This window comes from Flavobacterium zubiriense, assembly GCF_041729725.1.
In the GTDB taxonomy this organism is placed as follows: Bacteria; Bacteroidota; Bacteroidia; order Flavobacteriales; family Flavobacteriaceae; genus Flavobacterium; species Flavobacterium zubiriense.
The window spans coordinates 1-114,080 of record NZ_JBCFQL010000014.1 but is presented as its reverse complement, the minus strand read 5'-3'; the positions used below and the strand labels follow the sequence as shown (position 1 = coordinate 114,080).

Sequence of the window (114,080 nt, the reverse complement as noted above, 5' to 3'; positions counted from 1 at the left end):
CTCGGTGAATCCGGGCACTTCTCGCTTGGCTTGGTTAAGGAGTTTGTCTTCTCTTAACGCATCGGGATGCTTTTTTTTGTAGTCATAATTACAGATTTTTAATTATATTCGTAAGATAATTAAAAGTTTGGTAAATGCTACCGAAGGTTTAGTTCAACAGGCGTTTCAAGAAATTACGAAAAATGTGCAAAATTCATATTTTTCTTTCGCAATAATTTCTATCTTCAACAGAAAATATGCCGTTACGAAGTTCGCCACTTCATGAAGCGGCGGAACGTCAGGCTGTGAAAAAACCTCTTCAAATCTAGAAAGTATTCGGAGAGCTACCAAAGAAAAAACTCAAATATAAGATTCTCAAGAGGATGATTTTAGTTTTTTCACAGTCTGACGTTGACGGAAAAAATTTTCTAGAAATAAAAAAAGATTTCCGTGCAAGTATCTCCTAACCATTTCATTAAAAAACAGGAACAGAATTTATTGTTTATACTTGCTGCTGCTGTTAGTTTTTTCTATAAATAAGCCTATATTTGCGCCCTCAAGGCAGTTCGCTGCTTATGCTACGGGCGTAGTTCAAGGGTAGAATAGCGGTCTCCAAAACCGTTGATGGGGGTTCGAATCCCTCCGCCCGTGCAAACAGAAAATTTCAAAAAAAGCCGCAAGAAGAAATTCCTGCGGCTTTTTTTGTTTCATTTTATTATGTGAAGAACATTAGCAATGACATTTTTGCATCCCAATATTCAGCAAACTTGTCATTCCGTAGGAATCTCTATCTGCTATTCTGTACCAGTGAGGACTATGTTTATGGACATACTATTGGAGATTCCTACGGAATGACAATAATGAGGCTAAGCTTTGCGTAATATTGAAATCGTCTAGACTATCTGAACGTCATTTTATATTGCATAAAAAAAACAGCTCTAACTGAGGTTTTTTACTAAAATGGTTCTCGATACAAATTTTCTGAAAAAGCTATTCGCATTTTCTAAAAATTCACTCGAACTGACGGGAAAACTGCAACGTCATTTTATATTGTTCTTTTTAGAATAAAAAATCACAGCTCTAACTGAGGTTTTTCACTAAAATGGTTTTCGATACAAATTTTCTGAAAAAGCTATTCGCATTTTCTGAAAATTTACTCGAACTGACGGGGAAACTGCAACGTCATTTTATATTGCTTTTTTTTAGAATACAAAATGACACCAACGGGTTAAAACTACTATTTATTTCTTAAAAACTTTAGTCAAAAAACCATCGATATATTGAATAGTAGGTTCAAACCAAGGATTAAAAAGACAAAAAGTATGTGGCGAATTTTCGAATTCATGCACTTCAGAATAGATTCCGTTTTTATCCAAAACCTTTCTGTAATCGTCGCGTCCGGCGTGCATTCGGGCTACGGAACTATTGATAAATAATGTTGGCGGTGTATTCTCACTTACATAACTCAAAGGCGAAGCTGCTTCCCAAAGTTTTGGATTGTCTTTTTTCGAATAGCCAAACCAATAAGTAGCTGCCGAAATATTTTTGCTATCATCACCTTCGCCTCCTTCTGGATGCACAAAGGACAATGTTCCATCAATATCCACCACTGCATTTACTTGAGATTGCGAATTAGAATTGGTCACCACGCCTTCAAAGAGTGGCATATTGCCCGTTGTTCCCATAAATGCTGCCATTTCTCCACCAGCTGAAAATCCTAGCGCCACAATTTGATTGGGATCAACATTGTATTGATTGGCATTTTTTCGAATCCAACGAATAGCGGCTTTCACATCATAAATCGCTGCTGGAAAAAGCGCTTCGGTAGAAAGTCGGTATTCGGGAGTGAAACACACATAACCCAAACTTGCTAACTTTTGCGCCATCGGATGGTGTTGTTGTCTGCTTCCGGAACGCCAACCGCCACCGTGAATGATGATGATTGCTGTTTGTTTTTTCTTGACATTCTTATTATAAAAAACATCCAATTTCATTTTTCGTTTACCATAACTACAATAAACAACATTGTTTTTTTGTTTTACAAAATCAAAGTTCATTTCGGGAACCATCGTAGTATTAGGATGGTATTTCAATGTCTTTTTAAAAGCACTCGCTGTCGCAAAAGAAGTATCTCTAACCTGAGTTAAACCTTTTAGATATTGAGCGTTTAAAGACGTAACAAATCCAATGAGACAAAAAATAAATAGTGTTTTAAAATTGATGATATTATTTTTCATAAATCTGGTTCTTACAATGATTAGTTTAATTCCTTTATAAAAAATTATGAGTCGGTTTAAATTCATCAAAATTAATTCCCCCTATCCCTAAAGGGTGTAATTTTGATGAATTTTCAAGAAAATTTCCGCCCTTTAGGGACAGGGAAAAGAAAATTTATTTTTTTAAAATAAATTTAAACAGGCTCTAATTTTAATTATTTACAAACCGTGTTTAGCTTTCCAATTGGTGTACTCTGAACCAATTAAGGCATTAGGCCAACTGCCATACCAGGAATAATTCACTCTTCTTTCGTTTTCTATTTCGGCTAAAGTGGTTTTGGGAATTCCGTCACGACCGCTAAACAACGGTAAACTATTCGTCAAATCATAAAATCTGGCCCAGATTACATTACCAGGAGATGAAACCACAATAACATCCTGCCCTGTTGGTTGAGACGCATCAGTAATTTTTTCTGTTTTAATTCCTGTAATCTTAGCACCATTGAACCAATCAACGGCATCTTTTACCGCTTGTTTTACTGCTGTAGATGGTTGCTCCACCAGCATTAAAACACGTACAAGTCCCACAGATTCCGAACCGCTAAAAGAAGGTAACTCATACGATCTAGCCAATGCAGGCTGCAAAGTCACTTCGTCATGTTGTGCACACCAAACTGTTTTTTTTCCTTTGTAGGTTATTTGAGTTTGTAATATAATATCAATTCCTTTGTTAAAAGCTGTAGTTGCTTTGTCTTTGTAAGTTGAATTTATAAACTCTAAATTATTTTTGCCTTTAATGATATCCCACATTAGATTCATCACATTTGCAATGGCGTTATCGTTAAAAGTTATTTGATGTCTGTAACCACTTTTATCCGGATAATATTGTGGCCAACCGCCATTAGCATATTGCGCTAAAAACAGCCAATCAATTGCTTTTTCTGCAGCAGCTAAATAATTGGGATTCTGAGTTGTTTTGTAGTCGGCTAGTAACCATCGTAATTCGGTTACCACATGCCCATTATCAATGGTAGTATCTGTATTGTTTTTTGTAGCCAAGGCAGTGTTTTTTTGCTGCTCTGTTGGCACTAAATTGTAATCGCTTAAAGTAGCAATAGCTTTTCCCCATCCTCCATTATTTCGTTGCCATAGCAAGATACTTTCACCTCTTACAGTAGTTTGATATACGGTTGTAACTCCCGAAATAGTTATTTGAAGCTGAGCACTTTTTCCGCTTCCATCAGTAGTTGTTGCGGTTACAGTAACCGTACCATTGGTTTTTGGAGTTAGCAATCCCTCTGCATTAATTGTCGCTATCGTTTGATTTGAAGATGTCCAAGTAAGTGTTTTAGTAGTAGCATCTGCAGGAGCAATTTGGGTTGTTAATTGCAAGGGCTGACCGTTAGTAATTGTAGCGGCTGTAATAGCAACACTTACTACAAATACTGTTGGTGCCGTTATCCCCGAAACAGTATAGGTTTTATCTCCTTTAATTCCAGATCCATCTGTGGCTGTAGCAGTAACTTTTACAGTTCCGTTTTTTACTCCAGTTAAAAGTCCTGTTTCGGTAATTACAGCTGTTGATGGATCCGAAACACTCCAGCTTACTTCTTTGTTAGTTGCATTATTGGGAAGTATTGAAACTGAAAGCTGTTTGGGTGTAGCACTTAATGAACTATCATCATTAATGGTAATTGTTTTTACCTGTACTTCTTTCACTGTTTCGTCATTGGAACAAGAAGAAAGATTAAATACAAACAGTAGTATTAAAATATATTTCATAATTTAATTGATTTGGTTTTTTTGAAAAAAAAATAGTTTTGATAAAATGTAAGCTTTGATAAAATCTAAAACAATCGTATAAACAAAGAGGTATACACATGGCATACCTCTTTATTGAATTTAAAATATTAAAGATTACTTAATCCAACGAGGATCACCTACTATTCTATCTTTTAATGTTTGATTGCTAATGGTGAAATCTCCAGTTGCAGCATTTGTAAATCCTGGATCCAAAGTAGTTCCTGCTGCATCAACTTTATTATTAGTTATTGTAGCATCTTTAAAATTCGGAGAATTAAAATAGTTATTATCTGTAAAAGTAGGAATAGCTGTGTTTGCTTGATTGGAATAAATAGCAGGTGTATTGGCAAACAACGTTTTACGAACTGTTAATACATTATTTAGAAAACGAACGTATAAAATTCTATTTGTAGCTGTCATAGTACTATTATGAATGGTACAAGCATCAATTAACACTGTAGTAATTAAACCTGTATTCGACAAACCTGATGCCGCATCTATACGTACAAAATCTCGTGAAGTTGAACATTTATCAAAAGTACTGTTTTTAAGAGTAACATTAGCTACATACGTATTCCTGAAATCAATAAAATCAGCACCTATATTGGTATTTACATTGGTAATAATACTATTTTCAACGGTAAAAGAGTTAACTCTGGCGGCACTTACATTTGCACTAATTAAAGCACGGGTGTAATCATGAATGTTACAACCACTAATTAGAAAATCACCATAATTTGAAGTCGCTCCCGTAACAGAAATAACACTTGCATTGGTAATGTTTTCAAATAAACCACTAGTAGTATTATATACCCTTCCATCTAATTCCAAATCCAATAAGGAAACATTACTAGTTCCAGCATTAACTGTCACTTTATAGCGTAAAACAGGTTTAGTTTTTCCAGGAATTCCGCTAATAGTAATTGATTTCGCCAATATTATATCAGTATTTGGAGTTACTCCATCTGTCCCAAATGATTTGTATTCACCAGGCTCTAAAAATAATTTTGCTCCTGAATCAGCATTTGCAATAACAACTAATAAATCATCGGTACTTTTTACCAAAATACCATCTCCTATATCAATACCGGTCGTAAAAGTAACAACACCTCTTTTCTTTGTTCCATTATATATAACCGCCTGATAGGTTGTTTCCGGACTCAAACCTGTTAGCATAGCAATACCATTTGCTTTTTCTTCCGCTGTAATAGCATGCGTAATCCCTCCCGGAGTCAATACAATTGATGTTACATTACTACCAGCAACCCATCTTAATGTCGCTTCTTTAGATGCAATATCACCATCAATAATAGCCGTAAAAATTTGCTCCGAAAGTGTTGTTGCAGTAATAGTAGTCCATTTAGAATCTTCTAAACCATTTACTACAGCCTTAACTCGAATAGAATACACAGTTTCTCCTTCCATCTGTACTTTCAAAGGTAATTCAGAAGCACTCACTTCTAAGCTTCTCGCAATAGTCGTAAAATTGGGATCATCGGCACTAAACTCAACTACATAATGATCTACATTATCTCGTGGAGTCCAGTTTAACTCCACTGTAGTTTGTGTTCTAATAAATGCCTCAAGCTCTACAGGAGCAAAAGCTCTATTAACTTCCAACATATCTATTACATCTTCATTGTAACCCGTACAACTACTCATTAGCGACCCTATAACGAGTAAGGAAGCTAAAAATATTTTAATTATAAATTTTCTCATAACTTTTTATTTAATGTGTTTTGCAGCTAAAACCCAACCAAAACAATTGAAATATTTAAAATTGATAAAGTTTTAGCCACAAAATACCTTCTTTAGTTTACATTTGTGTTTTCGTATCCGTAATCATTCTTTAATTGACCATTACTACCACTAATAAACACTTGCCAAATAGGCCAAAACTGTTTTGTATTTGGATCGATAGTAGCATCATAAAGTGTGCTGATTTTAAGTGGTTCTAACTTAAGCCAAGATTTTGAAGTATAATCTGTACCTGGATTAGTAGTTTCTCCACGGTTTAATCCATAAATTTCCAATTTAACATTATCAGCAGCTGTTTTAAAATATAAAGTGGAAGGTACATCAGAATACTCTCCTGTACGAGCCTGTAGATTTGTCATTTTAACTTTAGCCTCATCTAATTTTGTTTTTAATAAATTCCAACGAATTAAGGCTTGCTTGCGTTCCATTTCTCCAGTAAACTCAAATTTATGTTCGTCAACAATAGCATTAAACATAGCTTCCTTAGAGGTTAAAGCGTTTACATAAGCATCCACCATAGTTGCATGAGATGCAGCAGGAAAGGCTCTTCTTCTAATTTCTTTTAAATATGGAGCGGCAGCTGAAGGCCCTTCTAATTCATTAGCCGCTTCGGCAGCTATTAAAATTACCTCAGCATAACGCATGTACAATTTATCTACTCCATCATCTTGTTGAGATGTGACACGTCGAGACATCCATTCGTAACGGTATTTACCAAAATACCAAGTATCTAAATCATTTAATTCTTGTTTTGCAACACCAATATTATCCGTTGGAGTTTTTACAGCAGCACCATACTTATACGGCACGCAGGTTACATCTCTTCGAGTATCTGCCTGCTTGTAATCATAAAAAACATAAGGCAAAGGCCCTGCTATTCCACCTCTATTATTACCATTCCCTTGAATTTGATCAATAGTAGTATGACGAACCGCAAAAGTAAACAACATACGACCACGACCATCAGCAAAAGGGATTTGCCATAAGGATTCGCCACCTGCAGTTAAATCTTCTTGATTGTATTTTTTCCATAAATTTTCAAAAGACGGCTCTAAACGTGCAGTACCACTATTGATAACATCTCTACACTCATCTAAAGCCAGTTTGTACATTTTGTCAACGGTAAGATCAGCATCATTACTTCTTCTTATTCCATCAGGATATTGTTGCAATCCACTAGCTGCCATTGCCAAACGCGCTCTCAATGCTTTTACAAAAGCCTTATTGATTCGGTGAACATTAGAAGTAGCTGCAGTTGCATTAGGCCAAGGCACTAAATCAGCTGCTTCACCTAAATCCTGAATCAGTTGCTTGTAAATCACATCACGGCTTGATTTAGGTATATATATCGTTTCCGTAGTTATCGGTTCAAAACGCGCTGGAATATCCCCCCAGGCTTTCAATAAATCAGCATAATAAACAGCTCTCAACGCTAAAGATTCTCCTAACAGATAACCCAGTTCGTTACCCGGCTGTGGACTACCATAGGTACGGATACCACGAATACATATATTTGCTCGTTCAATACCTGAATACATCATTGCCCAAGCATTGTTAGTAGTATTCATATTGGTATTATCCCATTTTGTATTGTAATTAACCAATTCCGTGTTTGCTCCTGCTGACTGAGAACTATTAAACCATTCAACATCTGTATTCAAACCATACCATGGCAGAAAACGTGATCGATAGGAATTAGTTTCTCCAAATGGGACTTTAATTCCATCTACCGCTCCTTTAGCCAAACCGGCATTAGAAAAGATAATCGACTCATCTAAAGTTGATTTTGCTGGAGCATCTAAAAAATCCTCTGAATTACACGAGCTTAAAAACCCAACTGTAATTATTGATATATATAAAAGTACTTTTTTCATTTTTTTTTATAATTAAAAATTAAGATTTAAACCTAAAGAGATTTGTCTACTTCTAGGGAATGCTGCAAAATCCACTCCTGGTGTAAGAGGTGTTCTTCTAATTGTTGAAGACTCTGGATCTAAACCTGAATATTTTGTAATAACAAATACATTATTGGCTGTAGCATAAAATCTTAATTTAGCAATACCATATTTAGAAAGCGCATCTGCCGGTAATGTATATCCTAATGAAAGCGTATTTAAACGCAAGAAAGAACCATCTTCTACAGCCCAATCACTGAACACATAATTTCTCATAAATGGAGACCACAAAGTTGTGTTAGCATTCAAAGCCTCTAATTCAGCTGGATCAGTAACAAATTCTCCTGCTGCATTCAAATTAGTCCATCTGTTATCAGAAGCCATTATAGTACTTAAATTTCTATACTGTGTGTTTTCTGTTGCTGTACTATATTCGATTTTATTAGCGTTGTAAACATCGTTACCAAAGCTATAGTTGAAAGCTGCAGTTAAATCAAAGCCATAGGCATTAGCATTTAAAACAAAACCTCCTGTATGTTTAGGGTTAGCATTTCCTATAATAGTTTGGTCTTTTGAATCAACAACTCCATCACCATTAATATCCTTCAATTTCATTACACCTGGAGCTAGTGTACCCATAAGTGTTGTATTAGGAGGAGCACCTACACCTGTTTTTAAAGTATAGCTTGATCCATTGTAATCAAAATCAGAAACTTCGTAACGTCCATCACTTTTATAACCATTCATTATTCCTAAAGGTTGTCCAACTCTTACTGCAAAATCATCTGCAAATGCTGTAGATGCCCAGTTTGTTGTCCAAAAGAAATCATTCATAACTCCTAATGAATTAATGCGGTTTTTATTCATCCCAATGTTCATAGAAAGACTCAAACCATAATTAGGTTTGTTAATAATATTAAGATTTAATGAAGCCTCAATACCCGTATTTTGCGTCTCTCCCATATTTCTATACTGGGTATCATAACCACTACCTGGGACATTGAAGTTGATTAATAAATCTTTGGTAACATTTTTATACGCTTCTAGACTACCACTAACTTTACCATTAAACAACTCATAATCCAAACCGAAGTTTTGAGTAACAGTTGTTTCCCATTTTAAGTCCGGATTAGGCATTATCTTTGATGGAGCCCAAAAACTGGAAACCCCCTCAATCCATGTTGTATTATTAGGATTAAACAATAAACTGGTTTGTCCAACAGGTATATTGTTATTTCCAGCCTGACCATAACTGGCTCTTAATTTCAACAATTTTAACCAAGAAGCATTTTTTAAGAATTCTTCTTCTGAAAGTTTCCAAGCCAAAGCAGCCGATGGGAAATAGCCCCAACGATTATTTCCTAAAAACTTACTAGAGCCATCAGCACGGTATGTTGCTGTAAATAAATAACGGTTTTTATAATCGTAATTTAAACGACCAAAAAACGACAATAATTTATCTTCTGGTGCATAAGTAGTTTGTGTAAACTGAGCCTGTCCTTGAGAAGAAAGATTTTTTGCACTTTCAAAATTAAAAAACAATGGAAAGGCGTGTATTTCACTAGATAATTCGGTACTATTAGTTCTAATTAATTCTTGACCTGCAAGTAATTTTAAGCTATGATTTTCTCCTAACAGCTTTTTGAAATCATAATTAGCTGTGTTAGCAATTCTAAATGTAACATTCTTTCTATCAGATAAAGCTAAGGCTGGTTGTCCTTGATTTTCTGCTGCTACCGAATTTCTAACATAAAAAGTAGAACGTCCATAAAAACGGTAATCTTGATTATAAAAATTATCTAAACCTAAATCAGAACCTAACTGTAATCCTGGTAATATTTTATAAGATATACCTCCTAAAACATTAAAGTTTTTTCTTAACTGTAGACGATCATTATCAGCAGCTGCAACAAACGGATGTACTAGAAAACTGGCATCTGCCTCGTCTGTATTATCTGAAGTCAAACCATCTAAAGGAATTGGAGCATAAGCTACACTATTACGCAAACGGGCATCAGCAGAAACGGATTTCGCATTTTGCTCATTTGTTCCCCCGCCTTTAATTTCAGTATCAGAATAACGTACTGTGAAAGACAAATCGATTTTCTCAGTAGCTTTGCTTTTTAAGGCCATAGATAAATTGTTTCTTTTATAATCCGATCCAATCATAATGGTTTTTTCATCAATATGGGCATAATTAAAATTAAAATTCATTTTATCAGTCCCACCACGAATACCTAAATCACGGCTTCTTGTTTCTCCTAAACGGCCGTAAACTTGTTTTTGCCAATCATTTCCTTTCATACCTGTGTAAAGGTCACGATCAGCCCATTGTCCAAAATATTGTTGATAAGAAGTATCATCATCTTCAAAGCGATACACATACTCATATTGTGATCTCGCATATTCCTCAGGGTTTAAAACATCAAAAGTATTAGCAACCTTTTTCAAACCATAAAAAGAATTATACGTTACAGAAATCTTACCATCTTTCCCTTTTTTAGTGGTTACAAGAATAACCCCATTAGCTCCTCTGGAACCATAAATTGCGGTAGAAGAAGCATCTTTTAAAACAGTAATACTTTCGATATCTGATGGAGCAATATCATTTAGATTAGCGATAGGAAAGCCATCTACAATAATCAATGGAGAAGCATCTTGCGTTAAGGAACCTCCACCTCTAATTCGGATATTTATTGCGGCATCCGGTGAACCTTCAGAAGAAGTAACCTGAACCCCAGCTATACGTCCAGTTAAAGTTTCGGCTACGTTAATCATATTAGTTTTTTTCAAATCATCACCTGCAACCGAAGCGACAGAACCTGTCAAATCGCCTTTTTTAGCTGTTCCATAACCTATAACCACGACTTCGTTTAATGTTGAACTTTCATCCTTTAAAACAATATTTAAGGTTTTATTTTGCCCAACTACTTTTGACAAAGTTTCATACCCTATAAATGAAAAGACCAATTCGCTATTTGGCCCACTTACACGCATCGAGAATTTTCCATCAAAATCGGTTTGGATACCATTTTTAGTTCCCTTTTCAATAATATTTACTCCTGGAATTGGCATTCCTTGTGCATCTTTTACTGTTCCAGTAATTTGATTCTCTTGATCGACTGTGGTTTTCACAACCATATTGATCCCTATTGGAGCTACTTGACTTTTATTTTTTACTAATAATATCTGACGATCATTTATAGTATACACTATATCAGTCCCTTTGAAAACTTTTTCTAGAATTTCAGCAATTTTCTTTTTCTCAACATTCACAGAAACTTTTCTGTCTAAATCAATCAAGCTGCTCTCAAATAAAAATCGATACTCTGAAACCGATTCAATTTTATTGAATAGTTGCTCTACAGAAGTATTGTTCACATTTAATGTCAACTTTGTATTTTGTGAATAAGTACTGGCTTGGATTCTTACCAAAGACAATATCAATAATAGCGTGGTTAGTTTCATCTTTAGACTAATTTTAGGCAAATACGGACTAAGCCATTTCCCTTTAATTATTTTTTTCATAATTTTGGTTTGGTTTTAAATGATTTAATTTCTATACGTCGTTTGAATCACATTACTAAATCGGGAAATACTGATCCTATTTTCCGATTTTTTTCTTGTATTTCTTTCTTAAAAAAAAATTACACTCTCATTTCATAAATTGTTTTTTAGTTAGTTAGTAAATTAGTTAGTTTATTTTTATAAGTTTCCCTTCTTTCTTGAAAGTGAAATCTTGAATTTTACTCATTGCTGTTAATACTTCTTCAATGCTTTCTATATTTTTATTAAAACTGGCATTGAACTTTTTATCCAAAAGCTCTTTTTTAGTATTCTCAATTGAAACATTATAAGAGCGTTCTAGTCTGATGATAATATCCTTAAAAGCTGCTTTTCTAAAAACCAGCTCCCCTGTCATCCATTCGGTATAGATTCGGGTATCTACTTTTTTAACCGCTATTGCTGCTTTTTGATTATTCCAAGTTCCTTTTTCACCTGGAACAAGCATAGTGTTGTTATTTGGCACTCCAACATTCGACAAACTAACTGATCCTTCCACCAATACTGTATTAATGTCGGCCTCTTCTTTGTACGAGCTCACGTTAAACTTTGTTCCTAATACTTTTACGTTCACTCCTCTTGTTTTAACTATAAAAGGATGTGTTTTGTCTTTAGTAACATTAAAAAAAGCTTCTCCTTCTAAAACAACTTCTCTATTGTGTCCTTTTATAAATTGAACAGGATATTTTAAAGACGAACCTGCATTCATATTCACTTCTGTACCGTCAGATAACGTGATTGCAAATGTTTTTCCATAAGGAATTTTGATTTCGTTGTAAACTAATTTATTCATCGAATTAGTTGAGCTGTAACTAATTTTATTTTCTTTTTGAGAAGCAACCACTCCTCCGTCTTTTTTTATGATTTGTTTTTCGCCATTAGGACTTAAAACCTGTATGTCTCCATTTTCTAAAACCAATTGAATCGCGTCATCAGGAATTACCATTTTAGAGGGTGTATCGGTTTTATATTGAAAAACGTAAACCATACTTAATAAACCCACAAAAATTGCAGCATATTGAAAAATATTTTTCCAATTTATTACAACAGTCTTTTTGTTTACAGTTATTTTTTCTTTTAATTCTTCCCAGTTTTTTTCAGCATCCATTGATTCGACATATAACAATGCCTCTTCAAGTAAGCCATTATTCTGAAGTTCTTTTATTAACTCTTGTTCTTCTAGAGTTAATAATTTTATTTTGGAAGAATTAACGCTTCCATCACTTACTATTTCCTTTAGGATATTAACCAAATTTGGATTTGATTTCATATAAATATTTGTATGTTAACTTAAAGTTAAAGAAAAATCAGTTTAGGGTGACAGTATTTTAAAAAAAAATTATTTTATTTTACATATAAAATAAAAATTACACCTTTTAATTACAAATTACCTTAAAAACAATCCGTTACATTCTATCAAGAAACTTTGTATATTATATAAAAAAACATAGCCTGAAAAGGTATCAGGCTATGTAATCTACAAAAAAAACTATTTCAAAAACTTAATTCACTGTAAAACTCACCACCTGAGAAAAGGAACTACTATTACCATCAAAAGTTTTTACTCTCCAATAATACACCCCACTAGTTACCGCAATACTAGCCTGCCTTTCTACAATGTTAGTCAAATTAGCTACTGGAATTTGTTTACCATCAACTTTATCTAGATAAACGGTGTATTTCAACTCGTTACTATCCGTATCAGATCCCATCCATTTTAAAGTAATTTTACCATCTACAGCCGTTACAATTTTATCTTGAATTGGCGCAATTAATTCTGCTGGAAACGGAGCATAATTTGTAACACTTTCTCCAGCAGATGCATAAAACTTCCAGACCAAACTGGTATTAATTTTTCTTGACGAACTATCAAATGATGATACTGTCCAAGAAAACGGAACATTTTTATCTAAAGTTAACTTATAAGAAGTAGTGTCAATACTATTCTTAATCAAAACTACTTTGTTCGTTTCTAGATTAGTTACTGTTAAAGTATAACTATCAGTATCAGTTGTAGGTTCCCAAGTCAAAGTCACCTCACATTTAGTACTTGATATTGAGGTACCTTCACAAGTAGAATTATCTAAGGGACTAGCTAAGTACAATTCCCCTAATTCAGGAGTCCTATTTTCATTATCCTCTTTAGTACAAGCAGTGTTTAGAACTACCAATGAAAGAATAAAATATATTAATGATTTTCTCATCTTTTTACAATTTTAAATGTTTTACTAATTGTTTTTCCTTCTAATTGAATTAGATAGATACCATCCCTAAAAGAAGACAATTCTAATTGAAAGTTTCTATTTTCAGCAACTGATTTTGTTGATTCTGATATTTTATTTCCTGTAAAGTCAAAAACTCTAACCTTAACTTCGTTATCCTCTCCGGCTAAATACACTTGAACAACCCCAGATGTTGGGTTTGGAAAATACTGAATCCCTTCTGACAAAAATATCGTTTCATTGAAAACTCCTTGACATTCTAAATCAGTACTTACAGAAATCGTATTCGTCCCCATTTTTAAAACAGCAGTATAATCATTCCCTGTAACCGTTTCATCTACCCCATTCAAAGTTACTGTATACTGGCTAGCACCACGCATAGTAAGCTTTACTGTATTTGAATTTTTAGAAACAAAAGAACTAATTACTATTTTTTCAGGTTCTTCAATTTTTACTTCATAACATTGTACATAGTTTGGAATACTTGCTGTAGAAAAGCAAATTTCATAAACTCCTGCTGCAAGATTACTTAATGTTTTAGTGTATTCGTTTTCAGAATTTAAAACATGATTATTGTTATTGATTTTAACATTATAAATCAAAGTTTTTTCTTTAGAAGAAACCGTAATCGCACCATTATTTATACCATTACAAGTAGCACTATTTACTAAAACAGAGAAATTGTCTGCTGGCAAGCTAACTATTGTTTCTAAATCTGGAATTGGATCCCATCCATCATTTCCTTTGGTAAAATTAAAAGTTGTAATAGCTGACCCATCTGTTAATACAGGAGTTGAAATCATCTTAGACCAACTTAGGCGATTTGATGAATTATCTACACCTGAAATCTCTATTGTTCCAAATTCATAAATATTATCCGAAGTATTTCCTAATGAGTTTGTCCATCCAGCTGGAGCAATTAATGACAAACCTTCCGAACCTGGAAAATTAGATGTTTCTATTTTAGTTTTATACAAAACAACCTCACTTGTATTTGCCGACCATGGACGTCCAAAATAACCTGGTTTTGCTCTATAAGTAGAAGCTGTTTCTACACCAGGCTCTGCCGAAGTAACTTTACATTCATACAACAAATAACCTCTACCTGCACTTTGTTGAGGAGCTGTTAAGTAAGAAGCGTCTCCAGCTACATCACTCACATTCATTACAAAATCTGTTTTATAAAATACTCCAATCATTCCTCCAAAGATATAATCAACAGCACCCATTACAGCTCCTTTGTAAACAACTACTCTGGAACCAACCCCTCCGAAGAAAGAATCTTGACGTCCCACAACTCTACAGTTTTTCAAAACGGTCTTATCAACACCATTTGGAATACCAATAGCAGCAGCTCTTTCAACAAAACTCCTGTTTTGAACAGCCGTATTACCAAAATCAGTAGGTCTTTGTCCTTTGTTTCCAACAGTCCACATCACCACTTTATCCTGAGATTCTTTTTTGGAAACGTATTGATTAAAAGAGTTCTCAAAAATGATATCATTAGCCTCAAAACCGTTAGCAGCAATTACTGCTGTTGCGTTCCAATAAGATCCATTTGTAGTACCACTAACATTTTCATATTTATAACTATTATTTGCTTTATTGATTGCTAAAACTTCAGCATTCCATTTATTATCATTTCCTTGACTATAATAACTATATCCATAACCATAATAAGAAGTAATACGAACTGCATTAGCATCAATATCTACTCCTTTATTTTTAAGAGCAATACTTGGCTTAGATGCAGCATTTTTAAAAGTAACATTAGCACTATTTACCACAATCATTTCTTCATAATTTCCTGGGTCTATAACCACCGTTACTCTTTGATTAGTAGAACGAACCATTTTAGTAATAGCTTTTAATGCCTCGTTAATAGTTTGATAATCTTTGTCGGTTCCTACAGTAATTACAGCAGTGTAAGGCACAATTAGATCGACATTAATATCCGTAAAATAGGTAGTTCCATTCACTGTAATTAAAACATTCCCCGGAGTAGTTCCTGTATAAACATAGTCAACCTTCTCAAAAAGCCCTGTACTATTACTATTAGTTGTAACTGCCGCGCCTCCTTGTATAGAAAAATTAGCCGCATAATAATAAGTAACCGTCACTTTTTGATTTGGTAACACTGGAACACTTATAGTAGAACCGGCTCCTACATTTAGATGACCTTTAGCGATTTCGTTAGCTACAGCACCTGTAAAAAGCATTCCTTTGTAACTAGTTGTCCCATTAGAAATAACTTTATCATCAAAAGACCAATTAGTTACTGGTTTAAATGTCAACACTTTCGAAATAGCTGCATTAGAAACACTCAAATTAGAAGTTGAAGCCAACTCAACTGGATACTCATCTAATCCCGAAGCTGCTATCGAATAAACTCCGTTACGTAAATTGATGTTATTAATATCCGTAAACGTATAACTCACTCCCGTTTCGTTTAGATTAGTAAATTTCAAACCTAATTTAGCTAACTGAACTTCATTTAATGAAGGTGATGTGATAGTAACTTTATATTGAGGTTTCAAAGTAAATACAACATTGGCAGTAGTATTTGCAGAAACAGTTATGGTATTAACTAAAATCTCGTATTCATTAACCGCAATTCCTGAAACAGTATATTGAACTCCAGACTCTAATTTCACTGAGTATTGCCCTGTAGTAGTATTAACAACAGCTGCTGGTACATAAGTACTATTTGATGCTGGATTCGAAGTGTATTTCAAACTTAAATTAGACATAGCTACCCCTAAACCTGTTACGTTTCCTGTTACGGTGTACAAAGTTATTTTAGTAATAGCAATATCGTGAACATTTGCCTCTAAAGCCACTGTATAGATATCTCCACTAGTGATTAAATATCCATTAGCACTTCCTACACTTAATGTATAAGTATAATTTGCTGGCAACATTACGTTATATTTTCCATTAGCAACCACAGCACTCCAAGTTTTCCCTGCCTCATTTGTAAAATCAACAGTATATCCTGAAGGAATATCGACAGCATTAGCCACATCAATAGCACCAGAAACAGCAACAAGAGCAGCTGGTTTTCTAATGATACGATAATAACTCGGCTTATTTACTTGGTCATAAATCTTATAAACCCCTGTTTTCTTAGCCACAAATTTATACTCGGTAGTAGTTGTGGTTGTTGCAGCTAAGTCCGACTGTACCAATGGGTCAGCAAGATATACAAAGTTCAACATTCCTGCAGCATCCGAATTAGCAATCACTGTTAACTCATCATTCTCGTTAAGATTAAAACTCAAATAACGTCCAGCCTGAGCAGAGCCATTTATATAAATCCTTCCAGTATAACCAACCGTTGCTCCTGGCCCTACGTTACTATCGTATCGAGTAAGTGCCGTGTTATTAGTTCTAAGACGGTCGTTTGAACCTCCAACCCAAGATAAATCGCCAGCTGTAAACAAAGCAGGCATTACATAACTTGTACTAGCGGTACCCACTACATAAGCCGAAGGATACCAAGCATTTATTGCTGCAGCATCTAATTTATTATTATACAGAGTAGCGTCCAATTGTTGTGCTCCAAAATCCCAAACATCTGGTTTTTCATTTAGCACCACCGCTGCTGAAACTGTCAAAGTTGCCGAAACACTTCCCGCAGCATAGCTAGATGTAGCCGCTTGATTTGCTGTAATGGTTGTTGTTCCTTCTCCTACAACAGTTACCGTAATTCCACTTATTGTAGCAACACTAGTATCACTGCTGGTATAGCTAAATACTCCATCACTATTTGTTGTTGGAGCAGTTAAAGTAAATGACTGATCACCTACAACTTTATTAGCAACAGTAAAATTAGAAATGGTAGGTACAGGATTAGTAACCGCAACCGTCAATGTTGCCGAAATATTTCCCGCAGCATAAGTTGATGTAGCCGCTTGATTTGCTGTAATTGTTGTTGTCCCTGCCCCTACAATAGTTACCGTATTTCCGCTTATTGTAGCAACATTTGTATCACTACTGCTATAGCTAATTACTCCGTCACTATTAGTTGCTGGAGCAACCAAAGCAAAAGGCCCATCTCCTACTTTCTTATCAGCTACTACAAAATTAGAAATGGTTGGAACCGTCAAAGGCACAGTTGCCGTTGCCGGCTTTCTAGAAATTCTATAGAAACTCAACTTACCATTTGCTGAATATATTTTAAAACTACTAGTATTTTTAGCAACAAACACTGCTTGAGTTGTTGTTGCATCAACAGCTGTTACACTTACTTCATCACTTTGTAATGATGGATCATTTTCATTTACAAATTTCAAGATTCCACCTGCAGCATCTGCTCTCGCAATAATAGTAACTTCATCATCCTTATCTAATGCTATTCGCATAAATCTATTGGTAGGAACTCCCGAAGAAAGAGCAGGTGTTCCATTGCAATACACTCTTCCATTATAATCTGTTACACCAGCAACATTTACATCAAAACGAGTCAGATTTGTATTTACAGTTCTTAACCTATCACTAGTATTTCCAACCCATGTTAAACCACCTACTGTAAAACTAACAGGCATTGTAGTAGCAGTAGTTCCTGGAATAATTGTACTAGAATACCATCCATTTATAGTAGTTTCGTCTAGCTTATTATTATACAGAGTAGCATCCAATTGTTGTGCTCCAAAATCCCAAACATCTGGTTTTTCATTTACCACCGCTGCTGAAACCGTCAATGTTGCCGAAATACTTCCCGCATCATACGTTGAAGTAACCGCTTGATTTGCTGTAATGGTTGTTGTTCCTGCTCCCACAATAGTTACCGTACTTCCGCTTATTGTAGCAACATTTGTATCACTACTACTATAGCTAAATATTCCATCACTATTTGTTGTAGGAGCAGTTAAAGTAAATGACTGATCACCTACAACTTTATTAGCAACAGTAAAATTAGAAATTATTGGAATTATTAATTCTGGTGTATCATACACCGTTTTTATATAGAATAAATTAGCGGTATCTCCTTTAGTTATTGAATAAGCCGCAGCAGGAAGCGAAGGAATAACAACAATACCTGCAGTCGCCGTATAAGAGACACCATTGAGTTTAACTTTTCCAGTAAATGCATTATCGAAAACCAAGGTTAATGTTGATACAGCGGTTGTGGTATAATTAATTACAGTAGCAGATTCAATTTTTATACGTGCCGTAAGTGACAAACCATCATAAGTTTGAGTACCCGCAGTAGAATTCATATTTCCTGTTATCGCATAGAAAGTACTAGTTTTTCCCGAAACTGTAAAATTATGTATCTCACTGCCCGTTGGAGCACCAGGAGTTACTACTGTGATTGTTCCTGAGCCAGTAGCTGGAATTCCAACAGTTCCTACAGTAGCAATAGAATAAGTCACATTTGCAGTAGGAGTACCTGAAATAGTAATGGTTTTAGCAGTAGCATCTTTTACAAATGTGATTCCTGATACTGGTAATCCAGTTACAGTAGCATCGGTTGCATCGCCTCCCCAAGTGAATACTATTGTTCCAATTGCAGTACCACTGACCACACTTTGATTATTATTTGTTGTGGACGTTAGCGTTTGGCTAGAAATTGCCGCAGCACTTTCACCTTGTACAGCAACCAATGTAGTTGTATAATTAGTAATAGCCGCTTTTAATGGAGCAATTACTGCATAGGAAGTATCATCAACATTATTATTAAAAGTCCATTGAAAATCACCCCCTCCTACACGACCTGCGTATTGCATAATTTTTGCTTTAGCCACCTCTGGTGAATCCGGAATTAAGGTATTGACATACAATGCTGGATCGGTATCAAAATTGTTGTACATATTAGCACCAGCAAATGATTTTACAGCATTAGGCACATTCTCACCTCTGGTAGTTGCTAAATAAGCATCAAAATCTATAGTAGAACTAATTTTCCCTGCAATATTATATAAAGGATTAGGATCTGCGTAAGCCACAAATCGCATACTATTTGTAGCAATATCCGCATCAAAAGTATTATTAAAAGCTTTAATTATTCCTCCGTCTTCGCCTGAAAAAGTCCCAACGTTTCCTGGGTCATTGGCTTGCTTAGCACTGCTCCAAACATCTGTTCCTTGCATAGAAATCATCATAGGACGTTTAGAATTTCTAAAATAATTATTTTCTATAAATAATGAAGACCCCATAGTAGAGCCTGCTCCATATTTTGAAACCCCATCATAATAATTATTATAAATGTGAGCTGAATAAAAACGTACACGCGGATGACGAGAATCTGAATGATCAAACCAGTTGTGATGATAAGTAACGTACAATCCTTGAGTAGTATTTTCACTCAAACCTAAAAGACTACATTTTCCGCTATCCCAAAAATGATTGTACGAGAATGTACAATAAGTTGAACCCTTATTATCTAATGCACCATCACCTTTTATTTGATCGGCATCACTTCCTGCATTACCATAGAACATTTCGTTGTTATGTACCCAAACATGGTCATTATCTTGTTGTAATCCAAAATCATCACCAGCTGTACTATTTACATTCATTGTGGCTAGATTTCTTACTTCTATGTTGGATGCCGATTTCAATCGTACTCCCCAACCATTACAAACTGCATCGTTCCCTACACCTTCAAAGGTTATAGAACTAGCAGCGTTATTTTTATTTTCAATTACAATATCACCACCCTCCATGACATCCATATCCGTAATATTACCTATCAATCGAACAATCAAAGGACGTGTATCAAGGCCTTTCTTAAATCCGTATAAAATATTCTGTATCCCTATGCATGGATTCGAATTAGCACCAGTTACTGTCAACGATACTGTGTTTTTTGTATTTTGAGTCACATAGACTATGACAGCATTAGATTTTGGAGTACCATCCATTTTATATGCACCTGGTATACGTCCGCCTTGAAATGCAAATCCATTTCGATCATGTGCTATAACGGTTAAGCTTTGTGTGGTAGTTGCAGCAGTTTCAACTCCATCAATAACAGCTTTGACGGCAACTGTGTAGGTTCCAGCAGCAAGTCCAATAACATCGGCGCGAAAATAAGTACCATAACTACGAATTAGCTGTGTATCTATTTTTTGATTCGTAATGCCATTACCACTATAGTACACATTATAACTCTGTGCACCTGAGACTGGTTGCCATTTTACATAAGCAGACTCTAACCAGCCCGCAGATTCGGTAATAGCTACTGTTTGCGAGTACATCTGTAATGTGGCCAATAAGATGGCCAAGTAAAGTAAAAATTTTTTCATAATTTTGGTTGGTTTTAAATAATTCAATTTCGATAAGTTGTTTGAAACACATTACTAAATCGAGAAATACTGGTACTATTTCTCGATTTTTTTTAGAAAATATTTCATTTAAATAAGTCTCATTTCGTAAATTAAATGGTTAATAAATTAATCCGTTTTTAAGATTCCGCGCTTTAGAAAAGACAAATTATAGTTTGACATGGTGTAAATCAAAGTCTGTCTATTTGCTATATGTTAAATATTTGTTATTAAAAAAAACTTTTAGGGTGACAGTATTTTTAATTATTTTTTAATTATTTTTACATATAATGAAAAAAAATTATCTTTTTATTTTATATTTGACGTAGTGTAATCCATTACAAACGTAATAATCCTATTTAAAAATGTCAAACCACAAAGATTTAAAAATATTTGAAGGTTTATATAAAGACCATTTTGCCTTTTTATCTTTAGTTTCTTTTAACATAACTAAGGATAAAGATGCGGCAAAAGATGTTGTTCAGGATTTTTTTATTTACTTATGGGAAAAAGAAGAGGCGATAAATTTTACAATTTCGTTTAAAGCCTATGCTGCTAGAGCAGTAAAGAATTTAAGTCTTCAACATTTAGAGAAAAACAAAACAATCAGTTTAGAGAACAACAAAAAAGTGCTGCCAAAACTGGAAGAACAAGCTGTTTTTGAAAAAACAGATGAAACTACACAACCTAAAATACTTACTTTAGTTGAGAGAATTCCTCAAGCAAGAAGAGAAATTTTCATGTCGCACATAGTAGAGGGACACAGTTATGCAGAAATTGCAGAAATGTATAATATTTCTATCAATACGGTAAAAACACAAATGAAAAGAGCTTATGCTTTTTTAAGAGAATTCGAAAAAACCAGTGCTTTAATTGCAATATTTTTTTACTTGTTTAGAAATTAATTTCTCAGGAAACTTAGGCTTATTTCACTGAGCTGGGCACGCCAATTTTATCTCCAATAATAATTTCGTTTACACTAATATTTTGAGTATTCGTCAAAGTCATTCCGTTTTTAGCTGACTTTACAGTGATTTTATCTAAAACTATATTTTCGACTTTCTTTTCTGGAAAACCTTCAATAACAATAGCCGCATTGGAAGCCGACTCACAACTTACATTAGAAATTGAAATATCTGAAATTTTAGAAGGATATAATCCACCACCTTCTCCGTGGTAATTGGCGGTCATATAAATACAATCTTCTACCTGACCTAAAGCAATATTTGAAAAATACAAATCCTTGACATAACCACCACGATCTGAATTGGTTTTGATGTAAATACCTCTTTTCAAATAACCGCTTGCTTTACAATTATCAACAAATACATTTCGAACACCAGCAGACATTTCACTACCTATAACAACAGCGTGCAATCCTTTGAATTCGCAATTTCGAATCACAATATTTTCCGACGGACTATTGGAATTGGCACGGCCTTCATGGTCACGTCCAGCTTTTATTGCCACATTATCATCAGCATTATTAAACTTAATATTTTCTATTAAAATATCGCTCGAATATTCTGGATCAATTCCGTCATTATTGTTATTATGAGCATCATATTTTAATCCGCGAAGGGTAATACTTTTCGATTTTAATAAATGCACACACCAAAATGGAGCATCTTCAATAGTAACGCCTTCCATTAAAATGTTTTTAGAATTTAAAAACTGAATCATTTGCGGTCTTAGAAAATGCCCTTTTCCAAAAACACGTTCTTTTAACGGAACATTATTATGATTCATTTCCCGGCTTAAAAGCTTGTCTTTTTCTTCAAGCGGTTTCCATTTAATCCAAGTGTTTTTAGCTTCACCATCAATGGCACCTGTTCCGGTTATAGCCACATTTTCGACATTATTTGCATAAATCAACGGACTGTAATTGTACAACATGGTTCCTTCCCAACTGGTTAAAACCAATGGATAATCCTCAGGATTAGAACCAAAACGTATTTTTGCTCCTGCTTCCAGATGCATATTCACATTACTAACAAAATGGATCGGCCCATTAATAGTATAAACTCCTTTAGGAACTACAATAGTTCCTCCTTTCTTTTTACCACAGGCTTTCATAGCCTTATCAAAAGCCGATTTACAATTGGTTACCGAATCCCCTTTGGCTCCAAATTGAGTCACCGTAACCTTATAATTTGGAAAAACAGGCAACTGTATGCGATTGACAATTCTTTCTATTTCAACCGTTTTATCCACAATTTTAGTTTGGGAACATAAAACATTGAAACACAACAAAAGGACGAAATAAAAAGAATTGTTTTTCATAATAATGATTATTTAATGTGTTTTTTCAAATCTAAATCCGTTTTTTTCAATTCGGCTATAGCTAATTTAGCAATTTCAGTTGCACCTAATAATGACAAATGGGTATCGTCATGTTTTTCGGTTTTGTAAAAAGTACTTTCACCTGCATTAAAATGCAAATGCAATTTTTTAGAACCTTCCACTCCATAAGACTCTTCTAATAATTCCGTTAAATATTGCAAATCAATAAATGGCACTTTAAAATCTGTAGCAACTAATCGCGTTTCCAATGGATAAAGTCCGTGTGTATCTACCAAAGTACCTTCCGCATTAAAATTTCGTCTAACAATAGAAGAGAACAAAACCGGAGTTGCGCCTTTAGCTCTGGTTTCTTGCACAAATCGGATTAAATTTTGGCGATAAGCCGTACGCGGATTCGTGTACACACTTGGTTTATTTTCTTTTTGGTCGTTATGTCCAAATTGGATAAAAACATAATCGCCTTTTTTGAGTGTTTCTAAAACCGAATCCCAGCGTTTTTCATTGATAAAACTACGGGTGCTACGACCGTTTTGCGCTCTATTATCAATTACAACTTTATTGTCAAAAAATTGTTGTAAAACCTGTGCCCATCCGTGTTCTGGATTTTCAGTTGGATTGGATTTATTTGCCATTGTAGAATCGCCAATCGTGTATACTGTCGTTTTTTGGGCAAAACAACTACAAGCAATTAATAAAAAAAGGAATGATTTAATTCTCATAAATGTTTTTATTTAAAATTTGAATACCAATTCGAGTTTGGTTTCGAATTAGCATCTCCTAAAATATTTTCTAAAGTATATTTTTTAGCTTCTGATTTTTTCAATTGATGTGACCATGCCACTCTGTTTTGGGGCTGAAATCCTGGTCCTGAGCAATTGTATTCGGCATAAAAAGAAGTTTTCTCAGCATCTGCTTTTAACCAATTGTTCCAACCTTCTTTTCGAATGTGATTCCCCATTTCGCAATTCAGAAAAACTGTTTTTGCATGAATACGCCAAGGTCGCCCAAGATACACTTCAGTTGCTTTTTCATCTGCAGTCAATTTGCAATTCATAAAAACAAAACCATATTTTGCTCCTTCAGTTGTTGAAGCTGCAGTCAAATAAGAATCGCTTTTAGCATGAATCGTACAATTATCAAATACAGCTGTTGCATTTCCAAAAATAAAATCGACTGTTCCTTCAATAAAACAATCTTTAAAATACTGTTTAAATCCTTCGCCTGATGTGTATAAAGTATCCTGATTTCCTGAAATTATACAATTAGAAACCACCACTCTATTGGCAACTACAGACAAAGCGACAGCTTGCCCCACCGGACCAGCCGTATTTTGAATAGTCAAATTTGAAGCTCTAAAATCATTGGCTTCTACTGAAATTGTTGGTGTCAAAAAAGTGCTATTACGACCTAAATTGATTTTTCCAAAATAATCATCATAACTGATAATGGTTTTCTCTTTGCTTTCGCCAATCAATGAAATTTTAGTATTCCACTCCGGAATGCGGACTTTTTCATGATAAGTTCCATTTTTTACTGTAATAAAAACACGTTTATACGGAAAAGCTGGCGAATTGTATATGGCATCCTGAATACTCGTATAATCTCCACTCCCATCTAGCGCCACTACGATATTGTACTCATCTTTGGGTGATTTAGTTACTTTTTTTGGGATGAAATTCGATTCAGTTAAGAGTTTTTTTTTCCACTTATCGTATTTCTTCAATACTTCTTTGGGTTCATTGGTGTACCAGGCATAACCATTTCTTCTTTCGTCTCCAATTTCAGCTAAGGAATATTTTTTGACTCCGTCTCTGTCTGAAAAGAAAGGTTTATTATCATCCAATTCCATAAAACGAGCCCAAATTGGAAGCGCATTAGCATCCGGAATCATTTTTTTTTCGACTATTTTGCCGTTTTTAATAATTCGATCCTCCCTTAATCCTGTAATTTTTACTTTTTCGAACCAAGTAACCGCAGCATCAACCGCAGTAATTACTTCTTTCGAAGGATTCTCAATCGACATTAATAGTAAAACAATTTGAGCAGATTCTTTACCGCTTAATGAGGGCAACTCATACGCACGCGCTTTGACTGGCAAAAAAGTGTTTTCATCGTGTTGTGCACACCAGGCTGTCAACACACCGTTTTGTTTGTATTGGGTTTTAAGGATACAATCAATTCCTTTATCAAAAGCAATTTTGCATTTTTCAACAATTTCTTCCGATGGCTGTATTGAATAAAATCCTGTTTTATCTTTAATTTCTTTTAGAATGTCCAGAATTCGTACCATCGAATCATCATTATACGTAATGTGTGTGTAATACCCTTTTTTTAAAGGATAAAATTGCGGCCATCCACCATTATCGTATTGCGCTTTCAATAAATAATCCAATCCTGAAAGAAAAGCTTTTTTATACTTCTCATCAGGTTGATGCTTATAAATTTTAGAAAGAAAAAGCATTTCCTGAGAAGTCGCATTATTATCCGTAGTACAACCTTCTGTCGAATTTTTAAGAACTAATAATTCTTTCTTTTGAGCATCAGAAAGCGTTTTTTGGATTTGAATATTTTTTGGCCATCCTCCAATATTTCGTTGGTACAACAACACATTTTCAGCAAAAGCTTTTGCTTCAGCGGACGTAAACCACTGGTCATCACTATCCATTTCGGTAATACTATTCCATGATTTATCAAGAACTTGCGCATGAACTCTAAATCCTGTAGTAAATGAAAAAAGAAGTAGTACTATAACTTTGCAATATGTATTCATTATTTCTTATTTATTAAATCGAAACCAATCGATATTTACACTTCCAGCATCGTTAATTTTCCCTTCCCTAAGTGCAGTAATTCCAAGTTTAGCTCCAATCCATTTCCCTTCGCGAGATTTGAAATCTTCACCTAATGGTTGGAATTTTTCACCATCTAAACTATATAAGAAACTGCCTATTCCGCCATCTTTTACTTTCACTTGTAGATAAAAAGAATTACTTCCTATTTTTACTGCTTTGCTTTCCGTTTCAACGCCTTTTTTATCGGCATTTTTACAATTTACCTGAGAGATAAATAATTCTCCTTTTTCTTGTTTTACTTTTAGCATACTGTAATCCAAACCAAGGACAACTAAACCAACGCTTTCTCCGTCAAAACGTGCATTAAAAGTCATTTTGGCTGTAGCCGTAAATTCGTTAGCTGGAAATTTCTGTGCTAAAATATTGGGAACATCAAATAAATTGATTGCTTTTTCAGGCATTGGACGACAGAACATCGTGTAATGTCCCATTGATGTTGGCATTCCCCAATACACTTGATAATTAGCATGCCATTGCCATTGCAACCCTAATTTAGGCGAATTAAACTCATCAGAATCTGGAGGCGTCATTATTGGATAAGTTTTTCCAACATTCGGTTTTTTATAAGTCAAAACAGGTTCTCCTTTTCCGTCTTTGTCATTATCAATTCCAATAACAGGCCAATCGTTAATCCATTTCATCGGTTGCAAATGCACAATGCGTCCATAAGCCCCTTTATCCTGAAAATGAAAAAACCAATCTTCACCCGTTTGAGTTTGTACCCAAGCTCCCTGATGAGGTCCGTTAATAGGCGTATTTCCCTGATCTATAACTTTTCGTTTTTCATAAGGGCCAAAAACATTTTTAGAACGTAAAACCGTTTGCCAGCCCGTAGGAACACCACCTGCCGGAGCAAAAATATAGTAGTAACCATTGCGTTTGTAAAACTTTGGCCCTTCCACAGTTGCTTCATCAAGATGTCCGTCAAGAACCATAACCGCATCGTCATTAGCTACTGTTCCTTCAGGATTCATAGTACAAACTGCCAATAAACTTTTTGCGCCAGCACGACTTCCTGCAAAGGCAAATCCAAGATAAGCCTTTCCATCATCATCCCATAAAGGTGCCGGATCAATAAGTCCTACTCCTGCTTTTACTAATATTGGCTCAGACCAAGGTTCTTTTGGATCCTTAGTTTTTACCATATAAATTCCGTAATCCGGATCTGGATAATAAATATAAAACTCCTTATTGTGATAACGAATACAGGGTGCCCAAACTCCATTTCCGTGTTGCGGGATATCAAAAACATCAAAAGGAGGTTGTTTTTGAAGTGCATAATTTACCAATTCCCAATTGACCATATCCTTAGAATGTAAAATAGGCAAACCAGGAACACAATTAAAAGAAGAAGCAGTCATGTAATAATCGTCCCCCACTCTAATCGCATCCGGATCAGAATAATCAGCATGCAAAATGGGATTTTTATAAGTTCCATCGCCATTATCAGCAACCCAAACTTTAGAATATTCATTTGTTTTTTGTGCAACAGTTAGTTGGCTCGAAAGCATAACTAATCCTATTGCAACTGCATTATTTATAAACTTCATAGAAAAAAATTATATATTTAATAATTTGATTTTTTAAACCATATAAGTCATAAAAGTTTTGACCTGAATTCGTTTAATTTACAAATTTAACTTTAAATACAAGCCCACATAAGCATAAATTGGCTTGAGAAATCTCATTTTAGATTTAAAAAAACCATTAAGAAATTAAGAGACATTAAGTCTAAATTTTCTTAATTTCTTAATGATGAACTTTAAATCTTTATGGTTTGAAATTATCTGTTTAATTCGATAGCTGCTAAAATAAATGGCCCTGTTGCTTTAGGATCATTATCTTTCTTTTTCTCATTTACATAATATTCATAAGAACCATCTCTATATGGATTTCCGCCTAAACCTGCTACTTGACAACATTGAGTCAATGTAATTCCACCATCAGCATCAGTCTTGATTAATTGAGTAGTTAAACCATCAAAAGCATGATTAGCTACTTTTTTAAATTTAGCTGGCAAATAGCCTTTGTTTACTCCTTTTGCTAAAGCATAAGCAAACATTGAAGAACCTGAAGCTTCAAGATAGTTTCCTTCTCTATTACCCATATCAGTCACCTGATACCACAATCCTGATTTTTTATCTTGTACTTTTTCTAAAGCAACCGCCAATTCGTTCAAGTAACCTACTAACTCTTTTTGTTTTGGGTGTTCTTTTGGAAAATTATCTAGAACATCAACTAATGCCATTGCATACCAACCTAAAGCACGTGACCAGAAATTAGGTGATTTTCCAGTTACTTTATCAGCCCAAGGCATTTTTCTGCTTTCGTCCCAAGCATGGTACAACAATCCTGTCTTAGGATCTTTATCGTTTTTTTCAAGTAATTCAAATTGTTTTGCAACATCATCCAGTTTTTTTCCATTTTCAAAAGTGGTTGTGTATTGTGTATAGAAAGGTTGTCCCATATACAATCCATCTAACCACATTTGGTTTGGATAAATTTGTTTGTGCCAAAATCCGCCACTAGCTGTTCGAGGATGCTCATCTAATTGTTTTCTGATGGTTTGCATAGCCGTTAAATATTTTGTTTCTTTCGTTCTATCGTAGATATCAAACAAAATATTAGCTGCTACCACCATATCGATATTGTATTTATCCATATCATAAGTAGCAATATTACCCTTTTCGTCAATTAAAGCATCGGCGTATCCTTTTACATATTCGTAATATCTTTCGTCGCCTGTTTTTTTATAAAGTTCCTCAATAGAACTCGCTACTAAACCGTGAACATAATCCCATTTTGCTGTAGTTCTATCATCAATTTGAAAAGCTTTCGGATGACGTTTCATTAATGTCAACGCCATTTTTTCTGACCATTTCAAGTTTGGTGATGTTAATTCTTTTTTAGCCGAAGCTGAATTTGACTGAGATTTACAGCTTGTAAACGCAAAAGTTCCTGCTAAAATAAAAGTGAAAATAAATTGACTTGCTTTCATCATATTATATTTTTTAAATTGATTATATGTATTTCTTTTTTAAACTTCCTGATTGTTAATTTTATAAAAAACGCTAATTCTTATTTAGGACTTTCTATTTTTTTTCCGTTGATATAAGTATCAACAAATTGAATATTAGTTACATTTTCTATCGAATATGCTTCACCTACTTTGTCAATTGTTACATTTTTCAACAATACGTTTTCAATTGGTAGCTCTTTGTATCCTTTAGCCAAAACACCAAATTTCCCACCATTTTTAACTTTAACATTTTCTAAAATCACATTCTTTACCTGAGGTATAAAATTTCCTGTTTGATTTCCGTAAACATTATAGAACATATTGATTCTTAAAACCGCTTCTTTTACTTGTCCTACTTCTATGTTTCGCACAAAAACATTTTCAACAATTCCACCTCTTCTAGAATTTGATTTTATTCGAATGGCTCTATCTAAATTAGGACTATCCATTTTACAATTTTCGACAAAAACATTCTTTATCCCTCCAGTCATTTCACTTCCCATAACCACACCACCGTGACCGTCAAGCATCATACAATCTTGCACAATGATGTTTTCGCTTTTCATTGCTACGCGTCTTCCATCGCCATCTTTACCTGCTTTTATTGCAATGCAATCGTCCCCTGTATTAAAAGTACAATTTTTGATAATCACATTTTTAGAATATTCTGGATCACAACCGTCATTATTAGGACCATGACTTTCAACTGTTACACCATCAACTGTTACATTAGTGGATTTCATTGGATGGATTACCCAAAATGGTGCATTTATAATTTTCACACCTTTGATCAAAGCATCAGTACAGCTAAAAAACTCTACAAAACTCGGTCTTAAATAAGAACCTTCCCCATAAATTCTTTGCTCTACAGGTACATTTTGTTCTCCTGATTCTACTAAACGAATACGATTTTGAGGGTCATTTTGATTTCCTTTTCCTTCAGACCATCCGTATTGTTTTGCACCACACCAGTACCACCAATTTTCATTATCGGCTTGACCATTTAAAACTCCTTTACCTGTAACGGCGATATTTTTTTTATTGTAAGCATAAATTAACGGGGAATGATTCATCAACTCCGTTCCTTCAAACGAAGTAAGTACCAATGGATAATCAGAAGATTTAGTGCTAAACAAAATCTCAGCCCCCTCTTCTAAATGAAGATTAACATTATTATCTAAATGAATTGGTCCAGTTAAAAATTTACCTGATGGGACAACAACTTTTCCGCCTCCATTTTTAGTACAAGTTTCGATTGCTTTTTTAAAGGCTTCCGAATTATTAACTATTCCATCGCTTTTTGCTCCAAAATCAATAATATTGTATGTTTTGTTTTTAAAAGTTGGAACCACTACTGCTTTTTCAATTTGTTGTTTTACTTTCCAAGGATTTACTAAAACATCTGTGCTTTTTTGAGTAGCACAATTAAAAAAAATAGCCGACATTAAAGCTGTAGAAAAACACAAAAGCGAACCGTAAAATTTATTTTTCATTGATTATAAAATTAAAGAAGTTTAAATTTTGAATAAAAACAATCGACTAGCACAAATTCCATTCTGAAATAACACAACAAATCCATGCAATCGATTACACAAATCTATATATATTTTTTATAAAAAACTATAAATTTGGATAAAAAAAAATAGATTTGCATAAAATAAAGATGTTTTATTTTACTTTATAGAAAAAAAACTGTAAAAAAGAGCTATTAGCTTTAAAAACGGTCTAAAAAAACTTCTTTTGATTTCAAAATCAAATTAATACAAAACACAAACAAATAATTATATAAAAAAATATATTATTTTTACCGAGATAGACTATTATAATGAGTGAAAAAACAACAATTTATGACATTGCTAAAGAGCTAAATATCACTGCAGCAACTGTTTCAAGAGCATTAAACAATAACCCGAAAATAAGCCATAGTACACGAAAATTAGTTCTGGAAACCGCTAATAGAATGAACTATAAGCAAAACAGACTAGCACTAGCATTAAGAAGCGGAAAAAGCAATAATGTTGGCGTAATTGTACCCCGTATAAATACCAATTTTTTTGCTTCGGTAATTAGAGGTATTGAGGAAGGTTTGCACCCAGAAGGCTATCAGGTTATTATTTGTCAGACACATGAAGACGAAAACAGAGAAATTGAAAACATCAATACTTTATTAAATGCTCAGGTTGACGGTATCTTAATGTCTATTTCAAATCTTCCAAAAGAAAACAACCATTACATTGAACGTGTCATTCAAAAAAACATTCCGTTAATCTTTTTTGATAGAAAAAAAGAGATGGAAAATGTAAGTTCTGTAACTATTGATGATTACCAAGCTTCTTATCAAACCACACAACATCTTATTAATCAAGGCTGTGATAAAATTGCTTACTTCTCTGGAGACCGATCGTTAGAAATATATGAAGACCGTTACAGAGGTTACGAACAAGCTTTATTAGACAACAATATACCAATAAACGAAGATTACATTATCACCATAAAAAGTAATGTCACCGAAGGAAGAGATGCTGTTGAAAAATTATTAGCGTTAGAAAACCCACCCAATGCTATTTTTTCCACCAGTGATTTTGCGGCTTTAGGTGCCATCCAAAAACTAAAAGAACGCGGTATTAAAATTCCGGAAGATTTCTGTGTTTTTGGTTTTGGCAATGAGCCATTCACTAAATTTATGGAATTAACGATCTCCTCAATTGATCAGTCCCCACTAGAAATGGGAAAAATGGCTGCTCAGGTATTCCTAGACAAAATAAACAATAGAAAATCTGAAAACAAAGTGGTTTTATTACCCAAATTACTTATCCGTCAGTCTTCGACTAGAATTCCTCAAGTGTAATACACTCCAGATTGGATTTGATAGAATCAAAAAATCAACGCAGATTTACCGATTATAAATTTTAAAATCGGCGAATCTGCGGTCTTTTTTTAAGCTTGAGTAAATTTCTATTCGAAAAAAAAAGGGAGGCATTTAAAAAACACCTCCCTTTCTAACTAAAAACAAAATCTAAAAACAATCTTTATAGCGATACGCCTCGTTTCCAAGGAATGAAGTCGTTTTGATTTAAAATCGCAGCCTTAGTCTTAATTTCACCACTAGCTACTTTAATAATATATTCTAACATTTCGTCAGCCGTTTCTTCAATCGATTTATCACCTGTTATAATTCCACCAGTGTTAAAATCGATAATATCAGACATTTTTTCTGCCAATTGCGTATTAGATGATACTTTTACAACTGGAGCAATTGGATTTCCTGTTGGAGTTCCTAAACCTGTTGTAAACAATACCATATTCGCTCCTGAACCTACCATTGCAGTTGTACATTCCACGTCGTTTCCTGGAGTACACAATAATGTAAATCCTGGCTCGTTGATGTACTCTCCATAATCATAAACTCCTACAATTGGTGAAGTTCCACCTTTTTTAGAAGCACCTGCTGATTTCATAGCATCAGTAATCAAACCGTCTTTGATGTTACCCGGAGAAGGATTCATATCAAATCCTGAACCTGCATCAACAACCGTTTTCTCATACCATTGCATTAATTCTAAGAAACGTTCTCCGTCTTTATCATCTACACAACGGTTAACTAATTCTTGCTCAACACCGCATAATTCTGGGAATTCAGAAAGAATAGTAGTTCCTCCTAAAGCCACTAATTTATCGGATAATACTCCTAATGTTGGGTTTGCCGAAATTCCAGAGAATCCATCAGAACCACCACACTCTAAACCAATTCTTAATTTAGATAATGGAGCAGGAGTTCTCTTAATTTCATTTGCTTTTTTAATCGCTTCGAAAGAATCTTTAACCACACTAGACAACATTGCTTCGATAGTTCCAATTGATTGTTGGTCGTAAATTAAAACTGGTTTTTGGCTATTAGGATTAATAGCTTTTAAAGCATCCTGGAAAATTGAGATTTGTAAGTTTTGACAACCTAAACTCAGCACTGTTGCTCCAGCTACGTTAGGATTATTTACATATCCAGCCAATAATTTTGCTAAACTATGAGCATCCTGACGAATTCCTCCACAACCACCTTGGTGTGTGATGAATTTTACTTCGATATTATTGAATAATTCAGCATCATTTGAAGCCGCTTCGTTACCAGTACCTCCAGTTTCTGATTTCACTAATGAACGCAACAACAATTGGTAATCGTTTTCTTTTGGTTTTAATAATTCTTTTTCAAATATATCTTTTAAGATTTCAATATTTCTGTTTTCACAAAAAACTAAAGGAAAAAACAACCAAACATTCTCAGTTCCAACTTGCCCATCTTCTCTATGATATCCCATGAAAGTTTTATCTTTCCATTTGTCCACATTAGGAACATCCCAACCAATAGTTTCTGTTTTACCAGTAACTTTAGCACTTTCGTGTTTTACATTAAGAGTAGTAATAACATCTCCTTTTGCAATTTTTTGGTTTGCTTTCCCTACGATAACACCATACATATAAATTTTGTCTCCAGATTCAAAATCTTTCATCGCAATTTTATGCTTCATTTTAGTATCTGATAATACTAAAACGTCTTCTCCTTCAAATGCAATAGTTTCTCCAGCAACCAGGTTTACTAAAGCTACAGCCACATTATCAGAAGGATCTACTTTTATTAATTTCTTTTGCATTTTAATTACTTGGTTTTTTTGTTTTTTGTCTTTTATTTTTTTTGAGAGAAATTGATATAACCTTGTTCTATACCATTGGCTTCAATTTCATTTAAAGCAAGCACTAAAGTTTGTGCCAATCCGTCAACTTTTGTTAAATCTTCATCCCAAAATGCTGTATTACTTAAAACGCTAGCCACAACAGCATCTAAATCTTTTAATTCCCAAGCGTTTTTGAATGCTTCAACTAATTCTGGAGTATCTTTTACAGGTAAAGCTTCATTATTCCAAGTTCCTTTATAGAATTGGATCAAACAAGCTAATGAAAAAGTTAAGCTAGTAGGAAGTTGTTTAGTAGCATTATAATATCCTAATAAACTTGGCAAAACTCTTACTTTGAATTTTGAGATAGAATTTAAAGCAATATCAGCCAATGCGTGTTTGATAAATGGATTTTTAAAACGATCCATTACCTCTTCAGCATAAGCAGTGATTTCGTTTTTATCCATAGGAAGGGTTTCACTAATTTCACTGATAACATTATCTACAAACGGTCCAGTAAAACCACCATTAACCGTTTCCATTACTAATTTATTACCAAATAAAAGTGAAACAGGAACCATTGCAGTATGCGCACCATTCAAAATACGAACTTTAATCATTTTGAAAGGACGAATATCATCAACAATCTTCACGTTTAAATCTGTTTTATGAAATGGTAATTTCGCTTTCAAATCTTCACCACCTTCGATAGCCCAAAGGAAGAATGGCTCAGCCGCAACAATTAAATTATCCTGATAATCTAATTTGTTATTGTAATCTTCAATTTCTGCTCTTGGATATCCAGGAACGATTCTGTCAACCAAAGTACTGTGATAGGTACAAGCATCAGATACCCAAGTTTTGAATGCGTTCTCTAATTTCCATAAATCAACATATTGCAAAATACATTTTTTCAAAGCTTCTGAATTGTAATCAATCAATTCACAAGGAATGATAGTCAGTCCTTTAGCAGCATCTCCATTGAAATGTTTGAATCTTTCGTATAATAAAACCGTCAACTTTGCAGGGAAAGAAGCTGGTGGCTGCATATCTGGAGTATCAGTATTAACAAATTCAATTCCTGCTTCGGTAGTATTTGAAACAATAAATTGAAGTTCCTCTTCTTTAGCTAATGCTAAATAATCAGCAAAATTACTATAAGGGTTTATTGCTTTTACAATATTAGAAATTAACTGAATGTCTTGTATTTTCTCACCTTTTTTGATTCCGTTCATAAACAAGGTATAAAGACCATCCTGATCATTAATCATGTCTACCATACCACCTGCTAATGGTTGAACAACTGCAATTCCGGCATTGAAATCTACTTCATTATTTAATCTTTGAAAAGCGTAATCCACGAAAGCTCTTAAAAAATTACCTTCTCCAAATTGTACTACTTTAATTGGATTTAATTGCTCTAAACCTCTATTTTTTCTATTTAATTTTTCCATTGTATTGAACTAAATCTATTGTACTAATTTTTATTTTTTGCGTAAATCGCTAATAATTGCTAAAGTATCTTTTACTTTTTGAGTTAATCCAGCGTAGTCATTGCTCTCTAAAACTGCTGCTGAGATTAATTGAGAACCAATTCCAACACAAGTTACACCTGCATCAAACCAAGATTTCAAGTTTTCTCTTTCAGTAGAAACTCCTCCTGTAGGCATAATGCTTGTCCAAGGACATGGTCCTTTGATTCCTTTGATAAATTGTGGACCGTAGATTTCTCCTGGGAACAATTTTACAATTTCGCAACCTAACTCTTCGGCTCTGGCAATCTCTGTCAATGTACCACAACCTGGAGACCATAATACTTTTCTACGATTACAAGCAATAGCAATATCTTCTCTAAAAACAGGAGTTACAATAAAATTAGCTCCTATTTGCATATACAATGAAGCAGCTGCAGCATCAGTTACAGATCCTACTCCCATTATCATTCCTGGTAATTCTTTGATAGCGTATTTTGTTAATTCAGCAAAAACTTCGTGAGCGAAATCTCCTCTGGCAGTAAACTCCATCAAACGAGCTCCTCCATCATAACAAGCTTTCAAAACATTTTTACTTACTTCAATATCTTTGTTAAAAAACAATGGAATCATCCCTGTTTCTTTCATTGCAGTAGCAACTTCTATACGTGTAAATTGAGCCATTTTATCTTTTTTTATCTTGAAACTTTACCTGTAAAATCACCGTCAAGTAATTTTTCAATTTCATTTTTAGTAATTAAATTATAATCTCCGAAAATCGTGTGTTTTAAACAACAAGCAGCAACTGCAAAGTTTAATGCTCTTTCTTTATCCAAAGGCTCTTCGTTCAATCCGTAGATTAAACCACCCATGAAAGCATCTCCACTTCCTACTCTATCCACAACAGGAGTTACATCCTGTACAGCAGCTTTGAATATTTCTTTTCCATCATAGAGGATTCCTCCAATGCGTTGATGAGAAGCACTTACTGAATAACGCAAAGTAGTTGCCATGAATTTTAATTCAGGACACAATTTGAAAACAGTATCATAAACAGCTGGTAAAGTTTCTGGTTTTTGATAATCAGGATCTACTTTATCTAAACCTAACATAAAATTAGCCGTATCAATATCGCCTAAGATAATGTTACTGTATTTCAACATTTCGGGCATTACGTCTTTAGGTTGTTTGCCATAATTCCACAGTTTTGAACGGTAATTCAAATCAGTAGAAATAGTCAGACCTAACTCGTGAGCCACTTTTATAGCTTCCAAACAAGCTTCGGCAGCCGTTTCAGAAAGTGCAGGAGTAATTCCGCTCCAATGAAACCAGGTTGCATCTTTTAATATTTCTTTCCAGTCAAATTCTCCTTTTTTCAAAGTAGACATTGAACTGTTTGCTCTATCATAAATTACATTACTGGCACGAGTACTCGTTCCTGTTTCAAGAAAATAAATCCCCAAACGATCACCACCTTTTAGTACATTTTTACAATCTACATCCAGTTTGCGCATTTCGTGAATAGCACAATTACCTAATTCATTATCAGGTATTTTAGTAACAAATTCTGCCTTCATCCCGTAATTTACAAGCGAAACAGCAACATTAAATTCTCCCCCACCATAGGTTGCTTTATACGAATCGGCCTGAGCAAATCTCAAATGCCTTTCTGTTGATAAACGCAGTAGAATTTCTCCAAAAGTGACTACTTTTTTCAAGTTATATTTTTTATAAATTAAACTTTATTCTTTAATTATTTTACTGGAAATTTAAAATATTCCTTAGCATTACCATAGCTAATATCGGATACCATTTTTCCAATCCATTCCATTTCAGAAGCTGGCAATTCACCTCTTTTGATTTCATCACCCAAAAGGTTACAAAGGATACGTCTAAAATATTCGTGTCTTGGGAAAGACAAGAAACTTCTGGAATCGGTCAACATACCCACAAAACAGCTAATCAAACTCATGTTAGAAAGTGCATTCAATTGTTTTGTCATTCCGTCTTTTTGATCCAAGAACCACCAACCTGAACCAAATTGTACTTTTCCTCTAACACTTCCGTCGTTAAAGTTACCAATCATGGTAGCCATCACTTCGTTATCCGCAGGATTCAAGTTATAAATAATAGTTTTAGTCAATTTATCTTTACTGTCCAAAGCATTTAAGAAAGCTGATAATTTTTGAGCCTGCGGATAATCTCCAATAGAATCCCATCCTGTATCAGGTCCTAAAACACGGTGCATACGAGCATTATTATTTCTCAAAGCCCCTAGGTGAAATTGCTGTACCCATCCAAATTCATGATAGGTTTCACACAAAAATACTAATATAGCACTTTGGAATTTCAACGCTTCTTCATTACTGATCGTTTGATTTTCTCTTTTCTTTTTGAAAATAGAACTTACTTCGTTTTCAGTATAGTTTTCGAAATAAATTTGGTCTAATCCATGGTCACAAAGTTGGCAACCATTTGCATTAAAGTATTCAATTCTATTTCTTAAAGCAGCACGTAAATCAGCATAAGTGTTGATTTCAATAGATGCTTTTTGTGCTAAAACATCAAGGTATTCGTTATAACCATCATTTGCAATTAAAATCGCTTTGTCAGGTCTAAAAGCAGTACTTACCGTTGTTTTAAAATCACTTTTCAATAATTGAGCGTGAAAATCTAAACTGTCGATTGGATCTTCAGTAGTACAAACTAATTCCGCATTTACTTTACGCAACAAGTTTCTTGTGCTGTATTCCGCTGAATTTACTTTTGCCGAAGTTTCTTCGTAAATTCTTTCTGCCGATTTCTCGTTTAATAAATCAGTAATACCAAAATAACGAGCCAACTCCAGGTGTGTCCAGTGATACAATGGATTACGCATCGTATAAGGAACTGTTTTTGCCCAGTTTAAAAATTTATCTTTATCAGAACCATTACCAGTAACAAATTGTTCATTGATCCCTAAAGTACGCATTGCGCGCCATTTGTAGTGATCTCCTTTAATCCAAACATCAGTAATATTGTTGAAAATTTTATCTTCAGCAATAAACTGAGGGCTCAGGTGATTGTGGTAATCAATTATCGGTTGATTTTTAGAATAATTATGGTATAATTCTTCTGCGAATTTATTTTCTAATAAAAAGTTATCGTTTATAAAAGTGCTCATAATAATTTACTTAAAATATTAATTTTCGTTTGATGGTTTACCAATGGTAGCCAAAATTCCACCATCAACATATAAAATGTGACCGTTAACAAAATCACTAGCTTTAGACGACAAAAAGATTGCCGCTCCTGCTAAATCTCCCGGGTCTCCCCATTTAGCCGCTGGTGTTCTACTGATGATAAAATCGTTAAATGGATGTCCATCAACTCTAATTGGCTTTGTTTGTTCTGTTGCAAAATAACCAGGACCAATTCCGTTAATCTGCACATTGTATTTAGCCCATTCGGTGGCCATATTTTTAGTTAACATTTTCAAACCACCTTTTGCAGCAGCATAAGCAGAAACTGTGCTACGCCCTAATTCACTCATCATAGAGCAAATATTGATGATTTTTCCTTGTCTTCTCTCAATCATTCCTTTAGCAACATGCTTAGAAACAATAAACGGGCTTACTAAATCAATATCAATTACTTCTCTAAAATCAGCAACTTCCATATCAAGCAATGGAATTCTTTTAATAATTCCAGCGTTGTTAATTAAGATATCGATTGGTCCAACTTCGCTTTCAATTTTTGCAACAGCTGCTTTAACTTCCTGCTCTTCAGTTACATTAAATTTGTAACCAACAGCATTAATTCCTTCGCTTTTAAGTGCTGCTACAGCGTCATCAATTTTTTGTTGTGATGAATTTCCGTTTATAACAATTGTTGCTCCTGCTTCACCTAAACCTTTAGCCATTGCCATTCCCAGTCCGTGTGTACTTCCTGTGATAAGAGCAACTTTGCCTTTTACATCAAATAAATTTGTCATAATTTTTTATCTTAAATCAGTGATTTTACAAACATCCATATCTCCATAATCCAGGTTTTCTCCAGCCATACCCCAAATAAAAGTATAATTACTTGTTCCTGATCCGGAGTGAATAGACCATGGTGGAGAAATTACTGCTTGATGATTGTTCATCCAGATGTGTCTTGTTTCTTGTGGTTCTCCCATAAAATGACAAACGGCCTGGTTTTCTGGAATATCTAAGTAAAAATAAACTTCCATACGACGATCATGAACGTGAGCTGGCATTGTATTCCATACACTTCCTGGACGCAATTCGGTCATTCCCATTTGCAATTGGCAAGTAGTAACTACACTACCAATAATCATTTGGTTTACCGTACGGTGATTAGCCGTTTCCATAGTACCTAATTCTAATTTGTTTGCTTCTGCTAAACTTACCTGAACTGTTGGGTAACTTGTATGAGCTGGAGCCGAATTTATATAAAATTTAGCTGGATTTTTTGCGTCAACACTTTTAAATACTACTTCTTTATTTCCGCTTCCAACATACAAAGCATCTTTAAAACCTAGTTCGTATGATTTGCCTTCAACCACAACAGAACCATTTCCACCAACATTGATAATCCCCATTTCTCTACGCTCTAAAAAGTAAGTTGATTTTAGAGGATCAATAGTTTCAAGAATTAAATCACCACTTACAGGAACGGCTGAACCAGTAATGTATCTGTCATAATGCGAGTAAGTAAAAGTAATTTCGTTTTCTTGCATTAAATTGTCAATCAAGAATTCATCTCTTAATTGTTTGGTGTCGTATTGTTTTACTGCTTGAGGGCTAGAAGCATATCTAGAACTATAATTTGTCATAATTATTTAGTTTTAATGTAATCGATTACAAAGGTATTAATTTAATTTATTTTATCTCTATTTTTATAAAAAACAAGTTACCCATTAAAAATTAAAAAAAAGAAAAAAGCCCTCTTGAATTACAAGAGAGCTCTTTTGATTTTATAAATCAGTTATAGGTGCATATTTAGGCACTAATGATTTCATAACCGTCCAGCCTATTAAATAACAAACGGCACAGATGGAGAAGATGATAAAGTAACCCGCTTCGATTCCTTGGAAGCCCATAAAATCCATGTTGGTATTTTTACTATAATCAAACAAAACTCCTGAACCTTTATTAATAACTGTCGAGCCAATTCCTCCAGCTAAACCTCCAATACCTGTAATGGTAGCAATGGCTTTTTTAGGAAACATATCTCCTACAGTGGTAAAAATATTAGCTGACCAAGCTTGGTGAGCAGCACCTGCAATCCCAATTATAATTACCGGCAACCAGTATGAAATGTGTCCTAATGGCTGAGCCACTAATGCTAATAATGGAAAGAATGCAAATATCAACATCGCCTTCATTCTTCCTTCATAAGGATTCATTCCTTTTTTCTCTACAAAATAAGTTGGCAACCAACCTCCAATAATAGACAATAAAGTAATCATATACAATACAAATAATGGAAAAGCCGCTTGTGTAGAATCCATTCCGTAAACCGAACTTAGATAAGCTGGAGTCCAGAATAAGAAAAACCACCAAACTCCATCAGTCATGAATTTTCCAAAAGCAAAAGCCCATGTTTGTTTGTATCTAAAACAATCTTTAAAAGTAACTCTTGTAGTCGTTTCAGGAACATATCCTGCTATTTTACTATCTGCAATTACATCTTGTTGAATGTATTCTAATTCAGCTGCGCTTACTTTTGCATGCTTTTCTGGTTTATCGTACATAAAAACCCAGAATCCCATCCAAACAAATCCTAATGCACCAATAATTATAAAAGCCATTTCCCAACCGTAAGCTTTAGCAATAAAAGGAATTGTAATTGGCGCAGCTAATGCTCCTACAGTTGCTCCCGCATTAAATATACTAGTAGAAAACGCTCTGTCTTTTTTAGGAAAATATTCGGCAGTAGTTTTAATTGCGGCAGGAAAGTTACCCGCTTCTCCTAAAGCCAAAACAAAACGAGCAAAAATAAACAATGTAACACTTACACTAATTACCAATCCGGTATCATTCACAGCAGCGATTGCTTCTTTTGCACCTTCAAAACCAACGAACCAATTTCCAGTAATAATTCCAGAAGTTGCAATTCCAGCAAATGCGTGCAAACAAGCACCTACAGACCATACTCCTATTGCCCAAAGAAAACCTTTTTTAGTATCCATCCAATCCACAAACTTCCCTGCAAACAACAAAGAAACAGCGTAAAAAATAGAAAACAAGGCTGTAATATTTCCGTAATCGTTATTTGTCCAATGAAATTCAGGAGCTATAAAATCACTCCATGTTAAAGAAAGAACTTGTCTATCTAAATAATTAATTGTTGTTGCAAAAAACAATAACGAACAAATTGTCCAACGATAGTTTCCAACAGCTTTTGGTGTTTGGCTCATAATTAAAAATATTTATAATAAGTTAAAAGTAAATACACTATAAGACCTTTCTATAATTTTGACATTATAAAAAGGCAAAAAATTAGCACTATATTTTTCAAAAACAATTGTAATTAATTATTAATCAGTTAATTACATCGAAAACATAATAAAAAACACCTACAATAAGTGTAATCGATTACACAAATATAATTCTAAATAATTGAATCACAAATATTTTGTATTAATTTTTAAAATTCCAACTTAAATAAACATTTTTTACAAAAATTAGATTCTTAAATTAAACATCTGCTAATTTATGTATTAAATTCCAAAAATAACCAAGTAAATTAATGAAAATTTAACCCAAATCAAATTTTTGTTGAATATCTGTCAGGGCAAACGCACGAGTGATATTTTTGTCACGAATTACACTTATTAGAACAAATATTAATGTTTCTAAAATAAATTACACCAATTTTTGGCTGATTTGTGGAATATTTATGACATCCAAATTTGTGTTACTCGGTCTAACCTGCCTGCCGGCAGACAGCATCGTGACTCCTTTTTTTATTTCTGGAATGGTGTATTTGCCTTGGAATATCTGTTAAAAATGCACCTCTCTAAAAAACATTTAAAAGCATGTCATTTAAAGCACAAAATCTTAAAAAAAATTACTTAATCAATCGACTTGGAGAATAGCCAAATTGCTTTTTAAAACACCTGCTAAAATATAAAGGATCATTAAATCCTACTTGGTCCGCCACTTCAGACACATTGAATGTCTTTAATTTTAATAATTGTGCTGCTTTTTTTAGTCGAACCGTTCTAATGAACTCATTGGGAGACAAATCAGTTAATTGTTTGATTTTTCGATACAATTTAGACGAACTCATTCCTAATTCATTACATAAAAAATTAGCGGTAAGCTCCGTATCGCTGATGTTTTTTTCTATTAAATCAGTAATATTCGAAATAAAGTCTATGTCTAATTGAGAATGCGTTAATGTGGTTACATCGGTTTCAATTTCCCCAGAAAATTTCTGTTTTAATTCAATTCGGGTTTTTATGATATTATCAATTCGAGTTTTTAATAAAGAAGGATCAAACGGTTTTACCATGTACTCGTCTACTCCTAAATTGTAGCCTTTAATTTTGTTTTCGTTTTCAGATAAAGCCGTCAACATAATGAGTGCGGTGTGACTAATATTTTCATCACTCTTTAAGGCTTTGACGAATTGAAAACCTCCCATAACTGGCATCATCGCATCAACAACACAAAGTGCTGGTTTAATTTTTCTACAAAGATTCAATCCTTCATCACCATTTTCAGCTTGATAGACTTTATAATAGTCCGATAAATAATCGGCTATAAAAAAACGAAGTTCGGCGTTGTCTTCAATAACTAAGATATTCTGTTTAAGTTCTGAGCTTTGGTTTCCTTTTTTTGTTTTATCCATTGCAGTGTACCTCATCTCGGGCTCTTTGTATTCAATGTCAAAAACCTCCGATTTTTTATAGCTGTTTTTCGAAATAGGCAATTCCAGCGTAAAAACACTTCCTTTTGAGGGGATACTTTTTAATTTTAAATCGCCTCGGTGAATTTCAACCAAGGAAACTACTAAAGACAAACCTATTCCTGAACCTGTATTGTTTTTTTTACTGCTCTTAACTTGATAAAATCTAGAAAATATTTTTTCTTGACTTTCTATAGGAATCCCTACTCCATCATCACTTACTTCAACAATTAATTTTTTAATACCATTATCTTCTTTTGTACCTATATACAAATCAACATTACCATAATTGTTTGTGAATTTTAAAGCATTTGAGAGTAAATTATATAGTATCTTATGGTATTTGTCCATATCAATCCAGCCTTCAAGGCTTTCATTTTCGCAATTAAAATGAAAATTAATATCTTTTTCCTGCGCCAATTGTGAGAAGGAATCAAATACCGTTTGAGTATTAGCTACTATTTCTATTTTTGATACTTTTAGTTTTAATTCACCTGATTGTGCTTTTCTAAAATCTAAAATTTGATTTACTAATAACAACAACCTACTGGCATTTTGATAAATCAAATACAGCTTTGTCTTATCATTCCCGACAGCTTCATTTTGCTCTAATAATTGTTTAGCAGGACCTAATATTAAGGTTAAAGGCGTTCTTAATTCATGCGAAATATTCGTAAAAAATTCTAATTTTTCGTTAGACAAACGCTCATCACTGTCTCTTTTAACTCTTTCTAACAACAGCGCTTGTCGTAATTTAATTCGGGATTTAATTTCTTTTCTAATATAATAGGAAGAAACCGAAAGTATCATAAAAAGTAAAAGAAAAATCTTAGTATTCGTCCAAAAAGGTGATAAAATTGTAATGGTATATGCTGTAGGTGTACTCCAAATTCCGTCACTGTTTTGCGCACGAATTTTAAAAACATACTCTGCTGGATTCAAGTTGGTATACTGAATGGTTCTGGAATCGCTATTGGTGGTAATCCAATCTTTATCAAATCCTTCTAGCATGTATTCAAATTTATTCAGCCTTTCGTTAGTATAAGAAGGGGTAGAAAACTGTACTGAAAAATTTCGATTGTTGTAATTGAGTTCAATTTTTTTATCTGTATTAATATCTTTAGTAAATGGAATTTGTCCATTAATTTCTACTCCGGGAAAAACTTCTTCGTTTTGAACTTTAAACTCGGTTACAATAGGGGGAGGTGCTATTTTGTTTTCTTTTATATTATCTGTCGAAAAATAAATAATCCCATTTTTTCCTCCTAAATAAATAGTAGCATTATTTAAACTATAGAACCCTTTTGAACTAAATACATCCAATCTATTGCCACTATCAACATAGTATACATTTATTTTTTTTGATTTTCTCTTGTATCTGGCAACACTATTATTATTAATATTTAACCATAAATAGCCATTTTTATCCATCTCTAAGTCAGTAATCCATTTTCCTTGAAGTTCTTTTGGACCTGAAATGGGAATAAAATTATTTTTCTTGACATCATAAATACCTAATCCTTTTACGGTGGCTACCCAAATATCTCCACTGGTATCAATCAAAATATCACTTACGTGATTCGCAGGTAAACCAAGTTCTTCTTTATCACCTTTTAAATAAACCTGAACTAACTTGGTTTTTAAATTGTATTTCACAACACCTGTTTCAGTTGCGAACCATAAATTATTAAATCGATCTTTTTTTATTTTATTTATTTGAAAATCAGGCAATAAAACACCTTTAGGAACTTTAATTTCTAGTGTTTTTGAATCTAACAAAATAGCACCTTCACCAAAAGAGCCTACTACCAATACATTTTCATCTGTTATTAAAAAAGAAAGTATCGGAGAATTCCTTACACCAACATCAACTATTTTGGAGCTATTAGTAATGTAATTATAAACTAAAACCTTACCGTTCCACAAACCGCAATAAAACAACTTACCATCATTTGAATAAATACTGGCAATATCATTTTTACCATTATACAAAGGGACAAATGATTTTTCTTTAGAAATAAAAAGTCCATTGTACCTGGATGCAACAATCACATTGCCGTTGTATGTCTTGGCAAAACCTCTTATATTAGGTTTTTGATTGTCATTATACAATGAAATATCTTTATTAATCTTAAATTGATTACCATAAGGATTGTACTTATCCAGGCCATCTTCGGTACCTACCCATAAAACACCCGAATTATCAAAATACAAAGAATTTACAATATTACCCACTAGTGAATTTTCATCCGTAAGTTTAGAAAAATACCTTTGAAAATTTCCAGTTCCAATATCTTCTAATCGATTACAAACCAAAAGTCCTCCCAAAGTACCTAACCAATATTTTCCATCGGGGGCGCGAGCAATTGAAATAAAATAGGGTCCTAATTTATTTCTTAAAACAGCATCTTCAATATAGAGATTTTCAAAAGTGTTTTTTAACTTGTTTAACTTGTAGAGTCCTTCTCTTGTACCGACAAAAATATCAGACTTATTATCTTCATATATAAAATTAATATACGGATTTTTTTGATTCGAATTAGGAATTGATAAGGTATAAGTAATAGTTTTTAATATTTCCCCATTGGATCCTAAACTAATTTTGGCTACTGATCCCTTACCAAAACTTCCTATCCAAATATTACCTTTTCTATCCTCAAAAATATGCTTTATATAATCAAATCCTTTAATGTAAACCCTTGAAAAACGTTGTGTATTGGGATAATAAACTGAAAGTCCTTCACTCATGGTACCAACCCAAACTCTTTTAAATTTATCTACATGTACCGAACGTATTTCGTCTTCAGGTAAACTGTTAGGATTGTTTTTTTTATTAAAAAAAGTACTAAAAACATTCGTGTCCATTTTATAGACCGTAAGACCTTTTCTAGTTCCTATCCACAAATTATGAGAATCCTCATCCAGTTCTAATGCAGTAATATCATCATTGAAGAGTTTGTTTTTTCCAAATTCTGAACTCACGTAGGATTTAAACTGATATCCGTCAAAACGATTCAGTCCAAAAAAAGTTCCCAGCCAAATAAAACCATTCTTATCCTGAACAATATGCCTCACCGAATTATAGGATAGACCATTATTCTCATTATAATGTTCGAATTTTATGTTCTGTCCCAAAACAGGCAGGTAAGTAAATAGAATGAAAACTATAAATAATTTAAGTTTCATAGAATAGTTTGTTTTGGACAAATTTTAGTGGATGGTATTTCTTTTCAAATTTATAATAAATTTATCGGATGGAGCACCATTTAGAAAACTTTTAAAAATGGAACAAAATCGATAAAAGGAAGTCTCCGCTGTAGTAGGATTTGCCTTTTTTTTATAATAATCTGTATAAGAAGTTATAATAACATTGTACTGATCTATCCGGTCTTTGCCAATGTCTTTAAAAGCCAATTCATCAGCAGAATGCATGCGATGATAATCAAAAATCATGTCAAAACCCGTCCAGTTTTTATCTTTATATTTCTCTATTTTTAAAGGAGATACTTTGGCAAAAGCGAATAAATCCATTGCTGTTGCTTTTAGCATAAAGGATTTAAAAGCTGTAGGCCAGTCTTTTTCTAGAAACCGGGTTCGAACTAATTCTTTCAGATGCCAATTGGTAAATTCATGATAACTTTTAGATCCCAAGATAGCTTTATTCCATATTTTCGAATCTTTACTACTTTCTAAATACGCATATTCTTGTTCGTACAAAGGAAACAATGTTTTAAATCCAGCAACCGAATCAAGGACTACGGTTTCTATTAACATCTTATTTTTATTTTTAATTGTCAGGATTTTATACCCAGGAATATAGGCTGCCAATGATGGGATTTGAATATTGAACAATGCTTTTCCATTTTTATATTTCCTAATTCCAGTATCATTAATGTGCATGTGTCCTGCAAAATGAAGCTGCACTCCAGCTTCTGCAAAAATTTGTGATACTTCTTCAGTAGGCACTCGATGCAACTGCATTTTGTCTTCTCCAAATAATTTTTTCATCATCTCCGAAGCGTCATCATTAAATTCAACCATTGGATAATGACTGAAAGCAATTAACGTTTTCCCCCTTTTCTTAGCTTCCCGTGCCACTTTTGAAGCCCAAGCAGTTAAATGTTTTTTATGCGTTAAAACTTGGTTATAACCAATGTTTGGGCTGCTGTAATTAGCTGGATTATTTGGATTTTCTTTGACAGTTTCCTTTGAAAAATATACATTACCATCAATGGCTAAAAACCAAACATTGTTTTCTAATTCGACCAAATAACTCAAATCGGGAATATACGAATTGTACGGTGGAATGGCATACGTTCTTTTTTCGATGATGGATTGCTCCAATGCTTTTTCGAAAGTATAATTATCTGGATCGTATGAAGCAAATGGAGTCTCCCAATACAAATCCGTTTTCTTTGGAAAAAAACCAAAATCGCCAAGTTCTTCTAAAACTTCGGCATACCCCATTGTCCCGATATCTTTTGTAATTACCGCAGGAAGTTCATCAGTACTTTTAGCAACATACATTCCTGTTTTGCTCATAATCACTTGGTTTTTTCCTCCTTCACCTAAAAAATCCGTTTTTCCAGCGTCAGTCAAAAAAGGTTTTGCCACGTCGTGATTTCCAGTTGTAATGATAAAATGAATCCCATATTTATTCGAATATTCATTCAAAATTTTTTTTAATCCTCTAATGTTTATTGGCTGTCCGTCATCACTAAAATCTCCCGGCAAAAGCACTGTTTTTATATTTCGTTTTACCACATCATCCAAAGCAGCGATAAAAGCAAAATAATTTTCATTGAACAATCTCGTAGACTGCAATTGGGATTTCATCGTTCGAACCAAAGTATGTTTCCCATCATAAGGATTGGGTATTCCTGTATAATCCGAATCGGAAAACGTGCCATAAATATCTAACAAATGAACATCAGATAAGAATGCAATTGGAGTGTTTTTAAATGGTTTCTTTTTCAGTCCTATACATGAATTAAAAAGAAGAAAAATCACAAATATTATTCTGTACATTAATTTTTTATTTAAACCGTTGATTGAAATTATTTAAACGTAAATTCGTTTGTGCTTTTGTACAGTAAAACGGAACAAAAAAATTCGATAACCGTTTTTATTGAACTTTTTCTTGTTCTCTACACGGTCTCATCGCTAAAAAGAACCACTCGAACGCAATAAAATTATCGCCAAATTAATTACAACCAACGGATTATATTTAATATTTTATCACTAAAAATCCATCTGGTCTTACAATTTGAAAAGCAAACCGAGCATTTATTTCTTTTAAATTAATTGCAAAAGTATCCCCAGCTTTTAAAATAGGTAATTTTATTTCAAACAACTTATTTGCATTATTTTTATATTGCAATTTATATCCCCTTAATGTGTACGAAGGAATAGTATTTTTTACTTTTATTTCTATTTTTGCTGTTGAATTGTTTACTCTCTCCACTTTTGTAATATCTACAGGAGAGGCTAATTGTTTTAAAACATAATAAGATGGTTTAGGATTTAGAGCAACATCTGTAATCCCATGCCTTCTAATTTTAAATTTCCCAAAACCTTCTTCTCCCATTTGGGTTCTATAATCGTTTAAACAAAAATAAATATAACCCATAACATAGGGTTGACTACTCCATTCTTTTATATGAAAAAGCATATCGTCTATTCTACGAGTATCTCCACCTGAATTTGCAGGTTCACACAGACCATTTTCAGTTATTAATAATGGTCGTTTACCAATTGCACTTTTTACAATATCAAATTTATTAGGTAATTCATTTCTATCTTTTCCATGCCATGTACCTATATATTCATTCCAAGTAGGAATATCACCAAGTAATGTTTCGTCTTCTTTTTGTTTTTCCCAAATTCGATTTGAAACTATAGTAACAAATCTCATTGAATCCTTGTTTTTTACAAAATTTCGGAGTGCAATGTATGTTTTTTTATCAGTATCTCCATTTATCTCATTGCTTATTCCCCAAGAAAAAACACTTGGATGATTATAATGTGCATCAATCATGTCACTAAGCTGTTTATGTGCTGTTAGGACAAGTTGAGGCGTTAATCTTTTTGGATTTTGCCACCAAGGCAATTCTTCTTGAACTAAAATACCATATTTATCCATTAAACTTAGCATATAATCATCTTGTTGCCAGTGAAAACGTGTAATACATATATTTAAATCTTTCATTGATCGAACAATCGAATCCATATAACGTTTTGGCTCAACTATACCATATTTTGGATTACTTCCCGGCATATATTCTATACCAGGTAGTCTAATTGACTCTCCATTTAAAAAAAATTGATCACCAACAATTTCAACTTTTTTAAACCCAAAAACAGAAAACTGCTTGTCTGTAATTCCTAGATCGGTTTTAATTTCACTTTCAAGTTCATAAAGATTAGGAGAATCAAAATGCCAAGGTTTTATTTTTCCTAAATAAATACTAGTTGAACATTCTCCATTGATTACTTTTAATTTTTTACTAACTGTTTTAAGAATTACAGCTGTTTTTTGGTCTTTAATATTAAAATCCACTTGGACTTCATTGACATTCTTTTCCCATAATTTAACAACAACTTTGATAATTCCTGTACTATCTTTTAATTCTATTTTCGGGGTAACATGAACATATTTGAAAGATGGCTTTCCAGTTGCTTTAATAGAAACAGATCGTATAATGCCTCCATCGTTACCCCAATCAAAAGACTTTTCATAGGGTAAATTATTTTTTGAAAATTCATTATTTACTGACACTACAATAATATTTGATTTTTCATAAGAAACAAATTTTGTAATATCAAGCGTAAAAGGAGTGTAACCTGCATTACTGTTCTCACCCACTTTTTTACCATTGACATAGACAACAGCATCGTGATAAACCGCCTCAAATTTTATTCTAATATTTTTACCCTTCCAACCTGAAGGTAATTTAATTTCCTTTTGGTACCATGCCAATCCAAAGTAATCTTCAGTTTTGTCTTCAATATTCCAGGTGTGTGGTACTTTTACAGTGCGTGAAGATTTGGATGGAATACCATTTACCCAATCCTTTTTATAACCTAATTTAGTAGAATCTATAGCAAATTCCCAATTTCCATCAAGAGATAAAACTGCTTCATCATAATCTTTATTTATTTTTTTTACAGATGAGTCATTTTTACAGTCCGTAAACATAAAAATTAAGAGGAATAAAAGAGGAAAACTCAAAATTTTATTTTTCATTTTTATTGTATTTAATCTAACTGCACCTAGTGTATTTATTTACTTTTAGGCATAGTCTTTTGTTAATTATTTTATTAAAAAGAGCCTGTTTAAATTTTATTTCCAAAAAAAAACCTAACGAGTGTACCATTTGAAAACTTTTTAAAAATTCCAAGCCTATAGAGAGGGGAAAAAGAAATTTATTAAAAAACAAACAAGCTCTACAACAACATTAGTTTTATCATGTTAAAACCTAAAACACATCCTACTTAATCTGTAATAACGTCAATCTCAGAATACCCAGCATAATTATCATTTTTAGTATTTTTCAAAGCTTTAAGCTTAATATATCTAGCCTTCACTGTTTTAAAAGACTTTGTTTGCCATAAAGGATTGTTATTAATATTTGAAAACTCGCCGGCGTTAATTAATTTCCAAACTTTATTATCCGTTGATACATAAAATTCATAATTAGTAATAATTCCTTTAAAACGTAAATTTTGATCTGGTAAATACCTAAATCCAACTAAATTTTCTTTTTTACCAAGATCTAAAACTAAATCTATCGGCATTTCTTTATTTTGATGCCAAACCGAATTTGAGTCGCCATCCATAATTTGGTATGCTTCCTTGTCTTCAACTCCTAATATCTTCCAATTCTTTTTTGCTATGTCAAATTTTTCTTCGGCAATGGCACTGGTTTTAGCTGTAGCCGGATTATAAGCCATGGCTTTTACTTCTATTTTCGTCGCAGCAGTTTTAACTTCAGATACATACTTACTAGAATTCAGAGTAGGTGTACTGCCATCTAAAGTATAATAAATTTCGGATTCTAAATCGGAAGCAATAATCTCTATGTTTCCTGATTGTTTGCGTACGATTTTTGGAGGAGTTAATATTTGAGGTGCATTATAAACTTCGATATTTGAAATTAAAGGACAACTTTTAGCATCCAAAATTGTAAGACGAATTTTTGTTGCTTCTACTGTTGGAAAACAAAGGATACGTTTGTACCCAATAGTAGTTTCATTTGCTAATTCCTTCCATTCCTGATTAACATAAGCTTCAATTTTAAACGTTTTAACTCTCTGTCCCAATTTAATATATTCCTGAATTAGAAAACGATTAAAAACAGTTGGTTTATCAAAAGAAATAATCAACGATCCTGATTTTATTTGTTCATCAGTTGCCCAATAGGTGTTTTTATCAGCATCCAAAACATTTTCTGCACTAAAACTAGAATGGTTCGCTCTTACATTTGAAGCCTCAACCTTAGCTCCCTTTACAAGATTTGAAGCAAATACTCTCTTTACTTCCTGTGCAAATTCTAATGCTGCTTTTTCATCTTTTTCATGAATCAATCCATTAGGCATAATAGGAAAATTAAGCAATAAAGTACCGTTACGACCTATTGAATTATAATAGATAGTCATAAGTTCAGGTAATGTTTTCACCTTTGTATCTTCTCTTTTATGATAAAACCATTCTGGTCGAATAGAAGTATTCACTTCTCCAGGAACCCATGAATCACCATTTTCTAATCCATGACGCAACATATCTTCGGTTACTTTTCCTGTTGCATTCAACAAACTCCAATTGGTTTTCCCCACATAACCTGCTTCCGTCCCTACCCAACGAAGATCGGCTCTATCACCGTTATCATTCCAAATCATAATTTTAGGCTGTAAATCACGAACCATTTTATAGGTATTAGCCCAATCATAATATGTCTCCCTATTTATTTTTCGCGTTTCATTGGCTCCACCATAATAGCCATCGCCTCCATTGGCTCCATCAAACCAAACCTCAAAAACATCTCCATAATTAGTCAATAACTCTGTTAATTGATTTCGGAAATAAGTAATGTATTCTGGTTTTCCGTAATCCGGATGATTTCTATCCCAAGGAGATAAGTAGATTCCTAATTTTAAGCCATATTCTTTACAAGCGTCGGCCATTTCTTGTACAATATCCCCTTTTCCATTTTTCCATGGAGAATTTTTTACAGAATACTCTGTGTATTTTGATGGCCATAAACAAAAACCACTATGATGTTTAGCGGTAAGTATAATCCCTTTCATACCTGATTCTTTAGCAATACGAGCCCACTGCCTACAATCCAACTCTGTAGGATTAAAAATTTGTGGATCTTCATTACCAAACCCCCAAGACATATCAGTATAGGTATTTACGGATAAATGAACAAAAGCATAATACTCCATTTCCTGCCAACTTAGCTGGTTCTCTGTTGGGATTGGACCAACCGATTCTGGCACTATTCGCTGACTAAAAGCTGAAAAAGAAAAAATAAATAAAAAAAACACACTAAAAAAATTTCTCTTAAGTATCATAAATTACGTATTTATAGTATTAATTATTTAATCTTGATTCTGGTGGAAAAGCATAAGAATCTTTCCAACCTCCTAAATCAATTAAAACGCGATCAATCATTACCCCTGGATCTACCATCCAAATTCTCAATTTATGCTTTCCTGCTTTATTGATAATTTGTGACGCCGATTTTACAGCTGCATTTTTCAACACATTTTGTAACCATTCGTCACTTCTCCCAAAAGTTTGAAAGTCTAAAATAACAGGTTCTGCATCATCAATGGCTATGGCACACCGCACTCCTTTTCCTTCGTAAAAAGCATGTGTTGGAATGGCTTGCACTTTTACGTTGGCCTGACCAAAATTAAAACTATAAAAATCATATTCCATTACGGGACTATTGTCTTTTATTGTTTTTAAATTCACTTCAGAATTAGCCGTTCTAGGCAAAGCCACACTTACTTTCCCGGCATATCCAATTCCTTCAAAAATTTCCCATTGGGCTGCTGCGCCTTCTTTTTTGTTCGAAAAATTTGCTGCATAAATCGATACATATCCTTTGTCCTCCACAAAACCTTTGTAATTTTCTAACTCCTCAAACTTTGGATTAAAAGCCGAAACTCCAATAGTAATCAAAGTGTCTTTACTCACAAAATCGATTGCTGAGTTGACTTTATAACTTGGCGGAATCAACTGATAATCATGCCCTAATGGTGCTTCTTTTTTATTTCCTCCTTTTGGAACTTTACTCCAGTCAATACTTACCCAAATACGTTGTTGACTGTTTTTATTGTTATCTAAAACTCCTTGTCTTTCTGAAATTTTAATCCAATCTGCTTTCGGTTTTGCTTGCCAAGAGATTTCGCCAGTGCCCTTCATGAAAACATCAATATAATACTGATTGTCTATGTAAGCATTAAAAACAGGCAAAACATCGGCATAGGAATTCTCCGTTTTATGGTTGACTTCCATTTCATAGCTTTCCAAAGCCAATTTCAATTCGGGTTTTGTTCCAGCAACCGCAGTTGTGGCTGTTGTTTCTCCAAAAACAGGTAAATAACGGGGTGACATACTCATGATATGTTTCCATTTTCCGTTAACCAATTCGTTATTGAAATAATTAGTTTCTTTCTGAATTCGCTTGTAAGCTTCCTCCGATTTGGCAGCAAAAAAAGCAGCACTTCCTCTTCCCTGTTCGGCAACAAATTTATTTTTATACGAATACAACCATTTATGATTTAAACTCGCTGCGCCAACAACTGGATAGGTGACCAATTCGTAAAAAGCATTTTGACGATTCGCAGGAATCTCTTTTTGCAATTTTTCGGCAGTATTCATCAGATTTTGATATTCATCAATTCTTTTCGAAACCTCATCACCATAATGAATTTGGGTCAGTGCCGTTGGTTTTGATTTGGATTCTGGTTCCACCTGATTCCATGCCATAAACTCAGGACGACGCTGGAAAGCCAAACGATAATATTCGAAAAACAATTCTGTTATTGAATTAGAATTCTGAGTTCCAAATTCTCTCGAAGCCCAGTTTTGCATGTGTGTTTTCACGCTTTGGCTTTTAGTAAAAGGATTCATATCCCAAGCCATATCCAGAAACAATTCGATATTGTATTCATGTGGTTTGATATCGCCGCAGTTCAAAATCCATAAATCGCGAGATTGAAATTCATACGCTTTTTCCATTTCTTCCCACATTAAAACGGGATTTGTCGAGTTCAACCACAAATAATCATGTGGACGACCCCAATACGAAGTGTGATAATAAATTCCTGCACCACCAGAGCGTTTTTGCTCTTTTAAATTACTCAATTGGCGGATGTAACCATAATTATCATCCGTCCAAACTAGCTGTACATCTTCTGGTAATTGCAATCCTTTTTGGTAATAATCTAACACTTCTTTGTAAGGAATAAAGGCCTGTGGAATTGTAGCAGCATCCTTTGCCATCGCTTTTTTCAAAATCGCTCTTTGATCCGTAATTACCTGTTCCAATAATTTAACTTGGGAATCTGAATCGTCTTCGCCAACAATCATCGGTGAGTCGTGTTCGCCACGCATTCCTACCGTGTAAATATTTTCGAAAGCAGCGGTTTCCTTAGCTCTTTTCCTGAAAAAATCTTTGATTACTCCTGAGTTGGTATCATAACGGTATTCCCCCATGGTTTTGTGATTCCATTCGGCATTAATATTACTCAACATCGGTTCTGCATGCGAAGTTCCTACCACAATAGCATAATCATCGGCAACTTGTTTGTTTTTTGGAAAAGAATAAAAAGCTTTGGTGCTTTTGTGCATCGCTGGCCAAATGGTATTGGCTCTCAAACGCAACAACAATTCAAAAACTTTAGCATAGGTTTTTGGACCAATATCTCCTGTTTCTGGTTCGAAAGTTTTAGCTGCCCAAGGTTGCAAACCCCAATCTTCATCGTTTAGAAAAATCCCTCTGTATTTCACTGATGGTGAACCATAGGTTTTCGTTTCCACATTTAAAACCAGATTATTTTTTTTGTCAGGGGTAACGTCTGCCCACCATTCCCAAGGAGAAACTCCCATCATTCTGGAAATTTCCAGCAAACCATAAGCCGTAGCTCTTCGGTCAGAACCTACAATAACCAATGCTTTTTTTATGGCTGCTGTTGGATTTTCGACTACTTGAATTTTATAAGTTTCCCATTTTCCTTTTAGATCAGCAACAGTAATTTTTTGTTTCGAAACTAAGACATCTAACCACTTGCTTTGTCCAATAGTTCCAGCCATAATTACTATTCCTGAACTATTTTTGGCAATGGACAATCGTTGATTACTAACATTAAATACATCATCAGCCAAGATTTTAGCAGCAATATGAACCACTTTTGGTTCTTTGTCTTCGACTAAAATACTTGCTTTTTGATTTCCTGAAACAATAGCAAAATCGCTGTTTTGAGCCTTTATTTCATTGGCAAAAAGAACAATCAAAACTAGAAAAATGGTAGTAAACTTATTTTTGAACATAATTTTATTTTTTAATTGCCTCCAGCTTCAGCTGGAGAAAAGAATTCATTACAGAATTGGCTTTAGCCAAAAGGATGCAATTTGGCTGAAGCCATAAAATCAACCTATTTTATATCTCCAACTAAAGCTGGAGCCAATTAATCTAAAAAAACACATCATTCATTTAATTTTCAATACTTATATGATCTTATTTTCAAAACTAAACAATAAGAGACATAACTAATATGGCTTATATGGTTTAAAAACCATAGCATTTCATTATTTATATCTTAATATAGATTCTCTTTTTATTCAACCACCAACCTAAAGACCAGCAAACCATCATGAATACAATTGCGGTAACCAATGCACCAAAACTTCCTGGAAATATTCTTTGAAAAATACGTTCACTCACCCATTCAAAAGCATCCATCTCTTGATTTACCGGAATGAGACGTAAGGTGATAAAAAACAATTCAGAAAACAAATAAATAAACAAAGGATTTTTACCAAAAACGGTGGTAAATTCTACTCCAAAATGCTTTTGTTTCAATTCGATGAAATAAATTAGAATAGCCATGATGGATAAATCAATTCCAACGGTGTACAGCACAAAAGAACCAGTCCACAATTTTTTAGAAATAGGCAAAACCAAATCCCACCAACGTGCTAAAGCCATCAGAAGAAAACCAACAATCAGTATTTTGGCTATTCCTTCAAATGATTTTCCAATTCTTTGAATAAATGTTCCCGCGATAAAACCGCCTATAACATTGACAATGGATGGCAAGGTGCTTAAAATTCCTTCGGGATCAAATGGAATACTATCACGTTTGTAGATATGGCCTTCTCCTAAAACAAATAAGTCCAGACGAGTCACGGCATTTGTAGCCATTTCTAATTCGGCTCCTGATGGACCAAATAAATACAATATTCCCCAATATCCTACCAACAGTATTACTGAGATAATTATTGCTGCTTTCTCTGATAAATAATAAAAGATAATTGCGGCAACAAAATAACACAAAGCAATGCGTTGTAAAACCCCCATTATGCGTGTTTCAGCAAAGGGTTTTAATTCCCAAGCGCCATCCATTCCTTGTCTGAAAAAAGGAAACCAATACATCAAATAACCCAATAGAAAAATGATAATACTGCGTTTGATGACTTTTTTCCAAAATACATTTGCCGCAGTTTCTTTCATTTTTCCCATCGAAAAACTCATAGCATTTCCCATGGCAAAAAGGAAGGATGGAAACACTAAATCGGCTAAGGTGAACCCGAACCATTCAGCATGAGTCAAATAGTCATAGAAATGAGCTCCCGTTCCTGGCGTATTGACTACAATCATTAAACAAATCGTTAGTCCCCTGAACATATCAAGCGACAAAAAACGATTGGAATTTGGGTTAGCAATTGCATTCATGTTTAATAATCGTATTTAATTGGTGCCATTCTTTCCGTAACGGGTATGATGCGAGATCGGTATTTTTTATGTAGTGCTTTGGCAATATTATTTGGATTTCCTTTAGCTTTTACTGGAAAATCCTTTCTCTCCGTTACCCATTTCCATTCCCATTCTTTTATTTTTTCATCAAAATTATCCTGATTGAATTTTCCCCAATTAGCCTTTACATCTGTAAAAAATTGTTGCCAACGCGGTTTGTAAAAATCAGTAAACAACCCGCTCCACTGACGGTTGCTGTATTCATGTAATCTGTTGTCAGCTCCGCCCCAAAGCGTAATCAAATTGCGAGCATTTTGTTCATACAATGCTTTTTCTTTTTCATCAAGACCCCAACTTCTGGCATCGGCAATCCATGGCCCTAAAAGAAAATCATGACGCGTGGCTAGTAACAAATCCATATCATCAATCAATTCTAAAAATTCCTTGCTCTTTTTATCAAAAGTAATTTTATCATTATTTTGATACGCTTTAGTTATTTCTTGTTGCAATGGCAAAGCATAATTAGCCAAAACTTGTCTAGTAACATCTACTAAATCATACTGAAAACCATCTGATTTTTGGACAACAGGAATCGCTTTTATAAAAAGATCCCAGGCTGGAAGTAAATCTTTTGGCGCATAATTTAATTTGGTTCTTGCCCAACGACGATAGCCTTCAAAAGTAGGACGCGATACAATAATAGACTCCGCTCCGTCACGAATCACTTGTCCGTTATAGACTGTTTTTACCAGAATATCCCAGGCTTTTGAAATATCACTATTTGATTTTCCGTAACGGTTTAAAGTGTATTTAGCTAGCCAGGAATTCAATTCAATAGGTGTGTCTCGCCAAGTGTTTTCGGTCATCAACTCATACAAAACTGGATTTTGTTCGATGGCTTCCATTGTCAATCCAATTCCTTTTAATTTCCCTGATTTAGGATCTTTCAAAGCTTTTGCAGGTTCATTCGCTACGGCTTCTATTCGACCAAACATCACAATATTTCCACCAAAATTATGCAGCATATTCCAAATCCATTGTTTGCCGTAAAAAGCTTCTGTTCGCTTCCAAACGGGTTCTATTTCGGTAGCCAAATCCAGAATAATCATGCGATCATCAGGAACTGCATCCAGCATTCCTTTGATTTGTGGTGCTTCCCAAAATTCTCTGTGGCTGTAAAAAAGCCAACCTTGCATTACCCAAACCGCATCTTTATCGGCTGATTTCATGCCTTCGAAAATTTTCTTACTCAAATCAAATAGATAAGCAGGATCATTAGATGGTGGCGTATTTTCATTAAAAGTATCTGCTGAGTACAAATGATCGGTTCCGTAAACTTCAGATTGTTTTTCTAAGAATTTCTTACCAATTTCAGCAAATAATGGATCGTCAGAATCTAAAATATAGGTGTCTTCAAAATCATTCCCCCAGTTGGTTTGTTTTAATTTGGCGTTCGGAAAAAACTTTTTGAAAGAAGCTGGGACGTGACCCGTAAAAGCAGGCAATACCGTTTTCATTCCTAGTTCGCGTTCTCTTTTTAGAATTTTCAATTGTAAATCGCGGTGTGTATCTTTCCAATTTTTAGATAGAGGACCGCCCCAACCGTCTAAATTCCCCATCCAAAACCAGGAAAAATAAGCGGGTCCACTAAAAAACGAACTCAAATCTTCATCGGTAAAACCATACGATTTATAGACTTCATCCCAGATGTATTCTTCTCCTGTAATAGCAAGCGGCATGTTGATTCCGTGCAAAGCCATCCAGTCGATTTCTTTTTCCCAGCGGTTCCAGTCCCACCAACTCATACTATAATTGAACGTACAATAGTTCAAATAATAACGGTATTCATAAGGTGTTTTTTTATGAATCAATTTTGAAACTGCTGGTAATTTTTTAGGCAAATTCAAATTGGTTCCATTCCAGGTAATTTGGCTGTTTGTAAAATTATTTAGATAATAATACAAAGCCGATGCAACCGAAACACCATTGTTTCCTCTTAAAACAATTTTATCCCCTTTAGAAACAATTTCGAACCAATCCTCGTTGTTAGAAGAATCGATTTCGACACTAAATTGGTTAGCATGATTGGGTACAATGCGAGCAATAAGCTGGCTGGCAGTAGTAGCAATTTCTGATTCCGATTTTGTCGACTGACAGCTACCGACTTCAAAAACAAAAACAGTAAAGAATATGGCTAGTTTAATGATGCTTTTCATCTATTTTAAGATTATATTATACAAAATCAGAAGCTGGAAATACCAGTCGGTTTTATTTTTAGTATGTTGTGATTCGCATCAAAATTTAAACTGTCAATACATATTTGGCGTAAAACATATTTTTCCTTTTGCGGAAAAATTCGATGGTACAAGATATAATCCTGTCCTTTTTCATTAAATACCGAATGATGCCCCGGTCCATAAGTTATACTATCAGCAGTGGTTTCCAGAATGGGACTATTCGCAGTGGTTTCAAATGGGCCCAAAGGAGAATTTCCCACAGCATATCCTACTTTATAAGTGGCATCTATTGCTTTGCCAGACGAATACATCAAGTAGTATTTTCCAAAACGCTTAATCATATATGGAGCTTCAAAATACTCTTTAGGAGTCACCGCTTTGGGTTCTTTATCAAATGAAATCATATCTGGATTCAGCTTGGTCGCCATACAAACACCATTTATCCAGTTAAATCCTGAACCCCAGTATAAATAAGCCTGACCATCTTCATCAATAAAGCAATCGGCATCGATATTATGTACAGCAGGATAATCTTTTGAAGAAATTAAAGGAGAAAGATCTTCTTTTGCATTTTTCCAGGGACCTAACGGAGCATCGCTCACACCAGCCCAAATTTCACTTCCAACAGAAACATACATATAATATTTTCCGTTAGCTGCTTTTTTGACAGAAGGCGCCCACACCATAGAACCATTTGAACCCGGACTGGTGCATGCTTTTTTGGTTGGCCAATTTAAATGATGACGTTCAAATTTTAAAAAATCCTTTGTTGAAAACACAGCCAGTTCATCCCCTCCCCAAGGATCTATTGTGGCATAAATAAAAAATGTATCACCCTCTTTAATGATACAGGGATCTGCAAAATAGCCTTCTATAATCGGATTGTTTATTGTTGATGTAGTCTGTAAGTTTTCTGTCTTAATCTTTGTCTTACAGGAAATCAGCATGAGTCCCATTAGTAATACAAAAATGCCTGATTTAAAATGCTTCATTATTATTGTTTTAATCATCAATAAAAATTATTATTCTTCAATTATTTGATCTGATTTAGAAGGTGGAACTTGTTTTGTTCCCCATGTTTTAGAAGGCGTTGCAGCCATTTCAAATTCTAACACACCACCCGCAACAATATCGCTGTGCTCAATAAAAGCATTTTCGAATGCTACACCATTTAGAGTTACTGATTTGATGTATTTGTTTTTATCCGAAAGATTCTTGGCTTTGATGGTAAAATCCTTTCCATTTTCCTGATGAATTACCGTTTGTTTGAAATATGGCGAATTAATCAAATAATAAGATTGTCCAGCATTAGGATACAATCCCATCATGTGAAAAGCCAACCAAGAAGACATGGCACCAGAATCGTCATTACCGGGAATTCCGTTTCTGGAGCTGTTGTAATTCTTATCAATAATTTGGTGAATGCGATCGTTACTTAAATCAGGACGACCAATCCAGTGGTATAAATTTGGACTTAAAAACGAAGGTTCATTCGCTACGTTATAAAATTGCTTATCAAAGAGCGTATTTAATCTTTTCTTGAAAGCTTCATTTCCACCTGTTTTTTTAATCAGCATCGCTACATCATGAGGCACTGATAATGAATATTCCCAAGAACTGGCTTCATAGAAAACACCACACCACCAGCAAACACAGTTAGGCCAATCCTGAGCTAAAGGCGTGTAAGGAACATAAGAAATTTTCCCATTGTTTGCAGCACACTGAATGCTGTCTACCCATTTTCTATTAGAATCTTTTGGCATAATAAAACCGCGGGAGCCATTGTCTTCAATATCTCTCCATAGGTTTTGCCAATTGTCAGCCTGCTTGATAAAACGCCAATATTCTCCTTTGCGCTTGGTACCTTTGGCTACAATTGCCAAACAATAATCATTATACGAATATTCTAAAGTTCGGTTTCCGGAACGCACATAATCGGTAGAAACGTATCCTAATCTATTGTAATCTACTAAACCGCCACGACCTTCTTTTTCTTCATTTCCACCAGGAGGATACAGCGCATCTTTCAACATTGCTTCCAAAGCTAATTTGTAATTGATGCCTTCCAATCCTTTTACAAAAGCATCGGCAATAACCACTTCAGCATTGGAACCACCTTGAGTTCGTCCATTTGAATTTCCGCTTCTGGCCTCCGGTAAATAACCATCGCGTTTGTAAATTTGCAACATCGCATTGACAATATCAATTTCTCTTTTAGGATCTAAAAGTGTAATTAATGGGCTGGAAGAACGATAAGTATCCCAAATAGCATAAAAATCATCGTAATAAGGCGAATCATTTTCCCATAACGGATTTTCTCCTGTACGATCCACCGGCATTAACATGGTATGATACAAACCAGTGTAAAACATGGTTTTCTTTTCTACCGAAGCTTCTTTTTCTACTTCCACTCTTTTTAATAGATCTTCCCATTTTTGTTGGGTTTCGGCCAATTCTTTATTAAAATCCCAATGCGGAATCTCTTTATCGATATTTTCTCTAGCTTTTAAAGTGCTGATGAAAGAAATTCCGATTTTCATGTTCACCGTCTTGTTCGCTAAACTTTCGAAAAACAACATTGCTCCCGTTTTCTTTCCGTTATCTACTTGGTTTTTCTCATTTGGAAAAAAGGTTGAACCTTTCCAAGTAGAGAAATTAGTAAAAGGCTGATCGAATACTGCTGAGAAATAAACAGTATAAGTGCCCCCATTGTTCCAACCACCACGTATTTTAGTATAACCACGAACCTCAGTGTCCGAAATCACTTCTACCTGAGAACCCACAAATTGCTGTGCTTCCCTTCCATCAGGAATGATGGATTCGTCCAGATACCTTCCTAAGTCAACTTTAATGGCGTTTTTAGTATTCGAATTAAAAACAAATTTGTAAAAAGCAGCTCTGTCAGAAGTGGTGATTTCTGTTTTAATATTCCATTTTTTAAGTACAGCGCTATAATACCCCAAAGCAACTTTTTCGTTTTCACGTAATGACTCCTGCTTTATAGTTTCAAAATCCCCAGAAATTGGCATAATAGAAACATTACCATATTTAGCTCCACCACCTGTTCCACTAACATGCACTTGACTAAAACCATAAATTGGCTTGGTCATATCGGTAGTAAAACCACTATTAGCGTTTAAATCATTGTCAGGTCCTGGTTTAATCATTCCATAAGGACAAGATGGCCCAACGAAAACATTCCCCAAACCTTCTGAACCAATCATTGGATCCACAAAACGATGATTTTGAGCATTTGATTTTGTTTGTAAAAAAAAGACAAAACCGACCAGAATTAAAAATACATGTTTTTTCATACTTAATTAAAATTTAATAGGGTAATATTCATTTGTATTAACAGAATTTATTATTGGAATTATGTAAAAAGAATAACTATAGTCACCCGCTTTAATTTTGTATTCCGGATGCGGTTCAGCTTTAAAGGACCATGTATTGTCACCTCCCACTCCCATTTGAATCCAATCTACATTTACCGTATTTACGTCTCTTTCTTTCAATTCATTCGTATGTTTTGCATCCTCTATATTTTGTGTACTGTATGGCAAGACGCTAAAATTGATTGGATTTTCTCCTTTTACCAATAGACCTTTTCCTGATGCATTCAATACGGTAAACCAACGAGTATCCATGTGATTTCCATATTCTTGGGGAACTACATAACCATAACTCATTGAGTTTACATTTCCACTATAAATGCCCAACAAAGCAGCTGTATTTCTGTCTTGGTAATTAGCCTGTGGTCCTTTGCCAAAATAATTCAGGTTTTGATAAGCGTTTGAAATATCAAACTGCATTCCTATTTTGGGTACATCTGGAGCGTTCTTATCAATATTTACCGAGTAATTTACTTTTACATACCCATTACCCAAAATGGTGTACACCAAATTCACTTCCGTTTTGAGTTGTTCAATAATTCCAGTGACATTGATTGTAATTTTACCCTTTTCAGATACTGCATTTGTTTTGGTAACTTTTAATTGTTCGTCAGCACGCATCCATTCACGCTCATTTGTTTTTTTCATATAGTTGCGATAGGCTTTGTCGTTTTCTGTCTCTGGTCTCCAAAAATTTATCTTTAACGGACTTGCCATAAAATCAATTCCTTTTACGCTGTATTTCGTAATACTCCCTGTTGTTTTATCTACAGTCAACTCAACATTTTGATTGTTTACGCTAATGGAATTATCGCCTTCTTTTAGGGTCAATTCTACATTGCTTTTTGTAATATTCACGGGAGGAGTTGGCAATTTTAATTCAAACTGCTCCTCGAAAACTACATATCCTTTGTTCTCCCAAAGCGTGTTTTCCTTTAATTTCCCTTGAATATTGATGAAATACTCACTCCCAGCTTTTGGCTTTATCTTTTTGAAATTTATCGTAAAATTTTCTTCCTGATAAGGTGCCGTGTTTAAAGATGGTATTTCAGCTGATTGAATGACATTCCCATTTTCGGTGATGTTCCAAACCAAATTATATTTTGATAAACGAGAGGCGTGATGACGGTTTAAAATAGAAAATGTTCCTTTTAGAGCATCAATAGCTTTTATTACCACTGGCTGATTTACCTTTTTGGCTTCATAAATTTCTGGTTTAGGAGTCCTGTCGGCTGCCACAATTCCATTCAGACAAAAACTACCATCGTTGGGAATATCTCCAAAATCACCGCCGTAAGCAAAATATTTTTTTCCGTTGCTGTCCTTTTGCAAAATGCCTTGATCTATAAAATCCCAAATAAAGCCACCCATTGCCCTATCGTATTTGTAAACCACATCCCAATAGGTCTTGTAATTCCCTAGTGAATTCCCCATAGAATGCGCATATTCGCACATCAAAACAGGGCGTTTGTCAAAGCTTGTGTTATTTATTAAATCCTCTAACTCCTGAGGTTGAGGATACATTCTGCTCAGCATATCTACCCATTTGGGATCCGTTGGATTTCCTTGGTCAGAAGGCCAAAAATCTTTCTTGTATCGAGGATCTGTTGGGTCTCCTTGAGCGCCTTCATAATGTACATAACGTGTGGGGTCGATTTCTTTTATCCAACCCGACATAGCCGCGTGATTAGGTCCCATTCCTGATTCATTTCCTAATGACCACATAATAATGCTGGGATGATTTTTGTCTCGCTCAACCATTCTATTTCCTCGTTCTAGAAAAGCATTCGCCCAAAGAGGATCTCTGGAAACTTTCCCTCTGATTCCGTGCGTTTCTAGATTGGCTTCATCCATCACATAAATTCCGTATTGATCGCACAAATCATAAAAATAGGGATCATTTGGATAATGTGCTGTTCGCACAGCATTAAAATTAAATTGCTTCATCAGCTGAACGTCCTTTTCCATATCGGCTCTGGAAACCGTTTTTCCGTTGCTCATATTATGGTCGTGGCGATTGACTCCTATTAATTTTACTGGATTGCCATTGACTAAAAACCTCCCTTTTTCATCGATTTTTAGGTCTCTAAAACCCACTTTAGTACTAGTAGCATCTACTAAATTACCCTGATTGTCTTTTATTGAAAAAACTACAGTATATAAATAAGGTTCATCTGCCGACCATTTGTGGGGAGTTTTTACATTTAGTTCTATAATTCCAAAATACACTTGATCTCTTGGTGGATGTTTCTCTCCTAGAAAAGTGGCTAATTTTAAAGTTTGTTCTGGATTGACCTCATTCCCTTGGGCGTCCAATAATTGCGTTGTTAATGTCCAATCATCTACCACAGTTCTTAAAGGATTATTGCTAAAATACCCGACTTTTTCTATAAACTTATCTTTGATGTTTACTGTAAATTCAGGTCTAATTTGTAAAACGGCATCTTGGTAATTCTCGTCAAGTTTGGTTCTAACAGTAAAATCAGCCATACGAACTTTTGGAACGGCTTGTAAAAAAACTTCTCTTTCTATTCCGCTCAAGCGCCAGTTGTCCTGATCTTCTAAATAACTGCCATCGCACCAGCGGTACACTTTTACTGCTATTTTATTCTTGCCTGATTTTATATATTTTGTAATATCAAATTCCGAAGGCAATCGTGTATCTTCACTATAACCAACAAATGCTCCATTTACCCAAACATAAAATGCAGAAGATACACCACCAAAATGCAGGATGACATCTTTATCCTTCCAAGATTCATCAATCGTAAACGTTTTGATATAATGCCCTACAGGATTATCACTATGGTTAATAAATGGATAATTACTAAAAAAAGGATAGACTGAATTAGTATAAATAGCCTTTCCAAAACCTCGCATTTCCCAATTGGAAGGAACATCAATGGATTTCCAATTGCTGGCATCAAAATTATTTTCTTGGAAAGTTTCTGAAGCCTCTTCTGGTTTTGCTACCCAATAAAATTGCCAATCCCCATTCAAACTTTTAAATCTTGTTGATTGTTCTCGAATGTCATTCTTTGCCAAAATTTGAGTCTCATAAGAATAAAAAGTAGCTCTGGAGGGCAGTCGATTGATTTGATTGATCAAAGGATCTTCCCATACATTGGCTTGTCCAATAATGAATAAAGGAAATAAAAAACAAAAAATGAACACTACACTTTTTTTAAACATAATTGATTAATTAACTGTGTTTAACATTAAATTTGAATCTGTATCCAAACCAATTTCTTTTGAATTTTTCAAGATGATTTGTCCTTTTTGTTTTTTAGGAACCGTTATCTCTTCCATCCGTATACCTTTTACATCATCAAAAACAAAGGCAGGTCTAAAGTCTGGATTATCCAATGTTAATTTGATGTTTTTCATACTGATACCATTGACGTGTCTTACATAAAAACCGTAGGCTGGTAATTCCCCAAACATTGAAAATTCGGGATAGTCTTTTGTGGCTTCCGGCACTTGATTCAATCGGCTTAACGGAATATACGCCATACCTTTTGATGCTCTTCCCGGATAATTGATTTCGATATTTTCTAAAGTTACCTTTTCAATCGCATAACCTTCCAAGCCCACAATTGAAGCAGGAAATGGGTTATGGAAAAAATCGACTTCCGGACCTCTTAAATCATAATTAATATCTGGTCTGCCAAAAGGCACTTGCACTTTTATATTTTTGATACTCACATTTTTGATGCTTCCCGGTTTATCGCCGCTTCGTTGCCCTAGGCGGATAAAAATTGCATTCCCGGTATTTACGGCATCAATATTCGAAACATCAATATTTTCTATAATCGCACCGTCAACAGATTCTATGGCAATAGCAGAGCGAAACGTATCATAAACCTTGATGTCCTTGATGATTACATTTTTGAATCCGCCAAAAGATGCCGAACCAAATTTTATGGCACTGGCGCTGGATCGAATGGTGCAATTGGCAATATAAATTGAATCGTTAAAATATCCTGGATAGTAGGATTTCAAACAAATACCATCATCGGCAGCGTTGATGTCGCAGTTGGTTACTTTGACATTTTTACAATCGGTAATGTCTATTCCGTCGTTGTTCCAATAGGAACGATTCACTATGGTCAACTTATCCAACACAAGATTAGAACACAATTCGAATGACAAGCCCCAACAGGAAGCTTCGCCTACTTGCAAACCTTCTATGGTTACATTATCACACTGTGAAAAGCGAAACAATTTGGGTCTCATCGTTTCATTGGGTCTGTTTCTACGGATGGTATATTTAGGATCGATTGCAATTCCTGCATGATGCAAACTGTCTATATTCAAGGCTAATTGTAAACCCTGACCATCTATTTTTCCTTTTCCATATAATTTTATATTGGTTGCTTTATGTGCTAAAATTAAAGCCATTTGGGAGTTATCATCCTTCTTTGGTGAATCTGGTCTTCCAGGAAATTCCATCTTGATGTAATCATCAGGATTGGTACTTCCTAACAAAACCGCACCTTCTTCCAGAAGCAAACTCACATTGGTTTTCATTTGAATACTGCCCGATAAAAATGCACCTTTTGGAAAAACAACACATCCGCCTCTATTTTTAAAAGCGGCATCAATGGCTTTTTGAATGGCGATTGTATTCAAAGTTGTTCCATCTGCTATTGCACCATAATTAGTAATTAAAAACTCCTTAGGAGTTTTGGCTGTTTTTTGTGCCTGACTTTTGAAACCAAACAAAAAAACGCATACTAACAAGGCTATAAAAAACAGTTTCGGTATTATTTTCAACATTGTACTCATTTTTATATTTTATTATCTAAATTCACAAAACAAACTAACATTCAACTATTTAACACTAAGAACACCATCTCTATACCTAAAAAAAAAGCAAAAAAAGAGTACACAGATGACACTGATTAATCAAATAAAAGACTGTTTTTTTTAATTTCAGTCCGTTATAATTTGTCTCATCTGTGCACTTTTTTTTGCTTTTCAGAATTTCAATCCTACAAAAAACAAAGTGCTGTTTATAACTTTATTTTATGTAAGCTTCTAATTTATCCAAAGTATTTATCTCTTTTTCTCTACCACAAACAGAAATAATTTGAGTTTCTAAATGTTTTGTTCGTTTAGAGATTAACAAATACTGTGTTCCATCATCGGTATTTTTCACATAATCTTTTGGATTGTATTTTATTGCCGCTCCAATGCCCACAATTTCTGCCGCCACATCTTCAGGATGTTCTCCCCATACTGCGATGTAATTTTTTCCTTTTTTAGTTTCGAAACCTTTAAAGTAATTTACTCCTGTAGCAAATTGTACTTTTTCGCCATTCAAACTAACTGCTTCCACCTTAGCCTCTCTTTTTCCAGAGAATACGGTAACACGAACCAGAATATCTACTTTTTTTCCTTTGTAAGCTACTCCTCTAGAAATCATTTCCATCCATGAAGTAGTGTCTGTTTTACCCACACGGGCCAAACGGTTCGTAACTGGATTCAATGACACTAAATTTTCTCCGTCCCAAAGTTTCACACCACCTAAACCTACAGTTGACGCTACTTTATAATAATCAGCTCCCCATCCTTCTTTTTGTTGTTCTGGAGTTGGATACCAACTTGCTTTTTTCAATTCTAACCCTGGATTGGCTTTATTGTAAACATCAATTGCTACTTTATCGCTAAAATAGATTCGCAAAGCCATCCATTCGTTTTCAACTGCTGGCCCATGATGCCCGATGGTTTTGTATAAGTCACCTGATTCTGAACCAATGTCAGTCAGGTAAGTTATCTTATCGGACTTCATATACAAACTGGTGTCTGTATTATTTTGTCCAAAACAAACACAAGCAAACAGCAAAGCAGTCATAAATGATAATTTCATAATTTCAATTATTTATAGATTAAACTTAATTTTCGTAAAATTAAGTAAACTTTCTACAATGCCCGAGGAATTCCTTGATTATTCAGGGTATTCGATTTTAAAAAAAGTTCGACACGAATTTCACCAATTATCACTAATTTTAATCGAAATCGAATTACACAAATTCTATCTGTTTTAATAATTCGTGGAATTAAAACAAGGTCAAATTTGTGCTTGTTTGTGTGATTTGTGACAAAAAAATTTAAATACTAATACCTTATCTGTTTTTAAGAAATCGTCATTTTATGCTGAAACGGTGTTAAACCAGTGATATAAACATGCAATCCTTCCGTGCGTAAACTTCCCTGATGATAGGTGTACTCTTCGCTATCTAAGTTATTTACGTTTTGATGCTCCGCCATTCCAGGACCTAAATGAATAACATCATTTCCTATATTTAAAGTAGCATTTCCTGATTTCAAGAAATAATTTCCTTTTTCTACTAATGTTGCTCCGGCTATTTCAGTCCCTTCTTTGAAACACATTTCTATTGTAATTTCTACATTTGGAGGGCCATCTACTTTAAAATCTATACTTAATGCGCCATTATTTTCTTCGATTTCAATAACAGTGGTTTGCTTTTTTACATTCGAAACTACTCGGTTATCAAAATCCATTTTGTTCCAAAATCTTTTATCTTTTGATTCTGATAATTGATAATCGCCATCTGCTTTAAGAAATTCCGGAGCAAGTGGTTGATAATAATCAGCTTCTTTGGTTTCTTTCAAAATGTATTTGTTGCCTACTTTTTCGATTCCATCACTACTGAAATAGCCCATTCTAAAAAACGAAGAAGACAATCGCATGTATTTCAAAATGGCATCTCCTTTTCGATACATTAAAAAATTAGGATTAGAAGATCTTCCAGAAACAATTAGTACGGGCTTATCATTTCCTCCAAAAAGCGTTATTGCTGTTTTTCCTCGTCGAATTCTAGCCAAATTAGATATCGCAAAAAATTTGGCAAAATCATTTTCTACTTTTGACTCCAAAGAAATTTGCTGTTGCAACACAGGAATTGTCATAAATTCAACCAATGAATCCGACAAAATAGAACGAGCAAAATCAGGACTTTTTTCGATAAGATGGACCATATACACAAACATTGGATTTCCAGTATGGATAGCCATGAAACGGTATTGTAAATAAAATTTAGTAACCGTTAAATTTAGAAATTGATCTTGTCGTCTTGAATCTACTGTAACCAAATCGCCATTCGGTTCCGTGTAATAATAGTAAGTGATTAGGTTTTTTTGAACAATATCCAGCAACTGCGGCTTATTCAGCAAAGTTGCCATAGTAATCAAAGCCTTGTCAATAACTGCCGAATATACTCCGCTTCGTTCCGAATAATGTCCGTCCTGATTGAGATAAATTCCCTCAGCCAGCCATTGATTAATTCTGTTAATGTATCGAACATCTGGATAAAGCGAATTGATATTGGCCAAAGCCGCACAAACCACCCATCTATGATTAGGTGTATGCACTCCACCCGTTATCATAGCTTCTCCAGCATTCTGGATAAACTTTTTAAGTTTATTTCTTAAATCTTCTAACTGCTTTTGTTTATTCAAATTTAAAACTGTGGCTGCCGAACAAATCCATTCCAGAACAAATGCCGTATCCGGTGGCGATTGTCTATTTCCCCCTGCATCAACCGTTCCATCGCTATATTGCCCTTTTAATAATACATCAGCCGATTGATACAAACGTTCGACAACAATTTTAGACTTATAAAATTTCGATTCCGAATGAGAAACCGAAGCGGATAGTACCGCGATACTATTTGCCAAAGAACGAAAACTGCTTAAACGAATAGCCGAATCTGTCAGCTCTTTTTGAAGCAGCTGTTCCACCCTTGCATCATTTGTTGAAAGAAGTTTGTTCATTAAAAGGGAATCTACTTTAGTTGCCGTAGCGCTAAAAAAGCTATCATTTGCCAAAACAGCGTCGCTAACCAAAGCGCTAAGCAATGATAGCCCTCCTAGTTTTAAAAATTCGCTACGACTAATGTGATTCATAATCCTTCTTACTAATTTGATATTGAAAACGGCTTACTTTCCTTGGCTGTTCCCCATGCTTTATTAGGTTGTTTTCCCATTTCGAAATCCAAAGTTCCTCCCTTCATAATTGAAAAATGATCCAAATAGGTTTTATCATATTCCACTCCATTAAATTTTATTTTCTGAATGTAATTGTTCCCTAGTGAAGCCCCTTTTGCATTAATAATCAATTGTTTTCCGTTTTCAAAACGGAGCGTAATTTTGTCAAAATGAGGTCCTGAAATTACATATTGTGGAACTGATGGCGCTACTGGATAAAATCCTAAGGCTGCAAAAACATACCAAGCCGACATTTGTCCTGCATCATCGTTTCCGCTTAATCCACCCACATCATTACTGTACTCGGTTTTCATAATTTGGGTTACCAATTCCTGGGTTTTCCAGGCTTGTCCTGAATAATTATATAAGAACGGTATTTGGTGACCCGGTTCATTTCCATGCCAATATTGATTAGCAGAATGGAACCGATCCAAATTAGCATTAAATCCTTCTTCTCCGCCCATTAAATTCATTAAACCTTTAATATCCTGAGGCACATACCAAGTGTATTGATAGGGCGTGCCTTCGGTGATGTAAGGTTTTCTAATAAACTTATCAAAATCTTTAGTAAAAGTGCCATCGGCAAATCGACCTCTTACCGTAGAGTCGGCTACACTATATACATTTTCATAATTCAACGCTCTTTTTTTCAAAAGTCTGGAGTGTAATGTATCTCCTCTTTTGGCTGCAATTTGCGAAAGCGCAAAATCATCAAAAGCATATTCTAAAGTTCTAGAAACTTGTTCGCCGTGATGAAAAGATTCTTTTACTTCATCTTCCAGCGGAACATAACCATATTTCAAATAAGAATCTAAAGCTCGGCGTCCTTTTCCATTTACATAATCAGCATGATTAACAGGTAATTTGAATGCGTTTTGTAACAAATAACCATATTCTTTATCTGATATATCAATAGTATTTTTCATATACGCATCGGCAATTGCAGCAATAGCATGATCACCAATCATAGCCGAAGTATAACTATTCCAGCATGGAAAAATAGGCATCCATTCGCCTTGTTCAGCCATTAAAAAAAGACTTTTCATCATCTGTCCATTAACTTTAGGCGTTAACATATTAAACAAAGGAAGTGATGCTCTATAAATATCCCACATCGAGAAATCAGTAAAATAATCGTCATTACCACTATTCATTAATTTTGTACCTCCATTAAAACTCACATACGTTCCATCCACATCATTAAAAGTTCTTGGCTGTAAATAACTATGATACATGGCAGTATAAAACTTTACTTTATCATCTTTATTGGTTCCTTCTACCTGTACTTTTGAAAGTAAGTTTTCCCAAGTTTCTCTCAGGTTTTCTTTTGCTTCTTCAAAATCCAAATCTTTAGTTTCAGCTGCTAAATTCTTTCTGGCTTGTTCAATACTGGTGAATGAAGTTCCAATTTTCGCCTCGATTGTTTCTCCTTTTTCAACATCAAAAGAAATGTAGGCACCTATATTTTCTAAATTAGAAATTTGAGTGTTTCCTTGGCGAATTTTTTCATTTTGGTAAACACCAAATTTAGCAGAACTTTTACTCAATTGCACTACAAAATAGCCGCTAAAACCCGCGCTATCACCCGAACCTTGGTAGATTTTATGCACTGGATTATAGCCTACAATTTCATTTTTTTCTGCGTTTATTTGGACAAAACCTTTTGCTTCGTCACTATTTGGATTCACAATAATATGCGCTTCCCCTGAGTTTTCGAATGTAAATTGGAATAAACCACAACGTTTTGTTGCTGTCATATTTACATCAATCTTGTAATCAGCCAGATTTACATTATAATGGTATGGAGTTGTTTTTTCGTTATCATGAGAAAAACTGGATGCTCTATCTTCGGCTTGGCATTTCAATTTTCCTGTTATGGGCATAATGGTCATACTTCCATAATCCTGTACGCATGAACCACTCAACCAGTGACTTCCTCTAAAACCTGAAATTTTGGTATCCGTATAATAATAAGGTGCAACGCATTTGGTTTCGGTTGCCTTAGTTTGCGCTGTCCAATTAGTCATTCCAAAAGGAACAGTTACATAAGGAACTACTTGCGCATTGTTTTCAGTTACATCTTCACCATGGTGCAAGGCACTAATAGTTGTAGAAGGAGCTGTACCGATTAACGGATTTACTAAATCTACATAATTACTTACTGCTGGTTTTATGGAACAAGATAAACTCGATAATAAAACGGAAATGGCTATTAAGCGATAAGGGAATAAACGATATACATTCATATTTACCTGTTTTTTTTATTGAGGGCAAATTGCTTTTAAGGAACCTAAAGCCTATGCAGCAATAATAAATTTACATTTAGGACTTTATTTTTACTATTGATTTTGTTTCAAAAAACATTTAAGTAAGTCGAAAGTTTTAAAGTCAAAAGAGGCTTTATTGACTTAAACAACTATAATTTAATTATTTAAACAACATTGTATCGTTTCAAAATACGACATTATATAGTTTTTACTACTTATTAGAATAAAATGAAACAGTATTAAAAACAAATTGAAATGGATTATTCAGGCAAAGGACTTTTTATACTATCTTTTTTAAAACAGTTGAATTTCTTTTGAGAAAAAAAAATTAAACTATTGAAACAAGAAAAAAATGTGCTCCGTTCTGATTTAAAATCAAAATTCATTTGTAATAAATAATACTTTACAACCGAATTGTTAAAAAAAAAGAAAAGAGAAGAAGAACGAGCTTCTTCTCTTTTCAGGGTTAAATAAATTACCAATCTAACTTAACCAACTATTAAATAAAAAACTTCTATTTACTTCTATAATGGATTTTGAGTGATTGCTCCAGATGTTCTGTCTATTTCACTTTGAGGAATTGGTCTTAAAAGATTTTTAGTGTTAAGCGCATTATTAAATGCTGCATGCGGATTATGTAATAAAGTACGCTCTATTAACTTTCCTGTTCTTTTTAAATCCATCCATCTATTAACCTCACCAGTCAATTCTCTGGCTCTCTCATCTAGTATAAAATCAAGAGTAACTGAAGAAGGAGGTACAGGAGTTGTTAGTCCAGATCTTGAGCGCAAAGTAGTTAAACGAGTTGCTGCTGTATTTGGATTTGTAGCTTTTAAATAAGCCTCAGCAGCAATTAAATAAGCTTCACCAGATCTCATGATAACCATATCTCTCTTTCCTTCTGAACGTTGATCAGGCTGAGTAAATGGAACCGTTGGATCATCAAACTTTTTAAACATTGGATAGTGTACCGGAGTAATCGCATCATTTATAAAATACGTCCCTGGATTAATTACTCGATAAGGTTTAGTAGCAATTTCCTCTGGTGTCCAAGCCACTTTTGGAAAATAGATTGCAGTATCTCCTACAGCAATATTTACCGGATTTCCTTGAACAGTAGCTACAAAAGGCTTTTGGGCATACAGAATTCTAGTAAAAGTAGCTTCAGCTCTTTGATCGTCATCAGCGAAAAGCGAATAATAAAAAGGAGTAGGCATTGGCCCCAACCCTTTAACTGTTCTGTTAAAACCTGGATAATCATAAAAAGCAAACTTATACATCATGTGTCTTGAGTTACCCCAACCTGCACTTAAAGCATTACCTCCAAATAAATAAGAAAAAATAACTTCTGAATTTCTTTGATTTTCAATTGACACTAAACTTTGAAATGTAGGAACTAGTGGGTGGTTTGCTATTACCGTGTCTGCATAAGATGCCGCATCATTAAAATCAGTTGCACCAGCAAAAGTTTTATAACCTCTAGTCAATAATACTTTTGACAATAAATGTCTTACAGCGTCTTTAGTAATTCTACCATAAACAGCTGAAGTTTCATTTGTACCTGATAAGGCATCCTGTAGATCCTTAACAATTTGAGTATAAACTTCTTCCTCAGTTGCACGCACATAGGTTGTATTAGGTGATTGAACTTGATTAAGAACTAATGGAACACCTCCATAATTCTCTACTAAATTAAAATAAGACATTGCTCTGAAAAATTTAGCCTCAGCAATCCCATTCGTTTTAGTATTTGCTGCAACTCCTTGAATATTATCTGCATTATCTATTAGAATATTAGCTGCAGAAATTATACTATATTGATTTTCCCAATATACTCCGATAGCCCAATTTAAGGAATTAAAATTGACATAATCATTCAAATCACTTGTCCCTGCTATTGCAGTTCCTCTTGTAACAATATCTGTACCTAAATCTTCAAGTACATAATACATATCTCCTGTATAACGTGTGGTAGTTTCTCTTGCTCTTAGATAAATAGAAGCAACTAGTTGATCAAAAGTCTTAGGATCAGAACTAGCATTCTGCAAACTTAAAAATGATCTGTTTTCTTCTTCAAGATAACTCTCGCAACCTGTGTTAAAAACAGCTAACACAAGGCCTATTACAATTAGTTTAAAATTAATATATTTCATTTTCTTAATTTATTTAAAAGTTAAAAACTTAAATTGATACCAGTCATTAATGTACGTGACATAAATGCCGCTCCCCATTGATTTCTTCCTGCATTTTCAGGATCCCAACCATCATATTTACTAAACACGAAAGGATTCTGTACAGTTGCATAAACTCTTATGTTACTTATTTTAAGTTTTTCTAATGTAGTAGATGGAAGTCTATATCCTAAAGTCATGTATCCCACTTTAACAAAAGACACATCTTTGTATTGGATAGCACCACCATGTGGACCAGCATTTCCTGGCTGATTCCAATCATTAGATTGATTTTCAGGAGTCCAGTAATTCACATCATAACCATTAAAGGTTCTTTGAGGCTCAACGTCCCAACCCCAAGCATAGTTACTATGAAAATTACTTTTATACATATTACCTTGGCTGATATTTAATAAGAAAGAAAAATCAAAATTCTTATAGTTCATTGTATTTGTGAATCCTCCTGTCCATTTAGGAGCAACCTGTCCAATAACTTTTCTATCGTCTCCCGGAGTAATTTTTCCATCTCCGTTAATATCTCTTACCTTAACTTGCCCTGGTTGTTGTCCGTAAGATTGTGCCTCTAGTGCCTCATCTAGTTGCCAGATACCTACAAACTCATAATCATAAATAGCACCTAGAGCTTCTCCTACTCTATGAATCATATTGGTACCATTAACTCCGTAAAAAAGATCTTTACCATCTCCATAAATCTTGTCTAAAGTATTTCTATTAGATGCAAAATTAAAGTTAGTCGTCCATTTAAAATCACCCTTGTCAATGTTCACGGTATTTATACCAATCTCAATTCCTCTATTTGTAGATTCTCCAATATTAGTATAAGCTCCTCCTCGAAATCCTGTATAAGCCGGCATTTCTTTTCTAAATATAATATCCGTATTTTTTCTATTGTAAACATCAATAGATCCATTGATTTTATTATCTAAAAAGCCAAAATCAAAACCTAAATTCACCTCAGAAGTTCTCTCCCACTGAAGCTCAGGATTAGCTATATTATTTACAAAATATACTGGCACTGCTGCATCTCCAAGATTTGTTGTACCAGTAGCTAATAATGCTTGAGAACCCAGCGGCGCCAATCCTCCACCTGCACCATTATTTCCGGTTTGACCATAACTTAATCTGATTTTAGCATTAGAAAACAATTTTTGGTTTTTCATAAACTCTTCTTCCATTATTTTCCAAGCAAAAGCCGCAGAAGGAAAAAACGCCCATTTATTACCGGCCGCTAGCATAGATGCACCATCATAACGACCTGTAAAAGTCAACAAATATCTATCCATTAAAGAATAGTTTACTCTTCCTGTATAAGACTCTAAAGTTTGTTTAGAAAAATTACTTGAAACATCTACACGGTTTGTACCTGCATTTAAGTTATAAAATAAAAATTCATCCGTGGTAAAATTTCTTACTTGATTAAAATATCCTTCAGAACGTTCCATAAATCTTGAAATAACCCCTGTAACATCTAATGCATGAATACCTTTATTCAACTTATAGTTGAAGATATTATCCCAAGAATAAGAGAAATAATTTGAATTATTTACCTGAGCTCTTCTAAGTGCTGGCTGCCCTACTACATCTTTTGAATATAGTCCACGATACTCACCATATCTTTCAAATTTCATATTTGGAGAAAACTTAGTAGTGATAGTAAATCCTTCAGCTGGTTTAATTTGCAATGCAATATCTCCAATATACTGTAAATACTTAGTCTCCTTAACTTGGTTGTCTGCTTCAAACAAAGGATTGGTAATTTGAGTTTCCTTTGTTGTTGGAAAAAAACGTAACGAACCATCATCATTATATGGTCTTCCTATAGGTTTTAGTCTGTAAGAACTTCTTAAGCCTTCCCAACTCCCTCCGTTTTGTATGGCTGTTGTAACATAATTACTAATACTCAAATTAAGCCAATCATTAAGATCACTTTTAAGACTACCACTAATATTGTATCTATTAAAGTCTTCTCCTTCTAAAGTTCCCTCATCAAGAGTGTAAGCTAAACTAGCCGAATAAACTGTCTTATCATTTCCTCCACTTAAATTAAGTGTGTGATTAGTTTGAAAACCCCTTTTAAGCATCAATCCAACCCAATCCGTACTTACACCATCAGCAATATTTTGGCGCTCTTCAGGATCTAAAAAACTTTCTAAATTTACATCACTAGCTCTGTAGTTAATATTCCCTGAAGAAAACTGAACCCCTACTGCTGCATCTCTAACTAAATTCACATATCCAGGGCCATCAAAAATAGAAGGTAAATTATATGCTTGTTTTGAACCTACATAATTACTGTACTCCACTTTTAACTTGCCACTCTTACCACGCTTAGTTTCTACTAAAACAACACCATTACTACCTCTTGAACCGTAGATTGCAGTTGAAGAAGCATCTTTAAGGATATCCATTCTACTAATATCAGCAGGATTCAAAAATGAAATATCATTCATGAAAATCCCATCTACAATAAATAATGGATTTTGACCTGGGGTAAATCCTCCTGCAGTTGTTGTTTCATTAGAATTGATAGTACTTGCTCCACGAACACGGATATTAAAACCGCCACCACCTGGCTTGTTATCCGTACGTTGAATAACAACACCCGCCGTTTGTCCTTGCAAAGCAGAAATAGCATCTACTTTATTTGCCTGTTGAATTTGTTTAGCACTAACCGTTGATACAGAACCTGTTAAATCATTTTTCTTAACTGTTCCATAACCAACAACTACTACCTCATCCAATTGAGCACTGTCTTCTTTCAAAGAAACATCCAAAGTAGCTCCACCTTTATATGAAACTTCCAAAGTTCTAAACCCTAAGTAAGAGAATACAATTACATCTCCTGGTTTAGCTTCAACTCTAAACTTTCCATCCATATCGGTAGAAATACCACCCTTAGAACCTTTGACAACAACATTAACTCCTGGAATAGATTGTTTAGTCTGATCGGTTACCACCCCTGACACCTGCGTTTTTTGTGCCCACGAATTAATTGAAAACGCTATTAAGAAAAATAACGTCAATAATTTGAATTTGGTTTTTTTCATTTTTAATTAGTATTAGTTAATAATATTATGGTAAAATTAACAGTAAACAGCGGTTTCAAAATGGACAAATTCATCAAAAACATATAAAATTCAATCAAAAAACCACAAAAAAAGAGTCTAAAAAATACATTTTGCGTTTTTAATACTACATTATTTTACATTATACACAACAAAAGCCTTGATTTACTGCTGTTTAGTGGTTTTAATAAAACACAGACCCTTTTTCAGATGACACCATCAAGATTTAATTGTTTTTTAACATTAAAAAAACAAAACAATCCATCAAAAACTTGATTAATCAAATCAACCAACTTTATTAACTATAATATAGACAGCTAAAATTTGTTAATAGCAAGACCAGCACATTAATGAGGAGTTTCCGAATTAAAAACAAAACATTTTATCAAATACACATAATGCAATTATTAAATCGAAAAATTACTAGAATGGAAAATTTATCCATATTTTTGAAGCATTTATCCATTTTGCAAGAACAATATGTACGTAATTTTGAATTATTCAACAAGCACAATAGTTGTAGCTAATTAACTAATTCAAATCATTTATAAAATTCAACTCTAATGGAAAACATCAATAACTCCGACAAATTCAATAATCCAATGCACCAAATTGACGATTGGGAAGAAAACCTAATCGAACGTTATCCAGATCCTGCTGCCGAAACAAAAGAAAAAGAAGAATTCCGCAATTATGTAGATTCTGAAAGAGTAGAAACCGTAAGAGAGTTTTATCGAATTAATCACACCTATCAAACCTATGATTTTGTGTGCGAAAAGGAAAAAGAATTCTTAAAATTTGACAGAAAAGAAATGTCGCTGTGGGAAGCGGTAGATTTCCTAAACACTTTAGTTGATGATAGCGATCCGGATATTGATTTAGATCAATTTCAACATTTACTTCAAACTTCTGAAGCCATTCGTGCCGATGGCCATCCCGATTGGTTTGTGCTTACAGGATTTTTACATGACATTGGAAAAGTATTGTGCCTTTTTGGCGAACCACAATGGGCGGTTGTTGGAGATACCTTCCCTGTAGGCTGCAAATTTTCAGATGAAATAGTGTATCCAGAGTTTTTTGCTGCCAATCCAGATAGCACTAACGAAAAATACAACACTAAATATGGGGTTTATTCTCCAAATTGTGGATTAGACAATGTAAAAATGAGTTGGGGACATGATGAGTATTTGTACCAAATCCTGAAAGACTATTTGCCAGAACCAGCTTTGTATATGATTCGTTACCATTCTTTCTATTCTCAACACCGAGAAAACGCTTATACGCATTTGATGACCGAAAAAGACATTGAACTATTTGAATGGGTAAAAAAATTCAATCCTTACGATTTATATACTAAAGCACCTGTTAAACCAGATTCAAAAGCATTAAGACCATATTATGAAGAGTTAGTGGCTAAATACCTGCCTGCTACATTAAAATTCTAACAAAAACATTCTATAACTTAATATCCTTTTGAAATGTTATATTCCTATTTAGGCTTTTTTGGATTCACGCTCCTAGTTATTTTTTACACCAGTTACAAACTCCGAAAAGATAACCTTGACACTTCAAATGGCTATTTTTTAGCTGGGAAAAGTTTAACAGCACCTATCATTGCTGGCTCGATGATTCTTACTAATATATCTACCGAACATTTAATAGGAATGAATGGTAGCTCCTATAAAAACGGTATTATCGTTATTGCTTGGGAAGTCACCTCGGCAATAGCCTTAGTTATAGCCGCAATTTTTATTATTCCGCGGTTTATGAAAATGAAACTCACCACTATTCCAGAGTTTCTAGAAAAACGTTTTGATTCTCAAATACGCTCCATCGTAGCTTTTTTATTGATGAGTTCATTTGTAGTTACCTTATTACCCATTGTTTTATATTCGGGAGCTATAAACATCGAAAGCATTTTTGATTTCTCGACCGTCTTTTCTATTTCTAAAGATCAATCTTTAGTTTATACTGTGCTTGTAATTGGAGTCATCGGATCCTTATATGCTATTTTTGGAGGTCTAAAAGCTGTCGCTTTCTCTGACACCCTTAACGGTATCGGATTAATGCTTGGAGGTTTATTAGTTCCCGCCATTGCGTTGTATCAAATTGGAAAAGGAAATATTTTTGACGGAGTAAGCACCATTTATAATTTTGCCCCAAAAAAGTTTGACATTATCGGTAGCGAAGACTCTGTTTTACCTTTTTCAACTCTTTTTACTGGATTGATGATTAACCAAATCTATTTTTGGGGAATGAATCAAACTATAATTCAAAGAGCTTTTGGTGCCAAAAATTTAGTTGAAGCCCAAAAAGGTCTAATTTACACAGGGGTTTTCAAACTATTAATGCCTTTAATCATTGTGCTTCCGGGATTAATTGGTTATTATTATTTTCAAGAGGAACATTATAACAAACCCGATTTAATTTATCCTTTATTAGTTAAAAAAGTGCTCCCTACCTATCTGTATGGTCTTTTTGCAGCAGTAATTTTAGGAGCAGTTTTAAGTACTTTTAATAGTGTATTGAACTCAGCAAGCACCATTTTTTGCATGGATATTTACAAAAAAAGTTTTAATAAAAATGTATCTGACAAAAAACTAGTGTATTATGGTAAAATTTCATCAGTTATTCTGGCTATTTTATCTATTTCTGTAGCACCATTAGTGGCTTATGCTCCCTCAGGACTATACTTTCTTTTGCAAGAGTTAAACGGAATTTTCTTTATTCCGATTTCTTCTATTCTTGTTGCTGGTTTGTTTTTCAAACAAATTAACGCTGCGGGTGCAAAAGCGGGATTATTTTTTGGTTTTGTTTTCTACATCTTGACTTCATTTGTATTTAAAATTAACATTCATTTCGTTCATTTATGGGGAATTGAATTTGTGCTAAACTTCATCATTATGTTTATCGTTTCAAAAATATATTCGAACTCAAAAACAAACACGGAATACGAAGAAGATTTGGCAAACAACTATGAAAAGTCATGGTCAGGGATAAATATTGCTGGAAGCATTTTAGTCTTCTTGACAGTATTAATTTACATCCTACTATCTTAGTAAAGGATTCTTTAAAATTTCAAAACTCGAAAAAATACGATGATAAAAAGTAGTATCGACAAAGCCACTGGATTTGAAAAAAGATTTGAAAACATCAATACAGTAGTTTTCGAAAATTCAAAAGCTGCTTCCATAGCTGTTGCACAAGAAATTGCAGCATTAATTAAATCGAAACAAGAGCAAAATGAATCCTGTGTTCTTGGACTAGCAACTGGGTCTTCGCCAAAAGGTTTATATGCCGAACTGGTAAGAATGCACAAAGAAGAGGGACTTAGTTTCAAGAATGTGATTACTTTCAACTTAGACGAATATTATCCAATAGAACCCGATTCCATTAATAGCTACGTGCGTTTTATGAAAGAATTGCTATTGGATCAAGTGGATATTTTACCTGAAAACTATAATATTCCCGATGGCACTTTATCTAAAGAACAAATTCAGGAATATTGCGCTAACTATGAAGAAAAAATAGAAGCGCTGGGCGGAATAGATTTGCAAATTCTCGGAATTGGGGGAAATGGACACATTGGTTTCAATGAATCGGGTTCGTTACAAAACTCAAAAACCAGACTAGTCGCTTTAGACCATATTACCAGAGTTGCCGCCAGTAAAGATTTTTCAGGTTTAACCAATACTCCCAGAACAGCGATTACACTTGGAGTAAAAAAAATAATGGAAGCCAAACAAGTGATTCTTATGGCTTGGGGCGAAGGCAAATCAAACATTGTTAAATCTTCCGTTGAAGGCACTGTAACCAATTTAATTCCAGCTTCATTCTTGCAAGAACACGACAATGCAATATTTGTTTTAGATCAAGAAGCTGGTTCTAAACTAACCCGAATCAACACCCCTTGGCTGGTTGAAAAAATTGTTTGGACAGACAAATTGACTAGAAAAGCGGTTTTAAGAATGGCACTCGACTTAAAAAAACCTATTCTTAGACTCACTGATGCTGATTATATCGAAAACGGAATGAGTGATTTATTAGCCGATTTAGGTCCCGCTTACAACATCAACATTAATATTTTTAACAAATTACAAAACACTATCACAGGCTGGCCGGGAGGAAAACCCAATGCCGATGATAGCAATAGACCTGAACGAGCAAAACCCGCTAGAAAAAGAGTACTGATTTTTAGTCCGCATCCAGACGATGACATCATAAGTATGGGAGGCACTTTTATGCGTTTACACGAGCAAGGTCATGAAGTTCATGTGGCCTATCAAACATCAGGAAATATTGCTGTAGCTGATAGCGAAGCAGAGCGTTTTGCTCGTTTTGTATGTGACTATAACGAAAAATTTGGAATTAATAGTCCCGAAGCCACTTCGATATACAATAAAGCGCATGAATTTTTAAACAACAAAAAAGCAAGTCAAAAAGACACTCCCGAGGTTAGACACTTAAAAGGTCTTATTCGAAAAGGAGAAGCACGAGCAACCAGCCATTTTGTAGGCTTAACTGACAATCAAATTCATTTTATGGATCTTCCGTTTTACGAAACAGGAACTATTGAGAAAAAGCCTTTAGGAGCAGCCGACATCCAACTTACTATGGATCTTATTGAAAAAATAAAACCGCATCAGATATTTGCAGCAGGTGATCTTGCCGATCCACACGGAACGCATAAAGTATGTTTAGACGCTATTTTTGAAGCGGTAAAAAATCTGAAACAAAAAGATTTCATGAATGATTGTTGGCTATGGCTTTATCGTGGGGCTTGGCAAGAATGGGGCATTGACGAAATAGAAATGGCTGTTCCCATGAGTCCGGATCAAGTTTTAGCTAAGAGACACGGAATATTCAAACACCAATCGCAAAAAGACGGTGTCGTATTTCAAGGCACTGATTCTAGAGAATTCTGGCAAAGAGCCGAAGACAGAAACAAAGAAACGGCCGAATTATACGATCAGTTAGGTTTGTCTAATTATGCCGCAATGGAAGCCTTTGTTAGGTGGAAATTCTAACAATAAACCCTAATTGTTGTAAAGAAAGCTGTGTGAATTTTAATTAATTCGCACAGCTTTTAAAATAAATAATAAAATCAAATTTAAAAAATGAATCTATTTAACATTAAAAATAAGGTTGCTGTAATTACAGGAGGAACTGGAGTATTAGGAACATCAATTGCTGAACATTTAGCCGCTTCAGGCGCAAAAATTATTATTCTTGGAAGAAATCAGGAAACCATTGACATTAGTATTACAAACTTAAAAGAAAAAGGGTATGACGCATTCGGAATTGCGGCAAACATTCTGGACAAAAAATCATTAGAAACAGCACGAGAAAAAATCATAGCTCAATATGGTCGAATTGATATCTTATTGAATGCCGCTGGGGGAAATATGCCTGGAGCGACAATAAGCGTAGATCAAACTATTTTTGACTTATCTATGGATGCTTTTCAAACCGTAACCGATTTAAACTTAAATGGCACGGTGCTTCCTTCAATTGTTTTTGGAGAACTTATGGCCAAACAAAAAGAAGGAGTAATTATTAATTTCTCTTCTATGACAGTTGACAGAGCCGTAACCCGCGTAGTGGGCTATTCAGCATCTAAGGCTGCAATGGAAAACTTCACCAGATGGATGGCGGTGGAAATGGCAACAAAATTTAGTGATCGCATTCGTGTAAATGCTATAGCACCAGGTTTTTTTATTGGAAATCAAAACCGAAAATTATTAACTAATGAGGATGGTTCTTATACTTCAAGAGGAAATAGCATCATTAACAACACCCCCATGAAAAGATTTGGTGAAGCCAATGAATTATCTGGTGCGATTCACTTTTTGTGTAGTGACGCTTCCCAGTTTGTCACTGGAATTGTACTTGCTGTAGATGGTGGTTTTAGTGCTTTTAGTGGTGTGTAATACAAAAAAACCTGTGAATGTACTATTCACAGGTTTTCCAGAAACTAAACTTATTATAAAACTAACTTAATAAATATAAATAATTTTCTAACCAAAAAAATTATTCTTCAGAAACTATTGGTCTTTTATCCACTTCAATTGCTACATTCATCAAATAAGCTACACCACCATCGTTAACCATAGTCATGTTTAACGTATCTAAAACAGCTAATTTTCTTGAAACTAAACCATTGAATTTATTGTAAGAAATATTCATTTCTTTTAAATTATCTAAATTTTCGATAGCTAAAGGCACTTGTCCTTGAAAATTATTTTCGAATAAGCTAAAATTAGTTAATTGAGTTAAATTAGCAACATCTGGGCTTAATGTACCACTTAGTTTATTACTATTTAATAATACCGTTTTTAACGCTTTCATTTCATAGAAAGAAGCAGGAATTGCGCCTTCTATTTCATTATTAAAAATTGCCAAAGTTTCTAATTTTTGTAAATTCCCTAAATTAGATGGCAACTCACCTGAAAGCTGATTCATAAACAATTCTAAACTTTTCAAATTGCTTAAATTGCAAATTGAAGCTGGAATAGATGCCGATAAATTATTAAAAGACAAGTCTAATATTTTCAATTCTTTCAAATTACCTAAACTAGCAGGAATACTCCCAGAAAGATGATTTCTATGTAGATTTAATTGTTGTAAAGTTTCTAATTGACCTAACTCGGTTGGGATTACACCTACCAAATTATTATTCTGTAAGTTTATGGCAACTACTTTGTTATTTAGCACTTTAACACCAGTCCAAGTACTTATATCTTGAGACAAATCCCATTTCACTTTCCATTGACTGCCATTAGTTGCCTCGTAGAATTTCACGAGGATTTCTTTATCTGAAATCGATACATTAGCCATCATTGTAAATGAGGACAAAACCACTAATAATAAAGTAACTATCTTTTTCATAACTTTTGCTTTAAATGACAGAGTAAATATAAAACAAAACACAGATTAAAAGCTAATATAATCGACGAAATACACGTTTATTTTATTTTAAAGGGTACTAGTCTTACATTTAAGACATGAAAAAATTAAAAAAAATTATTTATATTTGAACTACTAATCTAAAAACCAACCACATGGAAATTAACTTTTTAGCGCTGTTTGTAGCTGCTTTATCTACTTTAGTCATCGGATGTATTTGGTACAACCCAAAAGTATTTGGAACAATTTGGATGAAAGAATCGGGATTAACCGAAGAAAAAATAAAAGGTGCTAACATGCCCTTAATTTTTATAATGGCGGTCTTTTTTGCCTTTTTAATTGCAATGATTTTGCAATTCTTAACTATCCATCAATGGGGTGCTTTTGGAATGATTGGAGGAGAAAATACAACTGAAACCAAACCTTCTTACACCGCTTTTATGAACGATTACGGCACTACTTTTAGAACTTTCAAGCATGGCGCTCTTCATGGCTTTTTGGCAGGACTCTTTCTAGCTTTCCCAATGATAGCAACTAATGCTTTATTTGAAAGAAAAAGCTGGAAATACACCTTTATCAATAGTGGCTATTGGATGATCTGTTTCACAATTATGGGCGGGATTATTTGTGCCTGGCAATAAAAAGGACTCCTCTCTTGATTTATTAACGAGAGGAGTTTTTTTAAAACAATTTTTCTATTGCTTTGGCTAATTCAAAATCTTTATCCGTAACGCCTTTAGCATCGTGGGTTGACAATCGAATATTAACTTTGTTGTAGACATTAAACAATTCAGGATGATGATTTTTAGTTTCTGCCAACAATCCGATTTGAACAATGAAAGCAAGTGCTTGACTAAAATTTTCAAACTCAAATTTTTTCTCGATCCCATCGTTTGAAAAAGTCCAATTTGTTAATTGCGACAAAACCGACTGTGCTGTTTCTTCATTATAAATTTTCATACTCTTTCTTTTTATAAATTTAGTTATTTTTTACCTTTAAACTGTCTTATGGACTTAAAATAGTACCTTCGCCAAAAATTAATCTCTCCACATTTGAAATCTATTTTTTCTTTTAAAATACACGATACTGTTCAAAACTTACCCGATGAATGGGATGTTTTGGCTTCAAAGAATATCTTTCTTTCTCGAGAGTATCTCAAGATTTTAGAAACTGCGGCTCCAGCAAATATGACTTGTCATTATATTGCTCTTTTTAAGGACAACGAATTAATCGGCATCAGTATTGCTCAATTTTTAGATTTAAGCACAATTTCTTCTTTTGGAGAAAGAGACAATTGTATTCGAACTAAAATCAGAAATTTTGTTTTCAAAAGATTTGGATCCAAAGTCCTTATCATTGGAAACAACATGTTAACGGGACAAAACGGGATTCTATACAGCAAAAAAGCCCCAATTAATGCCATTTTTAGATTATTAAAAGAAGCTACTGAAGCATTAGAACTGCATTATAAAAAACAAGGCTGCAAACCTCACCTTACTATTTTTAAAGATTATTCGAAAGCTGAAATAAAGACTTTTGACATCCCTGAATTTGATTCTTTTTATCGATTTTCTACCCAACCCAATATGATTTTTAACATCAAAGATTCTTGGCAAACTTTTGATGATTACATAGCTGATAAAAATAAAAAATACCGAGACCAATACAAAAGAGCCCGAAAAAAAGCATCGGGACTTAGCAAACAAAAAATGAGTCTTGAAGATATTGAAAATCAAAAGGAACGTATTTATGATTTGTATCTAAATGTGGCTCAAAAAGCCGCTTTCAATACTTTTTATCTAAACGAAAATCATTTTGAAATTTTCAAAAAAAACCTAAAAGACAAGTTTTTATTTTACGGCTATTTCGACAACAATAAATTAATTGGTTTTAATACCTTAATTAAAAATGGTTCGGATATAGACACTTATTTTTTAGGATACGATGACGATTGTCAAAAAGAAAAAATGCTGTATTTAAACATGCTGTATGATATGATAGGCTATTCTATCAACAAAAAATACAGCCGAATTATTTTTGCCCGAACTGCATTAGAAATCAAAAGTTCAGTAGGTGCCAAAGCCGAAGATATGTTCGGACTTATGAAACATAATAATCCTTTTTTAAATGTATTTGTATCTAAAACATTTCGCTTTTTTGAGCCTAAAATAGAATGGCAAGAACGCAATCCTTTCAAATAAACAGCTTACGTCTTGAATGTTGCAATTCTTAATTTTAGTGTTGATATTGAAATATCCAAATTGACTTCTTTACCACAATATTCGCCGTCTATTTGAAAACTTGTTGGTTTATTGATATTAATCAAAGCTTTATCGGTAGAAATAACCGTAACATCTCCAGATGAAATTGGAATTTTCCCCATAACAATTTTGACAAAAACACTAAAAGTGATTTTTCTCAAAATAATCAACTCAAATTTACCATCACCCATAATTCCTATTGGATTAATAACAACTCCCGTTCCATATTTTTGAGAATTAGCAATAACAATCATTTGTGCTTTGGCTTCAATCAATTGTTCATCATTTTTTATACTCACTTGAAATGATTTCCCGGCATGAGATAAAGTTTTAAAAATTTGCAAAGCGTAGCCTAATTTTCCTCGAATGGAACTTTTTTCATAATTCTTAATCAAATCGGCATTGAGGCCTAAATCACTTAGGTGAATACACATTCGATTATTAATTCTTATAAAATCTATCGCTACAAAATTATTTTGAAAAGCAATCGCAATATTCTCTTCTAGTGATTTTACCAAACCCAAATCGGTTGCTAATCCATTAGCAGAACCTACTGGCAATATTGCAAAAACAACATCTTGCTGTTCTAAAGCTTCGGCAACTAATTTTATCGTTCCATCTCCTCCCGCAATAATAACACGCTCTGGCTGATATTGAGCATAATAGGCTCTTATATTTTCTAAATCATTAACTCCTGTGGTTTCTATACAATACAAATTCAGATTTAAATATTGCGCATAATGCGAAACCTCTTCAATCAAATTAGCCTTATTAACTCCTCCCGAAATGGGATTCACCACCATCATCACATTATTTTTCTCCATTTTACTTCATATTTGTTTTAAAATTAACTAATTTAGGATACAATACAAAAGAAAGTCTATAAATGAAGCCTATTATAAAGTTATACCGTGGTTATGCCAACGAACAAGAGTTAATTGTAATGGGACATGTTTTTAACCCAACAAAAAAAGTCGATTACGATTTTCAGGATAAAAACTTCAAAAACGCGAGTTCTATAATTGGAATGTACCGAATGAAAACCTGGGCTAATGCCGATATTTACCTGGTACATAACCAAAAAACAATCCATACCCGAACACTTTCTGATGGTTATTTTAAATTTTGTATTCCGCTTAGTCAAACAGATTATGGCTGGATTGACTATGAAGTAAGTCTAAATTACGAGAACGAAACCATTACAGCCAAAGAAAGTTATATTCGACCAAGAGTCGATCATTTGGGAATTATATCAGATATTGACGATACTTTTTTAGTATCGTACACTATGAATCCTTTAAGAAAATTATACAATTTGTTGTTTCGAAATGTAAACCGCCGCAAGATATTTGAAGATGTTACAGTTCATTATCGAGCACTGAGTCAGGCAGGTAGGAAAGAAGACGATGAATTAAATATCTTTTTTTATGTTTCTAGTAGTGAGTGGAATTTATACCGATTCATTGTCAAGTTTACCGAAATTCACCAATTACCCAAAGCGGTTTTATTGTTGAAAGATATTAAAAACAGTTTGAGAAATTTTTTCTGGACGGGAAGAGGCAGTCACAATCATAAATTTGAAAAAATAAAACACATTTTAGAATTTTATCCTAATTTAAAATATGTTCTCATTGGCGATGATTCGCAAGAAGACCCTTATTTGTATGAAGCCATTAGTAAAATTTTCCCATTAACCATTCAGGCTATTTATATTAGACAAACAGCTAAACACAAAAAAGAAAAAGTGATTAAAACACTTCAAAATCTGGAAAGTCTTTCTGTAGCCGTTTGTTATTTTAAAAAAAGTAAAGAAGCAATTGCGCACTCAAAAAAAATAGGCTTGATTAGTTAATCAAGCCTAACTTTCCATTTTACTACAAATTATCTATTTCTTCCTGAACAATTTCCCAATCTAATAAGAGTTGGTCTAAATCGGCTTTCTTTTTATTGTACGCTTTAAAAAAAGCAGCATCTTCAATATTTTTGTCATAATTAGAAGCCAACATCTTATCATCGTGCTGAATGTCTCTTTCCAATTGTTTGATTTGGCTTTCCACCTTACTCAATTTATTTTGCAATGCTTTTCCTTTTTTCTGATCTTCGTAGGATGCTTTTTTATTTTCTTTTGGAGCTGCAGCTTTCTCTACATCTTTTTTCTCCACTTCACGCATATTTTCCATATTGCGTTGCTCTAAGAAATAATTGATATCTCCTAAATATTGTTTTATTTTTTGATCTTTAAACTCGTATACAATATTTGACATTCCTTGCAAGAAATCCCTATCGTGAGAAACTAACAATAAAGTCCCACCAAATTTTTGCAAAGCGGCTTTTAAAACGTTCTTAGATTTGATATCCAAGTGGTTTGTAGGCTCATCCATCAACAAAACATTGATAGGCTGCAAAAGCAATTTACACAACGCCAGACGGTTTCTTTCGCCTCCTGAAAGTACTTTTACCTTTTTCTCTACATCATCACCACGGAACAAAAACGAACCTAACATATCACGCACTTTCGAACGATTGGTATCCATTGCGGCGTCTTCCATAGTTTGCAACAAGGTAATTTCGCCATCTAAATATTCAGCTTGATTTTGAGCAAAATATCCCAATTGCACATTATGTCCTAATTTGATCGTTCCATCGTATTCAAATTCGTTGACTAAAGCCTTGATAAAAGTCGATTTTCCTTGTCCATTTTGTCCCACAAAGGCAATCTTGCTTCCGCGTTCTACTAACAGTGAAATATCCTTTAGAATTACCTTATCTCCATAGGCTTTGGTAACATCTTCGGCTTCAATAACTACTTTTCCTGGTTCTTTTGAAACGGGAAACGAAATATTCATCACCGAATTGTCGTCTTCATCGACTTCAATCCGTTCTACTTTATCTAATTTTTTAATCAACGATTGCGCCATCGAAGCTTTGGAAGCTTTGGCACGGAATTTCTCGATTAACTTTTCGGTTTCTTCAATTTTCTTAGCTTGGTTTTTTTGAGTAGCCAATTGTTTTTCACGAATTTCATGACGCAATTCTAGATATTGAGAATACGGTTTGTTGAAATCGTAAGCTTTTCCAAGAGAAATTTCGATAGTTCTATTGGTTACATTATCTAAGAACATTTTATCGTGCGAAACAATTACCACAACTCCTGGATAATTACGCAAGAAACTTTCTAGCCAAATAATACTTTCAATATCCAAGTGATTGGTAGGCTCATCTAGCAATAAAACATCATTGTTTTGCAATAACAATTTAGCTAATTCGATACGCATTCTCCATCCACCCGAAAAAGTTTCTGTTTGATTGTTGAACACCTCTCTTTTAAAACCTAAACCTAAAAGAATTTTCTCTGTATCGCCTACATAATTATACCCGCCTAATAAATCAAAACGATGGGTGTAATCCGATAAATCCTCAATTATTTTGCTGTATTCATCACTTTCATAATCGGTTCTGGTAACCAATTGATGATTGATTTCTTCTAGTTTTTTCTCAACAATTTTAATCTCAGTAAAAGCTTCATAAGCTTCTTCAAGAACCGTTCTTCCTCTTTCGAAATCAATATCCTGACGTAAGAATCCCATTCGGATATCTTTCTCCTGAGAAATCACTCCAGAATCGGGAGCAAAATCTCTTGCTAACATTTTTAGCATGGTGGATTTTCCAGCACCATTTTTCCCTACAAGACCGACTCTATCTCCAGCTCCTAATCGAAAGGTAACTTCTTCAAACAAATAAGTACCACCAAACGAAACCGATAAATTGTGTATATTAAGCATATTTTGTGACTAATGTTACATTGGTACTTTTTCAAATAATGTACCTTTGATAAAATTTTTTGCAAATGTTAAAAAAAGGATCCAAACTAAATAGTATTTTAACAGGAACTTGTCCGAAATGCCAAAATGAGAGCATGTATGTGGACAAAAATCCGCTGAATTTAGCTAATGTTTTAAAAATGAATGTAAAATGTTCGCATTGTGGCTTAACTTATCAAATTGAACCTTCTTTTTTTTATGGTGCCATGTATGTGAGTTATGGACTAAATGTAGCTATTGGAATTGCTGCTTTTGTTGTATCCTATTTATTTTTTAATACTTCTCTCAAAACGGCTTTTATTGCAATAATAGCAACTCTAATTGTTACGTTTCCATTTGTACTCCGATGGTCGAGGAATATTTACATCAATATGTTTGTACATTATGACCCTAGCTTTAAAGCATAAAATTATCTTTTATCCTTTGGTTTAAACCGGTCGATATTAATTTCTTTTGGCAAAGGAATTCCACTTTCTATCGATTCGAATAATGCTTTGGCCATAGCAGGTCCCAGCATTACTCCTCTTGTTCCTAAACCGTTTAAAACATGAATTGACGAACTACTGGAATGAGTTCCCACAATCGGTCTGCGGTCTCTTACCGTAGGTCGAACGCCTGCAAAATGAGAGACAATCTCAAACTCGCAACTGATAATTTCCTGAATGCGATCTATTAGTTCTTGTTTTCCTTCTTCGGTAGGTAAATCGGCTTTGTCTTTCCAATTGTAAGTAGCACCCACTTTGAATAATCCATCGCCTAGCGGAAGAATAAAAACACTCGTATTTACAATTACATCCAAATCTAATTGGGGTGCTTTGATGATAAAAAGTTCTCCTTTTGTCCCATCCAAAGGCAAATGATTGAAATAAGGATTGGCATGCATCCCAAAACCTTCTGCGAAAATAATATGTTTGGCTTCAATATTTTTGTAACGAATACGATCCGACAAGACTTCCAACACTTCATAATCAAAAGATTCTTGAAGCAAAAGCTGTTCTTGCAGAAGATAGTTTTTATAACTTTCTAACAATAAAGCTGTATCTACATAACCGGTGTGCAACACTTCGCCATAATCAAAAGGCGAATCAATTCCTTGGTATGTGTTGGTTCGTATAGTCGTAGATAGAAAAGGAGCTAACCCAGGCTTATCTGATGCGGCAAACCAATTGTTTTGTTCTTCGATAGAAAAAAATTTACGCAAAATAGGCTTTTTAAAATCTACTTTTATTTGAAGTTTTCGTTCTAAATCAGCATAAAACTGATTCATTAAAAGCAATTGTTCTTGGGCTTGCCAAACTTCACTAAAACGTTTTAAAATAACCGGATTATAAAGTCCACCAGCAATTTTTGATGAATTTTGAGAATCGTTATCAACAACTACACTACTTTTTTGGTTTGCCAAAGCAATTTCAGAAAACGAAATCCCAGCTAATCCACATCCTACAATTAAATAATCTATCATATTGATCTAAATAAAAAACTCTTACCATTAGGTAAGAGTTTTGTAAAAACTATAATTGAAATTAGTAATTCCACATGTCTGATTCAAAATCACGTATTTTCTCTTTCACACGTTCGGCTTCGAGCAGTTGACTTTGAGCGTTATCTTTCATGTATTCTTTAATCTCTCTATCTCCATAAACGTTTTCTTCTTTGTAAATCACACTATTGAAACGTCTTGAATTTAAAATATGATCGAAAGAAACCGGCATCGCCGAATTTTTATCGTTAAATGCTTTTGCTTCATGTAAAACCTCTCTTGCATCAGGGAAGAAAATCCAAAACAATTCAATATAATCTTTCTCATCACTGTTCATCGTGTACACATCAGGTGTTACCGGACAAATAGCAAGCAAACGGTATTTCAATTCACTTTGACGTTTATCAAAATACCAAAACCCTTTAATTTTGTATTGGGTTACATCTTGAGCAGTTAAATCTGATCTCAAAATATATTCTTGCGAAACACTTTGACCTGCATTTATTTGTTCTCTACCTACATCTGTTGTATCAATTCGACTTAATGAAGCCTGAATATCATTAAATGTTTTTTTGGTATTGAAATAACTATCTGAATACACTTCTGAAATTTCTCCGCTTTTTATGGCTCTAGTTAGTACGTCATACAATGAACGTCTGTCAGAACCTATATTAGCTGTATCAATAGGGAAATAAAGTGGAAAGTTAATTTTTTCACTTAAATCGATTATTTCCCAAACCATTTTACCCATCAATACATCTCTATCATGAACATATCCATACGCTAATGGTTTATCATTGTCTGAAATCTGTTGAGCCTTAGTTTTTAAACCAATTTCTTCAGGAATTCTAGCATTCAGTAAATTAGATTGAGCATAAGAAGCCATTCCTCCAATTAAAGAGATTGCTAGTATCAAAAAATTTCTCATATTCATCATAGTATCATTAATAAGAATGGATGTAATCTTCTATTCTGGGTAATTAAGGTATTTATTATTGAATTTCAAAAATAACTGGAGCTGTTCTTGGCAATAAATAACTACCAGCACCAACTAATTTTGTTTTAATTTCAGAAATAGTAACTTGATCTCCTCTTCCCGCTTTAGAAAGTATTGCTTTACATTGTGCATTTAATCTATCGCCTTGCACAACCACAGTAGGCTGACCAGTAACTTTTAAATTAAATCCAACAACATTTAAATCAACATCAAAATCAAAGTCTACTAACTTCGCTCCAATAGTAGCAATTTCTAAGTTTGATTTTGGGCCTTTTACAACACCCATTTCACCTCTAATTGTACCTGATGGACCAGGAATTCCTTTAATTCTAAATACTTTTTTGTCTGAAGCTACTTTACCGTCAGCCATTTTACCAGAAACATTAATAACTACTTCGTTACCACCTTGTGGACTCATAGTGTATTTCCCGTTTCCTACTTTAGTCAAACCTGGAGCCGAAGCATTAACATTATTATCCGCAATACCTGCGAATGAAATAGAGATAGGATTAGAAACACCTCTATACACTACATTCATTTTATCAGCAGAAATAGTAGCCGAATTAGGTCTTGGAACCACAACGTATTTACCAGAAAATTTCAATGGAATGGTTTTTCCATCTTCAACAAAAGTAAATTGACCTGCAATATTTTGCTCCCCAACTCCTCCAGCTGTCAAAGCAATTTTAGCTTGTCCTGTAGCGGGATCTAATCTTGCGCCAGTAACACTTGTTGGTTTTGTATTTTCGTCATAACGACCTAAAACCACTTTTCCAGTAACCGCTTCTCCTTGAAAATAAGCATTCTTGTCTAAAACAACTATTGCTTGATAATTGCTGTATGACGCCGCTGCTACTGCCGCTTTTCCTAAAGCTGCACTATACACATCAGATTCTGCTTTATTGATATCATTTTGCCAAGTCGAAAGTTTAGCAATCGTAGCAATAGCTGGGAAATCTTTAAAATGATACGATAAATATTTATCTTTTAATCCTTCCTTGTTTTTCACATCCGAAAGATCAAATTTTTCTTCAATTTCTTTGATAATACTAGCATATTTTTTATCTCCCAACGTAGCTTTCATATCCGCTTTGTATTGGTTGATAGTTGCAATAATTTCGTTTCCTTTTTTAGAATAACCATCACCTGTAAACCAATCACCAATATTGTCGCCTTTATCCATTTCTTCATAAGGTAGTTTTCCGGTTTCTGGATCTGCCTCATAACCTGTAGATGCTTGCGCTTTTAAAGATTGAATGTAGTTGTAGAAATTATCCGTTATTGTTTTTACTTTATGAGCGGTTACTGATGCAACGGCAAATTCACCTTTAGCTTCTGCTGCTTTAGCATCTAAAGCAAGTAACATTTGGTCGTTTGATTGTTTAGAATTGGTATTAGAACTTTCAAATTTTTCATTCATTAATCCAAAACCTGATATTACTTCTTTTGAAACATTCATTGCCAACATAGCGATGAAAACCAAGTACATCAGGTTAATCATCTTCTGTCTAGGGGTTAGTTTTCCTCCTGCCATATTTTCTAATAATTAGTTGTAGTAATTTTGTTTAATAGTCTCGAACTTAATTATTATCCTTTGTTATTCATAGCAGAAAGCATTCCTCCATACACACTGTTTAAAGATGTAATATTTGCAGTCATAGATTGCATTTGCTCTTTTAACTTAGTAGCATTTTCAGCAATTTCTTTGTTGGCTTCAGCATTTCTAGAAGCACTTTCTAACTGCACTTTGTACAAACTATTTAAAGCTTCCATTTGAGCGGCAGCCATAGACAATTCGTCGCTGTATTTTTTTGTAGCAGCAATTCCGTCAGCAGCAGGAGCAATTCCTTTAGCAGCTGATTCGAAATTTTTGATACTATTTCCTAAACTTGCCATCAATTCACCATCGATTTTAGCATCTTTTAATAAATTATCTAATTTTTGAGACAACAATCCTTGAGCCTCAACAGGAGATTCTGCTTTTGGTTTTCTGGCAGCTGATGGAGTTCCATTAGCTAATTCAGGGTAAACCAAAGTCCAATCTAATTCGTCATCCACAGGTTCAAACGCCGAAAGTGCAAAAATAAAAGCTTCTGTTAGTAATCCAACTGAAAGCATTACAGTACCTGTTAACGGTCCTAGTTCAAAATGCGTAATTTTAAAAAGAGCTCCAACAATTACAACTGCTGCTCCCATTCCGTAAGCAAAATTCATTGCTTTTTTTCCTAATAATGCCATAATCTTAGTTTTTTTAGTTTTGTGTAGGTGTTATTTATTATTAATTTAAGGGGGTATTTTTTTATCTTCTTCTTGTGTCTCCTGCTCCTCCAGTAGTTTGAACGCCCATATAATCTTGAACAGTTCTAAACCCAATGAAACTTCTTGCTGAATCAGCATATTCAAAATCTCTGGTACTTACTTGTAAGAAGTAAGCAACATCTTTCCATGATCCTCCACGAACTACTTTACGTTTATTTGAAGCATCTAAAACATTTGGGTTCATTGTAGATACATATTCGTAGGCATTTGGGTCATACGACGAATCCGTCCATTCTGAAACGTTTCCAGCCATGTTATAAAGATTGTAACCATTTGGCTCATACGATTTAGCTTCTACAGTATACAATGCCTGATCCGCAGCATAATCTCCTCTGTTTGGTTTGAAATTCGCTAAGAAACAACCTCTATCATTTTTAGTGTAAGGCCCTCCCCATGGATAAGTAGCCGATTGTAAACCACCTCTAGCTGCATATTCCCACTCCGCTTCTGTAGGTAATCGAAATGAGTTAATTAAATCACGACCACTTTTTTTAGATTTGATATAGGTGTTTTTATTTAAAGTTCTCCAAGCACAAAAAGCTTTTGCTTGAGTCCATTTAACCCCAACTACGGGATATTCCCCATACGCTTTGTGCCAAAAATAATCATTGTGCATTGGCTCATTATACGAATAAGCAAAATCTTTAATCCAAACTGTTGTATCTGGATATATTTTTACTTCCTCATTTCTAATAAAATCTTTTCTTTTACCTACTTTAGCTTTGGCTGCAGCCTGAATATCCATCCAAGAATAGCGGAACTTCAATTTATCTACATCAATACTACGCAAGCCGTTGTAAGATTCCTCAATTGGAATATACATGGAATCCATTACCTCTACATAATACTCATCTGGATATTGTTTTGGATCTTTAATTAACTTTACATTTCTGTTTAGTTTTCTACCAGCGTATTCATCCTCAGTCGTACCAATACTATAATAGTTATCATACATATACTTATCATAAGCAGTCATTTTCTCAGGGTCAGCATCATTAAATGCAAAATCACCAATACTTCCCGCATTCTTGCCTTTCCCTTTAGAATCTCCTGATTTTATTCCGTTCATATCAGCAAGAATAGCTAACTTCATTCTGATTGTAGAATCTTTTACCCATTCTACAAATTGACGGTACTCGCTGTTAGTAATTTCTGTTTCATCCATGTAAAAGGAACGCACCGTTACTGTTTTGGTTTGCGCATCTTGAACACCAGCTATATCTTCATCAGATTTACCCATAATATAGGCTCCACCAGGAACTAAAGTCATTCCATAAGGCTTTTCTGGATGCCATTTTGCTCCTTTAACACCGACTAACTCACCTTTATCACTTGACTTACCACAGCTTATTAAAAGTGACAAAATTGCCATAAATGCAATGAACTTCTTCATATAAATTCGGGTTATATATTCTTTATTTTTTAAGTCTGTAAACGTATTTATTATTTATTAATAAAACAATTTTTTTTTCTTTAATTAAATACTTGTTCAAAAGTAAAGTTAAAAAAATTATAAAAAAAATATTTTATCGACAAAATGCAAAAAAACACGATTAAAAACACATTTATTCGATGAATCGTAATTCTTATAACACTTTACTCAAGTAGTATTTAACATTTCACACCTAGTTAATTACTCACAAAAATGACATTAAAGCACATTTTTTCGTTGTGCTTTCCACCATCTTTCAGGCAACTCCTGATTACAAGCTCCTAAATACTCTTCATAAGAACAAGGTAATAACGTATTTCGTTTAAGTTTATTATTCCCATTTGAAATAAAAGGAATTTCTATCCACCAACGATCTGTTTTGTCGCTCTTATAAAAAACCAAAGTCTCATTTTCGATAGGAACGCTGTATTTAATGTAATTTTTTCTACTTCCAAAAGGGTATTCTTTAGAACGATAATGATAACCTTCGATAAAATACCAGATAATTTGTGTAATCAAAATCGATTCCTGATGAGAATTATGATGATTAAAAATTCCAAGCATCGAAACCTTATCACTAATTCCGGCATATCTTGCTAAAGCACAAATTTCTTTTCCATTAAATCCATTAGGAGCAAAAGAAACAAAATTTCCAGAATCGGCTGATTTTACTGAATTTAAATCTAAACTAACAATATCAGCATCTCTAAAAACAGGTTCGGCAAGGGCGATATTATTTGAGACTTCTCCAAGGCGATAGCCATCAAAAAACAATTTTTCCACTAAATCAATTTCTTCCTGAGAATTGTAATAGGTTTGGTAACCAATGTTGCAAAAATTAAATAAATTATTGGGTTCATCGATAATCATTTTTGACAAATAGGAGTTGCTTGACATCTCTTCTTCTTCTTTTCCAAAATCAAATTTACTATCAATAGCTACCAGATTGACCATTTGCTCTAATTCATCATAAGCACGGTACATGCTGTATGTTAAATCCTGTGAACCTCCGATAATTATGGGAATGATTTTCTTTTTGATCAAATCAGAAACAACTTTGCGTACAGCAAAATAAGTATCTTCTTTTGAATTTCCTGGCAAAATATCGCCTAAATCAGCAATGCTAGCATCCCAGTTCCCAGGGAACATACTGTATAATTCTTTTCTAAAAACAGATAAATCTCCCGAATTTGAGATAGTATCACTTCCTCGATTTTCTAAAACACCTATTAAAGCAATTTTTACTTTATTCAAATCTGGAAATTCTTCTTGGGTATGAAATACCACCTTACTTCCCAATTGCTGAGAACTTAGTGATTTTAACACTTCCAAAAAGTCATTGTTTATTGGCTCCAGAAAATCAAATCCTATCATAATATGCTATTCTCAACTTTTTTGCTTCCCAAGAATAAAAGGAAAATACTAGTTTTATTTCTTTTTTGCTGTAGTTTTCTTAGCTGCTGGTTTTTTAGCAGCCGCTTTCTTAGCTGGTGCTTTTTTAGCAGGTGTTTTTTGAGCAATCAACTCTTGAACTTCAGCTAAAGTCATTTTTGCAGCATCAACATCTTTACTTAATTCGATTTTGATTTTTCCTTTCGTAATTACCGAACGTCCCCATCTTGCTTTCTCCACTAAAATGCCTTCGTCTTCCCAATTGTGGATTACTTTATCAATGTTTTTTTGTATTTTATCTTCAATCAAAGCTTCAATATCTGCTTGCGATAAATGATCAAAATCATACTTTTTACTCACATTGATAAACATTCCGTCCCATTTGATAAAAGGACCAAAACGTCCAGTTCCTTTTTGCACACCTTCACCTTTGTAAGTAGCAATTGGCGCATCAGCTTTTATTTTTTCATCAATTAATTCTTGCGCTCTTTCTTTAGTTACTGCCAATGGATCTTCTCCTTTTGGTAGCGAAATAAAAACACTTCCATGACGAACATACGGCCCAAAACGACCGTTACTTACCTCCACTTCTTCGTCTTTGTATATCCCTAATGCTTTTGGCAACAAAAACAAATTCAAAGCATCTTCCAAAGTGATATTTCCAATGTTTTGCTCTTTCATCAAACTAGCAAACTTCTTGTCTTCGTCCTCAGCATCACCAATTTGTGCCATTGGGCCAAATTTCCCTAAACGAACCGAAACAGGCTTTCCTGTTGCAGGATCTGTACCTAAAATCCTTTCGCCACTTTCTCTATCTGCATTCGCTTCAACATCTTTTACAGTTGGATGAAATTGATCGTAGAACTCTTGCATCATTGTTGCCCATTCGATATTTCCTTCGGCAATTTCATCAAAATCCTGCTCTACTTTTGCAGTAAAATTATAATCTAAAATATTCCCGAAATTCTTCACCAAGAAATCCGTAACAATAGTACCAATATCTGTTGGAACCAATTTCCCTTTATCCGAACCCGTGTTTTCTTTTAATACTTTATCCGAAACTTTCCCAGCACTCAGCGTCAATTGAGTATAATTGCGCTCCTGACCTTCCAGCGTTCCTTTTTCTACATAATTTCTATTAATAATAGTAGAAATTGTTGGTGCATAGGTAGAAGGACGACCAATTCCTAATTCTTCTAGTTTTTTTACCAATGAAGCTTCTGTATAACGGGCTGGCGGACGTGAATATCTTTCGGTAGCGGTGATGTAATTGTTTTGTAATTTTTCGTTCACTTTCATTGCAGGCAGCATACCTTCTTGCTCTTCCTCATCATCATCGTGACCTTCTAAATACACTTTTAAGAAACCTTCAAAAAGCAAAACTTCTCCAGAAGCCGAGAATATTTCGCTATGATTATTGGCTTCAATTTTTACATTAGTACGCTCTAATTTAGCATCACTCATTTGTGAAGCCAAGGTTCTTTTCCAAATTAAATCATACAAGCGAGCCTGATCCCTGTCAATATTTACCGTATGACGCGACATATCAGTAGGACGAATTGCCTCGTGTGCCTCCTGAGCCCCTTTGCTTTTATTGGCAAATGTACGCGGATTAGAAAACTCCTTTCCGTAAGATTTGATAATTTCTGCTTCGGCGGCATCCATGGCTTCTCTGGATAAATTCACACTATCGGTTCTCATGTAAGTGATCAATCCCGCTTCGTACAAACGTTGTGCTAATTGCATGGTAATTCCAACAGGCAAATACAATTTACGTGCTGCTTCTTGTTGTAAAGTCGAAGTAGTAAATGGCCCAGTTGGTGATTTTTTTGTTGGTTTCGTTTCTAAATCCGAAACCTTATAATTAGAACCGATGTTTTTGCTTAAAAAATCTTCGGCTTCTTTTTTAGTATTGAAATTTTTAGGCAATTTGGCTTTGAAAGCTTTTCCAGCTTCGTTCGTAAATTCAGCCACTACCGAATAGGAAGCTACGGCTTTAAAATCCTGAATTTCACGCTCACGTTCTACAATTAAACGTACTGAAACCGATTGTACACGACCTGCCGAAAGTCCGCCTTTGATTTTTCTCCATAAAACTGGCGATAATTCATATCCAACCAAACGGTCTAATACACGACGTGCTTGCTGAGCGTTAACTAAATTATAATCAATTTCACGTGGATTATCAATTGCTTTTAAGATAGCATTTTTTGTAATTTCGTGAAAAACAATTCTTTTGGTTTTGCTTTTATCTAATTTTAATTCTTCCGCTAAGTGCCAAGAAATAGCCTCACCCTCGCGATCCTCATCACTTGCTAACCAAACCGTTTCGGCATTTTTAGATAAAGTTTTAAGTTTGCTTACTAAGGCTTTTTTATCCGGAGAAACTTCATATTTAGGTTTAAATCCATTTTCTACATCAACCCCTATTTCCTTTGAAGGTAAGTCGGCTATGTGCCCATAACTTGACTCTACTTGGTAATCACTTCCCAGAAATTTCTCGATTGTTTTTGCCTTTGCAGGTGACTCAACTATTACTAAATTCTTTGCCATTGCTATATTTTTCTGAGACAAAAGTATCTATTTTTTTTAAATACAAAGGCTTTAGATTTTTTTTTTGAAAGATTTAGCAACTTAACTTAAATATAGGCACTATCCTTTTTCATTCATTTTAGCCTCAATTTCTCTAGCTGAAATCTATTTAATTCGAAAAAGGGATGGCTTTAATCTAAAGTAAAAACACCGAATTATTACTCCTATTTCAAAAAACCAAAAATACTGTTAATTCTTCATCTGACATCTTGTCATATCCGTTTGATTTCTCTTATCTTTGCACTTTGAAACAACTAGAATGGAAAAGAGTATAGAAGAAAGTAAACAAGGAGAAAGTCTTGTTTTAGAACATAAACCAGAAAACACCAAAAAACTATTTATAGAGAGTTATGGCTGTGCGATGAATTTTTCAGACAGTGAAATAGTTGCTTCTATATTATCGAGCAACGGCTATAATACAACGCAAATTTTAGAAGAAGCCGATTTGGTTTTGGTCAATACTTGTTCGATTCGTGACAAAGCCGAACAAACCATACGCAAACGTTTAGAGAAATACAATGCGGTAAAACGCATCAATTCAAAAATGAAAGTAGGCGTTTTGGGCTGTATGGCTGAACGTTTGAAAAGCCAGTTTCTGGAAGAAGAAAAAATAGTTGATTTGGTTGTCGGTCCTGACGCTTATAAAGATTTACCGAATCTTTTAAGCGAAGTCGAAGAAGGTCGTGATGCTATCAATGTTATTTTATCTAAAGATGAAACCTATGGTGATATTTCGCCGGTGCGTTTGATGAGCAATGGAATCACAGCTTTAGTTTCTATCACTCGTGGTTGCGACAATATGTGTACATTTTGCGTAGTTCCTTTTACTCGTGGACGCGAACGCAGCCGTGAACCACAAAGTATTATGAGTGAAATTCAGGATTTGTGGGATAAAGGTTTTAAAGAAATCACGCTCTTAGGTCAAAATGTCGATAGTTATTTATGGTACGGTGGCGGATTGAAAAAAGATTTTGAAAATGCGACTGAAATGCAAAAAGCAACTGCAGTAGACTTTGATCAATTACTCGAAATGGTAGCCGTTGGTTTTCCAAAAATGCGTGTTCGTTTTTCGACTTCAAATCCACAAGACATGCACGAAAGTGTTTTACACGTAATTGCAAAACACAATAATATTTGCAAGCACATTCACTTGCCTGTACAATCAGGAAGCAATAGAATTCTGACAGCAATGAATCGTTTGCACAGTCGTGAAGAATACATGACTTTAATTGATAAAATTAGAACTATTATTCCGGATGCAGCCATTTCGCAAGATATGATTGCTGGTTTTCCAACAGAAACTGAAGAAGATCATCAAGACACTTTAAGTTTGATGGAATATGTGAAATATAATTTTGGATACATGTATTCGTATTCTGAACGCCCGGGAACTTTGGCAGGAAGAAAAATGGAAGACGATGTTACTGAAGAAACAAAAGCCAGAAGATTACAAGAAATTGTCGATTTACAACAAAAACACGCTTGGTTTCGCTCAGAAGAATTCATTGGAAAAACGGTTGAAGTATTGGTAGAAAAAGTTTCTAAAAAATCAACTGAGGAGTTTTCTGGAAGGAACTCTCAAAGTATTACTGTAGTTTTCCCAAAAGAGAATTATAAAATAGGTGACTTTGTAAATGTAAAAATCAATTCTTGCACCAGTGGAACTTTAAAAGGTGAAGCTGTTGGTTTGAGCGAGATGAATTAGAAGAAAGTCCACCACGAATTACACTAATGAACACAAATTCTGATTTCTATTTAATTACACTAATTAGTTAAGTATGATTTTATACAAACATGAAGAATATTACAAAATAATTGGTTTATGCATGGAAGTTCATAAAGTATTAGGTTGTGGATTATTAGAAGCTGTTTACAAAGAAGCTTTAGAAATTGAATTTAAAAATCATGGAATTCCATACGAAAGAGAAAAGGAATTTAAAATCTATTATAAAGAAACTCTACTAAAAAAGAAATTTTATGCAGATTTCGTAGTGTACAACGATATTATTTTAGAAGTTAAAGCCACAAAAGTAATAATTGACGAAAACATAGTCCAAACATTAAACTATTTAGCGATTACTAAATACAAATTAGGAATAATTGTAAATTTTGGTCCAAAATCCCTACAGCAAAAAAGATTAGTCTTATAATGTTCAAGCTAAATTAGTGAAATTCATATAAATTAAAAATTTGTGCCCATTAGTGTAATTCGTGGCTAAAGAAAAAATATGGAAACAGTTCAAAACATAAAACAACGATTTGAGATTATTGGGAATGACCCAAAGCTCAATCGCGCCATAGAAAAAGCCATTCAGGTTGCTCCTACTGACATTTCTGTGTTGGTTACTGGAGAAAGTGGTGTTGGTAAAGAAAATATTCCAAGAATCATCCATTCCCTTTCCCATAGAAAACACGGTAAGTACATTGCCGTAAACTGTGGTGCTATTCCCGAAGGAACTATTGACAGTGAATTGTTTGGTCACGAAAAAGGCGCTTTTACAGGTGCAACGAGTACCCGTGAAGGTTATTTTGAAGTGGCAAATGGCGGAACTATTTTCTTGGATGAAGTGGGCGAATTACCATTAACTACTCAGGTACGTTTGCTAAGAATTCTTGAAAATGGCGAATTTCTGAAAGTAGGTTCGTCACAAGTTCAAAAAACGGATGTTCGAATTGTAGCTGCTACAAATGTGAACTTGTTTAATGCTATCGAAAAAGGGAAATTCCGTGAAGATTTGTACTATCGTTTGAGTACGGTAGATATTGCTTTACCTCCTTTGCGCGACAGAAAAGAAGATATTCATTTATTATTTCGAAAATTTGCCGCCGATTTTGCTCATAAATACAAAATGCCTCCATTAAAATTAGATGATAATGCCGTGCAATTATTGCAAAAATACCGATGGAGCGGAAACATTCGTCAGCTAAGAAACGTTGCCGAACAAATTTCGGTTTTAGAAACCAATCGCGATATTTCGGGAGCTACTTTGCAGGCTTATTTACCATCAACAGAAGGCAGCAATCTACCATCGGTAATTAAAAGCAATAAAAGCGAAAGTGATTTTAGTACCGAAAGAGATATTTTATACAAAGTGCTTTTTGATATGAAAAGTGATTTGAATGATCTTAAAAAATTGACTTTGGAACTAATGAAAAGTGGTGCTGCAAAAGCCCAGGATATTAATCCGAATTTAATTCAGAAAATATACGGTTCTAAAGAAGAAGATAGCGAAATCGAGTTTGAAGAACAAGCTGTAACCGCTGTGATGCCAACGAATCATAATGAAAACTACAACAATTCAGAAGACAATTATCTTTTTGCCGAAACTATCGAAGAAGAGGAAGTGTTGCGTTTAGAACAAAAAGAAATCGAAATGATTAAAAAATCATTAGAAAAAAACAAAGGAAAAAGAAAAGCAGCTGCCGATGAATTAGGAATTTCTGAACGAACGCTGTATCGAAAAATCAAACAATTCGACCTTTAAAAATGAAAAAACAATATTAAAATCCCAAATTGCTCCGCCTGTTCGCTATCGCTCGAGTCCAAATTTACTATCTTTGGCAGACTTTTTATATTTCGAATATTGGAGTTTGGAGTTTGAAAAATTGGAATTTATCACAAATTTTTTATGAAAAAAATACATTCACTTTTTGCATTCATTAGTCTTTTCATGTTGAGTGGTTGCGGAATTTACAATTTTACCGGAACGGGAAAAATCGATGCAAAAACCTTTCAAGTTAATTTCTTTCAAAACAATGCGGATTTAGTTGAACCTGGAATTGATCTAACTTTTACTCGAACATTGCAAGATTTGATACAGAATCAAACCAATCTAAACATGATAAGCAGCGGTGCTGATTTAACTTACGAAGGAGAAATTGTAGATTATCGAATTAGTCCGATGACTGCTACTGCCGATCAACAAGCTTCTCAAAACCGTATAAAAATAAGAGTGAATGTTAGATTCACAAATAGGAATAAAGAAGCGGACGATTTTGAAAAACCATTCGAGTTTTATTACGATTACCCAGCACAAACACAGCTTCAAGGGGCTGTTCTAACTACGGCACTTGATGAAATTTTTGAAAGAATTACGCAAGATATTTTTAATGAATCATTAGCTAAATGGTAAAAATAGTTGGCAGTATTCAGTCATCAATTAACACTGAGTACTAAATACTGAACACTGAACACCGAATAAAATGAACGTAACAGATTATACTTATTTAATTAACAAACCCAATACAATTACTCAAAAGCAAACCTTAGCTTTAGAGAAAGTATTGGAGGAGTTTCCGTATTTTCAAAGTGCCCGAGCCTTACGATTAAAAGGACTTTACAATGAAAGTAGTTATCAGTATAATTCGGCTTTAAAAGTAACTGCTGCCCACACTACCGATAGAGCTATTTTATTTGACTTTATCAGTTCGGAAGATTTTAATGCCATTCAAAAAGCATTATTTGAGAAAAAAACCAATGAACTACTTTCGATTCAGGTGGTGGATAGTATCGAAATCATTCAAGAAAAGACATTTGAAACTAACGAAAACAATGTTCCTTTAGAAAAAGAAACTGAAGTTTTAGAAATAACCAATATTGCCGAAGAAAAATTAGAAATTGGAAAACCTTTAGAATTTTCTAAAAACGAAACGCATTCTTTCCAGGAATGGCTTCAACTTTCCAGAATACAACCCATAGATAGAGCATCGGAAACCAAAAATAATCCAGCAACTCTCAAAACAGAAGATGTTTCTAAGAAGAAACAAGAAGCAATAATAAATAAGTTTATTCAAAGCAATCCAAAAATTTCAGCGGTTAAACACGGAACTCCTACTAGCATTAACATAGACATTAACAAAGAGGACAACACTTCGTTGATGACAGAGACTTTAGCGAAGGTATATTTAGAACAAAAAAAATATCAAAAAGCGATTCAAGCTTATGAAATATTAATTTTGAAATATCCAGAAAAAAGTAGTTTCTTTGCAGACCGCATATCGGATATTAAGATTTTACAACAAAACAATAATAATTAAGTAATGAGCACATTTTCAATTTTTTTAGTTTTAATAACAATAGTTTGTTTTCTATTGATTGTAGTAATTATGGTTCAAAACCCTAAAGGTGGTGGTTTATCATCTTCATTAGGCGGATCTACCCAAATGGGTGGTGTACAAAAAACAACCGACTTTTTAGACAAAAGTACTTGGACTTTATCCATCGTTTTAATCTCATTGATTTTATTATCAAGTTTGAGTTTCACAGGAACTTTAAGCGATAGTGATTCTAAAATTATTGACAACACTGAAGCTACTGTTCCTGCAACACCAGCTCCTACTCAACCAGCTGTGCCAGTTACGCCAGCCCCTGCAAAATAATTCGAATTCTAAAAATAGATTAAAAAATGCCAGCCTGTCAAAGCTGGCATTTTTCATAAGAAAAAATGGCAGTGAAATTGGACTGGCATAATTTCTGAATACCCAAAGGAAAATTTAATTTAATTAATTTAAAATAAAAAATCATGACATTAAACATTAAACCACTTTCAGACAGAGTGCTGATCGAACCAGTTGCAGCTGAAACTAAGACGGCGTCAGGGATTTTTATTCCAGATACTGCCAAAGAAAAACCACAAAAAGGAACTGTTGTAGCCGTAGGAAATGGCACAAAAGATCATGAAATGACCGTAAAAATTGGAGATACCGTACTTTACGGAAAATATGCTGGTACTGAATTAAAATTAGAAGGAAAAGATTATTTGATTATGAGAGAAGATGATATTCTTGCAATAATCTAAAAATCCTCTCCCCAACCCTCTCCAAAGAAGAGGGAGACTAAACGTACAAAAAAGAACAAGCAGTTATGACTTGACTTTACGAGAATCAAACCAAAAAAAAATCATAAACAAAAACCATCTCATCTCCCTCCCCTTCGGGGAGGGCGGGGTGGGGAAAACAAATAATAAAATGGCAAAAGATATAAAATTCGATATTGAAGCACGTGACGGATTAAAACGAGGTGTTGACGCATTAGCAAATGCAGTAAAAGTAACTTTAGGACCTAAAGGTCGTAATGTAATCATTGGAAGATCTTTTGGTGGACCAGTTGTTACTAAAGACGGTGTTTCTGTTGCAAAAGAAATTGAATTAAAAGACCCATTAGAAAATATGGGAGCTCAAATGGTAAAAGAAGTTGCTTCTAAAACTAATGATTTAGCGGGTGACGGAACTACAACTGCAACTGTTTTAGCACAAGCTATCGTAAAAGAAGGTTTGAAAAATGTGGCTGCCGGAGCGAATCCAATGGATTTAAAAAGAGGAATTGACAAAGCAGTTGAAGCTATTGTTGCTGACCTTGCAAAACAATCTCAAGTTGTAGGAAGTGATTCAGACAAAATCAAACAAATTGCTTCTATTTCTGCAAACAATGACGAAGTAATTGGCGAATTGATTGCTACTGCTTTCGCAAAAGTAGGGAAAGAGGGTGTAATTACTGTTGAAGAAGCAAAAGGCACTGATACATTTGTTGATGTTGTTGAAGGAATGCAATTTGACAGAGGATACCTTTCTCCATATTTTGTTACAAATTCTGAGAAAATGGAAGTAGAATTAGACTCTCCTTACATTTTATTATACGACAAAAAAGTTTCTTCTTTAAAAGAATTATTACCAGTTCTTGAGCCAGTAGCTCAATCAGGAAAACCATTATTGATTATTGCTGAAGATGTTGATGGAGAAGCTTTATCTACATTGGTGGTAAATAAATTACGTGGTGCTCTAAAAATTGCTGCTGTAAAAGCACCTGGTTTTGGTGACAGAAGAAAAGCAATGCTTGAAGATATTGCTATCTTAACTGGAGGAACTGTAATCTCTGAAGAAAGAGGTTATACGCTTGAAAACACAACTATCGAAATGTTAGGAACAGCTAAAAGAGTTTCTATAGACAAAGACAATACTACAATTGTAAGCGGTGCTGGTGAAGCTGAAATGATTAAAAATCGTGTGAACCAAATCAAAGGTCAAATGGAAGTAACTACTTCTGATTATGACAAGGAAAAATTGCAAGAACGGTTGGCTAAATTAGCTGGAGGTGTTGCTGTACTATATGTAGGAGCTGCTTCTGAAGTTGAAATGAAAGAGAAAAAAGACCGTGTGGACGATGCTTTACACGCAACTCGTGCTGCAGTTGAAGAAGGTATTGTTGCTGGTGGTGGTGTAGCTTTATTAAGAGCTAAAGGAGCACTAGCAGATTTGAAAGCTGAAAATGCTGACGAAGCTACTGGAATCCAAATTGTTTCTCGTGCTATTGAATCTCCATTGAGAACTATTGTTGAAAACGCAGGTCTTGAAGGTTCTGTAGTAGTAGCAAAAGTAGCTGAAGGTTCAGGTGATTTTGGATACAATGCAAAAACCAACGAATATGTTGATATGCTAAAAGCGGGTATTATCGATCCTAAAAAAGTAACTCGTGTAGCCTTAGAAAATGCTGCATCCGTTTCAGGAATGATTTTAACTACCGAATGTGCATTAATTGACATTAAAGAAGAAAATGGTGGCGGAAGCCCAATGGGAGGCGGAATGCCAGGAATGATGTAATATTTTTAAAATTACAATATAAAAATTCCAAAATCGGAATTGAAATAAAAAAAATCCGTCTTGTTTATTACGAGACGGATTTTTTATTCTTCTCCTCAATCCATTTCGACATATACTTGGTACTTTTTAAAGTATGATGCTGCAACAATTGACCAATGAAATTATTCAAGCGGTGTTGCTTTATATTAGAAACCAAAAACTGAATTTGCGTAGCAAAATCGCCTTCAAACAACTTTCTTAAATAACGCTGTTTGATTATTTCAATTCCATTATTTTGTGCTTGAAGCCAAATATCTTTGTCTTGATATAATTGTATTGCTTTATCAGCAAAAAGTTCTGGATTATCTTCAACAACGCCGTTCCAAGGTAAATTCCCTTGCATGGATTCGGCACCAATAGAAGTGGTCACACTTGGCGTTCCGCATTGCATCGCTTCGAGTAATTTCCCTTTTATTCCTGCACCAAAACGCAACGGAGCCAAAACCACTCGAGCTTTTTTAACCACTTCTTGAGCATTTTCAGCACGTCCGTGAACTAGAAATCCTTCTTTTGTATTATGTAATTGCAACACCTTTTGAGAATGATAAGCTCCATAAACATTCAAAACCGCTTCCGGCAATTGTTTTTTAATTAACGGCCAAATCGTCTCTTTCAAATATTGAACGGCATTCCAATTGGGTTCATGATAAAAATTACCAATAAAAACAAAATCTTTTCGCTCTTCAAAAGAAAGCAACTTTTCTAAATCATGAATAGCTTTTGATTCTAATAAAAGAGGCAAATAATACAATAAAGCATTATCTATTTTAAAAGTAGTTGTTAGCAATTCCATTTCATATTCAGAAATCATTAAGGACAAATCGCAGCGTAAAATACTAGCAATTTCTCTCTTGGCAACTTCTTCTGCTAATAAATCTGAGATTTGAAATTCACGTTTTTCTTTGAATGCTTTTTGTCTTGCAAATCGTAAACAATGCAAATCTTCGGTATCTAAAATTCGTAAAGCATCGGGACAAGTTTCGGCTACACGCCAACCAAATTGCTCTTCAATCATAAACCGATCAAACAAAACAAGGGTTGGATTTAATTCTTTTATAAAATTATCAAAACTGGAACTATTCAATTCAATGGATTCTTTTTGAACACCAAACTCACTCAAATCAACCATAAAATCACTATCCTGAGCAGGACTTGCAAAAACAACTTGGAATCCTTGTTTTTGAAACAACGAAATTAATTGCATCATCCTACCTCCTGCCGCCGAAGAATTTGGCTCAGGCCACACAAAACCAATTATCAAGAGCGTTTGCATCTGATTCATATCAACATAAAAATTAGTAGTACAAAATAATACTAAATTAATGGTTATTCACTCCTTTCGACTAAAATAACTGAAATAAAGACTAATTTTGCAGCAATAAAACTGAGGAATATGTTAGGATTAAAATTAGCCACAGATCCAAGATGGGTCAACATCGTAGAATCTAATATCGAAGAAATTTTAACCGACCATGCTTGGTGCGAACAAAAAGCAGCTTCTAACGCCATAAGTCTTATTACCCAAAATTCTGAAAAAGAAGAATTGGTCACTGAATTAATGATTATTGCACAAGAAGAAATCGAGCATTTCAAAATGGTTCATGACCTTATTAAAGAAAGAGGACTCACTTTTGGGCGTGAACGCAAAGACAGCTATGTTAATGAGCTATTCAAATTCATGAAAAAAGACGGAAGTCGTAACGATGCTTTGTGCGAACGTTTGCTTTTTTCTGCCATGATTGAAGCCAGAAGTTGCGAACGTTTTAAAGTTTTATCAGAAAATATTAAAGATCCAGAATTAGCTCAATTTTACCGTGATTTAATGATTAGCGAGGCGGGACATTACACTACTTTTTTAGCTTTTGCCAAAAAATATGCCGACAATGTCGATGTAGACAAGCGTTGGAAAGAATGGATTGAATATGAAACTTCAATAATTACAAATTACGGAAAGAACGAAACCATACACGGATAATAATTTATTCTAAAATTCGTTCCTGATTTTATTTCTCAAAACAACTCTAAATACCATGTCTCAAAAAAAAGCTATATTTTTTAAAATCTTAAAATATATAGGAATCACGTTAATCACTTTGTTGACATTTCTGTTTATTGCCCCTTATGTTTTTGCAGACAAGATTAATGCAGAAATAAAAAAAGTAGCTAATCAAAAACTAAATGCCAAACTGGATTACTCTGAATCTAACATTTCTTTTTTCACTCATTTTCCTTCATTAACCGTAAGTTTAAATGATTTTCAACTTCATGGTTCGGCACCTTATCAAAATGAAAATTTAATTACTGCTAAAGAAATCGCTTTTGGTATCGATGTACCCAGTCTAATCTTTGGAAAATCAGTCAATATCGATAAAATCTTTCTATCTAATGCTGATATTAACGTAAAAGTCAACAAAGAAGGATTTGCAAATTATAATGTTTATAAATCAGGAAAAGCCAAAACAACCGAAAAAGAAGAAGAAAGCTCCTTAAATCTAGAGAAAATTGAAATAACCAATAGTAAAATTGTTTATGATGATTTATCGACCAAACTTCACTTTGATATTTTTGGTTTTAACTATATAGGAAAAGGCGATTTAAGTAAGGCTGTATTTGATTTATCTTCTAAAGCACAAATAGAAAAACTCAATCTTATCTATGATAATGAGCCTTATTTGATGAATAAAAAAGTAAATGCCGATTTAATTACGAAAGTAAATGTAAACTCACTTTCGTTAATTTTTCAGGAAAACGATTTAAAAATAAATAACCTAGTTGTTGATTTCAAAGGAAAATTCGACTTCCTCAAAGAAGGTTACAATATGGATTTTGTTCTAAAAACTACCAACAGTAACTTGCATGATTTTTTTACTGCTTTTCCTCCAAAATTCATCACATGGCTTGATAAAACCAAATTAATTGGAAAAACAGATTGTATACTATCATTAAAAGGAAATTATATTGCTTCTAAGAATATTGCACCAAAATTGGAACTAGAATTCAAAATTAGAAACGGAAGTGTTAATTACAATCAAAGTCCAGCCACTGTAACCAACCTAAATGTTGATTTTGATACCCAATTACCTTCTTTGAATCCTGATTCTTTAATTGTCGATTTAAGAAATTTATCGCTTAACATTGATAAAGAATCTTTAAAAGTAAAATTATACAGTACAGGAACTACTAGTCTAGATATAAATGCTGAGCTAAAAGCAAAAATAGATTTGGAAAAACTAAATCGAGCGATAGGAATTCCAGATATTGAACTAAAAGGAATGCTAGTAGCTGATGGGAAATCCAAAGGGAAATTTGATAAAAAAAATGGAACATTTCCTGTAACAAATGCCATTATTAACTTGAATAATGGTTCTCTAAAGACGAAATATTATCCAAATCCAATCACTAATATTGAGATTGTTTCTACTATTTCAAATCCAAAAGGTACATTCGAAGATTTAAAAGTAGTTTTACAACCCGCGCAATTTACTTTTGAAGGAAATCCTGTCTTTGTAAAAGCCAATTTGAGTAATTTTGACAATCTTATTTATGATGTTACTGCCAAAGGAACGCTTGATATTGGCAAAATATACCAGGTTTTTTCTCAAAAAGGATTGGACGTGAATGGTTTTATTAAAGCCGATTTAGCCCTAAAAGGGAAACAAAGCGATGCCGAAAAAGGAAACTATTCGAAACTTAGAAATAGTGGAACACTTGAAATTCGAAACATCAAATTAGCATCTGAGTATTTACCAAAAGTATTTCTTATCAAAGAAGGAATTTTTAAATTCAATAATGATAAGATGCGTTTCAATACTTTTTTAGCTTCTTATGGACAATCTGACTTTCAACTAAATGGTTATTTGCAGAATGTATTCAATTTTCTGGCTTCAAAAAAAGGGGTTTTACACGGCTCTTTTTCTATGAATTCTAAATACATCAATGCCGATGAATTCATGTCGAATACCACTACAAATACGACCGAAACAACTACAAGCAATGCTCCAACTGCTGCTAAAACAGAAACAGGAGTAATCATTGTTCCACCAAATTTAGATTTGCATTTTACAGCCAATGCACAAAAAGTAAATTTTAACGGATTGGAACTTAAAAACGCAAAAGGAAGTTTGAACATGAAAAACGGCTTGCTTAGCATGAAAAATACTGGTTTTGATTTAATAGGTTGTACGGTTGCTATGGATGCTACTTACAAAAGTGTTAATTCTAAAAATGCAATATTTGACTATCATATAAAAGCAAATGAATTTGATATTAAACGTGCTTATAAAGAAGTCAAACTTTTTAGAGAAATGGCAAGTGCTGCCGAAAAAGCTCAGGGAATTATATCTTTAGATTATAATTTAAAAGGACGATTGAATGCAAATATGGAACCCGTTTTTCCTTCTTTATTAGGAAATGGAGTTATCTCTGTAAAAAATGTCAAAATGTATGGTATGAAAATGTTTGGTAGCGTGGCTAAACAAACAAATAAAGAAAGTATTAAAAACCCTGAACTGAGCCAAGTAGATATTAAGAGTTCTATTAAAAATAATATTATCACTATAGAACGTTTTAAATTCAAATTTGCTGGATTCAGACCTCGAATTGAAGGAACAACTAGTTTAGACGGAAGGTTAAATCTTAAAATGAGATTAGGTTTACCACCTCTTGGAATCCTCGGAATTCCATTAACGATAACAGGAAACAAAGACAACCCGAAGATAAAAATAGGACGACAATCTGAAGATTTAGAAGAAACGAAAGATAGTATTCAGTAAATTTTAAATTATAAGAATTTAAATATAGTTTTCAATACTTCTCTAAATAATTTTAAATTGGTAACTTCAAGCGTTAAGAATTGAATTGAGAGGAAATAGTTAGATTGATTTCACTTATATAGATATCAAAAAATCATAAATATCCCAAACTTTTGGACTTGATATCCTACGCATCAAGTTAAGCTCTTTTTTTTAGCGTTTCCTTGTTGCGGAACTTTTTAGTAAACATTCCCTTTTCTTTTGCAACAAGGCCGGGCTGTACGCTGTATCTTTTGTTCGACTACCTCTATACTAATCCAGAATGATTTTGCTCTCACAAAAGGATGCCGCTTCCATCCCTAACGCAAATCCAAACCCATTATAATCAAAAAAGCTTCAATTAGCCATAGCC

70 protein-coding genes and 1 tRNA gene are annotated in these 114,080 nt (G+C 34.0%); 21 read left to right on the top strand and 50 right to left on the bottom strand.

Annotation, left to right across the window (positions count from 1 at the left end; all coding sequences use genetic code 11):
* Positions 1–559 precede the first annotated feature (559 nt).
* Positions 560–630: transfer RNA gene (locus AAGV28_RS13370), tRNA-Trp, on the top strand.
* Positions 631–1,220: 590 nt separating this feature from the next.
* Here AAGV28_RS13370 and AAGV28_RS13365 read toward each other — a convergent pair.
* The 8 genes from AAGV28_RS13365 to AAGV28_RS13330 form a co-directional block, all read right to left on the bottom strand.
* Positions 1,221–2,216 carry an alpha/beta hydrolase fold domain-containing protein gene (locus AAGV28_RS13365; RefSeq protein WP_373407254.1) on the bottom strand — a complete coding sequence of 332 codons (996 nt, stop codon included), beginning with the start codon at positions 2,214–2,216 and terminating at the stop codon, positions 1,221–1,223.
* A gap of 198 nt (positions 2,217–2,414) precedes the next feature.
* The gene (gene pelA, locus AAGV28_RS13360) at positions 2,415–3,977 is read right to left on the bottom strand and encodes a pectate lyase (protein WP_373407253.1); all 1,563 of its coding nucleotides are present in this window, start codon (positions 3,975–3,977) and stop codon (positions 2,415–2,417) included.
* A gap of 135 nt (positions 3,978–4,112) precedes the next feature.
* Complete coding sequence (locus tag AAGV28_RS13355; protein WP_373407252.1) at positions 4,113–5,717, bottom strand: DUF5123 domain-containing protein; 1,605 nt, start codon at positions 5,715–5,717, stop codon at positions 4,113–4,115.
* Positions 5,718–5,809: 92 nt separating this feature from the next.
* On the bottom strand, positions 5,810–7,630 hold the full coding sequence (locus AAGV28_RS13350; RefSeq protein WP_373407251.1) for a RagB/SusD family nutrient uptake outer membrane protein: 1,821 nt from the start codon (positions 7,628–7,630) through the stop codon (positions 5,810–5,812).
* A gap of 12 nt (positions 7,631–7,642) precedes the next feature.
* Positions 7,643–11,179 carry a TonB-dependent receptor gene (locus AAGV28_RS13345; protein WP_373407250.1) on the bottom strand — a complete coding sequence of 1,179 codons (3,537 nt, stop codon included), beginning with the start codon at positions 11,177–11,179 and terminating at the stop codon, positions 7,643–7,645.
* 166 nt (positions 11,180–11,345) lie between these two features.
* Complete coding sequence (locus tag AAGV28_RS13340) at positions 11,346–12,485, bottom strand: FecR family protein (RefSeq protein ID WP_373407249.1); 1,140 nt, start codon at positions 12,483–12,485, stop codon at positions 11,346–11,348.
* Positions 12,486–12,717: 232 nt separating this feature from the next.
* Positions 12,718–13,419, bottom strand: coding sequence for a hypothetical protein (locus AAGV28_RS13335; protein WP_373407248.1), 702 nt, complete (start codon positions 13,417–13,419; stop codon positions 12,718–12,720).
* Positions 13,416–20,690 carry a pectate lyase family protein gene (locus tag AAGV28_RS13330; protein WP_373407247.1) on the bottom strand — a complete coding sequence of 2,425 codons (7,275 nt, stop codon included), beginning with the start codon at positions 20,688–20,690 and terminating at the stop codon, positions 13,416–13,418. Before AAGV28_RS13330 ends, AAGV28_RS13335 begins: the two co-directional genes overlap by 4 nt.
* A gap of 383 nt (positions 20,691–21,073) precedes the next feature.
* On the opposite strand from AAGV28_RS13330, the gene AAGV28_RS13325 reads away from it, so the two are divergent.
* Entirely contained in the window at positions 21,074–21,613 is a 540-nt protein-coding gene (locus AAGV28_RS13325; protein ID WP_373407246.1) for a sigma-70 family RNA polymerase sigma factor, read from the top strand.
* Between the two features lie 19 nt (positions 21,614–21,632).
* Here AAGV28_RS13325 and AAGV28_RS13320 read toward each other — a convergent pair whose 3' ends face one another.
* From AAGV28_RS13320 to AAGV28_RS13295, 6 genes are all read right to left on the bottom strand, one after another.
* Positions 21,633–22,991, bottom strand: coding sequence for a glycoside hydrolase family 28 protein (locus AAGV28_RS13320; RefSeq protein WP_373407245.1), 1,359 nt, complete (start codon positions 22,989–22,991; stop codon positions 21,633–21,635).
* A gap of 8 nt (positions 22,992–22,999) precedes the next feature.
* The gene (locus AAGV28_RS13315) at positions 23,000–23,731 is read right to left on the bottom strand and encodes a rhamnogalacturonan acetylesterase (protein ID WP_373407244.1); all 732 of its coding nucleotides are present in this window, start codon (positions 23,729–23,731) and stop codon (positions 23,000–23,002) included.
* A gap of 8 nt (positions 23,732–23,739) precedes the next feature.
* Positions 23,740–25,782, bottom strand: coding sequence for a pectate lyase (gene pelA, locus AAGV28_RS13310; protein ID WP_373407243.1), 2,043 nt, complete (start codon positions 25,780–25,782; stop codon positions 23,740–23,742).
* Positions 25,783–25,788: 6 nt separating this feature from the next.
* On the bottom strand, positions 25,789–27,414 hold the full coding sequence (locus AAGV28_RS13305; protein WP_413789752.1) for a glycoside hydrolase family 43 protein: 1,626 nt from the start codon (positions 27,412–27,414) through the stop codon (positions 25,789–25,791).
* A gap of 233 nt (positions 27,415–27,647) precedes the next feature.
* The gene (locus AAGV28_RS13300; RefSeq protein ID WP_373407242.1) at positions 27,648–28,865 is read right to left on the bottom strand and encodes a glycoside hydrolase family 88/105 protein; all 1,218 of its coding nucleotides are present in this window, start codon (positions 28,863–28,865) and stop codon (positions 27,648–27,650) included.
* Positions 28,866–28,942: 77 nt separating this feature from the next.
* Complete coding sequence (locus AAGV28_RS13295; protein ID WP_373407241.1) at positions 28,943–30,376, bottom strand: glycoside hydrolase family 28 protein; 1,434 nt, start codon at positions 30,374–30,376, stop codon at positions 28,943–28,945.
* 332 nt (positions 30,377–30,708) lie between these two features.
* Here AAGV28_RS13295 and AAGV28_RS13290 point away from each other — a divergent pair, with 332 nt between their 5' ends.
* Positions 30,709–31,731: a LacI family DNA-binding transcriptional regulator gene (locus AAGV28_RS13290; RefSeq protein ID WP_373407240.1), complete on the top strand. Its 1,023-nt coding sequence runs from the start codon at positions 30,709–30,711 to the stop codon at positions 31,729–31,731.
* A gap of 181 nt (positions 31,732–31,912) precedes the next feature.
* Here the strand turns inward: AAGV28_RS13290 and AAGV28_RS13285 are convergent, their stop codons facing one another.
* The 24 genes from AAGV28_RS13285 to AAGV28_RS13170 all read right to left on the bottom strand — a co-directional run bounded on the left by AAGV28_RS13285 (position 31,913) and on the right by AAGV28_RS13170 (position 78,063).
* Positions 31,913–33,529, bottom strand: a complete 1,617-nt coding sequence (locus AAGV28_RS13285; RefSeq protein ID WP_373407239.1) for a UxaA family hydrolase — start codon at positions 33,527–33,529, stop codon at positions 31,913–31,915.
* Between the two features lie 32 nt (positions 33,530–33,561).
* Positions 33,562–35,004 carry a tagaturonate reductase gene (locus tag AAGV28_RS13280; protein ID WP_373407238.1) on the bottom strand — a complete coding sequence of 481 codons (1,443 nt, stop codon included), beginning with the start codon at positions 35,002–35,004 and terminating at the stop codon, positions 33,562–33,564.
* Positions 35,005–35,034: 30 nt separating this feature from the next.
* Complete coding sequence (locus tag AAGV28_RS13275; protein WP_373407237.1) at positions 35,035–35,706, bottom strand: bifunctional 4-hydroxy-2-oxoglutarate aldolase/2-dehydro-3-deoxy-phosphogluconate aldolase; 672 nt, start codon at positions 35,704–35,706, stop codon at positions 35,035–35,037.
* 11 nt (positions 35,707–35,717) lie between these two features.
* The gene (locus tag AAGV28_RS13270) at positions 35,718–36,740 is read right to left on the bottom strand and encodes a PfkB family carbohydrate kinase (protein WP_373407236.1); all 1,023 of its coding nucleotides are present in this window, start codon (positions 36,738–36,740) and stop codon (positions 35,718–35,720) included.
* A gap of 35 nt (positions 36,741–36,775) precedes the next feature.
* Positions 36,776–38,185, bottom strand: a complete 1,410-nt coding sequence (gene uxaC, locus AAGV28_RS13265) for a glucuronate isomerase (RefSeq protein WP_373407235.1) — start codon at positions 38,183–38,185, stop codon at positions 36,776–36,778.
* An 18-nt stretch (positions 38,186–38,203) separates the two neighbouring features.
* A complete protein-coding gene (locus AAGV28_RS13260) occupies positions 38,204–38,995 on the bottom strand; it encodes a gluconate 5-dehydrogenase (protein ID WP_373407234.1) in 792 nt (263 codons plus the stop codon).
* Positions 38,996–39,001: 6 nt separating this feature from the next.
* Positions 39,002–39,841 (bottom strand): 5-dehydro-4-deoxy-D-glucuronate isomerase, encoded by an 840-nt coding sequence (gene kduI, locus AAGV28_RS13255; RefSeq protein WP_373407233.1) that lies wholly within the window; start codon positions 39,839–39,841, stop codon positions 39,002–39,004.
* A gap of 141 nt (positions 39,842–39,982) precedes the next feature.
* Entirely contained in the window at positions 39,983–41,428 is a 1,446-nt protein-coding gene (locus AAGV28_RS13250; protein WP_373407232.1) for an MFS transporter, read from the bottom strand.
* A 653-nt stretch (positions 41,429–42,081) separates the two neighbouring features.
* Positions 42,082–46,110 carry a hybrid sensor histidine kinase/response regulator transcription factor gene (locus tag AAGV28_RS13245; protein WP_373407231.1) on the bottom strand — a complete coding sequence of 1,343 codons (4,029 nt, stop codon included), beginning with the start codon at positions 46,108–46,110 and terminating at the stop codon, positions 42,082–42,084.
* Between the two features lie 24 nt (positions 46,111–46,134).
* Positions 46,135–47,952, bottom strand: coding sequence for a metallophosphoesterase family protein (locus AAGV28_RS13240; RefSeq protein WP_373407230.1), 1,818 nt, complete (start codon positions 47,950–47,952; stop codon positions 46,135–46,137).
* A 199-nt stretch (positions 47,953–48,151) separates the two neighbouring features.
* Complete coding sequence (locus AAGV28_RS13235) at positions 48,152–50,170, bottom strand: glycoside hydrolase family 2 protein (RefSeq protein ID WP_373407229.1); 2,019 nt, start codon at positions 50,168–50,170, stop codon at positions 48,152–48,154.
* A gap of 248 nt (positions 50,171–50,418) precedes the next feature.
* Positions 50,419–52,500 (bottom strand): alpha-L-fucosidase, encoded by a 2,082-nt coding sequence (locus tag AAGV28_RS13230; RefSeq protein ID WP_373407228.1) that lies wholly within the window; start codon positions 52,498–52,500, stop codon positions 50,419–50,421.
* Between the two features lie 19 nt (positions 52,501–52,519).
* The gene (locus AAGV28_RS13225) at positions 52,520–55,489 is read right to left on the bottom strand and encodes a glycosyl hydrolase 115 family protein (protein ID WP_373407227.1); all 2,970 of its coding nucleotides are present in this window, start codon (positions 55,487–55,489) and stop codon (positions 52,520–52,522) included.
* 262 nt (positions 55,490–55,751) lie between these two features.
* Complete coding sequence (locus AAGV28_RS13220) at positions 55,752–56,894, bottom strand: acyltransferase family protein (RefSeq protein ID WP_373407226.1); 1,143 nt, start codon at positions 56,892–56,894, stop codon at positions 55,752–55,754.
* A gap of 2 nt (positions 56,895–56,896) precedes the next feature.
* A complete protein-coding gene (locus tag AAGV28_RS13215) occupies positions 56,897–59,131 on the bottom strand; it encodes an alpha-N-acetylglucosaminidase (protein WP_373407225.1) in 2,235 nt (744 codons plus the stop codon).
* Between the two features lie 26 nt (positions 59,132–59,157).
* A complete protein-coding gene (locus AAGV28_RS13210; RefSeq protein WP_373407224.1) occupies positions 59,158–60,099 on the bottom strand; it encodes a family 43 glycosylhydrolase in 942 nt (313 codons plus the stop codon).
* A 75-nt stretch (positions 60,100–60,174) separates the two neighbouring features.
* Positions 60,175–62,466, bottom strand: coding sequence for a GH92 family glycosyl hydrolase (locus AAGV28_RS13205; protein ID WP_373407223.1), 2,292 nt, complete (start codon positions 62,464–62,466; stop codon positions 60,175–60,177).
* 6 nt (positions 62,467–62,472) lie between these two features.
* Entirely contained in the window at positions 62,473–65,736 is a 3,264-nt protein-coding gene (lacZ, locus tag AAGV28_RS13200) for a beta-galactosidase, LacZ type (RefSeq protein WP_373407222.1), read from the bottom strand.
* Between the two features lie 6 nt (positions 65,737–65,742).
* Positions 65,743–67,323 carry a glycoside hydrolase family 28 protein gene (locus AAGV28_RS13195; protein ID WP_373407221.1) on the bottom strand — a complete coding sequence of 527 codons (1,581 nt, stop codon included), beginning with the start codon at positions 67,321–67,323 and terminating at the stop codon, positions 65,743–65,745.
* A gap of 244 nt (positions 67,324–67,567) precedes the next feature.
* On the bottom strand, positions 67,568–68,416 hold the full coding sequence (locus AAGV28_RS13190) for a DUF4861 family protein (protein WP_373407220.1): 849 nt from the start codon (positions 68,414–68,416) through the stop codon (positions 67,568–67,570).
* Between the two features lie 266 nt (positions 68,417–68,682).
* Positions 68,683–70,476 (bottom strand): hypothetical protein, encoded by a 1,794-nt coding sequence (locus AAGV28_RS13185; RefSeq protein ID WP_373407219.1) that lies wholly within the window; start codon positions 70,474–70,476, stop codon positions 68,683–68,685.
* A gap of 11 nt (positions 70,477–70,487) precedes the next feature.
* Positions 70,488–72,803 carry a GH92 family glycosyl hydrolase gene (locus AAGV28_RS13180; protein ID WP_373407218.1) on the bottom strand — a complete coding sequence of 772 codons (2,316 nt, stop codon included), beginning with the start codon at positions 72,801–72,803 and terminating at the stop codon, positions 70,488–70,490.
* Positions 72,804–73,348: 545 nt separating this feature from the next.
* Complete coding sequence (locus AAGV28_RS13175; RefSeq protein WP_373407217.1) at positions 73,349–74,977, bottom strand: RagB/SusD family nutrient uptake outer membrane protein; 1,629 nt, start codon at positions 74,975–74,977, stop codon at positions 73,349–73,351.
* A gap of 20 nt (positions 74,978–74,997) precedes the next feature.
* Positions 74,998–78,063, bottom strand: a complete 3,066-nt coding sequence (locus AAGV28_RS13170) for a SusC/RagA family TonB-linked outer membrane protein (protein ID WP_373407216.1) — start codon at positions 78,061–78,063, stop codon at positions 74,998–75,000.
* A gap of 581 nt (positions 78,064–78,644) precedes the next feature.
* Here AAGV28_RS13170 and AAGV28_RS13165 point away from each other — a divergent pair.
* The 4 genes from AAGV28_RS13165 to AAGV28_RS13150 all read left to right on the top strand — a co-directional run bounded on the left by AAGV28_RS13165 (position 78,645) and on the right by AAGV28_RS13150 (position 84,011).
* Positions 78,645–79,526 carry an inositol oxygenase family protein gene (locus AAGV28_RS13165; RefSeq protein ID WP_373407215.1) on the top strand — a complete coding sequence of 294 codons (882 nt, stop codon included), beginning with the start codon at positions 78,645–78,647 and terminating at the stop codon, positions 79,524–79,526.
* A 33-nt stretch (positions 79,527–79,559) separates the two neighbouring features.
* Complete coding sequence (locus AAGV28_RS13160) at positions 79,560–81,140, top strand: solute:sodium symporter family transporter (protein WP_373407214.1); 1,581 nt, start codon at positions 79,560–79,562, stop codon at positions 81,138–81,140.
* A gap of 39 nt (positions 81,141–81,179) precedes the next feature.
* Positions 81,180–83,108, top strand: a complete 1,929-nt coding sequence (gene nagB, locus AAGV28_RS13155) for a glucosamine-6-phosphate deaminase (RefSeq protein WP_373407213.1) — start codon at positions 81,180–81,182, stop codon at positions 83,106–83,108.
* A 90-nt stretch (positions 83,109–83,198) separates the two neighbouring features.
* Complete coding sequence (locus AAGV28_RS13150) at positions 83,199–84,011, top strand: SDR family oxidoreductase (protein ID WP_373407212.1); 813 nt, start codon at positions 83,199–83,201, stop codon at positions 84,009–84,011.
* Positions 84,012–84,111: 100 nt separating this feature from the next.
* On the opposite strand, the gene AAGV28_RS13145 is transcribed toward AAGV28_RS13150, so the two are convergent.
* The gene (locus AAGV28_RS13145) at positions 84,112–84,969 is read right to left on the bottom strand and encodes a leucine-rich repeat domain-containing protein (RefSeq protein WP_373407211.1); all 858 of its coding nucleotides are present in this window, start codon (positions 84,967–84,969) and stop codon (positions 84,112–84,114) included.
* A gap of 173 nt (positions 84,970–85,142) precedes the next feature.
* On the opposite strand from AAGV28_RS13145, the gene AAGV28_RS13140 reads away from it, so the two are divergent.
* Positions 85,143–85,628, top strand: coding sequence for a DUF1761 domain-containing protein (locus AAGV28_RS13140; protein ID WP_373407210.1), 486 nt, complete (start codon positions 85,143–85,145; stop codon positions 85,626–85,628).
* Positions 85,629–85,668: 40 nt separating this feature from the next.
* Here AAGV28_RS13140 and AAGV28_RS13135 read toward each other — a convergent pair whose 3' ends face one another.
* Entirely contained in the window at positions 85,669–85,947 is a 279-nt protein-coding gene (locus AAGV28_RS13135) for a 4a-hydroxytetrahydrobiopterin dehydratase (RefSeq protein WP_373407209.1), read from the bottom strand.
* A gap of 93 nt (positions 85,948–86,040) precedes the next feature.
* Between AAGV28_RS13135 and AAGV28_RS13130 the strand changes: the two genes are divergently transcribed.
* The gene (locus AAGV28_RS13130) at positions 86,041–87,189 is read left to right on the top strand and encodes an 8-amino-7-oxononanoate synthase (RefSeq protein WP_373407208.1); all 1,149 of its coding nucleotides are present in this window, start codon (positions 86,041–86,043) and stop codon (positions 87,187–87,189) included.
* Positions 87,190–87,194: 5 nt separating this feature from the next.
* Here the strand turns inward: AAGV28_RS13130 and AAGV28_RS13125 are convergent, their stop codons facing one another.
* Positions 87,195–88,073 carry a diacylglycerol/lipid kinase family protein gene (locus AAGV28_RS13125; RefSeq protein WP_373407207.1) on the bottom strand — a complete coding sequence of 293 codons (879 nt, stop codon included), beginning with the start codon at positions 88,071–88,073 and terminating at the stop codon, positions 87,195–87,197.
* Between the two features lie 62 nt (positions 88,074–88,135).
* On the opposite strand from AAGV28_RS13125, the gene AAGV28_RS13120 reads away from it, so the two are divergent.
* Positions 88,136–89,101 carry an App1 family protein gene (locus tag AAGV28_RS13120; RefSeq protein WP_373407206.1) on the top strand — a complete coding sequence of 322 codons (966 nt, stop codon included), beginning with the start codon at positions 88,136–88,138 and terminating at the stop codon, positions 89,099–89,101.
* A 22-nt stretch (positions 89,102–89,123) separates the two neighbouring features.
* Here AAGV28_RS13120 and AAGV28_RS13115 read toward each other — a convergent pair whose 3' ends face one another.
* Positions 89,124–91,031, bottom strand: coding sequence for an ABC transporter ATP-binding protein (locus tag AAGV28_RS13115; RefSeq protein ID WP_373407205.1), 1,908 nt, complete (start codon positions 91,029–91,031; stop codon positions 89,124–89,126).
* Between the two features lie 65 nt (positions 91,032–91,096).
* On the opposite strand from AAGV28_RS13115, the gene AAGV28_RS13110 reads away from it, so the two are divergent.
* Positions 91,097–91,477 (top strand): DUF983 domain-containing protein, encoded by a 381-nt coding sequence (locus tag AAGV28_RS13110; protein WP_373407204.1) that lies wholly within the window; start codon positions 91,097–91,099, stop codon positions 91,475–91,477.
* A gap of 2 nt (positions 91,478–91,479) precedes the next feature.
* On the opposite strand, the gene AAGV28_RS13105 is transcribed toward AAGV28_RS13110, so the two are convergent.
* The 7 genes from AAGV28_RS13105 to topA form a co-directional block, all read right to left on the bottom strand.
* Complete coding sequence (locus tag AAGV28_RS13105; RefSeq protein ID WP_373407203.1) at positions 91,480–92,532, bottom strand: NAD(P)/FAD-dependent oxidoreductase; 1,053 nt, start codon at positions 92,530–92,532, stop codon at positions 91,480–91,482.
* A 61-nt stretch (positions 92,533–92,593) separates the two neighbouring features.
* Entirely contained in the window at positions 92,594–93,484 is an 891-nt protein-coding gene (gene porN, locus AAGV28_RS13100) for a type IX secretion system ring subunit PorN/GldN (protein ID WP_373407256.1), read from the bottom strand.
* Positions 93,485–93,542: 58 nt separating this feature from the next.
* A complete protein-coding gene (gene porM, locus AAGV28_RS13095; RefSeq protein WP_373407202.1) occupies positions 93,543–95,081 on the bottom strand; it encodes a type IX secretion system motor protein PorM/GldM in 1,539 nt (512 codons plus the stop codon).
* 53 nt (positions 95,082–95,134) lie between these two features.
* Positions 95,135–95,785 carry a type IX secretion system motor protein PorL/GldL gene (porL, locus tag AAGV28_RS13090; RefSeq protein ID WP_373407201.1) on the bottom strand — a complete coding sequence of 217 codons (651 nt, stop codon included), beginning with the start codon at positions 95,783–95,785 and terminating at the stop codon, positions 95,135–95,137.
* Between the two features lie 61 nt (positions 95,786–95,846).
* Entirely contained in the window at positions 95,847–97,259 is a 1,413-nt protein-coding gene (gene porK, locus AAGV28_RS13085; RefSeq protein WP_373407200.1) for a T9SS ring complex lipoprotein PorK/GldK, read from the bottom strand.
* A 258-nt stretch (positions 97,260–97,517) separates the two neighbouring features.
* Complete coding sequence (locus tag AAGV28_RS13080) at positions 97,518–98,669, bottom strand: formimidoylglutamase (RefSeq protein WP_373407255.1); 1,152 nt, start codon at positions 98,667–98,669, stop codon at positions 97,518–97,520.
* Between the two features lie 57 nt (positions 98,670–98,726).
* On the bottom strand, positions 98,727–101,243 hold the full coding sequence (gene topA, locus AAGV28_RS13075) for a type I DNA topoisomerase (RefSeq protein WP_373407199.1): 2,517 nt from the start codon (positions 101,241–101,243) through the stop codon (positions 98,727–98,729).
* Positions 101,244–101,541: 298 nt separating this feature from the next.
* Between topA and miaB the strand changes: the two genes are divergently transcribed.
* The 8 genes from miaB to groL all read left to right on the top strand — a co-directional run bounded on the left by miaB (position 101,542) and on the right by groL (position 108,878).
* Positions 101,542–102,987, top strand: a complete 1,446-nt coding sequence (gene miaB / locus AAGV28_RS13070; protein ID WP_373407198.1) for a tRNA (N6-isopentenyl adenosine(37)-C2)-methylthiotransferase MiaB — start codon at positions 101,542–101,544, stop codon at positions 102,985–102,987.
* A 73-nt stretch (positions 102,988–103,060) separates the two neighbouring features.
* Positions 103,061–103,432: a GxxExxY protein gene (locus AAGV28_RS13065; RefSeq protein WP_373407197.1), complete on the top strand. Its 372-nt coding sequence runs from the start codon at positions 103,061–103,063 to the stop codon at positions 103,430–103,432.
* 78 nt (positions 103,433–103,510) lie between these two features.
* Positions 103,511–104,767: a sigma-54 interaction domain-containing protein gene (locus AAGV28_RS13060; RefSeq protein ID WP_373407196.1), complete on the top strand. Its 1,257-nt coding sequence runs from the start codon at positions 103,511–103,513 to the stop codon at positions 104,765–104,767.
* 144 nt (positions 104,768–104,911) lie between these two features.
* On the top strand, positions 104,912–105,415 hold the full coding sequence (locus AAGV28_RS13055) for an LptE family protein (RefSeq protein ID WP_373407195.1): 504 nt from the start codon (positions 104,912–104,914) through the stop codon (positions 105,413–105,415).
* 70 nt (positions 105,416–105,485) lie between these two features.
* A complete protein-coding gene (locus tag AAGV28_RS13050) occupies positions 105,486–106,319 on the top strand; it encodes a tetratricopeptide repeat protein (protein WP_373407194.1) in 834 nt (277 codons plus the stop codon).
* A gap of 3 nt (positions 106,320–106,322) precedes the next feature.
* The gene (gene secG, locus AAGV28_RS13045; RefSeq protein ID WP_373407193.1) at positions 106,323–106,661 is read left to right on the top strand and encodes a preprotein translocase subunit SecG; all 339 of its coding nucleotides are present in this window, start codon (positions 106,323–106,325) and stop codon (positions 106,659–106,661) included.
* Between the two features lie 143 nt (positions 106,662–106,804).
* Positions 106,805–107,080 carry a co-chaperone GroES gene (locus tag AAGV28_RS13040; protein ID WP_373407192.1) on the top strand — a complete coding sequence of 92 codons (276 nt, stop codon included), beginning with the start codon at positions 106,805–106,807 and terminating at the stop codon, positions 107,078–107,080.
* Positions 107,081–107,249: 169 nt separating this feature from the next.
* Positions 107,250–108,878, top strand: a complete 1,629-nt coding sequence (gene groL / locus AAGV28_RS13035) for a chaperonin GroEL (RefSeq protein ID WP_373407191.1) — start codon at positions 107,250–107,252, stop codon at positions 108,876–108,878.
* A 67-nt stretch (positions 108,879–108,945) separates the two neighbouring features.
* On the opposite strand, the gene AAGV28_RS13030 is transcribed toward groL, so the two are convergent.
* Entirely contained in the window at positions 108,946–110,199 is a 1,254-nt protein-coding gene (locus AAGV28_RS13030) for a glycosyltransferase (RefSeq protein ID WP_373407190.1), read from the bottom strand.
* Between the two features lie 111 nt (positions 110,200–110,310).
* Between AAGV28_RS13030 and AAGV28_RS13025 the strand changes: the two genes are divergently transcribed.
* Entirely contained in the window at positions 110,311–110,892 is a 582-nt protein-coding gene (locus AAGV28_RS13025; protein ID WP_373407189.1) for a MiaE family protein, read from the top strand.
* A 55-nt stretch (positions 110,893–110,947) separates the two neighbouring features.
* Complete coding sequence (locus tag AAGV28_RS13020) at positions 110,948–113,689, top strand: AsmA-like C-terminal region-containing protein (protein WP_373407188.1); 2,742 nt, start codon at positions 110,948–110,950, stop codon at positions 113,687–113,689.
* Positions 113,690–114,080: the final 391 nt, after the last annotated feature.

Bases quoted from the DNA above. Each gene is read 5' to 3' on its own strand.
- AAGV28_RS13365 (WP_373407254.1), bottom strand. From the start codon at position 2,216: ATGAAAAATAATATCATCAATTTTAAAACACTATTTATTTTTTGTCTC.
- pelA (WP_373407253.1), bottom strand. From the start codon at position 3,977: ATGAAATATATTTTAATACTACTGTTTGTATTTAATCTTTCTTCTTGT.
- AAGV28_RS13355 (WP_373407252.1), bottom strand. From the start codon at position 5,717: ATGAGAAAATTTATAATTAAAATATTTTTAGCTTCCTTACTCGTTATA.
- AAGV28_RS13350 (WP_373407251.1), bottom strand. From the start codon at position 7,630: ATGAAAAAAGTACTTTTATATATATCAATAATTACAGTTGGGTTTTTA.
- AAGV28_RS13345 (WP_373407250.1), bottom strand. From the start codon at position 11,179: ATGAAAAAAATAATTAAAGGGAAATGGCTTAGTCCGTATTTGCCTAAA.
- AAGV28_RS13340 (WP_373407249.1), bottom strand. From the start codon at position 12,485: ATGAAATCAAATCCAAATTTGGTTAATATCCTAAAGGAAATAGTAAGT.
- AAGV28_RS13335 (WP_373407248.1), bottom strand. From the start codon at position 13,419: ATGAGAAAATCATTAATATATTTTATTCTTTCATTGGTAGTTCTAAAC.
- AAGV28_RS13330 (WP_373407247.1), bottom strand. From the start codon at position 20,690: ATGAAAAAATTTTTACTTTACTTGGCCATCTTATTGGCCACATTACAG.
- AAGV28_RS13325 (WP_373407246.1), top strand. From the start codon at position 21,074: ATGTCAAACCACAAAGATTTAAAAATATTTGAAGGTTTATATAAAGAC.
- AAGV28_RS13320 (WP_373407245.1), bottom strand. From the start codon at position 22,991: ATGAAAAACAATTCTTTTTATTTCGTCCTTTTGTTGTGTTTCAATGTT.
- AAGV28_RS13315 (WP_373407244.1), bottom strand. From the start codon at position 23,731: ATGAGAATTAAATCATTCCTTTTTTTATTAATTGCTTGTAGTTGTTTT.
- pelA (WP_373407243.1), bottom strand. From the start codon at position 25,782: ATGAATACATATTGCAAAGTTATAGTACTACTTCTTTTTTCATTTACT.
- AAGV28_RS13305 (WP_413789752.1), bottom strand. From the start codon at position 27,414: ATGAAGTTTATAAATAATGCAGTTGCAATAGGATTAGTTATGCTTTCG.
- AAGV28_RS13300 (WP_373407242.1), bottom strand. From the start codon at position 28,865: ATGATGAAAGCAAGTCAATTTATTTTCACTTTTATTTTAGCAGGAACT.
- AAGV28_RS13295 (WP_373407241.1), bottom strand. From the start codon at position 30,376: ATGAAAAATAAATTTTACGGTTCGCTTTTGTGTTTTTCTACAGCTTTA.
- AAGV28_RS13290 (WP_373407240.1), top strand. From the start codon at position 30,709: ATGAGTGAAAAAACAACAATTTATGACATTGCTAAAGAGCTAAATATC.
- AAGV28_RS13285 (WP_373407239.1), bottom strand. From the start codon at position 33,529: ATGCAAAAGAAATTAATAAAAGTAGATCCTTCTGATAATGTGGCTGTA.
- AAGV28_RS13280 (WP_373407238.1), bottom strand. From the start codon at position 35,004: ATGGAAAAATTAAATAGAAAAAATAGAGGTTTAGAGCAATTAAATCCA.
- AAGV28_RS13275 (WP_373407237.1), bottom strand. From the start codon at position 35,706: ATGGCTCAATTTACACGTATAGAAGTTGCTACTGCAATGAAAGAAACA.
- uxaC (WP_373407235.1), bottom strand. From the start codon at position 38,185: ATGAGCACTTTTATAAACGATAACTTTTTATTAGAAAATAAATTCGCA.
- AAGV28_RS13260 (WP_373407234.1), bottom strand. From the start codon at position 38,995: ATGACAAATTTATTTGATGTAAAAGGCAAAGTTGCTCTTATCACAGGA.
- kduI (WP_373407233.1), bottom strand. From the start codon at position 39,841: ATGACAAATTATAGTTCTAGATATGCTTCTAGCCCTCAAGCAGTAAAA.
- AAGV28_RS13250 (WP_373407232.1), bottom strand. From the start codon at position 41,428: ATGAGCCAAACACCAAAAGCTGTTGGAAACTATCGTTGGACAATTTGT.
- AAGV28_RS13245 (WP_373407231.1), bottom strand. From the start codon at position 46,110: ATGAAACTTAAATTATTTATAGTTTTCATTCTATTTACTTACCTGCCT.
- AAGV28_RS13240 (WP_373407230.1), bottom strand. From the start codon at position 47,952: ATGTACAGAATAATATTTGTGATTTTTCTTCTTTTTAATTCATGTATA.
- AAGV28_RS13235 (WP_373407229.1), bottom strand. From the start codon at position 50,170: ATGAAAAATAAAATTTTGAGTTTTCCTCTTTTATTCCTCTTAATTTTT.
- AAGV28_RS13230 (WP_373407228.1), bottom strand. From the start codon at position 52,500: ATGATACTTAAGAGAAATTTTTTTAGTGTGTTTTTTTTATTTATTTTT.
- AAGV28_RS13225 (WP_373407227.1), bottom strand. From the start codon at position 55,489: ATGTTCAAAAATAAGTTTACTACCATTTTTCTAGTTTTGATTGTTCTT.
- AAGV28_RS13220 (WP_373407226.1), bottom strand. From the start codon at position 56,894: ATGAATGCAATTGCTAACCCAAATTCCAATCGTTTTTTGTCGCTTGAT.
- AAGV28_RS13215 (WP_373407225.1), bottom strand. From the start codon at position 59,131: ATGAAAAGCATCATTAAACTAGCCATATTCTTTACTGTTTTTGTTTTT.
- AAGV28_RS13210 (WP_373407224.1), bottom strand. From the start codon at position 60,099: ATGCTGATTTCCTGTAAGACAAAGATTAAGACAGAAAACTTACAGACT.
- AAGV28_RS13205 (WP_373407223.1), bottom strand. From the start codon at position 62,466: ATGAAAAAACATGTATTTTTAATTCTGGTCGGTTTTGTCTTTTTTTTA.
- lacZ (WP_373407222.1), bottom strand. From the start codon at position 65,736: ATGTTTAAAAAAAGTGTAGTGTTCATTTTTTGTTTTTTATTTCCTTTA.
- AAGV28_RS13195 (WP_373407221.1), bottom strand. From the start codon at position 67,323: ATGTTGAAAATAATACCGAAACTGTTTTTTATAGCCTTGTTAGTATGC.
- AAGV28_RS13190 (WP_373407220.1), bottom strand. From the start codon at position 68,416: ATGAAATTATCATTTATGACTGCTTTGCTGTTTGCTTGTGTTTGTTTT.
- AAGV28_RS13185 (WP_373407219.1), bottom strand. From the start codon at position 70,476: ATGAATCACATTAGTCGTAGCGAATTTTTAAAACTAGGAGGGCTATCA.
- AAGV28_RS13180 (WP_373407218.1), bottom strand. From the start codon at position 72,803: ATGAATGTATATCGTTTATTCCCTTATCGCTTAATAGCCATTTCCGTT.
- AAGV28_RS13175 (WP_373407217.1), bottom strand. From the start codon at position 74,977: ATGAAATATATTAATTTTAAACTAATTGTAATAGGCCTTGTGTTAGCT.
- AAGV28_RS13170 (WP_373407216.1), bottom strand. From the start codon at position 78,063: ATGAAAAAAACCAAATTCAAATTATTGACGTTATTTTTCTTAATAGCG.
- AAGV28_RS13165 (WP_373407215.1), top strand. From the start codon at position 78,645: ATGGAAAACATCAATAACTCCGACAAATTCAATAATCCAATGCACCAA.
- AAGV28_RS13160 (WP_373407214.1), top strand. From the start codon at position 79,560: ATGTTATATTCCTATTTAGGCTTTTTTGGATTCACGCTCCTAGTTATT.
- nagB (WP_373407213.1), top strand. From the start codon at position 81,180: ATGATAAAAAGTAGTATCGACAAAGCCACTGGATTTGAAAAAAGATTT.
- AAGV28_RS13150 (WP_373407212.1), top strand. From the start codon at position 83,199: ATGAATCTATTTAACATTAAAAATAAGGTTGCTGTAATTACAGGAGGA.
- AAGV28_RS13145 (WP_373407211.1), bottom strand. From the start codon at position 84,969: ATGAAAAAGATAGTTACTTTATTATTAGTGGTTTTGTCCTCATTTACA.
- AAGV28_RS13140 (WP_373407210.1), top strand. From the start codon at position 85,143: ATGGAAATTAACTTTTTAGCGCTGTTTGTAGCTGCTTTATCTACTTTA.
- AAGV28_RS13135 (WP_373407209.1), bottom strand. From the start codon at position 85,947: ATGAAAATTTATAATGAAGAAACAGCACAGTCGGTTTTGTCGCAATTA.
- AAGV28_RS13125 (WP_373407207.1), bottom strand. From the start codon at position 88,073: ATGGAGAAAAATAATGTGATGATGGTGGTGAATCCCATTTCGGGAGGA.
- AAGV28_RS13120 (WP_373407206.1), top strand. From the start codon at position 88,136: ATGAAGCCTATTATAAAGTTATACCGTGGTTATGCCAACGAACAAGAG.
- AAGV28_RS13115 (WP_373407205.1), bottom strand. From the start codon at position 91,031: ATGCTTAATATACACAATTTATCGGTTTCGTTTGGTGGTACTTATTTG.
- AAGV28_RS13110 (WP_373407204.1), top strand. From the start codon at position 91,097: ATGTTAAAAAAAGGATCCAAACTAAATAGTATTTTAACAGGAACTTGT.
- AAGV28_RS13105 (WP_373407203.1), bottom strand. From the start codon at position 92,532: ATGATAGATTATTTAATTGTAGGATGTGGATTAGCTGGGATTTCGTTT.
- porN (WP_373407256.1), bottom strand. From the start codon at position 93,484: ATGAATATGAGAAATTTTTTGATACTAGCAATCTCTTTAATTGGAGGA.
- porM (WP_373407202.1), bottom strand. From the start codon at position 95,081: ATGGCAGGAGGAAAACTAACCCCTAGACAGAAGATGATTAACCTGATG.
- porL (WP_373407201.1), bottom strand. From the start codon at position 95,785: ATGGCATTATTAGGAAAAAAAGCAATGAATTTTGCTTACGGAATGGGA.
- porK (WP_373407200.1), bottom strand. From the start codon at position 97,259: ATGAAGAAGTTCATTGCATTTATGGCAATTTTGTCACTTTTAATAAGC.
- topA (WP_373407199.1), bottom strand. From the start codon at position 101,243: ATGGCAAAGAATTTAGTAATAGTTGAGTCACCTGCAAAGGCAAAAACA.
- miaB (WP_373407198.1), top strand. From the start codon at position 101,542: ATGGAAAAGAGTATAGAAGAAAGTAAACAAGGAGAAAGTCTTGTTTTA.
- AAGV28_RS13065 (WP_373407197.1), top strand. From the start codon at position 103,061: ATGATTTTATACAAACATGAAGAATATTACAAAATAATTGGTTTATGC.
- AAGV28_RS13060 (WP_373407196.1), top strand. From the start codon at position 103,511: ATGGAAACAGTTCAAAACATAAAACAACGATTTGAGATTATTGGGAAT.
- AAGV28_RS13055 (WP_373407195.1), top strand. From the start codon at position 104,912: ATGAAAAAAATACATTCACTTTTTGCATTCATTAGTCTTTTCATGTTG.
- AAGV28_RS13050 (WP_373407194.1), top strand. From the start codon at position 105,486: ATGAACGTAACAGATTATACTTATTTAATTAACAAACCCAATACAATT.
- secG (WP_373407193.1), top strand. From the start codon at position 106,323: ATGAGCACATTTTCAATTTTTTTAGTTTTAATAACAATAGTTTGTTTT.
- AAGV28_RS13040 (WP_373407192.1), top strand. From the start codon at position 106,805: ATGACATTAAACATTAAACCACTTTCAGACAGAGTGCTGATCGAACCA.
- groL (WP_373407191.1), top strand. From the start codon at position 107,250: ATGGCAAAAGATATAAAATTCGATATTGAAGCACGTGACGGATTAAAA.
- AAGV28_RS13030 (WP_373407190.1), bottom strand. From the start codon at position 110,199: ATGAATCAGATGCAAACGCTCTTGATAATTGGTTTTGTGTGGCCTGAG.
- AAGV28_RS13025 (WP_373407189.1), top strand. From the start codon at position 110,311: ATGTTAGGATTAAAATTAGCCACAGATCCAAGATGGGTCAACATCGTA.
- AAGV28_RS13020 (WP_373407188.1), top strand. From the start codon at position 110,948: ATGTCTCAAAAAAAAGCTATATTTTTTAAAATCTTAAAATATATAGGA.